The 90622-nt window shown below is 59.6% G+C and carries 87 protein-coding genes, 1 other RNA gene, 2 pseudogenes and 1 riboswitch (1 of these 91 running past the window's edge); of the genes and pseudogenes, 55 read left to right on the plus strand and 35 right to left on the minus strand.

What is annotated here, in order from left to right; translation table 11 throughout:
- The 3 genes in view from AACY52_RS10290 to tldD are tightly spaced (at most 48 nt apart) and all read left to right on the plus strand, a layout consistent with a single transcriptional unit that may run on beyond the window.
- Positions 1–3654, plus strand: partial view of a YhdP family protein gene (locus AACY52_RS10290; protein WP_339560468.1) — the 3' portion only. Its footprint begins 162 nt before the window's first position; only the last 3654 of its 3816 coding nucleotides appear in the window; its start codon lies beyond the left edge, outside the window; it ends in the stop codon at positions 3652–3654.
- Positions 3655–3702: 48 nt separating this feature from the next.
- Positions 3703–4551 (plus strand): carbon-nitrogen hydrolase family protein, encoded by an 849-nt coding sequence (locus AACY52_RS10295; RefSeq protein ID WP_339417490.1) that lies wholly within the window; start codon positions 3703–3705, stop codon positions 4549–4551.
- 16 nt (positions 4552–4567) lie between these two features.
- Positions 4568–6010: a metalloprotease TldD gene (gene tldD / locus AACY52_RS10300; protein ID WP_339417492.1), complete on the plus strand. Its 1443-nt coding sequence runs from the start codon at positions 4568–4570 to the stop codon at positions 6008–6010.
- A 47-nt stretch (positions 6011–6057) separates the two neighbouring features.
- Here the strand turns inward: tldD and yjgA are convergent, their stop codons facing one another.
- Entirely contained in the window at positions 6058–6579 is a 522-nt protein-coding gene (yjgA, locus tag AACY52_RS10305) for a ribosome biogenesis factor YjgA (RefSeq protein WP_017738766.1), read from the minus strand.
- 108 nt (positions 6580–6687) lie between these two features.
- Here yjgA and pmbA point away from each other — a divergent pair, with 108 nt between their 5' ends.
- The 6 genes from pmbA (at position 6688) to AACY52_RS10335 (ending at position 11942) form a co-directional block, all read left to right on the plus strand.
- Positions 6688–8034 carry a metalloprotease PmbA gene (gene pmbA / locus AACY52_RS10310; protein WP_339506972.1) on the plus strand — a complete coding sequence of 449 codons (1347 nt, stop codon included), beginning with the start codon at positions 6688–6690 and terminating at the stop codon, positions 8032–8034.
- Between the two features lie 147 nt (positions 8035–8181).
- A complete protein-coding gene (locus tag AACY52_RS10315) occupies positions 8182–8577 on the plus strand; it encodes a FagA protein (RefSeq protein WP_339417496.1) in 396 nt (131 codons plus the stop codon).
- Complete coding sequence (locus AACY52_RS10320; RefSeq protein WP_339417498.1) at positions 8570–9946, plus strand: class II fumarate hydratase; 1377 nt, start codon at positions 8570–8572, stop codon at positions 9944–9946. The genes AACY52_RS10315 and AACY52_RS10320 overlap by 8 nt, the downstream gene beginning before the upstream one ends.
- A gap of 27 nt (positions 9947–9973) precedes the next feature.
- Entirely contained in the window at positions 9974–10402 is a 429-nt protein-coding gene (locus AACY52_RS10325) for a hypothetical protein (RefSeq protein ID WP_339417500.1), read from the plus strand.
- A 1-nt stretch (position 10403) separates the two neighbouring features.
- Positions 10404–11015, plus strand: a complete 612-nt coding sequence (locus tag AACY52_RS10330; RefSeq protein ID WP_339417502.1) for a superoxide dismutase — start codon at positions 10404–10406, stop codon at positions 11013–11015.
- 33 nt (positions 11016–11048) lie between these two features.
- Entirely contained in the window at positions 11049–11942 is an 894-nt protein-coding gene (locus AACY52_RS10335) for a ZIP family metal transporter (protein ID WP_339417504.1), read from the plus strand.
- A 48-nt stretch (positions 11943–11990) separates the two neighbouring features.
- Here AACY52_RS10335 and AACY52_RS10340 read toward each other — a convergent pair whose 3' ends face one another.
- From AACY52_RS10340 to AACY52_RS10385, 10 genes are all read right to left on the minus strand, one after another.
- Entirely contained in the window at positions 11991–12263 is a 273-nt protein-coding gene (locus AACY52_RS10340) for an HPr family phosphocarrier protein (protein WP_339427154.1), read from the minus strand.
- 16 nt (positions 12264–12279) lie between these two features.
- A complete protein-coding gene (gene rapZ / locus AACY52_RS10345; protein ID WP_339417508.1) occupies positions 12280–13137 on the minus strand; it encodes an RNase adapter RapZ in 858 nt (285 codons plus the stop codon).
- 2 nt (positions 13138–13139) lie between these two features.
- Positions 13140–13604 carry a PTS IIA-like nitrogen regulatory protein PtsN gene (ptsN, locus tag AACY52_RS10350; protein ID WP_049709981.1) on the minus strand — a complete coding sequence of 155 codons (465 nt, stop codon included), beginning with the start codon at positions 13602–13604 and terminating at the stop codon, positions 13140–13142.
- A gap of 10 nt (positions 13605–13614) precedes the next feature.
- Entirely contained in the window at positions 13615–13920 is a 306-nt protein-coding gene (gene hpf, locus AACY52_RS10355; RefSeq protein WP_003171804.1) for a ribosome hibernation-promoting factor, HPF/YfiA family, read from the minus strand.
- A 75-nt stretch (positions 13921–13995) separates the two neighbouring features.
- The gene (locus tag AACY52_RS10360) at positions 13996–15489 is read right to left on the minus strand and encodes an RNA polymerase factor sigma-54 (protein WP_339560469.1); all 1494 of its coding nucleotides are present in this window, start codon (positions 15487–15489) and stop codon (positions 13996–13998) included.
- Positions 15490–15674: 185 nt separating this feature from the next.
- Positions 15675–16400 carry an LPS export ABC transporter ATP-binding protein gene (gene lptB / locus AACY52_RS10365; RefSeq protein ID WP_003171806.1) on the minus strand — a complete coding sequence of 242 codons (726 nt, stop codon included), beginning with the start codon at positions 16398–16400 and terminating at the stop codon, positions 15675–15677.
- A complete protein-coding gene (gene lptA / locus AACY52_RS10370; protein ID WP_339417512.1) occupies positions 16400–16933 on the minus strand; it encodes a lipopolysaccharide transport periplasmic protein LptA in 534 nt (177 codons plus the stop codon). Before lptA ends, lptB begins: the two co-directional genes overlap by 1 nt.
- Positions 16920–17492 carry an LPS export ABC transporter periplasmic protein LptC gene (gene lptC / locus AACY52_RS10375; RefSeq protein ID WP_339560470.1) on the minus strand — a complete coding sequence of 191 codons (573 nt, stop codon included), beginning with the start codon at positions 17490–17492 and terminating at the stop codon, positions 16920–16922. Before lptC ends, lptA begins: the two co-directional genes overlap by 14 nt.
- Before the next feature lie 8 nt (positions 17493–17500).
- Positions 17501–18025 (minus strand): HAD family hydrolase, encoded by a 525-nt coding sequence (locus AACY52_RS10380; protein WP_339417516.1) that lies wholly within the window; start codon positions 18023–18025, stop codon positions 17501–17503.
- Positions 18026–19000: a KpsF/GutQ family sugar-phosphate isomerase gene (locus tag AACY52_RS10385; protein WP_339417518.1), complete on the minus strand. Its 975-nt coding sequence runs from the start codon at positions 18998–19000 to the stop codon at positions 18026–18028.
- Between the two features lie 298 nt (positions 19001–19298).
- Here AACY52_RS10385 and AACY52_RS10390 point away from each other — a divergent pair, with 298 nt between their 5' ends.
- From AACY52_RS10390 to hisC, 10 genes are all read left to right on the plus strand, one after another.
- Positions 19299–20108 carry an ATP-binding cassette domain-containing protein gene (locus tag AACY52_RS10390; RefSeq protein WP_339417520.1) on the plus strand — a complete coding sequence of 270 codons (810 nt, stop codon included), beginning with the start codon at positions 19299–19301 and terminating at the stop codon, positions 20106–20108.
- Positions 20108–20905 (plus strand): lipid asymmetry maintenance ABC transporter permease subunit MlaE, encoded by a 798-nt coding sequence (gene mlaE / locus AACY52_RS10395; protein WP_339417522.1) that lies wholly within the window; start codon positions 20108–20110, stop codon positions 20903–20905. The genes AACY52_RS10390 and mlaE overlap by 1 nt, the downstream gene beginning before the upstream one ends.
- On the plus strand, positions 20905–21372 hold the full coding sequence (gene mlaD, locus AACY52_RS10400; RefSeq protein WP_012722246.1) for an outer membrane lipid asymmetry maintenance protein MlaD: 468 nt from the start codon (positions 20905–20907) through the stop codon (positions 21370–21372). The genes mlaE and mlaD overlap by 1 nt, the downstream gene beginning before the upstream one ends.
- Positions 21373–21383: 11 nt before the next feature.
- Positions 21384–22031, plus strand: a complete 648-nt coding sequence (locus tag AACY52_RS10405; protein ID WP_339417524.1) for an ABC transporter substrate-binding protein — start codon at positions 21384–21386, stop codon at positions 22029–22031.
- Complete coding sequence (locus tag AACY52_RS10410; RefSeq protein WP_339417525.1) at positions 22028–22333, plus strand: STAS domain-containing protein; 306 nt, start codon at positions 22028–22030, stop codon at positions 22331–22333. The genes AACY52_RS10405 and AACY52_RS10410 overlap by 4 nt, the downstream gene beginning before the upstream one ends.
- 114 nt (positions 22334–22447) lie before the next feature.
- The gene (locus AACY52_RS10415) at positions 22448–22687 is read left to right on the plus strand and encodes a BolA family protein (RefSeq protein ID WP_049709972.1); all 240 of its coding nucleotides are present in this window, start codon (positions 22448–22450) and stop codon (positions 22685–22687) included.
- A 23-nt stretch (positions 22688–22710) separates the two neighbouring features.
- On the plus strand, positions 22711–23976 hold the full coding sequence (murA, locus tag AACY52_RS10420) for a UDP-N-acetylglucosamine 1-carboxyvinyltransferase (protein WP_339417528.1): 1266 nt from the start codon (positions 22711–22713) through the stop codon (positions 23974–23976).
- A gap of 165 nt (positions 23977–24141) precedes the next feature.
- Positions 24142–24777 carry an ATP phosphoribosyltransferase gene (gene hisG, locus AACY52_RS10425; protein ID WP_049709970.1) on the plus strand — a complete coding sequence of 212 codons (636 nt, stop codon included), beginning with the start codon at positions 24142–24144 and terminating at the stop codon, positions 24775–24777.
- Positions 24778–25153: 376 nt separating this feature from the next.
- Entirely contained in the window at positions 25154–26473 is a 1320-nt protein-coding gene (gene hisD / locus AACY52_RS10430; protein ID WP_339417530.1) for a histidinol dehydrogenase, read from the plus strand.
- 3 nt (positions 26474–26476) lie between these two features.
- Positions 26477–27529 carry a histidinol-phosphate transaminase gene (gene hisC / locus AACY52_RS10435; RefSeq protein WP_339417531.1) on the plus strand — a complete coding sequence of 351 codons (1053 nt, stop codon included), beginning with the start codon at positions 26477–26479 and terminating at the stop codon, positions 27527–27529.
- Positions 27530–27594: 65 nt separating this feature from the next.
- On the opposite strand, the gene AACY52_RS10440 is transcribed toward hisC, so the two are convergent.
- Both AACY52_RS10440 and upp read right to left on the minus strand, forming a co-directional pair.
- Positions 27595–28869: a uracil-xanthine permease family protein gene (locus AACY52_RS10440; RefSeq protein ID WP_339417532.1), complete on the minus strand. Its 1275-nt coding sequence runs from the start codon at positions 28867–28869 to the stop codon at positions 27595–27597.
- Between the two features lie 2 nt (positions 28870–28871).
- A complete protein-coding gene (upp, locus tag AACY52_RS10445) occupies positions 28872–29510 on the minus strand; it encodes a uracil phosphoribosyltransferase (RefSeq protein ID WP_049709966.1) in 639 nt (212 codons plus the stop codon).
- A gap of 163 nt (positions 29511–29673) precedes the next feature.
- Between upp and AACY52_RS10450 the strand changes: the two genes are divergently transcribed.
- The 4 genes from AACY52_RS10450 (at position 29674) to AACY52_RS10465 (ending at position 31664) form a co-directional block, all read left to right on the plus strand.
- Positions 29674–30231 carry a hypoxanthine-guanine phosphoribosyltransferase gene (locus AACY52_RS10450; RefSeq protein WP_339417533.1) on the plus strand — a complete coding sequence of 186 codons (558 nt, stop codon included), beginning with the start codon at positions 29674–29676 and terminating at the stop codon, positions 30229–30231.
- Between the two features lie 3 nt (positions 30232–30234).
- Positions 30235–30702 carry a WbuC family cupin fold metalloprotein gene (locus AACY52_RS10455; RefSeq protein WP_339417535.1) on the plus strand — a complete coding sequence of 156 codons (468 nt, stop codon included), beginning with the start codon at positions 30235–30237 and terminating at the stop codon, positions 30700–30702.
- A 35-nt stretch (positions 30703–30737) separates the two neighbouring features.
- On the plus strand, positions 30738–31223 hold the full coding sequence (locus AACY52_RS10460; RefSeq protein ID WP_339417538.1) for a hypothetical protein: 486 nt from the start codon (positions 30738–30740) through the stop codon (positions 31221–31223).
- 153 nt (positions 31224–31376) lie between these two features.
- A complete protein-coding gene (locus tag AACY52_RS10465) occupies positions 31377–31664 on the plus strand; it encodes a PA4642 family protein (protein ID WP_339417539.1) in 288 nt (95 codons plus the stop codon).
- A 67-nt stretch (positions 31665–31731) separates the two neighbouring features.
- Here AACY52_RS10465 and mqo read toward each other — a convergent pair whose 3' ends face one another.
- Both mqo and AACY52_RS10475 read right to left on the minus strand, forming a co-directional pair.
- A complete protein-coding gene (mqo, locus tag AACY52_RS10470) occupies positions 31732–33240 on the minus strand; it encodes a malate dehydrogenase (quinone) (RefSeq protein WP_339417541.1) in 1509 nt (502 codons plus the stop codon).
- Positions 33241–33966: 726 nt separating this feature from the next.
- A complete protein-coding gene (locus AACY52_RS10475; RefSeq protein ID WP_065875076.1) occupies positions 33967–34200 on the minus strand; it encodes a hypothetical protein in 234 nt (77 codons plus the stop codon).
- 194 nt (positions 34201–34394) lie between these two features.
- Between AACY52_RS10475 and AACY52_RS10480 the strand changes: the two genes are divergently transcribed.
- Positions 34395–34982: a YajG family lipoprotein gene (locus tag AACY52_RS10480; protein ID WP_065875075.1), complete on the plus strand. Its 588-nt coding sequence runs from the start codon at positions 34395–34397 to the stop codon at positions 34980–34982.
- A 54-nt stretch (positions 34983–35036) separates the two neighbouring features.
- Here AACY52_RS10480 and AACY52_RS10485 read toward each other — a convergent pair whose 3' ends face one another.
- Positions 35037–35246: a hypothetical protein gene (locus tag AACY52_RS10485; RefSeq protein WP_049709958.1), complete on the minus strand. Its 210-nt coding sequence runs from the start codon at positions 35244–35246 to the stop codon at positions 35037–35039.
- Between the two features lie 183 nt (positions 35247–35429).
- On the opposite strand from AACY52_RS10485, the gene AACY52_RS10490 reads away from it, so the two are divergent.
- Entirely contained in the window at positions 35430–35687 is a 258-nt protein-coding gene (locus AACY52_RS10490) for a hypothetical protein (protein ID WP_339427151.1), read from the plus strand.
- Between the two features lie 119 nt (positions 35688–35806).
- On the opposite strand, the gene AACY52_RS10495 is transcribed toward AACY52_RS10490, so the two are convergent.
- Positions 35807–36970 carry a 1-acyl-sn-glycerol-3-phosphate acyltransferase gene (locus tag AACY52_RS10495; RefSeq protein ID WP_175402970.1) on the minus strand — a complete coding sequence of 388 codons (1164 nt, stop codon included), beginning with the start codon at positions 36968–36970 and terminating at the stop codon, positions 35807–35809.
- 133 nt (positions 36971–37103) lie between these two features.
- Here AACY52_RS10495 and AACY52_RS10500 point away from each other — a divergent pair, with 133 nt between their 5' ends.
- From AACY52_RS10500 to AACY52_RS10510, 3 genes are read left to right on the plus strand one after another with little or no spacing between them, the layout of a single operon-like run.
- A complete protein-coding gene (locus tag AACY52_RS10500) occupies positions 37104–37286 on the plus strand; it encodes a CPXCG motif-containing cysteine-rich protein (RefSeq protein WP_065875072.1) in 183 nt (60 codons plus the stop codon).
- Positions 37287–37297: 11 nt separating this feature from the next.
- Entirely contained in the window at positions 37298–37558 is a 261-nt protein-coding gene (locus AACY52_RS10505) for a putative signal transducing protein (protein WP_003171843.1), read from the plus strand.
- A 36-nt stretch (positions 37559–37594) separates the two neighbouring features.
- Positions 37595–38215, plus strand: a complete 621-nt coding sequence (locus AACY52_RS10510; RefSeq protein ID WP_339436110.1) for an SOS response-associated peptidase — start codon at positions 37595–37597, stop codon at positions 38213–38215.
- 59 nt (positions 38216–38274) lie between these two features.
- Here the strand turns inward: AACY52_RS10510 and AACY52_RS32215 are convergent, their stop codons facing one another.
- The gene (locus AACY52_RS32215; RefSeq protein ID WP_370468017.1) at positions 38275–39117 is read right to left on the minus strand and encodes a methyl-accepting chemotaxis protein; all 843 of its coding nucleotides are present in this window, start codon (positions 39115–39117) and stop codon (positions 38275–38277) included.
- A gap of 15 nt (positions 39118–39132) precedes the next feature.
- Positions 39133–40482: pseudogene (locus AACY52_RS32220) on the minus strand (HAMP domain-containing protein); the annotation flags it as partial.
- Positions 40483–40655: 173 nt separating this feature from the next.
- On the opposite strand from AACY52_RS32220, the gene AACY52_RS10520 reads away from it, so the two are divergent.
- Complete coding sequence (locus AACY52_RS10520; RefSeq protein WP_339417550.1) at positions 40656–41474, plus strand: M48 family metalloprotease; 819 nt, start codon at positions 40656–40658, stop codon at positions 41472–41474.
- A 68-nt stretch (positions 41475–41542) separates the two neighbouring features.
- Here the strand turns inward: AACY52_RS10520 and AACY52_RS10525 are convergent, their stop codons facing one another.
- From AACY52_RS10525 to AACY52_RS10535, 3 genes are all read right to left on the minus strand, one after another.
- Positions 41543–42127: a TMEM165/GDT1 family protein gene (locus AACY52_RS10525; RefSeq protein WP_339417552.1), complete on the minus strand. Its 585-nt coding sequence runs from the start codon at positions 42125–42127 to the stop codon at positions 41543–41545.
- Between the two features lie 89 nt (positions 42128–42216).
- Positions 42217–42336: riboswitch (yybP-ykoY riboswitch) on the minus strand.
- A gap of 51 nt (positions 42337–42387) precedes the next feature.
- Entirely contained in the window at positions 42388–43386 is a 999-nt protein-coding gene (locus AACY52_RS10530; protein WP_339560471.1) for a class I SAM-dependent methyltransferase, read from the minus strand.
- Positions 43387–43416: 30 nt separating this feature from the next.
- Positions 43417–44382 (minus strand): 2-hydroxyacid dehydrogenase, encoded by a 966-nt coding sequence (locus AACY52_RS10535; RefSeq protein ID WP_339427149.1) that lies wholly within the window; start codon positions 44380–44382, stop codon positions 43417–43419.
- Between the two features lie 84 nt (positions 44383–44466).
- Here AACY52_RS10535 and AACY52_RS10540 point away from each other — a divergent pair, with 84 nt between their 5' ends.
- Entirely contained in the window at positions 44467–45099 is a 633-nt protein-coding gene (locus tag AACY52_RS10540) for a LysE family transporter (protein WP_339417556.1), read from the plus strand.
- Positions 45100–45283: 184 nt separating this feature from the next.
- Here AACY52_RS10540 and AACY52_RS10545 read toward each other — a convergent pair whose 3' ends face one another.
- From AACY52_RS10545 to AACY52_RS10555, 3 genes are read right to left on the minus strand one after another with little or no spacing between them, the layout of a single operon-like run.
- Complete coding sequence (locus tag AACY52_RS10545; RefSeq protein ID WP_339560472.1) at positions 45284–46375, minus strand: hypothetical protein; 1092 nt, start codon at positions 46373–46375, stop codon at positions 45284–45286.
- On the minus strand, positions 46375–47445 hold the full coding sequence (locus AACY52_RS10550) for a hypothetical protein (RefSeq protein WP_339560473.1): 1071 nt from the start codon (positions 47443–47445) through the stop codon (positions 46375–46377). Before AACY52_RS10550 ends, AACY52_RS10545 begins: the two co-directional genes overlap by 1 nt.
- Positions 47438–49213: a lipase family protein gene (locus AACY52_RS10555; RefSeq protein WP_339560474.1), complete on the minus strand. Its 1776-nt coding sequence runs from the start codon at positions 49211–49213 to the stop codon at positions 47438–47440. The genes AACY52_RS10550 and AACY52_RS10555 overlap by 8 nt, the downstream gene beginning before the upstream one ends.
- 519 nt (positions 49214–49732) lie before the next feature.
- Here AACY52_RS10555 and AACY52_RS10560 point away from each other — a divergent pair.
- The 4 genes from AACY52_RS10560 (at position 49733) to AACY52_RS10575 (ending at position 57925) form a co-directional block, all read left to right on the plus strand.
- Positions 49733–51415: a fatty acid--CoA ligase gene (locus AACY52_RS10560; protein WP_339417557.1), complete on the plus strand. Its 1683-nt coding sequence runs from the start codon at positions 49733–49735 to the stop codon at positions 51413–51415.
- Positions 51416–51746: 331 nt separating this feature from the next.
- A complete protein-coding gene (locus tag AACY52_RS10565) occupies positions 51747–53615 on the plus strand; it encodes a DUF1302 domain-containing protein (RefSeq protein ID WP_339417558.1) in 1869 nt (622 codons plus the stop codon).
- 29 nt (positions 53616–53644) lie between these two features.
- Positions 53645–55009, plus strand: a complete 1365-nt coding sequence (locus tag AACY52_RS10570; RefSeq protein ID WP_339417560.1) for a DUF1329 domain-containing protein — start codon at positions 53645–53647, stop codon at positions 55007–55009.
- A gap of 186 nt (positions 55010–55195) precedes the next feature.
- Positions 55196–57925 carry a LuxR C-terminal-related transcriptional regulator gene (locus tag AACY52_RS10575; protein WP_339427148.1) on the plus strand — a complete coding sequence of 910 codons (2730 nt, stop codon included), beginning with the start codon at positions 55196–55198 and terminating at the stop codon, positions 57923–57925.
- A gap of 12 nt (positions 57926–57937) precedes the next feature.
- Here the strand turns inward: AACY52_RS10575 and AACY52_RS10580 are convergent, their stop codons facing one another.
- The 4 genes from AACY52_RS10580 to AACY52_RS10595 are packed head-to-tail and all read right to left on the minus strand — an operon-like array spanning position 57938 to position 61383.
- Positions 57938–58498, minus strand: coding sequence for a PqiC family protein (locus AACY52_RS10580; protein WP_339417562.1), 561 nt, complete (start codon positions 58496–58498; stop codon positions 57938–57940).
- Between the two features lie 17 nt (positions 58499–58515).
- Positions 58516–60171: an MlaD family protein gene (locus AACY52_RS10585; protein WP_339560475.1), complete on the minus strand. Its 1656-nt coding sequence runs from the start codon at positions 60169–60171 to the stop codon at positions 58516–58518.
- Positions 60152–60796 (minus strand): paraquat-inducible protein A, encoded by a 645-nt coding sequence (locus tag AACY52_RS10590; protein WP_339417565.1) that lies wholly within the window; start codon positions 60794–60796, stop codon positions 60152–60154. The genes AACY52_RS10585 and AACY52_RS10590 overlap by 20 nt, the downstream gene beginning before the upstream one ends.
- Positions 60793–61383: a paraquat-inducible protein A gene (locus AACY52_RS10595; RefSeq protein ID WP_339417567.1), complete on the minus strand. Its 591-nt coding sequence runs from the start codon at positions 61381–61383 to the stop codon at positions 60793–60795. The genes AACY52_RS10590 and AACY52_RS10595 overlap by 4 nt, the downstream gene beginning before the upstream one ends.
- 162 nt (positions 61384–61545) lie before the next feature.
- On the opposite strand from AACY52_RS10595, the gene AACY52_RS10600 reads away from it, so the two are divergent.
- The 3 genes and pseudogenes from AACY52_RS10600 to AACY52_RS10610 all read left to right on the plus strand — a co-directional run.
- The gene (locus AACY52_RS10600; RefSeq protein ID WP_339417568.1) at positions 61546–62190 is read left to right on the plus strand and encodes an MBL fold metallo-hydrolase; all 645 of its coding nucleotides are present in this window, start codon (positions 61546–61548) and stop codon (positions 62188–62190) included.
- Between the two features lie 191 nt (positions 62191–62381).
- On the plus strand, positions 62382–63155 hold the full coding sequence (locus AACY52_RS10605; RefSeq protein WP_339417569.1) for an OmpA family protein: 774 nt from the start codon (positions 62382–62384) through the stop codon (positions 63153–63155).
- Between the two features lie 267 nt (positions 63156–63422).
- Positions 63423–63982 (plus strand): annotated as a pseudogene (locus AACY52_RS10610) (IS4 family transposase); the annotation flags it as partial.
- Between the two features lie 125 nt (positions 63983–64107).
- Here the strand turns inward: AACY52_RS10610 and AACY52_RS10615 are convergent.
- The 4 genes from AACY52_RS10615 to AACY52_RS10630 all read right to left on the minus strand — a co-directional run bounded on the left by AACY52_RS10615 (position 64108) and on the right by AACY52_RS10630 (position 67554).
- Positions 64108–64689, minus strand: a complete 582-nt coding sequence (locus AACY52_RS10615) for a BON domain-containing protein (protein WP_065875057.1) — start codon at positions 64687–64689, stop codon at positions 64108–64110.
- Positions 64686–65279 (minus strand): phosphoheptose isomerase, encoded by a 594-nt coding sequence (locus tag AACY52_RS10620; RefSeq protein WP_007904374.1) that lies wholly within the window; start codon positions 65277–65279, stop codon positions 64686–64688. The genes AACY52_RS10615 and AACY52_RS10620 overlap by 4 nt, the downstream gene beginning before the upstream one ends.
- Before the next feature lie 92 nt (positions 65280–65371).
- Positions 65372–65743 carry a YraN family protein gene (locus AACY52_RS10625; RefSeq protein ID WP_286842435.1) on the minus strand — a complete coding sequence of 124 codons (372 nt, stop codon included), beginning with the start codon at positions 65741–65743 and terminating at the stop codon, positions 65372–65374.
- Complete coding sequence (locus tag AACY52_RS10630) at positions 65743–67554, minus strand: penicillin-binding protein activator (protein WP_339427145.1); 1812 nt, start codon at positions 67552–67554, stop codon at positions 65743–65745. The genes AACY52_RS10625 and AACY52_RS10630 overlap by 1 nt, the downstream gene beginning before the upstream one ends.
- Positions 67555–67730: 176 nt before the next feature.
- On the opposite strand from AACY52_RS10630, the gene rsmI reads away from it, so the two are divergent.
- From rsmI to lpxC, 18 genes are all read left to right on the plus strand, one after another.
- Positions 67731–68636 carry a 16S rRNA (cytidine(1402)-2'-O)-methyltransferase gene (gene rsmI, locus AACY52_RS10635; protein WP_339417572.1) on the plus strand — a complete coding sequence of 302 codons (906 nt, stop codon included), beginning with the start codon at positions 67731–67733 and terminating at the stop codon, positions 68634–68636.
- Between the two features lie 96 nt (positions 68637–68732).
- An RNA gene (gene rnpB / locus AACY52_RS10640) (RNase P RNA component class A) lies at positions 68733–69086 on the plus strand.
- 353 nt (positions 69087–69439) lie between these two features.
- Positions 69440–69895 carry a division/cell wall cluster transcriptional repressor MraZ gene (gene mraZ, locus AACY52_RS10645; protein WP_339417574.1) on the plus strand — a complete coding sequence of 152 codons (456 nt, stop codon included), beginning with the start codon at positions 69440–69442 and terminating at the stop codon, positions 69893–69895.
- On the plus strand, positions 69892–70839 hold the full coding sequence (gene rsmH / locus AACY52_RS10650; RefSeq protein WP_370467843.1) for a 16S rRNA (cytosine(1402)-N(4))-methyltransferase RsmH: 948 nt from the start codon (positions 69892–69894) through the stop codon (positions 70837–70839). The genes mraZ and rsmH overlap by 4 nt, the downstream gene beginning before the upstream one ends.
- Positions 70836–71129: a cell division protein FtsL gene (gene ftsL, locus AACY52_RS10655; protein WP_339417576.1), complete on the plus strand. Its 294-nt coding sequence runs from the start codon at positions 70836–70838 to the stop codon at positions 71127–71129. Before rsmH ends, ftsL begins: the two co-directional genes overlap by 4 nt.
- The gene (locus AACY52_RS10660; RefSeq protein WP_339417606.1) at positions 71129–72871 is read left to right on the plus strand and encodes a penicillin-binding protein 2; all 1743 of its coding nucleotides are present in this window, start codon (positions 71129–71131) and stop codon (positions 72869–72871) included. Before ftsL ends, AACY52_RS10660 begins: the two co-directional genes overlap by 1 nt.
- On the plus strand, positions 72871–74334 hold the full coding sequence (locus AACY52_RS10665) for a UDP-N-acetylmuramoyl-L-alanyl-D-glutamate--2,6-diaminopimelate ligase (RefSeq protein WP_339417578.1): 1464 nt from the start codon (positions 72871–72873) through the stop codon (positions 74332–74334). Before AACY52_RS10660 ends, AACY52_RS10665 begins: the two co-directional genes overlap by 1 nt.
- On the plus strand, positions 74327–75700 hold the full coding sequence (murF, locus tag AACY52_RS10670; RefSeq protein ID WP_339417580.1) for a UDP-N-acetylmuramoyl-tripeptide--D-alanyl-D-alanine ligase: 1374 nt from the start codon (positions 74327–74329) through the stop codon (positions 75698–75700). Before AACY52_RS10665 ends, murF begins: the two co-directional genes overlap by 8 nt.
- Positions 75700–76782 carry a phospho-N-acetylmuramoyl-pentapeptide-transferase gene (gene mraY / locus AACY52_RS10675; RefSeq protein WP_065875052.1) on the plus strand — a complete coding sequence of 361 codons (1083 nt, stop codon included), beginning with the start codon at positions 75700–75702 and terminating at the stop codon, positions 76780–76782. The genes murF and mraY overlap by 1 nt, the downstream gene beginning before the upstream one ends.
- Before the next feature lie 6 nt (positions 76783–76788).
- Complete coding sequence (murD, locus tag AACY52_RS10680; RefSeq protein ID WP_339560476.1) at positions 76789–78135, plus strand: UDP-N-acetylmuramoyl-L-alanine--D-glutamate ligase; 1347 nt, start codon at positions 76789–76791, stop codon at positions 78133–78135.
- Complete coding sequence (ftsW, locus tag AACY52_RS10685; protein ID WP_339417582.1) at positions 78132–79355, plus strand: putative lipid II flippase FtsW; 1224 nt, start codon at positions 78132–78134, stop codon at positions 79353–79355. The genes murD and ftsW overlap by 4 nt, the downstream gene beginning before the upstream one ends.
- Complete coding sequence (murG, locus tag AACY52_RS10690) at positions 79345–80415, plus strand: undecaprenyldiphospho-muramoylpentapeptide beta-N-acetylglucosaminyltransferase (RefSeq protein ID WP_339417583.1); 1071 nt, start codon at positions 79345–79347, stop codon at positions 80413–80415. Before ftsW ends, murG begins: the two co-directional genes overlap by 11 nt.
- On the plus strand, positions 80408–81853 hold the full coding sequence (murC, locus tag AACY52_RS10695; RefSeq protein ID WP_339417584.1) for a UDP-N-acetylmuramate--L-alanine ligase: 1446 nt from the start codon (positions 80408–80410) through the stop codon (positions 81851–81853). Before murG ends, murC begins: the two co-directional genes overlap by 8 nt.
- Positions 81850–82806 (plus strand): D-alanine--D-alanine ligase, encoded by a 957-nt coding sequence (locus AACY52_RS10700; RefSeq protein WP_339417585.1) that lies wholly within the window; start codon positions 81850–81852, stop codon positions 82804–82806. Before murC ends, AACY52_RS10700 begins: the two co-directional genes overlap by 4 nt.
- Positions 82807–82809: 3 nt before the next feature.
- The gene (locus tag AACY52_RS10705) at positions 82810–83679 is read left to right on the plus strand and encodes a cell division protein FtsQ/DivIB (protein WP_339417587.1); all 870 of its coding nucleotides are present in this window, start codon (positions 82810–82812) and stop codon (positions 83677–83679) included.
- 15 nt (positions 83680–83694) lie between these two features.
- Complete coding sequence (gene ftsA, locus AACY52_RS10710) at positions 83695–84957, plus strand: cell division protein FtsA (protein ID WP_339417589.1); 1263 nt, start codon at positions 83695–83697, stop codon at positions 84955–84957.
- A 130-nt stretch (positions 84958–85087) separates the two neighbouring features.
- Positions 85088–86293 (plus strand): cell division protein FtsZ, encoded by a 1206-nt coding sequence (ftsZ, locus tag AACY52_RS10715; protein WP_065875044.1) that lies wholly within the window; start codon positions 85088–85090, stop codon positions 86291–86293.
- A gap of 112 nt (positions 86294–86405) precedes the next feature.
- Positions 86406–87317, plus strand: a complete 912-nt coding sequence (lpxC, locus tag AACY52_RS10720; protein ID WP_003171886.1) for a UDP-3-O-acyl-N-acetylglucosamine deacetylase — start codon at positions 86406–86408, stop codon at positions 87315–87317.
- Between the two features lie 193 nt (positions 87318–87510).
- On the opposite strand, the gene AACY52_RS10725 is transcribed toward lpxC, so the two are convergent.
- Complete coding sequence (locus AACY52_RS10725) at positions 87511–89013, minus strand: GGDEF domain-containing protein (RefSeq protein WP_339417609.1); 1503 nt, start codon at positions 89011–89013, stop codon at positions 87511–87513.
- An 84-nt stretch (positions 89014–89097) separates the two neighbouring features.
- Complete coding sequence (locus AACY52_RS10730) at positions 89098–90420, minus strand: OprD family porin (protein WP_339417611.1); 1323 nt, start codon at positions 90418–90420, stop codon at positions 89098–89100.
- Positions 90421–90622 lie beyond the last annotated feature (202 nt).

Genomic DNA, 90622 nt, shown 5'->3' on the forward strand with positions numbered 1-90622 from the left:
GTGGGCATGCCTGTGCACATCGGCAGCTTGGAAGGCCGCTGGAGCGGCTTCGCGCCGGTATTGCTGGCCCATGATGTGATGGTGGGCGAGGGCAACAGTGGCTTGCGCCTGGACCAGGTTGAAGTGGTACCGGACATCTGGGCCAGCGTTGTGGCCCGCGAAGTGCGCATTGCTCACTTGCAAGTCAGTGGCCTGCAACTCAGTGCCAAGGAAGACAAGGACGGGAAATGGGTCCTGCAAGGCCTGCCGTTGCAGGACGACCAGCCGCTTGACCCGGAGCAGTTGCTCAAGCGCATGCAGTTGGTCAAGCGTGTGTCGCTGCTCGACAGCCAGGTGACGTTGCAACCGTATGACCATGCGCCAGTGACCCTGACGTATGTCGGCCTCAGCTTGCATACCGGCATCACCCGCCAACGCTTGGACGCGCGCTTGACCTTGCCGGACGGCCAGCCCCTTGCCATGAGTCTGCGCACGCGTATTCGTGCCAGCCAGTGGAAAGACGCTGAAGTCCAGGCCTATCTGAGCCTGCCGCAAAGCGAGTGGGCCAAATGGATTCCTGCCAAGCTGACCCAGCAGTGGAAACTCACCCAGTTCAAGGCCGGTGGCGAATTCTGGTTGAACTGGGCCAACGGTACCGTACAGAGTGCGGTGGCGCGTCTGAACTCTGCGCAGGTCAAGGGCAGCTACGCCGATCGCAAGCCCGTGCATATCGAAAACCTTGCGCTCACCGCCTACCTGCAACGCAGTGACACGGGTCTCAAGGTGCTGTTCGACTCACTGGCGATGAACCTGGGGGAAACACGCTGGGAGTCGCGCGTGCAACTGCAGCAAACCCAGGCCACCGATAAGGCTCAGGAGGTCTGGAAGCTGCAGGCCGACCGCCTTGACCTGACGCCAATCACGCCACTGCTCAACGCCCTGGCACCGCTGCCGGAAGGGTTCGCCAAGACTGTAGAGCACCTCAAGGCCACTGGCATGCTGCGTAATGTGCTGGTGGATTTTCGCCCTCAAGACACTACCGATCAAAAACTCAGCTTCGCTGCCAACCTCGAGCGCATTGGTTTTGATGCCTACTCTGGCGCGCCGGCCGCGCGTAACGTCTCCGGCAGCATCAGCGGCGACTTGGGCCAGGGCGAGTTGCGCATGGACAGCAAGGACTTTTCCCTGCACCTCGATCCGATCTTTGCCAAGCCGTGGCACTACATCCAGGCCAATGCGCGCCTGACGTGGAAGCTGGACAAAGAAGGCTTCACCCTGATCGCCCCTTATATCAAGGTGCTGGGCGAAGAGGGCAAGGTGGCTGCTGACTTCCTGATTCGCCTGCATTTTGACCACAGCCAGGAAGACTACATGGACCTGCGCGTCGGCATGGTCGAGGGTGATGGGCGCTTCACCTCCAAATACTTGCCGGCGGTATTGAGCCCCGCGCTGGATGAATGGTTGCGCACGGCGATTCTCAAGGGCGCGGTGGATCAAGGGTTCTTCCAGTACCAGGGTTCGCTGAACCACGACGCGCTGCCGGCTTCGCGCAATATCAGCCTGTTTTTCAAGGTGCATGACGCCGAACTGGCCTTTCAGCCGGGCTGGCCGCATGTGAGCAAGGTCAATGGTGAAGTGTTTGTCGAGGAAAGCGGTGTGCGCATCCTGGCCAGCAAAGGCCAGTTGCTCGACACGAAGGTCAAGGACATCTACGTCAATATCCCTCACGCACCTGCGGGCAAGGACAGTCACCTGTTGCTCACCGGTAATTTTGCCGGTGGCTTGGGCGATGGTCTGAAAATCCTCCAGGAAGCGCCGATTGGCACCGCATCGACGTTCTCCGGATGGAAGGGTGAGGGCGACTTGCAAGGCAGCCTTGACCTGGATATTCCGTTGACCAAGGGTGTCGATCCAAAAATCGTGGTGGACTTCAAAACCGATAAGTCGCGCTTGCAACTGGCTGAGCCGACCCTGGACCTGACCCAACTCAAGGGTGATTTCCGTTTTGACAGCACTAAAGGCCTCAGTGGCCAGAACATCACGGCCCAAGCGTTCGACCGGCCGATCACCGCGCAGATTTTCGCCGATGGCAAGCCGGGCAGCATCAGCACCCGCGTGGCTGCAAAGGGCCAGGTGACGGTCAAGCGGCTGACGGACTGGTTGAAAGTCAGCCAACCGCTGCCGGTGTCCGGCGATATTCCCTACCAACTGCAATTGACCCTGGACGGCGCGGACAGCCAACTGATGGTCAGTTCCAACCTCAAAGGTGTGGTGGTGGATTTGCCCGCTCCGTTCGGGATGCCAGCCAACCAGGGGCGTGACAGTGTGTTTCGCATGACCTTGCAGGGCGCCGAGCGCCGTTATTGGTTCGATTACGGCGAACTGGCGAGCTTCACCTTTGCTGCGCCACCGGACAGATTCAATGATGGCCGCGGTGAACTGTTCCTCGGGGATGGGGGCGCCGTGCTGCCGGGTGCCAAGGGTTTGCGCATTCGTGGTGTGCTCTCGGAACTGGACATCGATCCGTGGAAAAAGCTGGTGAACCAGTACGCCGGCAATGACCCGGGGGGGAGTGCCAAGCAACTGCTGAGCAGTGCCGACTTCAAAGTCGGCAAACTCACCGGTCTGGGCACCCAGTTCGATCAGGTCAACCTGCAACTCAACCGCAAACAGGCCGCCTGGGGCTTGCAGCTCGACAGCCAGCAGGCCAAGGGCACAGTCAACCTGCCTGACGCCAAGGGCGCGCCGATTGCGATCAACCTGCACTATGTGAAACTGCCGGCGGTGGATCCGACGGTGCAGGCGGACGAAAACGCGCCGGATCCTTTGGCAAGTATCGATCCCAAGGATATTCCGGCGCTGGATATTTCCATTGATCAGCTGTTCCAGGGCCCGGAACTGGTGGGCGCCTGGTCGCTGAACATCCGCCCGACCGCCAAAGGCCTGGTCTTCAATGACCTGGACCTGGGCCTCAAGGGTATGCAGCTCAAGGGGGCCGGTGGTTGGGAGGGGGCGGCGGGCGACAGCAGCAGTTGGTACAAGGGCCGTTTGGACGGTAAGAATATCGCCGATGTGCTCAAAGGTTGGGGCTATGCTCCCACCGTCACCAGCCATGATTTTCACTTGGATGTGGATGGTCGCTGGCCTGGTTCGCCGGCCTATGTCGGGCCTAAGCGCTTCTCCGGCAGCTTGGATGCGGCTTTGCGCAACGGTCAGTTCGTGGAAGTGGAGGGTGGCGCCCAGGCCCTGCGGGTGTTCGGCCTGCTGAACTTCAACTCCATCGGGCGCCGGTTGCGTCTGGACTTCTCGGACTTGCTCGGCAAGGGCTTGAGCTATGACCGAGTCAAAGGTTTGTTGGCGGCGAGTAACGGTGTATTCGTAACCCGTGAACCGATCACCATGACCGGGCCTTCTACCAACCTGGAGCTCAACGGCACCCTGGACATGGTAGCAGACCGTGTCGACGCCAAGCTGCTGGTCACCCTGCCGGTTACCAATAACCTGCCGATCGCGGCGCTGATCGTGGGGGCGCCCGCCATTGGTGGCGCGCTGTTCCTGATCGACAAGCTGATTGGTGATCGTGTTGCACGCTTCGCGAGCGTGCAATACAAGGTCGAAGGGCCGTGGAAGGACCCGAAAATCACCTTCGACAAGCCATTTGAAAAACCAAACTGAGAGCCTGTGGAGTAGCATGGTCGCATGCCTTTTCTGGAGTGTCGGCCCATGTCCTTTGCGGTAATTCAAATGGTCAGCCAGAGCGATGTGCTGGCCAACCTGGCCCAGGCCCGGCGCTTGCTGGAGCAGGCGGCGGCGGGTGGGGCGAAGCTGGCGGTGCTGCCGGAAAACTTCGCCGCCATGGGGCGTCGCGATGTAGCTGATATCGGCCGCGCCGAGGCGCTGAGCGAAGGTCCGATCCTCCCGTGGTTGAAACAGACCGCCCGCGACCTCACCTTATGGATAGTGGCAGGCACTTTGCCGTTGCCGCCAGAGGACCAACCGCACGCCAAGTCCAACGCCTGCTCACTGCTGGTTGATGATCGCGGCGAAATCGTTGCCCGTTACGACAAGCTGCACCTTTTCGATGTGGATGTCGCTGATGCTCGCGGTCGTTACCGTGAATCCGACGACTATGCTTTCGGGGGGAATGTGGTGGTGGCAGATACGCCCGTCGGCCGTTTGGGCTTGACGGTGTGTTACGACTTGCGCTTCCCAGAGCTCTACAGCGAGTTGCGCGCGGCGGGGGCTGAATTGATTACGGCGCCTTCGGCGTTTACGGCAGTGACCGGTGCGGCCCATTGGGACGTGCTGGTTCGCGCACGGGCCATCGAGACCCAGTGCTACCTGCTGGCGGCGGCTCAGGGTGGCGTACACCCGGGACCACGGGAAACCCATGGCCACGCGGCCATTGTCGACCCTTGGGGGCGCGTGCTGACGCAACAGGATAGAGGCGAAGCGGTGTTGCTTGCCGAGCGCGATAGCAGTGAACAGGCGTCGATAAGGGCGCGTATGCCGGTGGTCAGCCATCGGCGCTTTTTCTCGCAGGGCGCACAGCGGCCTGCTTCGGAACGATGAATTTAAGGCCATACCTATGAGCGAGTTGTTGTCCTCAGTCAGTGAACACCTCCTGGCACCCGGTGGCGTGACCATCGAAAGCTTGCAAACCGTGCTCGGCGATCTGGCCGGACCGGGCATTGATGCGGCTGACCTGTATTTCCAGGGCCAGATCTCCGAGTCCTGGTCCCTGGAAGACGGGATCGTCAAGGAAGGCAGCTTCAATCTCGACCAGGGTGTCGGCGTGCGTGCGCAATCCGGTGAAAAAACCGGCTTTGCCTACAGCAACGCGATCACCCTGGAAGCCTTGGGCCTGGCGGCGCGTGCTGCGCGCTCAATCTCCCGCGCTGGCCAAAATGGCACGGTTCAGGCGTTCAGCACTCAAGATGTGGCGCAGTTGTACGCGCCGGATAACCCGTTGGAGGTCATCAGTCGCGCGGAAAAGGTCGAGCTGCTCAAGCGTATCGACGTGGCCACCCGCGCCCTCGATCCGCGTATCCAACAGGTTACCGTGAGCATGGCCGGTGTGTGGGAACGCATTCTGGTGGCATCCACCGACGGCGGCCTGGCGGCGGATGTACGGCCGCTGGTGCGCTTCAATGTGAGTGTGATCGTAGAGCAGAACGGTCGCCGCGAGCGCGGTGGCCATGGCGGCGGCGGGCGTACCGATTACCGCTACTTCCTCAGCGACGACCGTGCCATGGGCTATGCCCGTGAGGCCCTGCGCCAGGCGCTGGTCAACCTGGAAGCCATTCCGGCGCCGGCGGGTACCTTGCCGGTGGTGCTGGGGTCGGGCTGGTCCGGCGTACTGCTGCACGAAGCGGTCGGCCATGGGCTGGAAGGTGACTTCAACCGCAAGGGCAGTTCGGCCTACAGCGGTCGCATGGGCGAGAGGGTTGCCTCCAAGCTGTGCACCATCGTCGATGACGGCACCCTCGCCGGGCGTCGTGGCTCGCTGAGCGTTGATGACGAAGGTACGCCGACCGAGTGCACCACCCTGATCGAAAACGGCGTGCTCAAGGGCTACATGCAAGACAAGCTCAACGCCCGCTTGATGGGCGTGGCGCGCACCGGTAACGGCCGTCGCGAATCCTACGCGCACCTGCCGATGCCACGCATGACCAACACCTACATGCTCGGTGGCGAAAGCGACCCGGCGGAAATCATCGCTTCGGTGAAGCGCGGCATCTACTGCGCCAACCTCGGTGGCGGCCAGGTGGACATCACCAGCGGCAAGTTCGTGTTCTCCACCAGCGAGGCGTACCTGATCGAAGACGGCAAGATTACTGCGCCGGTCAAAGGGGCAACGTTGATTGGTAACGGTCCGGAAGCCATGAGCAAGGTGTCGATGGTCGGTAACGACCTGTCGCTCGACAGCGGCGTGGGCACGTGCGGGAAGGACGGGCAGTCGGTGCCGGTGGGGGTCGGGCAGCCAACGCTGAAAATTGATGCGATCACCGTGGGTGGCACGGGCTCGTAAGAAAGGTGGAGCTTCGGGTGGCGAAAACCACCACCCGGGGAAGAGGATCAGCGCAGGCCGCGTTGAGTCTCGTCCAGCTCTCGGATGTACTTGAAGATTTTACGGCTGGTGGCCGGCGCTTTGTTATGCGCCTGCTCGTGCTGGGCCTGACGGATCAGGGAGCGCAGTTGCTGGCGGTCCGCGTCCGGGTAGTCCAGCACAAATTTCTCCAGCACGGCGTCATCGCCCGCGATCAAGCGGTCACGCCAACGCTCCAGGTTATGGAAGCGTTCGTTGTACTGGCGAGTGGAGGCATCGGTTTGATCAAGCAAAGCCAGAATGGCGTCAGTGTCCTGATCGCGCATGAGTTTGCCGATAAACATGATGTGCCGTTTACGCGCGATATTCGCGGTGTGCTTGGGCGCATCAGCCAAGGCCCGGCGCATTTCGTCGGTCAAAGGCAGTTTTGCAATCAAATCTTTCTTGAGCGTTGTAAGGCGCTCGCCAAGGTCAACCAGAGCATGCAGCTCGCGTTTGACCTGGGTTTTGCTTTTCTCCCCATCGAGGGAGTCGTCGTAAGAATCAACCATGGTGGCAGTCCGCAAAGAAACGCCGCCATGATAACCAGTCGGGGGCCGCTTGTCCGGCCCGGTCGCTCGATGGCCTTAACCGAAAGCAGAATTTGAGTGGAGAAAACCATGAGTGCAGCCCAAAGCGTCGGTCCGCAAGCGTTACCGGCACTGCAGGAACAAGTCGAGCAGATCCTTGCCGAGGCCAAGCGCCAGGGGGCCAGTGCCTGTGAGGTGGCGGTGTCGCTGGAGCAGGGGCTGTCGACGTCGGTACGCCAGCGTGAAGTGGAAACCGTTGAGTTCAATCGCGATCAAGGGTTTGGCATCACCTTGTATGTCGGGCAGCGCAAAGGTTCGGCCAGTACGTCGGCAAGTGGCTCGGAAGCGATTCGCGAAACGGTGGCGGCTGCGTTGGCGATTGCCAAGCACACCTCGGAGGATGAAAGCTCGGGTTTGGCCGATAAGGCCCTGATGGCCAAGGACCTTCAGGATTTCGATCTGTTCCACGCCTGGGACATCACGCCCGAGCAAGCCATCGAACAGGCATTGATCTGTGAAGCGGCGGCGTTCGACGCCGATATCCGCATCAAGAATGCTGATGGCACCACGTTGAGTACGCATCAGGGTTGCCGCGTGTATGGCAACAGTCATGGTTTTATCGGCGGTTATACGTCCACCCGTCATAGCCTGAGCTGCGTGATGATTGCCGAAGCCAACGGGCAGATGCAGCGCGATTACTGGTACGACGTGAATCGCCAGGGCGATTTGCTGGCGGACCCGGTGAGCATTGGGCAGCGTGCTGCGCAGCGTGCCGCGAGTCGCCTGGGCGCGCGCCCGGTGCCGACCTGCGAAGTGCCTGTGTTGTTTTCAGCAGAACTTGCCGGTGGGTTGTTCGGCAGCTTCCTGGGGGCGATTTCCGGTGGCAACTTGTACCGCAAATCCTCGTTCCTGGAAGGTGCAATTGGCCAGAAGCTGTTTCCCGAATGGCTGACCATAGATGAACGCCCGCACCTGATGCGTGCCATGGGCAGCACGTCGTTCGATGGTGATGGCCTGGCGACTTATGCCAAGCCGTTCGTCGAGAACGGCGAGTTGGTCTCCTACGTATTGGGTACATACTCCGGCCGTAAACTCGGCCTGCCAAGCACGGCGAACTCCGGTGGCGTGCACAACCTGTTTGTCACCCATGGCGATGAAGACCAGGCGGCGTTGCTGCGGCGCATGGGCCGTGGCTTGCTAGTCACTGAATTGATGGGCCATGGCCTGAACATGGTCACCGGTGATTACTCCCGTGGCGCGGCGGGGTTCTGGGTAGAAAACGGCGAGATTCAGTTTGCCGTTCAGGAAGTGACTATCGCTGGCAACATGCGCGATATGTTCAAGCAGATCGTTGCCGTGGGTAATGATTTGGAACTGCGCAGCAACATTCGCACAGGTTCTGTGCTGATCGAGCGGATGACCGTCGCCGGCAGCTAACCCCTCAACGGTCCCTGAAAAAGGCGCGCCATCCCACGGATGGCGCGCCTTTTTTGTAACTCCATCGTGAGACGAATCCTTTGGTGCGCTTGTTTTGATTCTTAATATCATTTAATAATGAATATCATTATCGAGCGAGTGTGGATCATGAGTTCTGTCCTGCATGAGGATCCTTATCTGGAAAGCTGGCGCTGGATGAGTCGTCAAATCCGCTGCGCACTCGATCCAAATGAGCCTCGCCTGATCGAGCATTACCTCAACGAAGGTCGATACCTGGCGTGCTGCACCGCGACCCATCCCTGGACGATCGCTGAGACCTCATTGCGCTTATTGCTCGACACCGCCAGCGATATAGCGCTGCCGTGGCACTGGCGTTGCGTTTGCCTGGACCAGGCTTGGCGTCCACTGCGCGACCTGGAACAGCTTTCTCAATGTGCCTGCCGTCTCAAGCGCTGGCAAACCTTTGCCTGGCAATTGGCGACCTGCGAATTGCTGCCGTCTATTTCTCACTCCGACCTCGTGCAAGGATCTAACGATGAGTAACACCCGTATCGAACGCGACAGCATGGGCGAGCTGCAAGTGCCTGCCGAAGCCTTGTATGGCGCTCAAACCCAGCGTGCGGTAAACAACTTCCCGATCAGCCATCAACGCATGCCGGCGCAATTCATTCGCGCCCTGATCTTGGCCAAGGTTGCGGCAGCCAAGGTTAACGTCGACCTCGAACAAATCAGCGCAGGGCAGGGCAAGGCTATTGTCGATGCCGCCCAAGGCCTGCTGGAAGGCGATTTCATGCCGCATTTCCCGGTGGATATTTTCCAGACCGGTTCCGGCACCAGTTCCAACATGAATGCCAACGAGGTGATTGCCACCCTCGCCAGTCGTTTGCTCGGCGAGCCGGTCAACCCCAATGACCACGTGAACTGCGGTCAAAGCAGCAATGACATCATTCCAACCACCCTCCACGTCAGCGCCGCATTGGTGCTGCATGAGCAAACACTGCCGGCCCTGTTGCACCTCGTTCAAGTCATCGAGCAAAAGGCCGAAGAGGTTCACCCGTTCATCAAGACTGGCCGCACTCACTTAATGGATGCCATGCCGGTGCGCATGAGCCAGGTGCTCAATGGCTGGGCGCAGCAACTCAAGGCTAATATCGCGCATTTGCAGGACCTTCTACCAAGTCTGCAAGCTCTGGCCCAAGGCGGCACAGCGGTTGGCACCGGGATCAACGCACACCCGCAATTCGCTGCGCGATTCAGCCAGCAGTTGAGCAGCCTGACTGGTGTGAAATTCACCCCAGGCAAAAACCTGTTCGCGCTGATCGGCTCCCAGGACACCGCCGTCGCCGTTTCCGGCCAGTTGAAAACCACTGCCGTGTCGTTGATGAAAATCGCCAACGACCTGCGCTGGATGAACTCCGGCCCGCTCGCAGGCCTTGGTGAAATCGAACTGGAAGGCCTGCAGCCTGGCTCTTCGATCATGCCTGGCAAGGTCAACCCAGTGATCCCGGAAGCGACGGCCATGGTCGCCGCGCAGGTCATCGGTAATGACACAGTGATCACCATCGCTGGTCAATCGGGCAACTTCGAGCTGAATGTGATGCTGCCTATCATCGCCCAGAACCTGCTCAGCAGCCTCGAATTGCTGGCCAATTCCAGCCGTCTACTGGCGGACAAGGCCATCGCCAGCTTCAAGGTCAATGAAGCCAAGCTCAAGGAAGCGCTGTCGCGCAACCCGATTTTGGTCACCGCACTCAACCCGATCATCGGTTACCAAAAGGCCGCTGAAATTGCCAAGAAGGCGTATCAGCAAGGCCGTCCGGTGATTGATGTCGCCCTCGAGCACACCGACCTGCCGCGCAGCCAACTGGAAGTCCTGCTGGATCCGGAAAAGCTGACGGCCGGCGGCGTGTAATCACCGACCCTGCTTTGGAGGCTCACCATGGAGCACTGGAAACGCACGATCGAACGGGCCAATCGCTGCTTTATGGCGGGCGAGTTGGTTGACGCTCGCGAGGCCTATTTGCAAGCCCTGGCCTTGGCTCAAGTGCTGTTCGAGCGCTGGGCGGATGCCGACGAAGCAGTGGCGGCGAGCGTCATTTCTCATCACAACCTGGCGGACTTGCACCTGCGCCTGAACCAGCCGGAAGAAAGCGCGGAATACCTTTGCGCTATTCACCAGCGTCTTTTGCAGACCATGCAGGACTCGCGTCTGAGCCCGCAATTGCGGGAAGCGGCCCTGCGCCAGAGCAGCAAGACCTACGTCGAGCTACTGAACTTCATCAGCGATCACGGTGAGTACCCGCGTACCCATCGCTTGCTGGGCGGTACTGCGGCGCAGCCGACCACTCCTCATTACGGAGCACATTGATATGACCTACACCTTGCCTGCATTGCCTTACGCCTACGACGCCTTGGAACCGCATATCGATGCGCAAACCATGGAGATCCATTACACCAAGCACCACCAGACCTATATCAACAACCTTAATGCCGCAGTTGAGGGCACTGAGTTTGCGGGCTGGCCGGTTGAAAAACTGGTATCCAGCGTGCAGCAGTTGCCGGAAAAACTTCGTGCAGCCGTGATTAACCAAGGCGGCGGCCACGCCAACCACTCGCTGTTCTGGGCCGTGATGTCGCCCAAAGGTGGTGGTAAGCCCGAGGGCGCACTGGGCAAAGCGATCGAGGAACAACTGGGCGGTTTCGACAGCTTCAAGGATGCTTTCACCAAAGCCGCGTTGACGCGCTTCGGTAGCGGCTGGGCCTGGCTGAGCGTCACCCCGCAAAAGAACCTGGTGGTGGAAAGCAGCGGCAATCAGGACAGCCCCCTGATGAGCGGTAATACGCCGATCCTCGGCCTTGACGTCTGGGAGCACGCCTACTACCTGCTTTATCAGAACCGTCGCCCGGAATACATCAATGCGTTCTACAGTGTCATTAACTGGCCTGAAGTCGCCGCACGCTATCAGGCCGCTGTGGCCTGACATCCACCCCTATAACAAGATCTAAGGCCGACTATGCGCACTGACACACTGGCGATCAGCAGCGGGCGGATGTTTCGTTATGCACTTGGCTCGCTGCTGCTATTGGCAGGTACTGCATTGCTGGTGGCCCACGGGCTGGCCTGGCTTGACTTGGAGCCGCGCATTCTGCGCGCCCTGCAGGGCGGGTCCATCTGCGCACTCGGCACGGCGCTCGGCGCGGTGCCTGTGCTGGTCATTCGGCGGATGCCGGTGGCGTTGAGCGATACACTGCTGGGCTTTGGGGCAGGGGTGATGCTCGCTGCGACGGCGTTTTCGCTGATCGTGCCAGGCATTGCCGCGGCTGAAAGCTTGGGATTGTCGCCCTGGGAGGCCAGTGGCTTGATCAGCTTGGGCATTATGCTTGGGGCGTTCGGGCTATACCTGGTTGACCGCAAGGTTTCCGGCGCGAGCCCGGAAATGCTCGTCGGCACGCCGGACAAACCGGTAATCCCGCCGCGCATCTGGCTGTTTGTGTTTGCTATCATCGCCCACAACATCCCCGAAGGCATGGCGGTCGGCGTCTCCGCCGGTGGCGGCATGCCGGAGGCCAATAGCCTGGCCATGGGCATCGCCTTGCAGGATGTGCCTGAAGGCCTCGTGATCGCGCTGGTGTTGGCCGGGGCAGGGATGTCGCGGGTCAAGGCTTTTATGATCGGTGCTGCGTCAGGCTTGGTGGAGCCGGTGTTTGCTGTGCTCTGCGCCTGGTTGGTGAGCCTGGCCGAGGTACTGTTGCCTTTGGGCCTGGCCTTGGCTGCTGGCGCGATGCTATTGGTGGTGACTCACGAAGTCATCCCTGAATCGCGACGCAATGGTCACGAAAAACTCGCCAGTCTGGGGTTGTGCACCGGTTTTTGCCTGATGATGGTGATGGATACGGCTTTAGGCTAATGCCCGCTCCCTTTGTCGGAGCCCAGCAAACTGGGCGCTTACAAAGGGTTATTCGCCTTCATCAAAGTAGTTATTGATCATCGCAACCAGCGCGTCCATCGCTTCCTGCTCTTGCTCGCCTTCTGTCTTCAAGTGAATCTTGGTGCCCTTGCCGGCCGCCAACATCATCATTGCCATGATGCTTTTGCCATCGACCATGGATTCCGGCGTGCGCCCGGCCCGTATCTGGCAGGGAAACTGCCCAGCCACACCCACGAATTTGGCCGAAGCTCGGGCGTGAAGGCCGAGCTTGTTGATGATTTCAATTTCCAGAGCGGGCATCGCGCAGGTGTTCCTTTCAGCTAAGGTCGCGGTGGCGGACCTGAACGTTCTTGAGGGTTTTTTGCAGCACCTGGCCCAAGCGTTCGGTCAGGTAGACGGAGCGGTGGTGGCCGCCGGTGCAGCCAATGGCAATGGTGACATAGGCACGATTGCTTGCTGCAAAGCGTGGCAACCATTTGAGCAGGTAGCTGGAAATGTCCTGGAACATCTCCTCAACATCCGGTTGCGCAGCCAGGTAGTCGGCAACAGGTTGATCCAGCCCGGATTGTTCGCGCAGTTCCGGCTTCCAGTAGGGGTTCGGCAGGCAGCGCACATCAAACACCAAGTCTGCATCTACCGGCATTCCGCGCTTGAAACCAAACGACTCCACGAGAAACGCCGTGCCTGGCTCCGGCTGGTTCAACAGACGCAGCTTGATGGCATCGCGCAACTGGTACAGGTTAAGGCTGGTGGTGTTGATCTTGAGGTCGGCGAGGTCAATGATCGGTCCCAGCAGCTTGGTTTCGTCCTCGATGGCCTCGGCCAAGGAGCGGTGGGGGCTGCTGAGGGGGTGGCGTCGGCGTGTTTCGGAGAAACGCTTGAGCAGTGTCTCTTCGTCGGCATCCAGGTACAGCACATCGCAATGAATGTGCTTGGCGCGCACTTCCTCGAGCAATTGCGGAAATCGCTCAAGATGGCTGGGCAGGTTGCGGGCATCTATCGAAACGGCGACCAGGGGTTGCGCCAGTTCGGTATGGATCAACGCGCGTTCCGCCAATTCCGGCAGCAAGCCGGCAGGCAAATTGTCGATGCAGTAGAAACCGCTGTCCTCAAGGACGTTGAGGGCGGTGCTTTTACCTGAGCCGGAACGGCCGCTGACGATGATCAAGCGCATGATTACTGCCCGTTCTGTTCGTCCAGTACAACCTGATACAGCGCCTCATTACTGCTGGCACTGCGCAGTTTGTCGCGCACTTCCTTGCGGTCGAGCATGCTGGCGATCTGCCGAAGCAGTTCCAGGTGTGCATCGGTGGCAGCTTCCGGGACCAGCAAAACAAACAGCAGGTCGACCGGGGCGCCATCGATGGCGTCGAAATCGATGGGATGGTCCAAGTGCAGCAGGGCGCTGACAGGCGTCTCGCAGCCTTTGAGGCGGCAGTGGGGAATAGCGATGCCATTACCAAAACCGGTCGAGCCAAGTTTTTCACGAGCAATCAGTGCCTCGTACACAGTTTGCGTTTCCAGTTCAGGCACTTCACGGCCGATCAGGTTGGCAATTTGTTCGAGGGCGCGTTTTTTACTGCCGCCCGGCACGTTCACAAGGGAACGGCCGGGGGTCAGGATGGTTTCAAGTCGGATCATGGGGGGAGAGTTAACGACCTGTACCTTGCATCAGGTGCAGATTCTTTTCCTTATGCTTTATGAGTTGGCGGTCCAGCTTGTCGTAGAGCGAGTCGATCGCCGCGTACATGTCCTCATGTTCAGCATTGGCGACGAGCTTGGCATTCGGTACGTGCAGGGTGGCCTCGATTTTCTGCTTGAGCTTATCGACCTCCATGATGACCTGCACGTTGGTGATCTTGTCAAAATGCCCCGCAAGCTTGTTCAGCTTGCTTTCGGTGTATTCACGCAGGGGTTTGGTGACTTCCAGCTGGTGTCCACTGATGTTGACTTGCATACAGCTTCTCCTTCGTTGCCAGTGCATAAAGCGACAGGCGAAAGCGCCTGCCACTGGAACGCTGTGGCCCGCCCGTCACATCAAACGCTTACGCTCGCTGGAAGGCGCGATCCCGAGGGACTCGCGGTACTTGGCGACGGTTCGACGGGCGACCTGAATGCCTTGTGCCTCCAGTAAACCAGCGATCTTACTGTCACTCAATGGCTTTTTCTGATTTTCCGCGGCAACCAGTTTTTTGATGATCGCGCGAATCGCCGTGGACGAGCATTCACCGCCTTCGGAGGTGCTGACGTGGCTGGAGAAAAAGTATTTCAGTTCATAAATACCCCGTGGGGTATGCATGAATTTTTGCGTGGTTACCCGAGAAATCGTCGATTCATGCATGCCAACCGCCTCGGCGATGTCATGCAGTACCAACGGTTTCATCGCCTCATCGCCGTATTCCAGGAAGCCGCGCTGGTGTTCGACGATCTGGGTGGCCACCTTCGTCAGGGTTTCGTTGCGGCTTTGCAGGCTCTTGATAAACCAGCGAGCTTCCTGCAACTGGTTGCGCATGAAGGTGTTATCGGCGCTGGTGTCAGCGCGACGCACAAAACCGGCGTATTGCGGGTTGACCCGCAGGCGTGGCACCGACTCCTGGTTCAGTTCAACCAGCCAGCGCTCGTTATCCTTGCGCACGATCACGTCAGGAATCACGTATTCGGCTTCGCTGGACTCGATTTGCGAGCCAGGACGCGGGTTGAGGCTTTGTACCAGCTCAATGATCTGGCGCAGGTCGTCTTCCTTGAGCTTCATGCGGCGCATCAGTTGGCTGTAGTCGCGACTGCCCAGCATGTCGATGTAATCGGTTACCAGGCGCTGGGCCTCGGCGAGCCAGGGGGTCTTGGTGGGCAGTTGGCGCAATTGCAGCAGCAGGCATTCACTGAGGGAGCGCGCGCCGATGCCAGCGGGTTCGAACTGCTGGATGCGGTGCAGGACGGCTTCGATCTCGTCCAGCTCGATATCCAGTTCAGGGTCGAATGCTTCGAGAATTTCCTCAAGCGTCTCGTCCAGGTAGCCCTGGTTATTGATGCAGTCGATCAGGGTCACGGCGATCAGGCGATCGGTGTCCGACATCGGCGCCAGGTTCAGTTGCCACAGCAGGTGGCTCTGCAGGCTTTCGCCGGCGGAGGTGCGGGTGGTGAAATCCCACTCGTCATCGTCATTGCTGGGCAGGCTGCTGGCGCTGGTCTGGTAGACGTCTTCCCAGGCGGTGTCGACGGGAAGCTCGTTGGGAATGCGTTCGTTCCAGTCGCCTTCCTCGAGGTTATCCACCGTTGGGGCGGTTTCCTGGTAGGAGGGTTCCTGCACATCGGGGTTGGGTTTTTGCTCGATGTTATCGGCCAGCGGGTCTGCATTATCGAAGTCGTCGCCTTCTTCCTGGCGTTCGAGCATCGGATTGGACTCCAGGGCCTCCTGGATTTCCTGTTGCAGGTCCAGGGTCGACAATTGGAGCAGGCGGATGGCCTGTTGCAGCTGCGGTGTCATCGTCAGCTGCTGGCCCATTCTCAGGACTAGCGATGGTTTCATGGCAGGGGCTTAACACCTTATTCGCCGGCGCAATGCGCCATCCACGACAGGGCGCGTGAGCGCCAAACATAAGCAAATTATATGCCTGATAGCGGGGGCTTTGCCTAGAGCGCGGTAACAATAAAAATCCAGAGGTTTTCATTGGCTCCCGCGCACCTTGGCAATGGGCCGTGACACCACGGTGTTTACAGGCGGAACTCGTGACCCAGGTACACTTCCTTGACCAGTTCATTGGCCAGGATGGTGGCGGAGTCGCCTTCAGCGATCAGTTGGCCATCGTTGACGATATACGCGGTTTCGCAGATATCGAGCGTCTCACGGACGTTGTGGTCAGTGATCAGCACGCCAATGCCCTTAGCCTTGAGGTGGTGGATGATCTGCTTGATGTCGCCGACCGATATCGGGTCGACGCCGGCAAACGGTTCGTCCAACAGGATGAATTTCGGTGCAGTGGCCAGTGCGCGAGCGATTTCTACGCGGCGGCGCTCACCACCGGACAGGCTCATGCCGAGGTTGTCGCGGATATGGTTGATGTGGAATTCCTGTAGCAGGCTTTCCAGCTCCTTGCGACGACCGTCACGGTCGAGTTCCTTGCGGGTCTCGAGGATGGCCATGATGTTATCGGCGACCGACAGTTTGCGGAAGATCGACGCTTCTTGCGGAAGATAGCCGATACCGGCGCGGGCGCGGCCGTGCATTGGTTGGTGGCTCACGTCCAGGTCGTCGATCAGTACGCGACCCTGGTCCGCCTGGACCAGGCCGACGATCATATAGAAGCACGTGGTCTTGCCGGCGCCGTTGGGGCCGAGCAAGCCGACGATCTGGCCGCTGTCGATCGACAGGCTGACGTCGCGCACGACCTGACGGCTTTTATAGGCCTTGGCCAGGTGCTGGGCTTTGAGGGTTGCCATTACTCGGCCTTCTTCTTCGGCTGGATAACCATGTCGATGCGTGGACGAGGCGCGGTGACCTTGTTGCCATTGGCACGACCGGCGTTAGCGATCTGTTTCACGGTGTCATAGGTGATTTTCTCACCTTCCGTGGAGTTGCCATCGGGGCTGAGCACCTTGGCCTGGTCGATCAGTACAATGCGGTTCTGCTGGGCATGGTACTGGATGGTCTTGCCGTAGCCCTTCATCGGGCCGGTGTCGGTGGCCGACTGCTTCTGTTCGAAGTAAGCCAGGTTGCCCACCGAAGTGACCACGTCGATATCGCCCGCTTGGGTACGAGTCAGCGTCACCGTGTTACCGGTGATCTTCATCGAGCCTTGGGTGATGACCACGCCGCCGGTATAGGTTGCAACGCCTTGCTTGTCATCCAGCTGCGCATCGTCAGCCGAAATGTGGATCGGTTGCTGGCTATCGTTCGGCAGAGCCCAGGCGCTCACGCTTCCCAGTGCTGCGCCCAGACCGAGCAAAATAGGGAGAGTTTTAACGAGCCTCATACTGTCCTCTTACGTTCGATAGCAGGTGTATCCTGCTTTCTTTCAAATACGCTTTCATTCCCTTGCCAGTCGTTACACCGCCAGCGCCGTCGATTCTAACGTCTTGCTCGGTCTGCGCATATTGCTTCTGCGGGAATACGGTCATGCGACTGGTGGTAATCACGGTCTCACGTTTTTTATCGTCAGTGCGCGCAACGCGCACCGAGTCGATCAGTTCCACCTCGGTACCGTCCGGGTTGACCTCGCCACGCTTGCTGGTGACGTGCCATGGGAGCTCGGTACCGCGGTAAATGTTCATGTCCGGGTTGGTCAGCAAGGTAACTTCGCTGGCTTTCACGTGCTCGACCTTGTCCGAGGTCATCTCGTACTGCACCTTGCCGTCGGGCAGGAACTGCACGCTTTTGGCATTGGTGGCGTAATAGTCGATAACCCCCTCGTCAACCTGCGCAGCAGGCTGGTCGAGAAAGCGCTCCGGGCTGATATTCCAGTAGCCCACCGCCAGGAACAGTGCGGCGATGACTGCGAATAGCAGGAAGTTGCGAATCTTTTTACTCAGCATAAAACGCTCTATAAGTAGGCGGCATGGGCCGCTTCAAGGCTGCCTTGGGCGCGCAGGATCAGCTCGCAGAACTCGCGGGCGGCACCTTCACCACCACGTGCAGTGGTGATGCCATGGGCGTTCTCGCGAACAAAGCCTGCCGCATTGGCAACGGCCATGCCCAGGCCCACCCGGCGAATCACCGGCAGGTCTGGCAGGTCATCGCCCAAGTAGGCCACCTGCTCATAGCTTAGGTTGAGTTGGCCAAGAAGCTCGTCCAGAACCACCAGTTTATCCTCGCGGCCCTGATACAGGTGAGGAATCCCCAGGTTTTGTGCGCGGCGTTCCACAACTGGAGTTTTCCTGCCGCTGATAATCGCCGTTTGCACACCCGACGCCATCAGCATCTTGATGCCCTGGCCGTCTAGGGTGTTGAACGTCTTGAATTCGCTGCCGTCTTCAAGGAAGTACAGGCGGCCATCGGTCAGCACGCCGTCAACGTCGAAAATTGCCAGCTTGATGTGTTTGCCGCGTTGCAACAGGTCGTCGGTCATTTACATCACTCCCGCACGCAGCAAGTCGTGCATGTTCAGGGCGCCAATCGGGCGGTCGTCGCTATTGACCACCACCAGCGCGCCGATCTTATGGTCCTCCATGATCTTCAAGGCTTCGGCTGCCAGCATTTCAGGGCGGGCGGTCTTGCCGTGGGGTGTCATCACCGCATCGATGGTGGCGGTGTGGATGTCGATGGTGCGGTCCAGGGTGCGGCGCAAGTCGCCGTCGGTAAAGACCCCGGCCAGGCGCCCGTCGGCTTCGAGGATAACGGTCATACCTAGGCCCTTGCGGGTCATTTCCATCAGCGCGTCCTTCAGCAAAGTGCCGCGCTGGACGTGGGGCAGTTCGTCGCCCGAATGCATGACGTTTTCCACTTTCAATAGCAGGCGGCGGCCCAAGGCACCACCTGGGTGAGAAAATGCGAAGTCTTCGGCGGTAAACCCGCGGGCTTCCAGCAGTGCCACGGCCAGGGCATCGCCCATGACCAGCGCGGCGGTGGTGGAAGAGGTTGGTGCCAGGTTCAGCGGGCAGGCCTCGTGGGCCACGTGAACGTTAAGGTTCACTTCGGCGGCCTTGGCCAGCGTTGATTCCGGGTTGCCGGTAACACTGATCATCTGGATGCCCAGGCGCTTGATCAGTGGCAAAAGAGTCACTATTTCATTGGTGGTGCCGGAGTTGGACAGCGCCAGGATGATGTCATCCTTGGTGATCATGCCCATGTCGCCATGACTGGCTTCGGCCGGGTGTACGAAAAACGCAGTGGTCCCGGTGCTGGCCAGGGTGGCGGCGATCTTGTTGCCGACGTGGCCTGACTTGCCCATGCCGACCACGACGACGCGGCCCTTGCTGGCCAGAATCATCTCGCAAGCGCGTACGAAATCTGCGTCGATATGGGCCAGTAAGCCTTCTACGGCTTCAAGCTCGAGGCGGATGGTGCGTTGTGCGGATTGGATAAGGTCGCTGGATTGGCTCATGTCTGGAATCGTATAGCCTGACGAAAAGTCGGCGATTATAACGGTAATGATCAATTCCCTCACGCAAGTTCGTCAGGGTTTGTTCGCGACGCGCTTGAGATTCATCTGAAGCAACGTTTTTTCCCTGTCCTTAATCTGAACAAGCGCTGTTCCGGCCTTGGGCGCCTCGTACCAGCAGTGATATAGTTCGCCGCCAGTTCGGTCCGCCCAGCCCATATGGTCAACTATTGCACAATCATTGCAAACGTTTGTCGCAAGCATGGTGTCTGAGTGAGAGGCTGCATCCCAAGGAGTTTAGATGAGTGCCGATAACGCCTACGCGGTCGAGCTGAAGGGACTGACCTTCAAGCGCGGGACGCGCAGCATCTTCAATAACATCGATATCCGCATTCCGCGCGGCAAGGTCACGGGCATCATGGGGCCTTCCGGTTGTGGCAAGACCACCCTGTTGCGCCTGATGGGCATGCAATTGCGGCCCAGTGCCGGTGAAGTGTGGGTCAACGGCCAGAACCTGCCGACATTGTCGCGCAGCGATCTGTTCGACGCACGCAAGCACATGGGTGTGCTGTTCCAGAGCGGTGCATTGTTCACCGATCTCGATGTTTTCGAGAATGTGGCCTTTCCGCTGCGGGTGCACACGCAGCTGTCCGACGAAATGATTCGTGACATCGTGTTGCTGAAACTGCAGGCCGTAGGCCTTCGCGGCGCCACCGACCTGATGCCCGACGAACTGTCCGGTGGCATGAAGCGTCGGGTCGCCCTGGCGCGCGCCATTGCCCTCGACCCGCAGATCCTCATGTACGACGAACCTTTCGTCGGCCAGGACCCTATCGCCATGGGCGTGCTGGTGCGTCTGATCCGCCTGCTCAACGATGCGCTGGGTATCACCAGCATCGTGGTTTCCCACGATCTTGCAGAAACCGCGAGCATTGCCGATTACCTCTATGTAGTAGGCGATGGCCAGGTGCTGGGGCAGGGCACGCCTGAAGAACTGATGAATGCAGACAATCCGCGTATTCGCCAATTCATGACCGGCGACCCTGATGGCCCTGTGCCTTTTCACTTTCCGGCAACGGATTACCGCTCAGATCTTCTGGGGAAGCGTTGATGCGCAAGACATCTTTACTCGAGAAGGTGCGCCTTTTCGGTCGCTCCGGCATCGATATGGTCGAAGTGCTGGGGCGTTCGACAATCTTCCTGTTCCACGCCTTGCTCGGCCGTGGTGGCATTGGCGGCGGTTTTGGCCTGTTGATCAAGCAACTGCACTCAGTCGGCGTGATGTCCCTGGTAATTATTGTGGTTTCCGGGATTTTCATCGGCATGGTGTTGGCGTTGCAGGGGTTCAATATCCTTTCCGGCTACGGTTCGGAGCAGGCCGTTGGGCAGATGGTCGCGCTGACGCTCTTGCGCGAGCTGGGGCCGGTGGTCACTGCCTTGCTGTTTGCGGGCCGCGCGGGTTCTGCGTTGACCGCCGAAATCGGCAACATGAAGTCCACCGAGCAATTGTCCAGCCTCGAAATGATCGGCGTGGACCCGCTCAAGTACATCGTTGCGCCGCGCCTGTGGGCCGGCTTCATTTCACTGCCTCTGCTGGCGATGATTTTCAGCGTGGTGGGTATATGGGGCGGTTCGTGGGTCGCGGTTGACTGGTTGGGCGTCTATGACGGCTCCTACTGGGGCAACATGCAAAACAGCGTCACCTTCAGCGGTGACGTGCTCAACGGCATCATAAAGAGCATCGTCTTCGCTTTTGTAGTGACCTGGATCGCCGTATTCCAAGGCTACGACTGTGAGCCCACTTCAGAGGGGATCAGTCGCGCCACCACCAAGACCGTTGTGTACGCCTCGCTGGCTGTACTGGGCCTTGACTTCATTTTGACCGCCTTGATGTTTGGAGATTTCTGATGCAAAACCGCACTGTGGAAATCGGTGTAGGCCTTTTCTTGCTGGCTGGCATCCTGGCTTTATTGTTGTTGGCCCTGCGAGTCAGCGGCCTTTCGGCCAGCCCTACCGCCGATACTTATAAACTTTACGCGTACTTCGACAATATCGCCGGTTTGACGGTCAGAGCTAAAGTGACCATGGCCGGTGTGACCATCGGCAAGGTCACGGCAATCGATCTGGACCGCGACAGCTTCACCGGGCGAGTGACCATGCAGCTGGATAAGAAGGTGGATAACCTGCCAACTGACTCCACTGCATCTATCCTCACTGCGGGTTTGCTGGGCGAGAAATACATCGGTGTCAGCGTGGGCGGGGAATCAGCTCTGCTCAAGGATGGTTCGACAATCCACGACACACAGTCGTCGCTGGTGCTTGAAGACCTGATCGGTAAATTCCTGCTTAATACGGTCAATAAAGACGCTAAATGAGGAATCTGTACATGATCTCTACCTTGCGACGTGGCCTCCTGGTACTGCTTGCAGCGCTGCCGTTGATGGCCAACGCAGCAGGTTCTGCGCACGAATTGGTGCAGGACACAACCAACAAGATGTTGGCTGACCTGTCGGCCAACAAAGAAAAGTACAAACAAGATCCAAGTCAGTTCTACAGCGCGCTCAATACTATTGTCGGTCCTGTTGTGGATGCCGAAGGCATTTCCCGCAGCATCATGACGGTCAAGTACTCGCGCAAGGCTACCCCGGCGCAGATGCAGACCTTTCAGGAAAACTTCAAGAAAGGCCTGTTCCAGTTCTACGGTAACGCGCTGCTTGAGTACAACAACCAGGGTATTACCGTCGCTCCAGCCGGGGATGAATCAGGTGATCGCACCAGCGTGAACATGAGCGTCAAGGGCAACAATGGCGCTGTCTACCCTGTGCAGTACACGCTGGAGAAGGTCAACGGCGAGTGGAAGCTGCGGAACGTGATCATCAATGGCATCAACATCGGCAAGCTATTCCGTGATCAGTTCTCTGATGCCATGCAACGCAATGGCAATGACCTGGACAAAACCATCAATGGTTGGGCCGGTGAAGTGGCCAAGGCCAAGGAAGAAACCGATAAAACTGCCGGGACGCCCGCACAATGACCGAGTCGGCTGTTCGTCTCGGCGACGCCGGCGAGCTCTTCATCAGCGGCGTGCTGGATTACCGCACCGGGCCTGACCTGCGCAAGCAGGGCCAGGCACTGATCAACACCAGCGCTGCGCCTGCACTGGTGCTGGATTGTTCGGGTGTGACCAAGTCCAGCAGCGTTGGTTTGTCGCTGCTGTTGTGCTTTATGCGTGACGCCGAAGCGGTTAATAAGCCGTTTAGCATCCGTGCGATGCCCGAAGACATGCGCGAAATTGCCGAAGTTTCCGAGCTGACCGAGTTGTTGGCGCATCCTTAATACACATTATTAGAGAAGCCCCCCGTCAGAGTCCTGCTATGCGGGGTTCGCAGGCGCGGGGCTTTTTTGTATGATGTGCGACCCGCGCGCACTGGGCGCCGATAGAGGTTGATCATGCAGGCCCTAGAAGTTAAAAGCTTCCTTGAAGGAAAGCTGCCCGAAACGAGTGTTGAAGTCGAAGGCGAAGGCTGCAACTTCCAGCTGAATGTGATTAGCGATGAACTGGCGGCACTTAGCCCGGTCAAGCGTCAGCAGCAGATCTATGCCCATTTGAACCCGTGGATCACCGATGGCAGCATCCATGCGGTCACTATGAAATTTTTCAGCCGCGCGGCCTGGGCCGAGCGCACCTGAGCCCCCAAGGCGTCGAGATTCTTATGGATAAATTGATTATTACCGGCGGTGCCCGTCTTGATGGCGAGATCCGCATCTCCGGTGCAAAAAACTCCGCCTTGCCGATCCTGGCAGCGACCCTGCTGTGCGATGGCCCGGTCACCGTGGCCAACCTGCCACACCTGCACGACATCACCACGATGATCGAACTGTTCGGTCGCATGGGCATCGAGCCGGTGATCGACGAGAAGCTGTCCGTCGAAATCGACCCACGCACCATCAAGACCCTGATCGCCCCGTACGAGTTGGTGAAAACCATGCGTGCGTCGATCCTGGTGCTCGGCCCGATGGTTGCCCGTTTCGGCGAAGCTGAAGTGGCATTGCCTGGTGGTTGCGCCATTGGTTCGCGTCCGGTCGACCTGCACATCCGTGGCCTCGAAGCCATGGGCGCGACCATCGACGTCGAAGGCGGCTACATCAAGGCCAAGGCGCCTGAAGGAGGCCTGCGTGGCGCCAGCTTCTTCTTTGATACCGTCAGTGTGACCGGTACCGAGAACATCATGATGGCCGCAGCCCTGGCCAAAGGCCGTAGCGTGCTGCAAAACGCCGCCCGTGAGCCTGAAGTCGTCGACCTGGCGAACTTCCTGAACGCTATGGGTGCCAAGGTCTCCGGCGCCGGCACTGATACCATCACCATTGACGGTGTTGAGCGCCTGCACACGACCACCTACAAGGTCATGCCGGACCGCATCGAAACCGGTACCTACCTGGTTGCTGCTGCTGTTACCGGTGGCCGCGTCAAGGTCAAGGACACCGATCCGACCATCCTGGAAGCGGTCCTGGAAAAACTGCGCGAAGCTGGCGCAGAAATCACCACCGGTGAAGACTGGATCGAGCTGAACATGCACGGCAAGCGTCCTAAGGCCGTCAACGTACGTACCGCTCCGTACCCGGCGTTCCCGACCGACATGCAAGCGCAGTTCATCTCCTTGAACGCCATTGCTGAAGGCACCGGTGCCGTGATCGAGACCATCTTCGAAAACCGCTTCATGCACGTGTATGAACTGCACCGCATGGGCGCCAAGATCCAGGTTGAAGGCAACACCGCCATCGTTACCGGTACCGAGAAACTCAAGGGCGCGCCAGTCATGGCGACTGACCTGCGGGCTTCGGCGAGCCTGGTGATCTCGGCGCTGATTGCTGAAGGCGACACTCTGATCGACCGCATCTACCACATAGATCGTGGCTACGAGTGCATCGAAGAAAAACTGCAGATGCTCGGCGCTAAAATCCGCCGCGTACCGGGCTAGTTCCGGGCTTGTAGTGAGCGGGGCAAGCCCGCTCACTACAAGATGATTGCCGCTGAATAGGCGGTATGCTGAATTTGTTTCAAATCGAGGCTGTAATGGCCTCGATCTGTGTCTGGCGCCGTTTGTGCCCGGACAGCAATAGCCAGATGAAGGACTGACGCTTCCATGTTGACCATCGCACTGTCCAAGGGCCGTATCCTTGACGACACGTTGCCGCTTCTGGCTGAAGCGGGCATCGTGCCGACCGAAAATCCGGACAAGAGCCGCAAGCTGATCATTCCCACGACCCAGGACGATGTTCGCCTGTTGATCGTGCGGGCTACTGACGTGCCGACCTATGTTGAACATGGCGCGGCCGACTTGGGTGTCGCCGGTAAAGACGTGCTGATGGAATACGGTGGCCAGGGCCTGTACGAGCCGTTGGACCTGCGTATTGCGCTGTGCAAGCTGATGACCGCCGGGCGCGTCGGTGACGTCGAGCCCAAGGGCCGCCTGCGCGTGGCCACTAAGTTCGTCAACGTTGCCAAGCGCTACTACGCCGAACAAGGCCGTCAGGTCGACATCATCAAGCTCTACGGCTCGATGGAGTTGGCGCCGCTGATCGGCCTGGCCGACAAAATCATCGACGTGGTCGACACCGGCAACACCCTGCGTGCCAACGGCCTCGAGCCCCAGGAATTCATTGCCGATATCAGCTCTCGCCTGGTCGTAAACAAAGCGTCGATGAAGATGCAGCACGCCCGTATCCAGGCGTTGATCGACACCCTGCGCAAAGCAGTGGAGTCGCGACACCGCGGTTGACTTACCCGCGTAGCTGAAAGGCTGCGCCCGTCTATCCGCCTCATAGCCAGAGTTCTCAGGTGCCCAAGCGGATCGACTGCTGGGAAGGTGCGCTGACGTTCAATAACGAATCGCGCCTTACCCCAAAAGGCAACTTATGTTAGTAGAAGATTCTTTTTCAATAATTAGCGACGCGTAGCAGTCTGCCTTTTAGGTAAGGCCCTGCGGGTTGGCACTGTGGTTGCGCCATGCTGCGTTGCGGGACTTGGTAAGGAAACAACCCTTACCAGCGTCCCGCGCCTTGCCTGGCACAACCACAGTACCAACGCGCTTCGTTATTGAACGTCAGCGCACCTTCGGGCGCGTGAGTTTTTGCCAATCCAATGAGGCCCTCGCTATGACCACGTCCACTGCAATTGCCCGACTCAACGCTGCCGATCCGGATTTCGCCCATCATCTGGATCATCTGCTGAGCTGGGAAAGCGTGTCCGACGACTCGGTCAACGTGCGGGTGCTCGACATCATCAAGGCTGTTCGCGAGCGCGGCGATGCGGCGTTGGTGGACTTCACTCGCCAGTTTGACGGGCTGGACGTCAAGTCCATGTCCGACCTGATCCTGCCCCGCGAACGCCTGGAGTTGGCGCTGACGCGTATCACCGCGCCACAGCGAGAAGCCCTGGAAGTGGCGGCAACGCGGGTGCGCAGCTATCACGAAAAGCAGAAGCAAGACTCCTGGAGCTACACCGAGGCAGACGGCACTGTACTGGGCCAGAAGGTCACGCCACTGGACCGCGCCGGCCTTTACGTGCCGGGCGGTAAGGCGTCGTACCCATCGTCGGTATTGATGAACGCGATCCCGGCCAAAGTGGCGGGCGTGACCGAAGTTGTCATGGTCGTGCCAACACCGCGCGGTGAAATCAACGAGCTAGTATTGGCCGCCGCCTGCATTGCCGGCGTCGACCGCGTTTTCACCATCGGTGGCGCGCAAGCCGTTGCCGCCCTGGCCTATGGCACCGAAAGCGTGCCGAAGGTCGATAAGGTGGTTGGTCCCGGCAACATCTACGTCGCCACCGCCAAGCGTCACGTGTTTGGCCAGGTCGGTATCGACATGATCGCCGGCCCATCGGAAATCCTCGTGGTATGTGACGGCCAGACCGATCCGGACTGGATCGCCATGGACCTGTTCTCCCAGGCCGAGCACGACGAAGACGCTCAAGCGATCCTGGTCAGCCCGGACGCCGAGTTCCTCGACAACGTTGCCGCGAGTATCAATAAGCTGCTGCCGACCATGGAGCGTGCCGAGATCATCGAGAAATCGATCAATGGCCGTGGCGCGCTGATCCTGGTGCGCGACATGGAGCAAGCCATCGAAGTGGCCAACCGTATCGCGCCGGAGCACTTGGAGTTGTCCGTGGTCGACCCACAAGCCTGGTTGCCATCGATTCGCCACGCCGGTGCGATCTTCATGGGGCGCCACACCAGCGAAGCGCTGGGTGACTATTGCGCAGGCCCGAACCACGTGCTGCCGACCTCCGGCACCGCGCGTTTCTCATCGCCACTGGGCGTGTACGATTTCCAGAAGCGTTCGTCGATCATCTTCTGCTCACCGCAGGGTGCGTCCGAGCTCGGCAAGACCGCCTCGGTGCTGGCTCGTGGTGAATCCCTGAGTGCCCACGCCCGCAGTGCTGAATACCGCATCCTTGAAGAGGGGAACTGAGACATGAGCAAATTCTGGAGTCCCTTCGTCAAGGACCTCGTGCCCTACGTGCCTGGCGAACAACCGAAGCTGACCAAGCTGGTCAAGCTCAACACCAATGAAAACCCCTACGGCCCGTCGCCCAAGGCGTTGGCCGCGATGCAGGCCGAGCTGAACGACAACCTACGCCTGTACCCGGACCCCAACAGCGACCTGCTCAAGCAGGCCGTGGCCAAGCATTACGCGATCGACGCCAGTAAGGTCTTCCTCGGTAACGGTTCCGATGAAGTCCTCGCACACATTTTCAACGGCCTGTTCCAGCACGAACTACCGCTGTTGTTTCCGGATATCAGCTACAGCTTCTACCCGGTTTACTGCGGCCTCTACGGCATCAAGTCCGACCCGATGCCGCTGGACGAACAGTTCCAGATTCGCGTGGCGGATTACGCCAGGCCCAACGGCGGGATCATCTTCCCCAACCCGAACGCGCCGACTGGCTGCGTGCTGGCGCTGGACGCGGTGGAGCAGATCCTCAAGGCCAACCCGGACTCGGTGGTCGTAGTGGATGAAGCTTATATCGACTTCGGCGGCGAAACCGCGATCAGCCTGGTGGATCGCTACCCGAACCTGCTGGTTACCCAGACGCTGTCCAAATCGCGCTCACTGGCCGGTTTGCGCGTGGGCCTGGCCGTGGGCCACCCGGACCTGATCGAGGCGCTGGAGCGGGTCAAGAACAGCTTCAACTCTTATCCGCTGGATCGCTTGGCGATTGTCGGCGCGGCGGCAGCGTTCGAGGACCGTGAGTACTTCGAGAAGACGTGCCAGTTGGTCATCGACAGCCGCGACAAGGTGGTTGCGCAGCTGGAGGCAAAAGGTTTTGAAGTGTTGCCGTCGGCGGCCAACTTTATCTTTGCTCGCCACCCTCAACATGACGCCGCAGGCCTAGCGGCCAAGTTGCGTGAGCAGGGTGTGATCGTGCGGCACTTCAAACAGGCGCGGATTGCCCAGTTTCTGCGGATCAGCATCGGTACGCCGGAGCAGAACCAGGCGCTGATTGATGGGCTTGGTGAGCTGTAAGCCACACTGAGGGTCAAAAAAATGTGGGAGCGGGCTTGCTCCCACATTTGGTTTTGCGGTGTTAGCTAGAGCAACGGCTCATCCGGCTTCTTGTTCTTCCAGCCATCATTGCCCGGCAGCAGCAGGTTCAAACCAATCGCTACCACCGCACACAGGGCGATACCCTTCAGGCCGAAATCATCCGGGCCGGTGCCCGTGCCGACCAGCACACCGCCAATCCCGAACACCAACGTCACCGACACAATCACCAAGTTGCGCGCTTCGCCCAGGTCGATCTTGTGGCGGATCAGCGTGTTCATCCCCACTGCGGCAATCGAACCGAACAGCAGGCACAGAATCCCGCCCATCACTGGCACCGGAATGCTCTGCAGCAGTGCGCCGAACTTACCGATAAACGCCAGGCTGATGGCAAACACCGCCGCCCAGGTCATGATCTTCGGGTTGTAGTTCTTGGTCAGCATCACCGCGCCTGTCACTTCGGCGTACGTGGTGTTCGGCGGGCCGCCAAACAGGCCCGCGGCCGTGGTGGCAATGCCGTCACCCAGCAGGGTACGGTGCAGGCCCGGCTTTTTCAGGTAGTCACGACCGGTCACGCTGCCGACTGCAATCACACCGCCGATATGCTCGATCGCCGGGGCCAGGGCCACCGGGATGATAAACAGGATCGCCTGCCAGTTGAACTCAGGCGCGGTGAAGTGGGGCAGGGCGAACCAGGGGGCGGCGGCGATCTTTGCTGTGTCGACCACACCAAAATAGAACGCCATGGCAAAACCGACCAACACGCCGGAGATGATCGGCACCAAGCGGAAGATGCCCTTGCCGAACACCGCCACGATCAACGTGGTCAGCAGCGCCGGCATCGAGATCATCATTGCTGTCTGGTAATGAATCAGCTCGGCACCGTCGCCGGATTTCCCCATCGCCATGTTGGCAGCAATCGGCGCCATGGCCAGGCCGATGGAGATAATCACCGGCCCGATCACCACCGGCGGCAGCAGCCGGTCGATGAAACCGGTGCCCTTGATCTTCACCGCGAGCCCGAGGAAGGTATAGACGAAACCGGCCGCCATTACCCCGCCCATGGTCGCCGCGAGGCCGAACTGGCTTTTGGCGAGAATGATCGGAGTAATGAAGGCAAAGCTCGACGCCAGAAAGACCGGCACCTGCCGCCCTGTCACCACCTGGAACAACAACGTGCCCAGGCCCGCGGTGAACAGTGCAACGTTTGGATCAAGACCTGTGATCAGCGGCATCAACACCAGCGCGCCAAATGCCACGAAGAGCATTTGTGCGCCAGACAGGATCTGGCGCCAAAGCGGGTCGTTGAATTCATCCTGCATGCTCAACCGTCCTTCTGCTTGGTACCGAAGATCTTGTCACCGGCATCGCCTAGGCCTGGGATGATGTAGCCGTGTTCATTCAGGCGCTCATCGATGGACGCGGTGTAGATCTGCACGTCCGGGTGGGCCTTCTCGACGGCGGCGATGCCTTCGGGCGCGGCCACCAGCACCATGGCGCGGATGTCCTTGCAACCGGCTTTTTTCAGCAAGTCGATGGTGGCGACCATGGAACTGCCGGTGGCGAGCATCGGGTCGATGATCATCGCCAGGCGCTCGTTGATTTCCGGCACCAGTTTTTCCAGGTAGGTGTGGGCCTGCAAGGTTTCTTCATTGCGGGCCACGCCCACGGCGCTGACCTTGGCGCCCGGGATCAGGCTGAGTACGCCTTCGAGCATGCCGATACCGGCGCGCAGGATCGGCACGACGGTGATTTTCTTACCGGCGATTTTCTCGACCTGCACGGTACCGGCCCAACCTTCGATGTCGTAGGTTTCCAGGGGTAAATCTTTAGTGGCTTCGTAAGTCAGCAACGCTCCGACTTCCTGAGCAAGCTCACGGAAGTTCTTCGTGCTAATGTCGGCGCGGCGCATAAGGCCGAGCTTGTGTCGGATCAGCGGATGGCGGATCTCGCGAGTGGGCATGGGAATGGCTCCGGCGGCGGGCAAAAAAACCGGCCTAGATTAATCTATCCGAGGGTGTTGTCCTATAGACATCTAGCACGTTAGTCCATTAAGGCTTGCCCGGAGCGCACGAGAAGCGTACCTTCGCCCGCTTTTCTTGCCACAGCACCCCTTGGAGAGCGCCATGTCCGCTGATCTCGAGCATATCCGTCAAATCATGCGCGAGGCTGACTGCCTGTACACCGAAGCGCAAGTCGAAGAGGCGATCGCCAAGGTCGGCGCGCACATCACCCGCGAAATGGCTGACACCAACCCGGTGGTTTTCTGCGTGATGAACGGTGGTCTGATCTTCGCTGGCAAATTGCTCACCCACCTGCAATTCCCGCTTGAAGCGTCCTACCTGCACGCCACCCGCTATCGCAACGAAACCACCGGCGGCGACCTGTTCTGGAAAGCCAAGCCGGAAGTCTCGTTCATCGACCGCGACGTGCTGATCATCGACGACATCCTCGACGAAGGTCACACCCTCGGCGCGATCATTGACTTCTGCAAGCACGCTGGCGCGCGAAAAGTGCACACTGCCGTGCTGATCGACAAAGACCACGATCGTAAGGCCCGCCCAGAGCTGAAAGCCGATTTCGTTGGCCTGCCGTGCATCGACCGCTACATCTTCGGTTATGGCATGGACTACAAAGGCTACTGGCGCAACGCCAATGGGATCTACGCCGTCAAAGGGATGTAAGCCATGACCCGCTTTCTTGATCAAACGCTGTTTGCCGAATTGGCTGAGAAAGCGGGCGCCAGCCCCCGTGGCCGGCACCATCACAATTTCCACCAGATGGAAGAGCCGTGCCATCGTCTGGCCGTGGGCCTGCAACCCAGCACTTATGTGCCGCCGCATCGGCACCTGAGTGCGGACAAGGCGGAAACCTTGCTCGTGCTTCAGGGCCGCCTGGGTCTGCTGGTGTTCAGCGAAACCGGCGAGGTGCTGGCCAAGCGCGTCATGCAGGCGGGGGGCGAATGCGCGGGTGTCGATCTGCCACCCGGTGTGTTTCACGGTTTGGTGGTGCTGGAGCCTGACACGGTGATGTTCGAGTGCAAAGCCGGACCTTATCGTCCGGTAGGCGAGGGTGAGCTGGCCAATTGGGCGCCGCGTGAAGGCGAGGCTGGCGTGGCCGCGTATCAACGTTGGATGCTTGCCCAGTTCGATTGAGCTACAGTGCTGGGCTATCTCGCACGGAGCGGCCCATGAACCTGTTGATACGTACTTGCGCCGCCCTGGCGTTGACCCTCAGTTTGCCGCTGGCCGCCGCGCCTGCGCCGTTGCACAGCCAATTCCTGCCCTCCGACGACCTGACCTTGCGCGCCGAAGCCCCTGACCAGCAGCAATTGCTGCAAGTCACCGAGTACGCGGTAGTGGTGGGCAATCAGCGCCAATCCAGCCAGCAACCGATCCCGGTGACCTCGCCGCTGATGATCCGCCTCAAGGGCAAGTCCCTGAACAAGGGGGCGACCATCAGCCAGGTGGTGCTCAACTTCGATGCCGAAAGCAAAAGCCTGAAAAAGCCGGTCTACGACGACAAGAGCAAGACCCTGACGTTGTCCTACCCGGTGGCCCAGTATCGAGTGATCGTCGACCTGCTGCGCAATGACACGGTCTACGTGCAGTTCCTGAGTTATGCCAATGGGCATATCTGGGCGGATTTGCATACCGGCGCCGTTCGCGCTCGATAGCGAGAACACTGATGTCCAAATGTGGGAAGCAGCGCAGACCCCATGTGGGAGCGAGCAAGCCCGCTCCCACATGGGGTCTGCGCTGCTTCCGAAGCCTGCGTCTCACAGGTAGACTTCAAACCCCGTGTAAATGTCTGCAGGCTGGAGTCGGTAATGCGTAAAGATAAGAAACAGGTGATTGGTGACGAGATTGGCGACGATCAGATCAAGTTGTTCCTCGACTTCGAGCCGGTTGACGCGATTTCCCCGTCCCTGCATAAACTCATCAAGGCCTACCGTGGCCTGCGTATCGACGACTTTGAGCGCTTCCTGGGTTTCTTCAAGGAAGCCGGTCTGGACCTGGACGGCAAGGATGAGCATGGCCTGACCTTCGTCGACCTGATCAAGGACCAGCGTCACGCAGACGAGTACATCGAGTTGATCAACAACGCTCGCGGTTGATTCTCCAGGCAATAAAAAACGCCCCGTTCTCATACCGAGAGCGGGGCGTTTTTATTGCCTTAAAGCCTCAAGCGTAGCTCTCGGTCTCGGCAGCAGGCTCAACCAGTTCCAGGCTGATGTTGTTCTGCTCATTGATCTTGCGATACAGCTCGGCATCTGTTTCCAGGACCTTTTCCCGCGCCGGGAAGATCTCGTGCAGCTTGGCCGCCCACTCTCCGGCAGCCTTGGCCGGGAAGCAGCGCTCGATCAGGTCGAGCATGATCGAAACGGTCACCGAAGCACCCGGGGACGCGCCCAGCAGTGCCGCGAGCGAGCCGTCTTTGGCCGCGACCAGTTCGGTGCCGAATTGCAGCACGCCGCCTTTTTTCGGGTCTTTCTTGATGATCTGCACCCGTTGGCCGGCCACTTCCAGGCGCCAGTCTTCGGCTTTGGCTTGCGGGTAGAAGCGGCGCAGGGATTCCAGGCGCTGTTCCATCGACTGCATCACTTCGCTGACCAGGTACTTGGTCAGGTCCATGTTGTCGCGGGCCACGGCGAGCATCGGGCCAATGTTGCCGGCGCGAACCGACAGTGGCAGGTCAAGGAACGAACCGTGCTTGAGGAACTTGGTGGTGAAGCCGGCATAGGGCCCAAACAGCAGGGACTTTTTGCCCTCCACTACGCGAGTGTCCAAGTGCGGCACGGACATTGGCGGCGAACCCACGGCGGCCTGGCTGTAGACCTTGGCCTGGTGGTGCTTGACCACTTCCGGGTTGTCGCAACGCAGCCACTGGCCGCTGACCGGGAAGCCGCCAAAGCCTTTGCTTTCTTCGATACCCGAGGCTTGCAGCAGCGGCAGCGCCGCGCCACCGGCGCCGAGGAACACGAACTTGGCGTCCACTTCACGGCTGTTGCCGCTGTTGACGTCCTTGATGCTTACGGTCCAGCCCGCGCCGTTGCGCTTGAGGCCGGTCACGCGCTTGCTGTACTTGACCTGGGCGTCTGCCGAGCTGGTCAGGTGGCTGAGCAGTTGGTTGGTCAGCGCGCCGAAGTTGACGTCGGTGCCGTTCATGACACGGGTCGCCGCGATTTTTTCGTCGAGCGGGCGGCCTGGCATCATCAGTGGCATCCAATCGGCCATCTCGCTACGGTCTTCGGTGTAGTGCATGTCCGAAAACGCGTGGTGCTGGCTGAGGGTTTCAAAGCGCTTCTTGAGGAAGGACACGCCTTTTTCGCCCTGCACGAAGCTCAGGTGCGGCACCGGACTGATAAAAGACTTGGACGAGCCAAAGGTGCCCTTTTTGGTCAAGTACGCCCAGAACTGTTTCGACACCTCGAACTGGGTGTTGATGTGCACGGCTTTCTTGATGTCGATGGAGCCATCGGCAGCCTGCGGTGTGTAGTTCAGCTCACACAGCCCGGCGTGGCCGGTACCGGCGTTGTTCCACGGGTTGGAACTCTCCGCGGCACCCGAATCCATCAGCTCAACGACTTCCAGCTTGAGGCCGGGGTCGAGCTCTTTGAGCAGTACGGCCAGAGTGGCACTCATGATGCCGGCCCCTACCAGTACTACGTCGACTGCTTCGTTATGCGCCATTTAACGCGTCTCCAAAATCTGCAGCACCAAATTGACGGCATGGCTGCCAGGAGTGACGGGGCGGTTCACGTGTTGCCCCAGGTTACCCATGGCCAGGATCGCCATGTCCGTTTCGCAATTCTTTGCAACTTCAGCACACGCTTCCTACCGGGCTAATCTGCCTATGAACGCATTCATGGGCGCCTGTGGCAATTCGACTTATGGTCAAAGCGTGTGATTCGTGCAATCAATCCGTAGCGGACAGGCTCAAGCTCCGATTTTTAAGGCGTACTCGGTCCTGTGTGGTTGGGCTGTTCCAGACGCTGATGGTGCTTGTACAAACGCCAAACTATTCATTTGCTCGCCACACTCTTGTGAAGTTGTGAAAACCCGTTTTTTCACGCTCTTTTGAAGACGTGAACCTCAAAAAAGGGCTGCCCCAGCCTGGCACCTGGCCCGGAAAACCTTGCCGACATGCGGCAAAACGGGCAAACAACTCAAGTGGCCGAGCGCAATGGCAGCTCTGGCAGATTCGGTAAAGACGGGTGGTTTGCAAAGAAAACAGCAAGCGCGCCAGCTTCACTCGATCTGTGTGGGCGGCTCTCTGTGGGCGATTCTTGGGGTTAATACCGAGGTATTAACGATGCTGCGAGGCCCGATCAGGAGACGTCCTTATAATCGGGGGGAGATTGTAGCGAAGAACGCTGGGGAAATGGGCGTGTTTTATGACTTTTATTAGGCGTTCGGTCAGGCAGCCAACGGCTGGTGCCGTGACGACCGCGCTGGGCGTGGGCTGACGCGGGCGCGAGCGGGCAGTGGGTGATGCATCCAGCTCAGGCGAATCTCATCGATTTCTACCCAGCCGTCGCCTACGGGCGGCTGGCAGCACTCTTTGAAGGCCTGGCAACGACCTTGTGCATCGAGCAGGGCGAACTGACGAAGGGCCGGCTTGCGCGTAAACAATGACCAAAGAAACTGCATGACGATTGACCTCCTGAGATTGAGGCCAAGCATGCCTGCGCTGGATGACGAGCCCATGTAACGGGTGTGACATCTTGGTGACAGCGAACCGCGCTCCACACGTGGGGTCACAGGTTGTAACTGATGCTAGTTCCCCGCAGTGGCGCCCCGCTATACTGCCGGCCTGTCGGATCCTGATTTCTGGAGAGAAGCGCATGTTGCAACGCCTGTTGTTCGGTTTGATCACTGTGACCAGTTTGACCCTGGTGGGCTGCGCCAACAGCCCGCAACAACTGACCCCGGAACCGAAACTCACCACGCAGCTGGCCCCGGTGGGCCACGGCCAGGCGGTGTCGGTGCGGGTGGTGGATGGTCGTCCATCGCCTACGCTCGGCTCACGCGGCGGCCTGTACCCGGAAACCGCTCTGATCTCGGTGAACGCTCAAGACGTACTGCCCAAGCTGCAGGCCCAGGCTGAAGCCGCCGTGCGCTTGCTGGGTTTCACCCCGAGCGCCAATGCACCGGGTGCTCCGCAATTGACGATCACCCTGGCTGAATTGAAGTATCAATCGCCTAAGGACGGGCTGTACGTGACCGAAGCTTCCATCGGTGCGACGTTCAAGTCTGACGTCACCGCCGGTACCCGTCGCTACAGCGGTCGCTACGGCGCCTCCCTGAACCAGCGTTTCGGCATGTCGCCGAACCAGGAAACCAATACCAAGTTGGTCAGCGACGTCCTGAGTGACGCCTTGACCCGACTGTTCAAAGACCCAAGCATCGGTTCGTTGCTCAGCGCGCAATAAACGATTGTTAAAAAACCGGGCTCAGTTGAGTCCGGTTTTTTTTCGCCTCCTGTTTCACGCGGCGGTGTCGATGCAGAAGTCCAGCAGGCTCACCCCCGTTAACAGATCGGTCTCCGGAAGGTCCGCATGCTGGTGCCCGCCAAGGGCGCAATACACCAGCCAGTGGCGATCCTGGACGTTGAAAGCCAGGCCGCCGATCAGCGCTTCCTGCTCATCGCTTTGGGCGACCAGATACAGCCGATCCTGGTTTTGCGCGTGCAACATGACAAGCTCCTGAGGCGTCAAAGGGCAACAGAGTGGACTGTTAAGGTGACGTTCAGGTGACGCCGTAAATTACTGGATACATTAGACGTCAATGGGGGAGGGAGCATTTCAGGCGCCGGACGCCACTATCGTTCAGGTTGGTAACTGAGCTGATACCAAGACACTGTTCCACTGAGGTTCGCCATGGCGCTGTCCGCACTACTGATCAATGTTGTAGCGTTAGCGGTAGCGTGCCCGGGAGCGGCACTGTTGTTCATCACCCGCCTGCGCGAACAACGCGCGATGGCCGACCTGACCGCGAAAAGCCAAGACCGCACCATCGACCAGCCGATGCTGTTTCTGGATGTGTGCACCGAGCGCGCGCATCGGGTGGCTTACCGTGTTGGGTTTGCCTGCCTGGGGATGGCGCTGGTTATTTCCTGGCTCAGTACCCATTTGTAATTACGGCGCAGAACACATGTGGGGGTGGGTTGGCTCGCGGAGGCGGAGTGTCAGTCAACACATGATTGACTGACTAACCGCCTTCGCGAGCTAGCCTACCCCCACATTTTTGGTCTGTATTACAAAGGTATGCCGGCCTTGACCCGATACTGATTACGCACCGGCGTGGCGTATTGCACCACCAGGAACGGTCGGTGCTCGGCCGGGCACTCGTTCAAGCGCCGCTCCCATTCTGCTTTCGCCTTGGCCAGTTCGTCGGCCGGGAATACCTCGGCCGCCGTCGGCACCTGCAATTGCGGGTCGGCGTCGCTCCATTGGGCATACGCCAGGTAATGCACCGGGAACAGCCGGTAACCGCCGAGAATCTGCCGGTCCATTTCCACGGCCAGCAGCTTGGTGTCTTCGAAACGCTCGGTGATCGGCGGTGCGAAGTTGATGTGCACCCGCCCCTTGTAGCCCGTGATGCCAAGGGCGATGCTCACGTCATCCTCGCCCGGCGCCTTGCTGTAGGTGCCGGTGGTGGCGCGGATGTAAAGCTCGCGAGCCTTGGCGGTATCGCACGGGTCGTACTCGTAGCTGATCGACACCGGCGTCAGGTTCAACGACTGGATGACCTCGGCAAACGGCTCATCCTTGCGGCTGACGTGGAACATCTTGAGGATCGCCGACTCGGTGCGGTCATCCCCATCCTTGGCGCGCCCTTCGGCCTGGGCAATCCAGATCGATTGGCAGTCGTTGCGGATCGAATGGTTGATGTAGGCTGACAGTAGGTTGAATGCCGCCATCTTTTCCTTTCGCCCGGTGATCGAGCGGTGCACGATAAAGCTCTTGTTCAGGCGCATCAGGTCGCTGACAAACGGCTTTTGCAGCAGGTTGTCGCCGATGGCGATACGCGGCGTCGGCAGGCCGGCGTGGTACACGGCGTAGTTGACGAAGGCCGGGTCCATCACGATATCGCGGTGGTTGGCGAGGAACAGGTAGGCGGTGCCGGACTTGAGCTGCTCGACGCCGGTGTAGGTCACACCGTCGGTCGCCCGGTCAATAGTGTGGTCGACGTAGTACTCGACTTTGTCCTGCAGCGTAGCAACGGTGGTGACGCCGGCGAATTCACGGCGCAGTTTGCGGGCGATCATCGGCTTGAGCAGCCAGCCCAGGGCGCCGGCAAAGCGCGGGAAGCGGAAGTGTGTCAGGATGTCCAGAAAGGCCTTGTCACTGAACAGGCGTGCCAGCACTGCCGGGACTTCGCTGTCGTTGTAAGGTCGGATGGTATCGAATTCGCCCATCATGCTCTCTTGTTAGAAACGGCTAGGGTAAGTAAAGGAAATGCCAGGGTGCGGCCTGAGTAATGGGCTCAGCCGAAATATAACCCTGTAAATAGACCGGCGATTATACGCACAAGTCACCTTGGAGGCTGCGATGCTGGAAACTGCGACGTACGATTGTCCTTATTGTGGTGAAGAGGTCGAGACAACGGTGGATTTGTCCGGCGGCGATCAGACGTATATAGAAGACTGTCAGGTGTGTTGCCGGCCAATCAGTTTCAATCTGCAGGTGCATGGTGACGAGTGGATGCTCGAAACCCGTAGCGAAAACGAATGACAGGTACGCCCATGCAGCGAATCTACGAACCGGAAAACCTGATGGAAGGCGAGCTGCTGCAACAGATGCTCGCCAGCGAAGGTATCGAGGCCCACCTGGTGGGCCGGCATTTGCTCGGCGGCACTGGCGAACTGCCCATCTTCGGCCTGCTGGGCCTGGAGGTGGACAACGACCGGGCCGTTGACGCGCGTGAGCTGATCACCGCCTACATCGGCGCGCAACCCCTGCCGGGTGATGAACCTGACAGCTTCCCCGACGTGCTGGTCTGTTAGGCTGTCGGTCGGTTTACCCAAGAGTCATGTTGCCCCATGTGTGGACGTTATGCCCTGTTTCGCTGGAACCCCGCTTTTGCTGCCTTGCCGGGTTTCCCGGCCGACCAGCAGGCCCAGTGGAACATCTCCCCGAACGATTCGGTGCTGATCCAGCGCACCACCGACGGCCAGCTCAGCCTGGCGCGGGCCCGCTGGGGCCTGACACCGCCCTGGCTGACCGACCTTTCGCGCACGCCGGCCCATGCCCGCGCCGAAACCCTGGTCGAACAACCGATGTTTCGCGAAGCGTTCCGCCTGCGCCGTTGCCTGCTGCCGGCCAATGGGTTCTACGAATGGCGCGGCACCCAGCGCAAGCGTCCGTACTGGCTGACGCCAGGAGAGGGTTCCACCTTGTTTTTTGCCGCGATCTGGGAAGCGTATCCGGTGCAGGAACAGGTGTGGCTGAGCACGGCAGTGGTGACCCAGGCTGCGCAGAGTCAGCGTCGGCCGCTGATCCTGGATGCAGCGGGGCAGGCGGCCTGGCTCAATCCCGAAACACCGCTGCCGGTGTTGCAGGCTTTACTGGCCAGTGAGCCCACCGCGTTGCGCGAGCGGGTGCTGGCCAACATGGTCAATGATCCGAAGCTCAATGGGCCGGAGTGCTTGACCCCGGCTTGAGCCTATTGGCTATCTGTTGCTTTCACTGGTCTGTTCGCGAGCAAGCCCGCCGCAGATCCCTAAACCTTGAACTGATTGATCAAGCGCCGCTGCTGCTCCGCCAGCTTGGTCAAATCCGCACTGGCCGCGCTGGATTCATCCGCGCCGCCCGCCACTTCATTGGCCACCTGGCCGATGTTGATCACGTTACGATTGATGTCCTCTGCCACCGCGCTCTGCTCTTCGGCCGCACTGGCGATCTGGGTGTTCATGTCGTTGATCACCGACACCGCCTGGGTGATGGTTTCCAGCGCTTCGGCCGCCTTCGCCGCGTGTTGCACGCTTTCATCGGTGCGGCTTTGGCTGTCCTCCATCACCCGTACCACGTCCCGCGTGCCTTGTTGCAACTGCTGGATCATGGTCTGGATTTCTTCAGTGGCTTTTTGAGTCTTCTGCGCCAGGTTGCGCACTTCGTCAGCGACTACGGCGAAACCTCGGCCTTGCTCGCCAGCACGTGCCGCCTCGATTGCAGCATTGAGCGCCAGCAGGTTGGTCTGCTCGGCGATACCGCGAATCGCGGTGAGGATGGCGTTGATGTTCTCGCTGTCCTTGGCCAGGGTTTGCACCACGCCCACTGCCTTGCCAATTTCTGCGGCCAGCGCGCCAATCGAGATCGAAGTGTCGCGCACAATGCGCATGCCCTGGCTCGCGGCCTGATCGGCATGGCTGGCGGCTTGCGCGGCCTGGGTGGCATTGCGCGCAACGTCTTGCGCAGTGGCAGTCATCTCATGCACGGCGGTGGCCACCTGGTCGATTTCCACCATTTGTTTATGCACGCCCTGGTTGGTGCGAATCGCAATGTCAGCGGTGTGCTCCGACGAGTCACTGACCTTCTGCACTGAACTCACCACCTGGGTGATCATGCCTTGCAGCTTGATCAGGAAGGTGTTGAAGCCGTTGGCGATCGCGCCCAGTTCATCGGCGCGATCGCTGGCCAGGCGCCGCGTCAGGTCGCCTTCGCCCTGGGCGATGTCATTGAGCATGGCCACCATTTGCTTGAGGGGGCGGGCGATGCCGTGGCCCACCAGCCAGATCACCAGCAAGCCGGCACCGGCGATCATTAGGCCGGCAATGGTCATGCCGAAGATATCGGTCTTGCGCTGGGCTTCCAGGTCGCTTTGCAATTTCTGCGAGTCGGCCATCACTGCGCCCAGGGGCAACTGCATCATCAAGGTCCAGCGCGCGTCGGTCTGGCCGATGCTGAAGGGCAGGAACAGCTCGATATGCCCGTGTTCCCGGTCGATGTCGTAGCGCACTTCACCGGCTTTGAGTTGGCCGAGGTTGGCCAGTTCGTTGCCGTCGAGCAGGTCGCTGGCTTTTTCGCCGAGTTTGCTGGCGTCCTTGGTATAGGCCACAAGGCGTCCGTTACTGGAGATCAGTGCCAGTTCACCGGCACCGTCGTAGAGTTTCTGATCGGCGCTGGTGAGCATGTCCTGGATGAAATTGACCGAGAGATCGGCACCGACGATGCCCTGGAAGGTGCCGTCGATCAGGATCGGCTCGATAAAAGAAGCCAGCATCACCATCGCATTGCCCACCTTGTAAGGGGCCGGGTCGATGACGCAGGCTTTTTTGCTTTCCCTGGAGCACAGGTAGTACTCGCTGGCACGCACCCCGGTGGAGAGGATTTTCTGGTCGGCCACGTCAGCGAGTTTATCCAGGCCCAGGCTGCCATCCGCGTTGCGGTACCACCACGGCAGGAAACGTCCGTCTGCGCCTATGCCAAGAATGGGGCTGTTCACGTAGGCCGTGTCGTTGTGATCAATGGCATTGGGCTCCCAGCCAATGTAGGCACCGAGGATCTTCGGGTTGCGCACCACGGTTTCATGCAGCAGGTTGATCAATTGTTCACGTCCGACCTGCAGGGCAGGTTCGCCATTAGCGTCTTTCATGCCGAGCAGGGCGTTGGCGGTGGACAGGCTCTTGGCAGTCACCAGCGGGGCTTCCAGCTCACGCTGGATCAACGTGGCCTGGGTGTGCGCCAGGGCGGTGAGGCGTTGCTCGACGATCTGTTCGAACTGAGCCTGGGTGCGCTCCTGCACCATCGCCTGGGTTCGCGCGCCGGCAAACAAGGCGTAAAGCACCAGCACTGCGACCACACTCAGGACAATAGCGCCAGCCAGTGCCGCGACAGAAAATTGAATCGACTTGAATTTCATAAAAGCTCCGGGCACTGAGGGGAGGGTCCGCCTTTTTGTATCGGCCACGGCCGCGTTGGGCATGAGCATTTTTCCGACAAAAATGTCAGGGGTGTCGCGAATGGAATGCCCGCCGCCGTTGATGGGATAGGTGAGATGTATCCGAAAATCGTTAGTTACACGTCTGGTGTATCTGGCGCAGATACAAATGTGCGCCTACGATACGCGCCATGTTTCAGGGCGTATTTTCAGGGAGAGTGTTCATGAAGAAGTCATTGGTGATAAGTGGTTTGGTTGCAGCGATGCTGCTGGCCGGGTGTCAGTCGGTCAATACCACCAGCGGCGGTGCCGTTGGAGTGGAGCGCAAGCAGTACATGTTCAGCATGCTGTCGAGCCAGGAAGTCGACCAGATGTATGCCCAGTCCTACCAGCAGACGTTGGGCGAAGCCAGCAGCAAAGGCCAGTTGGACAAGACCAGTGCCAACGCCAAGCGCGTGCAGGCCATTGCCAAGCGTTTGATCGCCCAGGCGCCGACCTTCCGCCCCGATGCTGCGCAGTGGAAGTGGGAAGTGAACCTGATCAAGAGCGACGAGATGAACGCCAACTGTGGGCCTGGCGGCAAGATCTTCGTGTACAGCGGGTTGATCGATAACCTCAAGCTCACGGATGACGAACTGGCCGCCGTGATGGGCCATGAAATCGCCCACGCCTTGCGTGAGCATGGCCGCGAAGCCATGTCCAAGGCCTACGGGATCGAGATTGCCAAGCAGGGCGCCGGTGCGTTGTTCGGCCTCGGCCAGGACAGCCTGGCACTGGCCGACACGGTCGCCAACTACGGCATGACCTTACCCAACAGCCGCAGCAATGAAAACGAAGCGGACTTGATCGGCCTGGAACTGTCGGCCCGCGCCGGCTACAACCCGAACGCGGCCATCACGCTGTGGAACAAAATGGCCAAGGCTTCGGAAGGCGCACCGCCGGAGTTCATGAGTACTCACCCGGCTTCCGACAGCCGGATTGCCTCGTTGCAGGCGGCGATTCCGAAGGTGATGCCGCTTTACCAGCAGGCCAGGAAGTCTTAGGGTTTTAGCGGCAAGCTTCAAGCTGCAAGAAAAGGTACTGCTACCGTCTTGCAGCTTGCAGCTTGTAGTCAGACCCATCCGCTGCTTTGCATGGCCTTGTACACTGCCACGATAGCCAGGATGAAAAACGCCGTAGCTGCCAACCGGCGAATCAAGGTCAACGGCAGTTTCTCCGCCGCAAAATTACCCGCCAATACCACCGGCACGTTGGCAATCAGCATGCCCACGGTCGTCCCGATAATCACCAGCCAGAGTTCCGGATACTGCGCCGCCAGCATGACCGTGGCGATCTGCGTCTTGTCTCCGATCTCGGCGAGGAAGAACGCAATCAGTGTGGTCAGGAACGGCCCGAATTTACGCGTGGTGCTGGCTTCGTCATCGTCGAGTTTGTCCGGTACCAGGGTCCACAGGGCCGTGGCGCAGAAGCTTGCCGCCAGGATCCAGTGCAATACCGCGTCCGAGAAGAAACTTCCGAACCAGGCGCCAACGGCACCTGCGGCCGCGTGGTTGGCCAGGGTCGCGGCAACGATGCCGGCGATGATCGGCCAGGGCTTGCGAAAGCGAGCAGCAAGGATGAGCGCGAGCAGTTGCGTCTTGTCGCCGATTTCGGCCAAGGCAACGACTGCAGTAGGAACGAGTAATGAATCCAGCATCAGGTAGGTTTCCAGGGGCGGGTCGACACGGCTATGACACGTACAGCCTTCCCGCCCCGGGTAAGGTGTGCGTGTCATAGGTCTTGTCAAACCCCGGTCCGTCTGTGCGGACTCCTGGGTCGCATACGCCATGGTCTGTTGACCAAGTATGTTGACGTATGCCGGACGAGCGTGGCGCTCGTGGGAGACTACTCCCCTAGGACGGAGCGGATTCTGCCTAGGCAAAATCCATTCGGCAAGCCTTCTTTTTCAAACGCCCGTCAGCCGCGCTTGGCACGGTAGATGCGAAAACCATTGCCTTCGGCCTTGACCGCACAGATACCCAAGTGCTCTTCAATCAAGGGTTGGTACTTGAGGAAGCTGTTCGCGACTACGCGCAGTTCGCCGCCTTTTGCCAGATGTTTGCTGGCTTTTCGCAGCAGGTTTTCTGTGGCGAAGTAATCGGTGTGCACCCCGACATGGAACGGCGGGTTGGTCAGGATCGCGTTCAAACCCATCGGCGCTGCGTCAATGCCATCACCGGTCAGCACCTCGGCTTCCAGGCCATTGGCGGCCAGGGTCAGACGACTGCTGGCGGCGGCAAACGCATCCACGTCGAGCATCGTTACGGTGTTGTGCGGGTAGCGGCGTTTTACCGCAGCACCCAGCACACCGGCACCGCAACCGAAGTCCAGCAGATGGCCGCTCGGCAGTTTATCCAGGTGCTCCAGCAACAGCTCGGTGCCGCGATCCAGGCGACCATGGCTGAACACACCGGGCAAGCTCACCACCTTGAGTGGCCCTTCAGCCAAAGGCACGTCGAACACCTGAGCCAGGCTCTCCAGCTCGACCGCTTGTGGGGCATTGGCCACGGTGACTTGCCACAGTTGGCAATGCCGCGCGTTGTCGAGCTTGCGCGGTTTGCCAAAGGGAATCATCTGCTTGGCGGCGCTTTCGATACCGCCTTTTTTCTCCCCCACCAGATACACCTCGGCGCCGGGCAGGCGCGCGGCCACGGCGTTAAGCAGGTAGTCGGTGAGGTCCTTTGACTTAGGCAGGAAGATCACCGCCGCGTCGAATTCGCGCTCAGGCACATTCACGCCGAATTGGCAGCGCTCGGGGACGCGCGCGTCCAGCGCCGCCTGGTCGCCGGCATGCCAGCACCAGCCGTGCGCGTTGGGCAGGCGACCGAGCAGGTCGTCGGCGGGCAAACCTACCAACAGCAGGTTGCCTTGAAAAAGTTCGGCCTGACGAAGCAGTACTTCACTGCGCGGATCCATGGTCTGCTCCTCGAAAAGGGGCGCAGTTTATCAACTCACGACGCGCAGCGGGGCGCCGCTGAAAAAGCCCCGGGCGTTTTCCGCCAACTGGCCGACAATGCGCTGGCGCGCCTCGCGACTGCCCCAGGCATTGTGCGGGGTCACGATCAGCCGGGGAATATCGCCGGCCAGCAGCGGGTTGCCGTTCACCGGCGGCTCTACGCTCAGCACATCGGTCGCCGCGCCGCCCAGGTGGCCGTTACGTAACGCATCGGCCAAGGCTTGCTCGTTGATCAAGCCACCGCGCGCGGTGTTGAGCACAAACGCGCCGGGCTTGAGCAGCGCCAGCTCGCGGGCGCCGATTACGTCGCGGGTGTGGTCGTTGAGGGGGCAGTGCAAGGTGAGCGCGTCAACCTGCGCCAACAGCTCATCCAGGGGAACGCGATCAGCGCGGGCCGGGCGGCCCGGAATGGCTCCCAGTAACACGCGCATGCCAAAGGCTTCAGCCAGGCGCGCGACCGCGCTTCCCAATTCACCGTGGCCGAGCAAGCCAAGGGTTTTACCTTCCAGCTCGACAATCGGATGGTCCAGCAGGCAGAACTGTTTGGCTTGCTGCCACTGACCGGCGCCCACATCCCGTTGATAATCCTTCAAGCGCGTCGCCAGGTTGAGCAACAGCATGATCGTGTGCTGCGCCACGGACGGCGTGCCGTAGCCCTGGCAATTGCTCACGGTAATGCCGTGCGCGCGGGCGGCCTCGAGGTCGACGTTATTGGTGCCGGTGGCGGACACCAGGATCAGCTTGAGCGCCGGGCAGGCCGCCAGGGTTTCGCTGTTGAGGGCGATCTTGTTACTGATCGCAACCTGAGCGCCTTGCAGGTGTTCGATCACGTTCAGCGGCGTGGTGTCGCTGAACAAGTGCAGGTCGCTGAAGCTGTTGCGCAGTTCGCTGAGGTCGAGGTCCCCCAAATCCAGCGACGGGTGATCAAGGAAGACGGCGCGGCGATTGTTCGTCATCAACTGTACCTTTTGCGACAGGGTTTGAAGGCGTAATCTGTCGAGACTATCAGATGAAATAATCCGTTACTTAATGGAGTGAGTATGTACGCCACCGAGTTTTTGACCGTAGCGCTGATTCACTTATTGGCGGTGGCCAGCCCCGGCCCGGATTTCGCGGTGGTGGTGCGTGAGAGCGTGACCCACGGCCGTCGCGCCGGGACCTGGACTGCGCTGGGCGTGGGCTCGGCTATTTTCCTGCATGTGGGTTATTCGTTGCTCGGTATCGGCTTGATCGTGTCCCAATCCATCGTGCTGTTCAACGCGCTGAAATGGGCGGCGGCCGCCTACTTGCTGTACATCGGCTTCAAGGCCTTGCGCGCGCAGCCGGCCAAGCCCACGGGCGAGGGTGAATTGCATCGCGAAGCGGGCGAACGCACGCCCCGTGGCGCGTTTACCGCAGGTTTTGTGACCAATGGCTTGAACCCCAAGGCCACGTTGTTCTTCTTGTCGTTGTTCACCGTGGTGATCAACCCGCACACGCCACTGGCGGTCCAGGCCGGTTACGGCGTGTACCTGGCGGTGGCTACGGCGCTGTGGTTCTGCCTGGTGGCGATGTTGTTCAGCCAGCAACGCGTGCGCGCCGGGTTTGCGCGGATGGGGCATTGGTTTGATCGGACCATGGGTGCGGTGTTGATTGCGATTGGGGTGAAACTGGCGTTTACCAGCATGAAATAAGCCGTTTTTCTTGCGGAACCCCGAGCGATACATCAGCCCATGGCAGGCGGCGACAGGCTGTAGTCCTGACGGCAACCACTGAGGCCGAAAAGTAGAACGCCTATAACCATGCACATGCGCTGAAACCTGGGTTTGCCCTGGCTGGTATCAACCGACTCAACTACAGAACTCTGCATAGGCGTCATCACCAACTCTGCACCGGGAATTCAACTTCGCGTAACGGATGGGCGCTGTTCGGCAAGGGTTGCGTGTGCCCGTCGGCAGTTGTTCTCTCCCGGAATATCTGCCCGTTGGCGCCGACCAGCCGATAGTCATACACCGGCAGTTCATTACCCCATTCGTCCACAATGATGTAGTACCCAAAACCAGGTTTTTCGGATGAGGGCTGCCACTCAGGTAATAACTGTGGGCGGCGGTCTGGGCACTTTTGGTATTGCCAGACGGAGAGACATTCGCGGGCGCGCCCAGTCCTTAGGCTTTGTAGCTTCCAGAAGTCCGGCTTCGATTGACCATCAGCTACGACACTGCCATCGGGATAGGTGAAGGTGGTGTGGTTTCCCTCTTTCTTTTCCTTAGGTTGTTCGGAGTAAACAATAAAGTCCGAATGCAGGATGGGTTCAAAATACACATGGCGAGCTTGTAACGCTTGATACATTAGGTAATAGCCGCCCTTGCCTGCCAAACTAATCCGCTTTCTATAGCCTCCAAGAAAGGCCTCCTTTACCCAAGGGTAATAGTCTTCTTTGATCGTCAAATTCCCATCGACTTTGATATCCGCCCCTCCATGTGGCGAGTTGTTGTAGTCGAATATCACGACGACACCTCCTCCCCCTCCATCGATAACGCTCTCGCCATAACGTGACGGATCGGCATAGACCACGCCAAAGGTCACATTCGCCAAATGCCAGCGGCATGCACCGCCCCCATCCTTTGGCAACTCAACTTGATAGAGATCGCTTTGCCCCTGGCGCTCCAACTGCTTGTAAACCGAATGGTAGCCATCCCTTTCCGTGCGTTGGCCGCTGGCTCCCGAACCAATACGCTTGCAGGTGGCCGAGCGATACATGACCCACATGGTTTCGGTTTTCAGCTCCTTGGGCAGCTTGACGGTCACTGTTATTTTTTCGCTGTCGGCAGGCGGCGACAGGTTGTAGTCCTGACGACAACCACTGAGGCCGAAAAATAGAACGCCTATAACCATGCACATGCGCTGGAACCTGGGTTTGCCCTGGCTGGTATCAACCGACTCAACTACAGAACTCTGCATAGGCGTCATCACCAACTCTGCACCGGGAATTCAACTTCGCGTAACGGATGGGCGCTGTTCGGCAAGGGTTGCGTGTGCCCGTCGGCAGTTGTTCTCTCCCGGAATATCTGCCCGTTGGCGCCGACCAGCCGATAGTCATACACCGGCAGTTCATTACCCCATTCGTCCACAATGATGTAGTACCCAAAACCAGGTTTTTCGGATGAGGGCTGCCACTCAGGTAATAACTGTGGGCGGCGGTCTGGGCACTTTTGGTATTGCCAGACGGAGAGACATTCGCGGGCGCGCCCAGTCCTTAGGCTTTGTAGCTTCCAGAAGTCCGGCTTCGATTGACCATCAGCTACGACACTGCCATCGGGATAGGTGAAGGTGGTGTGGTTTCCCTCTTTCTTTTCCTTAGGTTGTTCGGAGTAAACAATAAAGTCCGAATGCAGGATGGGTTCAAAATACACATGGCGAGCTTGTAACGCTTGATACATTAGGTAATAGCCGCCCTTGCCTGCCAAACTAATCCGCTTTCTATAGCCTCCAAGAAAGGCCTCCTTTACCCAAGGGTAATAGTCTTCTTTGATCGTCAAATTCCCATCGACTTTGATATCCGCCCCTCCATGTGGCGAGTTGTTGTAGTCGAATATCACGACGACACCTCCTCCCCCTCCATCGATAACGCTCTCGCCATAACGTGACGGATCGGCATAGACCACGCCAAAGGTCACATTCGCCAAATGCCAGCGGCATGCACCGCCCCCATCCTTTGGCAACTCAACTTGATAGAGATCGCTTTGCCCCTGGCGCTCCAACTGCTTGTAAACCGAATGGTAGCCATCCCTTTCCGTGCGTTGGCCGCTGGCTCCCGAACCAATACGCTTGCAAGTGGCCGAGCGATACATGACCCACATGGTTTCGGTTTTCAGCTCCTTGGGCAGCTTGACGGTCACTGTTATTTTTTCGCTGTCGGCAGGCGGCGACAGGCTGTAGTCCTGACGACAGCCACTGAGGCCAAAAAATAGTGTGTATAAAACGATGGGCAACCCAAGGACTCCGGTTTTGCCTTTTAGCGTGTTGGTGGGCTTAACCATAGGTTTTTTCGTAATATGCTTTTGGATCGGCGATGGCGTCGAAGCGTTTCAGTGCCTCGGTGCCCCCTTCGGTTTGTTGCGTGACATTCAGGGCCTGATCTACCTGACGCTGCAAATCGAGGAAAACGCGATTGCGGGTCAGTTCATCCTCGTGAATGCTCCCGTAGTGCTTCTCCATCTGCTGTTCAAATATGCTCCGTTGTACCTGTCGATCCAGCAACGGCTCACGCGCAGGGTTGATCGACTCCAGCAGTTGATTGTGGATGTAGGGTTGGTAAGCCGACATGAAGTGATCGCCAATACGCAGCATTCGACCCACGGATGGGTTGCTGTAGCGCGGGAAAAACTTGGCACGACTTTCGGGGGTCAACGACGTGTTCAGACGCTGCGAGGCCTGGTCGGCCTCTTGATCACTGGCCTCGCTAAGGCTGGGAACCAGATACAGCTTGGCTATTTCCGGCAGTGTAACGGCGATAGTGCTGCGATAAGGCGTGCCATCCGGTTTGCGGTAAGCAGGGTAGGGCGTGATTTCCTGCTGCCGGTGCTGTTCGGTCTTGAAAAACATGACGACCTCGCCGTGATGGCTGAACGGGTCTTCATGTTTGAACACGCTGCTAAACGCGGCTTGACGCACTGACCAACTCAACCCCATCAGCGTGCCCATCGGGCCGTAGAGGTCATACAGGTAGTTGTCCAGTGCAGCCTCGGGTGGCACCCGAGGGATAAGGTCGGTGTCGTTGACATGGCGAAAGTGCCACAAGTCGCCCAAAAACTGCACGGCGTGAAGGGTGAAGGTGCGTGGCATGCCGTAGGTGTACAACAGAGGGTTGCAGTCTCTCAGCGAGGCTGAGTGGATAAGGCCTAGAGCGCCGCCAAGGCTATGACCGCAGATGAAGAGCTTTCTGTCGAGCGCTTCGTCCGGGACCGTCTTACCTAGAGCCGTCGCATATATCCTTCTCGCCAGATCAAAGGCATCGCGAAAGCCCAGATGTACGCTGCCTGCAGGGGCGAGGTCAGCACAGGGAACTTTGGAAACGCAAGCAGCTGCGATTTCTGGCGCTACGGGCCGAAAGGTCGCATCGGTGATCAGATCAGCCAACCCCTCCATTTCAGTACCACGCCAGGCCACCAACACTTGGGATTTACTGATAGCGTAAAACAGCTGAGTATTACCCTCTGGCGGATCTGCTTTAGCTGTGTCCAAGGGCTCAGTTGTTGCATAGCGATCGCTGAAAGGCACATCACTCACCAAGCAGGGCCACGCCTGGCCGTTGTCCCAAACCCGAGGCGTGCGCGACAAATCCAGACACTGCTGTTCGAAAAGCTCCTTGACTGAACCCAGATCGTTTTCGGGCCGAGTGCTATACGCCAGAATGCTCATCAACCCCAGGTTATAGGCGTTGGCCAGGCTGTACTCAGCCTGGTGGTGCAGAACCAACGACCAGGCGCGAAACGGGCAGACTTCCAGCACAAGACGACGATCCAGCTCATTGTCACTGGCAGTGAAACCGCGATAGCCCACGTCAGGAAAGTGAAAAGGCGGAGGCCGCTTGGGGTCCGACACTGGCGGGTTAAGGGTCGGGAGTTTGTCGCATAGCTGGCCAATACGTAGATAGTGGTAGCCACGACCTGCAGCAAGCGCCTGCTCCTCGATGGGCGAGAAACCCGAGCGCTGCGGACCGTACTTCGGGGTGCGGTCCCCGATACCCGGCCGATGAGGCTCCGCACGTACAGCGCGCACACGGCGTGTTTGCAGTTGCTCGGCCAATGGGTCAGCAGTCATCAGCAAGGTCACGGGCAACGGGTGCAGGCCCTCGATGCGAATCACGCCTTCTGCATCGCTGCGACCAACAAACTCAGGCACCAACCCCACGCGAGTGGCTTCATTTACAGCGCGATAGGGTAGGTTCGCCAGGGGCTCGCCACGCTCGTCCAACAATTGAAATTCAATCCAATGCTGTTTCTGTTTGCTGCCAGTAACAACTTTATTCGTACCGAGCGTATCGGTGCGGTGAGTCTGATCGTTATGCATGGCAGCCCTTAATCAATGGATGGGGTGAAAGCCCAGAGAGTAAAGAGTCGATATCCACGCTGAATGTCAGAAGGTTCGCCTTTCATTGAAGGGTGTTTCCTGATCCCATTTGCTCAGGTAACTAAGCGAATACTGGCGCAAAGCTAGCATTCGCTGGGTTCTGCAAATCATTCCTTTGGCTGATTTGGCTGAAACATAAGGTCTCTAAAGTGCAGGTCTTCAAGCCAAGACCGTGCAGTCATAAAAGGGATTCGTATGTTGCAGACCCGTGTCATTCCGCCCGCCGAAGGTGCGTACCAATACCCGCTGCTGATCAAGCGCCTGCTGATGTCCGGGACCCGCTACGAGAAAACCCGGGAAATCGTCTACCGCGATAAATTGCGCTACACCTATCCAACCCTGATCGAGCGGGTCGCTCGCCTGGCCAATGTGCTGACAGAAGCCGGGGTCAAGGCCGGTGACACGGTGGCGGTGATGGACTGGGACAGCCATCGCTACCTGGAATGCATGTTCGCCATTCCGATGATTGGTGCGGTGATCCACACCATCAACGTGCGCCTGTCGCCGGAGCAGATCCTCTACACCATGAACCACGCCGAGGACCGCTTTGTATTGGTCAACAGCGAGTTCGTGGGGCTTTACCAGGCTATTGCCGGGCAACTCACTACCGTCGACAAGACGTTGCTGCTCACCGATGGCGAGGCCAAGACCGCCGAGCTGCCAGACCTGGTGGGCGAGTACGAAACCCTGCTCGCCGCCGCCAGCCCGAAGTACGACTTCCAGGACTTCGACGAACACTCCGTCGCCACCACCTTCTACACCACCGGTACCACCGGCAATCCCAAGGGCGTGTATTTCACCCATCGCCAACTGGTGCTGCACACCATCGGCGTGGCCACCATCATGGGGAGCGTCGACAGCGTGCGGCTATTGGGCACGAATGATGTGTACATGCCGATCACGCCGATGTTCCACGTACACGCCTGGGGCCTGCCGTACGTGGCGACCATGCTTGGCCTGAAGCAGGTCTACCCCGGCCGCTACGAACCGGAATACCTGGTGGAGCTGTGGCGCAAGGAAAAGGTCACTTTCTCCCATTGCGTGCCGACCATCCTGCAAATGGTGCTCAATGCAAAAGCCGCCCAGGACGTGGATTTTGGCGGTTGGAAAATCGTCATTGGCGGCAGCGCGCTCAACCGCACTTTGTATGAAGCGTCCAAGGCCCGTGGCATTCAACTGACCGCCGCCTATGGCATGTCCGAGACTGGGCCGCTGGTGTCCTGCGCGCACCTCAACGAAGAGCTGATGGCGGGCACCGAGGATGAGCGCACCACCTATCGCATCAAGGCCGGCGTGCCCGGGCCGTTGGTGGAAGCCGCGATCATCGACGGCGACGGCCATTTCCTGCCCGCCGACGGCGAGTCCCAGGGCGAACTGGTATTACGTGCACCGTGGCTGACCGAAGGTTATTACAACGAGCCGCAGAAAGGCGCCGAGCTGTGGGCGGGCGGCTGGATGCACACCGGCGACGTGGCGACGCTGGACGCCTTTGGCGTGATCGATATCCGCGACCGCATCAAGGATGTGATCAAGACCGGCGGCGAGTGGATCTCTTCCTTGGCCCTCGAAGACCTGGTCAGCCGTCACCCGGCGGTACGCGAAGTAGCGGTGGTGGGCATCGCCGATCCGCAATGGGGGGAGCGTCCGTTTGCGTTGTTGGTGGTGCATGATGGCCATGTGATAGGGGCCCGCGAGCTCAAGGAACACCTCAAGCCGTTCGTGGAGTTGGGCCACTTGAGCAAGTGGGCGATCCCAAGCCAGATCGCTGTTGTTACTGAAATTCCCAAGACCAGCGTCGGCAAGCTCGACAAAAAACGTATCCGCATTGACATCATCGAATGGCAGGCCAACAACAGCACGTTCCTGTCCACCCTCTGAAGCCCCTCGCCGTGCCCGTCCGGGCACGGCAATGCTCTATCTGGCGCCTTTACTTGTGATTTGCCAATTTTCAGCCATCCTTCCCGGGTCGGCCTTCGCCGACATGGCGAAAGGGTCGTGGCAGACGGGTTGGTGATGCAAATCACACTTTAGAGGGATCAAGCACTACCCCCTGCTGGCTATAGTCCCTTCCAGAGTTTTTCAAGGATGCGGTGCTGCGGACCATGGAGGTTCAGTTGCAGTCCGGCATTGGAATCGTTGTATTCCGGCCGTTACAAGCATCAAAGAACGAACTCACTGCCATAACAATAATGCACATGGAGTAGCGTCGATGACCTCAGTAAACCAGTTCTGGCGCCGGGCAAAACTGCCCCTGGCCGTCAGTCTCGCCTCTACGCTCGCCGGGCCCGCATTCGGCGTCAGTTTCAATATCGGTGAAATCGAAGGGAGTTTTGACTCGTCTCTTTCCGTGGGTGCGAGCTGGTCGACAGCCAAGCCCAATCAGGATCTGATCGGCGCCAACAATGGTGGCAATGGTCTGTCCCAGACGTCCGATGACGGCCACCTGAACTTCAAGCGTGGTGAGACGTTCTCGAAAATCTTCAAGGGCATCCATGATCTGGAGCTGAAATACGGCGACACCGGCGTATTTGTGCGTGGCAAGTACTGGTATGACTTCGAACTCCAGGACGAGAGTCGCGAGTTCAAGGACATCAGCAACAGCAACCGCAAAGAGGGCGCCAAGTCCTCGGGCGGGCAAATTCTCGATGCGTTCATCTACCACAACTACAGCATTGCCGATCAGCCGGGTAACGTGCGATTCGGTAAGCAGGTAGTGAGCTGGGGTGAAAGTACCTTCATCGGCGGCGGCATCAACTCCATCAACCCGATCGACGTGTCTGCGTTTCGTCGTCCGGGGGCTGAAATCAAGGAGGGCTTGATTCCGGTCAACATGTTCTATGTGTCGCAGACGCTGACCGATAACTTGTCGGCGGAAGCGTTCTATCAGTTGGAGTGGGACCAGACGGTTACCGATAACTGCGGTACGTTCTTCTCGCAGCCGGACATTGTGTCTGATGGCTGTAAAGACAACCTTCGCGTGCTGAATAGCCGCCGTACGCTACCGGCCGCACTTAACCCAGGGTTGGCGGCTGCGGGTGTTGACGTCAACAACGAGGGCGTGCTGGTTCGTCGTGGGCCCGACCGTGATGCGCGTGACAGCGGCCAATTCGGCGTCGCGTTCCATTACAACTTCGAGCCGTTGGACACAGAGTTCGGCGCCTACTTTATGAACTATCACAGCCGTGCGCCGATTTTCAGTGCGCAGGGTGCTCCGCAATCGGCCTTTACCGGTCCTACGCCTGGACTGCCGCCACAGTTGCGCCCATTGGTTGTCGCGGGCAACTCCAATTACTTCATCGAATACCCAGAAGACATCCGGCTCTACGGTTTGAGCTTCTCCACCACGTTGCCTACGGGTACCGCGTGGAGTGGTGAGTTGAGCTACCGTCCCAATGCGCCGGTGCAGTTGAACTCTACCGATATACTGTTCGCGGGCGTCAAGCCGATTGGCGGGCCAGTATTGGGTAACGCATCCTTGCTCAATGGCAGCCCAGGCCAAGACCTGCATGGCTATCGTCGTAAGGAAATTTCCCAGTTCCAAACCACCTTTACTCACTTCTTCGACCAAGTCATGGGCGCGAGCCGCTTGACGTTGGTGGGTGAAGTCGGTGTTACCCATGTGGGTGGCCTAGAGAGCAAATCGGACGTGCGTTACGGTCGTGACCCGGTCTTTGGTCCAGGCACACTTCCGAACAATGCTTGTGCAGCACTCAACCTCTCTACGGCTCAAGGCGCTGGCTTGGGCAACGCCAACGGCCTGAACACCAACTGCAACAATGATGGTTTCACCACCGCCACTTCCTGGGGCTATCGCGGTCGGGCTATCTGGGAATACCCGGATGCCTTCGCGGGTGTGAACCTCAAGCCGAACGTGGCCTGGTCTCATGACGTCAAGGGTTATTCCCCTGGCCCAGGCGCTAACTTCGAAGAAGGTCGCAAAGCCGTCAGCCTCGGCCTGGACGCCGAATACCAGAACACCTACACCGCCAGCCTGAACTACACCAACTTCTTCGGAGGTGATTTCACGACCGTGAATGACCGCGATTTTGTTGCGCTCAGCCTTGGCGTGAACTTCTAAGCACACTGTATTTTCAGGAAGACCAGAACATGAAAATAACCAAAAGTCTGTTGCACGTAGGTGTGCTTGGGCTGTCGATCCTGGCGAGCAACGTCATGGCGGCCGTCTCGGCGGATGAAGCCGCGAAGCTGGGCACGAGTCTTACCCCGATGGGCGCTGAAATGGCCGGTAACGCCGCAGGCACCATTCCTAAATGGTCGCCGCTGCCAACCAACGCTGGCGCTGTCGACGCCCGCGGATTCCTGGCCAATCCTTACGCCAGTGAACAGCCGCAATTCACCATCACCGCGCAAAATGTCGAGCAGTACAAAGACAAGCTGGCGCCGGGGCAGTACGCGATGTTCAAGCGTTACCCGGACACCTTCAAGATGCCGGTCTACCCAACCCATCGCGGCGCTACGGTGCCAGCGGATGTGTTCGCGGCCATCAAGAAGAACGCCACCACCACTAACCTGGTATCTGGCGGTAACGGCCTGGAAAATTTCGAAACCGCCGTGCCGTTCCCTATTCCGAAAAGCGGCGTGGAGGTGATCTGGAACCACATCACTCGCTATCGCGGGGGCAGCGTGACCCGCTTGGTAACCCAGGCTACGCCGCAAACCAACGGCTCTTTCAGCCTGGTGTATTTCAAAGACCAGTTCGTGTTCCGCGACAAAATGAAAGACTTCGACCCGAAAAATCCGGGCAACGTGCTGTTCTACTTCAAGCAGCAAGTGACCGCGCCGGCCCGTCTGGCCGGTGGTGTGCTGCTGGTGCACGAAACCCTGGACCAAGTGAAGGAGCCACGTTCGGCGTGGGTCTACAACGCCGGCCAACGCCGTGTGCGCCGGGCACCGCAAGTGTCCTATGACGGTCCGGGTACCGCGGCCGATGGCCTGCGTACCTCCGATAACCTCGACATGTACAACGGCGCACCGGACCGCTACGACTGGAAGCTGGAAGGCAAGAAAGAAATCTACATCGCCTCCAACAGCTACAAGATCGACGATCCGAAGCTCAAGTACGCAGACATCATCAAGGCCGGCCACATCAACCAGGACCTGGCTCGCTACGAGCTGCGCCGCGTCTGGCATGTAGTCGCCACCTTGAAAGAAGGTCAGCGCCACATCTACGCCAAGCGTGATTTCTTCATCGACGAAGACACCTGGCAAGCAGCCGTCATCGACCACTACGATGGCCGTGGCCAACTGTGGCGCGTGGCTGAAGCGCATGCTGAGAACTACTACGACAAGCAAGTGCCGTGGTACGCCCTGGAAACCCTCTACGACCTGCAGTCCGGCCGCTACCTTGCACTGGGCATGAAGAACGAAGAGAAGCAGGCGTATGACTTCGGCTTCACCGCCACCACCAGCGACTTCACCCCAGCGGCGCTGCGTCAGGACGGCGTGCGCTAGGCTGAGTTAACCGAGGCAGCCTCCTTGGAAAGAAGCCCCGACCCGTTCGGGGCTTTTTTGTGTGGCGAATTTTTTTGTCGCAGTTCTTTTCAGGCAAATGTTGCAAAGATCTACAAACCTGCTGCTTTTACCGCTAGTCTGCGGACATCTGCAATGCCGACAACAGCCTTCTACAAGAGCCCGGCGATGACTGATCTGTCCCGAATCCAAGGGCCTGCCAGTGCGGTAATCCCCACGCTGGAGGGTCGCTTCTACAGACCACCGCTGCCTGACGGCTATGTGCTGCGTCCGTGCCTGTGCGAACGCCTGAGTGCTGGCCTGGAAGGGCGGCTGCTGCTGGTGAGTGCACCCGCAGGGTTCGGCAAGAGTTCGTTGGCGGTGGAGTTCTGCCAGAGCCTGCCGGCCCATTGGCAAAGCCTGTGGCTGGGCCTGAGCCCACGGGATAACGACCCCGGCCGTTTCCTTGAGCGCCTGCTCGAGGGTCTGCAGCAATTTTTCCCGCAACTCGGCGCCCAATCCCTGGGGCTGCTGAAAATGCGCCAGCGTCACCAACCCTTTGCCTTTGAAGAATGGCTGGACGGCCTGCTCGATGAGCTGACCGTGCACCTGTCCCCGCGCGCGCCGTTGTTATTGGTACTGGATGACTACCATCTGGCCCAGGGGCCCGTGCTCGACCGTTGCCTGCAGTTTTTCCTCAACCATTTGCCCGATGGCCTGGTCGTGCTGGTCACCAGCCGTCAGCGCCCGGACTGGCATCTGGCGCGGCTGCGTTTATCGCGCCACCTGCTGGAGTTGCACGAACAGGATTTGCGCCTGACGCACAGCGAATCCCTGGCGGTGCTGGATCGCCACAGCAGTTCCTTGCGCGGCGAAGCCCTCGACAACCTGATCCGCCGCAGCGAAGGCTGGGTTGCCGGGCTGCGCTTCTGGTTGCTCGCCGCTTCCGAGGCCGGCAACGACGGTGCATTGCCGCAGAGCCTGCATGGCGGCGAAGGGCTGATCCGTGATTACCTGCTGGAAGAGGTGATCGACTGCCTCCCGGCCGAGGTACAGGCGTTTTTGTACGACACGGCCCCTCAGGATCGGTTTTGCAGCGAACTCTGCGACGCGGTGCGCGAAGCCCATGACAGCGCTGAAATCCTGCGTTACCTGCAAGCCCACCAAGTGTTCCTGGTGCCCCTGGACGAGCAGGGCCACTGGTACCGTTATCACCATTTGTTTTCAGACCTGCTGCGCACCCGCCGCGCCAGCAGCAATGTGCTGCCGCCGGCCAGCCTGCACCTACGCGCGTGCCGCTGGTTCAATGCCCAGGGCTTGATCGATGAGGCAGTGGAGCAAGCGTTGCGCGCCGGCCATCTGGATGTCGCCGCCAACCTGGTTCAGAACCTGTCCGAAGAGCAACTGCTGGCCGAGCAGAATGTGGGCATGCTGCTGCGTTGGAAAATGGACTTGCCCGACAGCTTGCTGATCAGCACGCCGCGCCTGATCGTGCTCTACAGCTGGGCCTTGGGCCTGGCCTGCCAGTTGGATGCGGCGGAAGAATTATCCAGCTACCTCAGCCGCTTCCTGCCAGCACCGTCGGCCACCGCACAAAAATCGATGCTGGCACAGTGGCTGGCGCTGAGCGGGATCATCGCCCGGGGCCGGGGCGATCGCGAGCTGACCCAGCGCTATTGCAGCCAGGCGCTGGAAAGCCTGCCGCAACGGCGTTACGGCCAGCGGTTGATGTGCCTGTCGACCCTTTCCAACCTGGCCATTGTCGATGCCGACCTGTGGCGTGCGCGTGGCTTGAATCGCGAATCCCTGGAGTTGGCGCAGCGCGTCGGCAACCCATTGTTCGAGGCCCTGGCCCATTACGATCGTGCGCGGGTGTTACAGGCCCGCGGTGAAATCCTGCGCTCCCTGGATGAAGTGCATCAGGGCCTGCAACGCCTGCAGGGCTTAGCGCCGCAGCGGTTGTACGCGGTGCGCGCGCGGTTGTCACTCTACGAAGGTTTTTTGCTGCTGGTGCGGCTACAACCCGAAGCCGGACTCGCCCGCTTGCGCGCCGGGCTCGTCGAAGCCCGTGCCTGCCGCGACATCAGTGTGTTGATCGGGCATTGCGTGATCGCCAATTTCGAAGGCCGCCGTGGTGACTTCGCCAAAGCCTTTGCTGAACTCGCCGAGGCCGAGCGCCTGATGCATATCTGGGACGTGCCGCCGATCTACTACCTGGCAATGATCACCCTGATTAAATGCGAGCTGTGGCTGGCCCAGGGCCGCACCGATTTGGCCGACGCCTGGCTGATGCGCCTGGGGCAAACCTACAACGGCGAGCAGGCCGCCGCCGCGCCGGAATTTCACCCGCACCTGCCACAACATATCGAGCTTCAACAAGCGGCGCTGGATGCCACTCGCCATCAACCCGTTGCGGCATTGCAACGGCTTGCAGCGTTGGCGCAGCAGGCGCACAACAGCGGCCGCCAGATGATTGCACTGATGGCGCTGACGCAGCAGGCCCAGTTGCTCTTGGAAAGTGGCCAGGAAGCCAAGGCGCGCGCGGTTCTGGTCCAGGCCCTTGAGGCCGGCGCCGGAGGGGCGTTGCAACCTTTCCAGCGCTTGCTGGAAGGGCACCCTGGCTGGATGCGCGAGCAACTGGGCAAGGATGCGCAGGGTCCGCTGAACCAGAGTTTGCTGGTGCGTCTACCGACGATCGTGACACCTGAGATAGCGCCGGCTCACGAAACCTTGAGCGCGCGTGAGTTGGCGGTGCTGAAACTGATTGCCCAAGGCTGCTCGAATCAGGAAATCAGTAACCAGCTCTTCATCTCACTGCACACCGTGAAGACACACGCCAGCCACATCAACAGCAAGTTGGGGGTGGAGCGGCGGACCCAGGCGGTGGCCCGTGCCAAGGCAATGGGCCTGCTGGCGTAGACCCTCCGACGTCTATGGCGCGCTTGGGCACTGGTTGGACGACCTGTCGACTGCCTGAAGAATCTGCGCCGCGAAGCGTTTGAGATTGTTCTGGTGGGCGAGCACCAGGTCGTCAATGCTCGCGCCGGCCGGCGACTGCAAGGTGGTGCGGCAGGTCAGTGGCGCGCGATCACTGCCGCTGGCTGACCGCAGACGCCATTTGACGTCGAGCAGTGCGTACTGGCCGGGCACGGAGTCAAAGCGCTGCACCTCAACGCGCAACAGCATGGGTTGCCGAGGGTTGCTGTTCGCCAATTGATCCACCAGCGCGCTCCTCAACTCATCCACCAGGCTGGCAGCCCACCACTGGGTGTCCAGGATCGCCACGCCACTGTTGCCTTGGCGAATCACTATCTGCGGACGGTCGACTTGTGGCGGCACACTGATACTTTCGATTTTTATCCCACCCGCGGCGGCCCCGGTGGTATTGCTCCACTGCGCCGGGGTCAGGGTATGAAAAGTAATCGGTGTACTGCTGCATGCCCCCAGCGCGAGCAATGCGCTGAGCAGGGTGATTTTCAACGTTAACGTCATGGCGCTTGCTCCACGGTTCATTTGCGCGGCGGCCCTTGCAGGTCCAACGGGGCGGCGTTGTCGGGGCGGCCGCGAATCAGTGATTCCGGGTGTCGGCCCAGGTAGTCCGATAGCTCGCGCAAGGAACGCGACATGCGACCCAGTTCATCCAGGGTCTGGGTCAGTTGCTCGCGTTGCGGTGAGTCTTCGGCCAGGGTCGAGTTGGCCGATTGCAACGTCTTGCTTACGTCAGCCAGGGTGTTCTGGACGCTGGGCAAGGTCTTGGCGTTGAACTGGGTCAGTCCTTTGCGCAATTCCACGAGGTTGCTGTCGAGGTTGCCGGCGATACGTTCGATCGGCAACTGGTTGATCTTGTTGACGATATTTTCGAGTTTTTCCTGCAACTGTTCCAGGTTGCCAGGAATCGTGGGAATGCTGACCGGACGGGCTTTGGGATCGAACGCCACCTTCTCGGCTTTCGGGTAGAAGTCCAGGGCGATATACAACTGGCCGGTCAGCAAATTGCCGCTGCGCGCCTGGGCCCTCAGGCCGTTTTCGATAAACGAACCGATCAGGCGCACACCGGCGGCTTCGTCATTGGGGTCATGGTTCATCGTCTTGAGCAACTTGGTATGGGCCTGACCGAGCAATTGCGGGTAGATCACGATGCCGACGTTGAGCGGAAAGCTGCGCTTCTTCGCGTCGAAATCCAGGTTGATCGACACCACCTTGCCAAACGCGACGCCTAGGAATTCCACCGGTGCGCCGATCTTGAGCCCCCGCAGCGCCTGGTCGAAGCGCAGGCTCATGTATTGCCCCTGGCCATTGGGCGGGGCGAGGGCGGCGAGCTGATCGTCGAACAGTTCAAACGTGCGCTCTTCACCGGCCGGCTTGTCATTGGGGCTGTAAGGCGGTGCCAGGAAAGCGATACCGCCGACCAGCATGGACGACAGTGATTCGGTTTTCAGCGCGAAGCCATTGGCGCCCACACTCAGGTCAATGCCGCTGGCGTTCCAGAACCGCGTATTCTCGGTGACGTAGACATCGTTGGGCGCGTGCACGAACACCTCGATATCGACGCCCTTGCCTTCGGCATCCAGCTTGTACGCCACGACCTGGCCGACCTCGATTTTGCGGTAATACACCGGCGAGCCGATATCCAGCGAACCCAGGTTCTGCGCGTGCAGGGTGAAGCGTTTGCCCGGTTCGCCGTAAGTGATGGGCGGCGGGTTTTCCAGGCCGGTGAACTGTTTGGCGCGGGTGTCGGACTGGCCAATGTCGGCGCCGATGTAGTCGCCGGAGAGCAGGGTGTCGATGCCGGACACGCCGCCGGCGCCGATGCGCGGGCGTACCACCCAGAACTGCGAGTCGGAGCGAGTAAAGCTGTCGGCCTGCTTGGCCAGCTTTACGGTGGCGTTGACGCTTTTCTGGTCGTCACTCAAGGCCACTTCGGTCACTTGGCCGATCACCACGTTGCGGTATTTAACCTCGGTTTTATTCGCGGTCAGGCCACTGCCTGTCTTGAAACTAAGGATGATAGTCGGGCCTTGCTGGAGCACGCTGTGAACCACCAGTGAAATCCCCACTAACACCGCAACGATCGGTACGATCCAAACCAGCGAAACGCTGAAACGCCGAGTCTTGACGGCCGGCGAGCCAGGGGATGGCGGGGTGTCAGGGGTGGGGGACGTCATCCGAGGTATCCTTGGTGTGTGGGGTTTCCCAGATCAGCCTCGGGTCGAAGCTCATGGCGGCCAGCATGGTAAACACCACCACCAGCCCGAAAAACAGAATGCCCAGGCGTGGCTCGATGGTGCCCAGGGCCTGGAACTTGACCAGCGCGGCCACCAGCGCAACCACGATCACGTCGAGCATGGACCAGTAGCCGATCAGTTCGACAAACCGAAACAGCTTCGAACGTTCCTTGCGCGCCCAGCGGCTGTTGCGCTGCACGGTGACCAGCAGCAGTGTCAATGACACAAACTTGATGCCCGGCACCGCGATGCTGGCGATGAAAATAATCAGCGCAATGTCCCACGCACCATGCTGCCAGAACTCCAGCACGCCGCTCATGATGGTGCTGTCCGCGCCTGAACCGAGCATGGTGGTGTTCATCACAGGCAGCAGGTTGGCCGGTACATAAAACACCAGCGCCGTCAGCATATAGGCCCAGGTACGGGTCAGCGAGTTGACTTTGCGCCGGTGCAGGGGGGCGTCACAGCGCTGGCATTCCGGCGCGCCGGTGCTGATGTCGGCAGACAGGCCGCAACTGTGGCACAGGCACAGGTTAAGCTCGCTGGCCGTCGGTGGCGGGTTCATACGGCGTCCCACAGATCGCGCACGTCACGACCGGCAATGCGGATCAGCAACAGGCTGAGCGCCGCCAGGGCAAATAGCCCGGTGCCGGGGATCACATCCAGCATACCGGCCAGCTTGAACACGGCCACCATCGCACCGAGCAGGCACACTTCCAGCATGCTCCAGGGTCTGAGCGCTTCCAGCCAGCGCATGCATAGCTTGAAGGCGGGCGAACGTCTGCCCGAGAGGGCGAAACTCAGCACCCAGGTCAGCAGCAATAGCTGAAACACCGGTGCGATGATGATGGAAATAGCGGCCACCAAGGCGATAAAGGTAATCGGCCCCAGGCTCAGCGCAACCACTGAATCCCACAGGGTGGCGCTGTTTTTCAGGCCTTGCAGGCTGATGCTCATCACCGGATAGAAATTGGCGAAAGTCCATAACACGGCGGCGGTAACGGTCAGGGCGAGACGTTGTTGTACTGACAGACCGTTGTAACGCTGGAGTACGCCCGCGCAGCGCACACAATGGGCTTTTTGATGTTTGGCGAGCGTGACTTTTTCGTACACACAGTCGCAGTGCTCGCAGATGATCAGCTGATTCGCCATGGGGCTCGCTCCAGCGCGGCGCGGTTGCGGTCTTGGATGGTTCTTCAATGGCGCTTGGAAAGCATAGCCGTTGGTACTCGGGACGCAATGCTCCCTTTCGGGTCAGGGGTGTCGTCAACCATACTCTGTGCCGAATATGCCATAGAGCCTGCTGGAGCACTGATGAATATTGAACACGCTGCAGTCATCCGCGAGACCTTTCCGGTCGGCCCTTTGCAGTGCAACTGCACCATCATCGGCGACCCGATCAGCAAAAAAGCCATCGTGGTCGACCCGGGTGGCAACCATGAGCTGATCCTGGCGCGCCTTGATGCATTGGGCCTCAAGGTCGTGAGCATTATCCACACCCATGCCCATCTCGATCACTTCCTGGCGTCCGGTCAGTTGAAAGAGAAGACCGGCGCCACGTTGCACTTGCACAAGGAAGATCAATTCCTCTGGGACAATCTGGAAATGCAATGCCAGATGTTTCGCGTTCCCTACACCCCGGTGCCTTCGCCTGATCGCTGGCTGGAAGATGATGAAGAATTGGCCTGCGGCTGCGGTGTGGCGTTGCACACACCGGGGCATACGCCGGGGTCGATGAGCTTTTGGTTTGCCGATGCCAAGCTGCTGATTGCGGGTGACACGCTATTTCGTCGCGGTATCGGGCGAACAGATTTGTGGGGCGGGGACCAGGCGACCATTGTGCGTTCGATCAAGCAGCGCTTGTATACCTTGGATGAGGGCGCGACGGTGGTGACCGGTCACGGCCCCGATACCCGGCTGGGTGATGAAATGCGCGAGAACCCTTTTGTGCGGGCGTAACGCAATAATTGCCAGGCAGGTGCTGTTCTATAGCAGGCACGCCTTGTCGGAAAAACTCAGGTCGTGTTCAGCGTGCGTCTGCTACGGTTTCTGTAGCCACGGAATTTTTACCGTTTGTCGCGTTCCAAACTCGGCACAGGTCCATTGCCAATGTCCTTTGCACCTTAGAATGCAAAAGTAGGAGCTCCCCCATGTTCACTTCGCGTCGTCTGCTTGTTGTTGCTACCGCTGTAGCCTTGTTGTCCGGCTGCGCATCACCTAACCCTTATGACGGCAGCAGCCAGGGACAGGCGAGTAACCAGTCCGGCGGTATGAGCAAGACCGCCAAGTACGGTGGCCTGGGTGCCCTGGCGGGTGCGTTGGCGGGCGCGGCCATCGACCATAACAACCGTGGCAAGGGCGCACTGATCGGTGCCGTGGTTGCGGGCGCCGGTGCTGCGGGCTATGGCTACTACGCCGACCAGCAGGAAAAGAAACTGCGTGAAAGCATGGCCAATACCGGTGTTGAAGTTCAGCGACAGGGCGACCAGATCAAGCTGATCATGCCGGGCAACATCACTTTCGCGACCAACTCGGACGCGATCTCCAGCAGCTTCTACCAGCCTCTGAACAACCTGGCCAACTCGCTCAAGCAGTTCAACCAGAATACCATTCAGATCGTTGGTTACACCGATAGCACCGGCAGCCGCCAGTTGAACATGGACCTGTCCCAGCGTCGTGCGCAGAGCGTGGCCAACTACCTGACGTCCCAGGGTGTCAATGGTGCCAACCTGACTGCACGCGGTGCCGGCCCGGATAACCCGATTGCCAGTAACGCAGACGTTAACGGCCGTGCCCAGAACCGTCGCGTTGAAGTGAACCTCGGTCCAATCCCAGGCCAGCAGTATGGCCAGCCAGGTGCCCAGCAACAGGCGCCACAGCAGAACAACCAGTTCCAGGGCAATCCGTACTCTCAATACCAATAAACGTTAATAAAAAAGGGCGCCATGCGGCTAATGCCGATCAGTTAAGCCTCATTGTTTGACCTTTGGCCGCAAGAAATCAAAATCCGATGCCTGAATAGGCGTCGGATTTTTTTATGCGTCTGGCTCTGGCATTGGAACTAGCCCACAACGTCGTCTCGACTCCCGATTCCCTCAAGGGATTGGATTCATGGCTTGATCCCTCTCTGGTCGAGCAGGCATTGCAACAGGCCGGTGTCGCCACCTTGCGCAAGCGGCGCTTATCGCAGCAACGAAATGAAGCTGGCAGAGCAACTGATCGACACCACGCCGGATCACTCGTTGACGTTGTTCGATCCCGGCTTTTACTCCCTGGGGTTGCTGCATCAGTGGCCGCAGGCCGGCACCGAGCGGCATTGGTTGATGCCGTTACGCAAAGGGGCGCAGTACGAAGTCATTCAGCGATTGGGCCGTCAGGATGCGGTGGTCTCGTTAAGCACTTCGCCGCAGGCCCGCAAGCAATGGCCGGGATTGCCGGAGCGACTGACCGCAAGGCTCCTGAGCAAAACCGTCAAGGGCAAGGTCTGTCAGACTTTGACGTCGATGGCCGACTCGCTGCGCTTCCCACCTGATGAAATCGTCGACCTGTACAGCCATCGCCGGGAGATCGAATTAGGGTTCCGGGAGATGAAACAGACACTGCTCAACAGCAGCTACATGCTGGGTAGCAAGACGCCCGAGATGATCGGCCAAGAGTTGTGGGGGAGGTGCTGGGCTACAACCTGTTGCGTTATCAGATGGTGGGAATGAGCCGCCATTGTCCGGGCATCCATCCGTGCGAACTGAGCTTCACCGCGTGTACTTGTGCTATCCGGCTGAAATCGCCGAAGTACCCGATCAAAAACAAAAATGCCAGTCAGCTTAACTGACTGGCATTACGCCATGCGGCGGCCTTTTTTGTGGCTGCGTGTTCAGGTCAATCGATGTACTCGAAGACCTTGACGATTTTTTGCACGCCGGACACACCCTGCACCAGATTGGATGCACGGGTTGCTTCCGCCTGGGTCAGCAGGCCCATCAGGTAAACGATGCCGTTGTCGGTGACGACCTTGATGCGCGAACCAGGGATCGCGTTATCAGTGAGCATCTGCGCCTTGATCTTGGTGGTCAGCAGGGCGTCATTACTGATGGCCAGCAGAGTGATCGGTTCCATCACCTGCAACTCGTTGTGCACCTTCTTCACGCGCTGCACAGCGGCAGCGGCTTGCTCGGCCTGGGCCTTGAGGTCGGCGCGTGGTGTCTGGCCTGCTAGCAGCACGACGCCGTTGAAGCTGGTGACAACAATGCGTGATGCGCCGTTGCCCAGGTCGGTCGCGGCCTTGGCGACGTTGACTTCGACCTTGGTTTCGATCAGCGAGTCATCGATCTTGCTGCCGAAGGTACGGGTGCCCTTGTCGTCCTGAATAGGGGTGTCACGTGTTGCGGTGATGGCCGTGCTGCAGCCGCTGATAGCGAGGCACAGGGTAATGGCCAAAAGGCTGAGGCGGTTAACGGTCATTCTTCACTCCCAAACAGTTGGCTGTCGATCAGATCGCACAGGCAGTGGATCGCCAGCAGGTGGACTTCCTGAATACGTGCGGTGACATTGGCCGGGACGCGAATCTCCACGTCTTCCGGCAGCAGCAACGAGGCCATGCCGCCACCATCGCGTCCGGTCAATGCTACGACAATCATTTCGCGATCATGTGCGGCCTGGATCGCTTGAATAATATTCGCCGAGTTGCCGCTGGTGGAAATCGCCAGCAGCACGTCACCCGGTTGGCCCAGGGCGCGGATCTGCTTGGAGAAAATTTCGTTGTAGCTGTAGTCGTTGGCGATCGAGGTGATCGTCGACGAGTCGGTGGTCAAGGCAATGGCCGGCAGGCTCGGGCGCTCACGTTCGAAACGGTTGAGCAGCTCCGACGAAAAATGCTGGGCATCGCCGGCCGAACCGCCGTTGCCGCACGAGAGCATTTTGCCCTCGTTGAGCAGGGCATTGACCATGACCTGACTGGCTTGCTCGATGTGCGGTGCAAGTACGTCCATCGCCTGTTGCTTGGTGTCGATGCTGGCCTGGAAAAGCTGGCGAATTCGGGATTGCATGTCCATCTGTGTGACCTTAAGTAGCGCGGCTGTTTGGCACAGGAATGTGTAGCCCGCAAAGCAAAGAGCAAAAGTGTGTGGTGAAGATGTCCGGCGAATCAGCTGTCGAAGGCATTTTTAAGCCAGTTCAGATCAGCCTGACCAGACGGTGTGCTTTCTATGGCAACCACATCGAAACGGCAGGGGGCGTCGGCCCAGCGATGCTCTTTTTGCAGGAAAAACTGCGCCGCGAGTATCAGTTTCTGACGCTTGCGCCCGTCGATACTGGCGAGCGCGCCACCCCATTGTGCGTGTTTTCTGTAGCGGACCTCGACGAATACTACTGTATCGCCGTCAAGCATGACCAGATCAAGCTCGCCGCGTTTGCACAACCAGTTCTGCGCCAGTAGGCGCAGACCCTGCTGTTGCAAGTGTTTCAATGCTTGAAGTTCGGCTTCCTTGCCACTTTGTGCGCTGGACCGCTCGGGCATCAGCGCGGGGTGTCCGGCAGGCGCTGGATCCCGCCACCGACGAACTTGGCCCATGGCAGCTGGCGATCAACGCGCTGGTTGGTGCTGATGCCCAGGTTGCCCGAAAGGCCGTCAACACGGGTATCCGGCAATGCCTTGAGTTGGCCCAGGCGCGGCGCCAGGCGGTAGGCATCGACGCCCATCGCATACAGGCGGCCCAGGCTGCCATTGGCTTGCGGCCATTGGGCAGCAACCTGGTTGCGCAGAGGATCGGTGGTGTTGAGCAGCCAAGGGGTTTCGCAGAACATCACGTTAGTCATGTCCAGGTACTGGTTCTTGTCGCCGCTGGCGCTGAACACGTGGGACGTGGCGTACACCGGCAAATCACCGGCGTATTGGAAGTTCAGGGTCGGCTTGATCTGCTGGGCCAGCTGCGGGGTCACGGCCAGGAAGATGAACTCGATGTCCTGGCGACGCGAGGGTTGCGCGGCTACGTCGGTGCCGACGGTGCTTTGCAGGCTCTTGGCGCGGCCTTCGCTTTTACGCAGTTGGAGCAGTTCGGCAATTTGCTGGGCGAGGGCGACTGGCTGGTCGACATACTCGACACCCATCGCCGTGCCGCCATTGGCTTCCCAATCCTGGCGGAAGGCCTTGTAGACACGCTCGCCCCACTCACCACGTGGCACCATCGCCGCAGCGCGATGCAGGCCGTCGGCACGTGCGCGGCGCGATACTTCGCGGGCTTCGTCTTCAGCAGCCAGGCCGAACTGGAACAGCTGCGGCGGGCCTTGGTCAGTCTCGCTGTAGTTCAGCGCCAGGGTGGTAATCGGCAACTGCGCACGTGCACTGAGCTGTTTGACCAGTGGTTTTTCCAGCGGACCGACCACCAGTTGCACGCCTGCGGCCTGGGCCTTGGCGTAGAACTCATCAATGGAGGTCAGGCGCGAGCTGTCATAGAACTCGATGACTGGCGGCTTCTGCCCGGCTTGTTCAGCCTGGTAGTGCGCAGCTATGAAACCCTCGCGCAGTGCTTTGCCGACGGCGGCCAGCGGGCCGTCTTGGGGCAGCAGCAGGGCAATCTTGGTCAGGGGCTGGCTGGCCAGCTCCTTGAGTTTGATCAGCGGCGACGGCAGTTGCACGGCGGCTGGGTGGCCCGGGTTCTGTGCACGCCAGGTGTCGATCGCGGCTTGTTGTTGCTCCAGCGTACCGGCGCCCTTGACCGACTGGGCGAGGGTGATCCAGCCGTCCAGCACTGGGTTCCCGCTGGCTTGCAGCTGTTCGGCCGGCAGGGCGCCAATCAGTGCCCAGATGGCTTCGTGGTTGCTGTTGGCGGCATCGCCAGTGAGCAGCGGGGCCATGGCAACACGCTCACGCGCAGCCGCCAGGGTCTGGCCATCGGCCTCATAAGCACGGGCGTGCACGCTGCCTGTGCGGATCTGCTGTTCAGGCGGCAGGTCCTTCAGGTTTTGCAGGCTCGGGTGGTTCAGGGCGGTCAAGGCGGCCTTGGGCTGGTTGCGTGCCATGGCCAATTCGGCGGCCAGGGTGCTCGCAAAAACCTGCGGGGCTGGCTTGAGGATATCCAGGGGCACCTGCGCCAGAATCTGCGCCGAGCGCCCTGAGTTGTTCTGTTTGTAGGCCATGTCTGCCGCACTCAGGCGCAGCATGGCGGCCTTTTCTGGCGTGTTGGCAGTCGTGGCCTGTTCGAGCAGTTGCTCGATACTGGCGTCCGGAGTCCGTGGAAGGTCGCCAAGGCTGGACGAGGGCGAGCTGGCGCAAGCGGCCAGCAAGGCAGCGAGGCAGAGGGCGGAGAGCAGCCGCAGGCAAGCGATCATGTAAGTGTTCCTGATACCGATCAAATAAGCGTGGAATTGTACCCAAGCACTGGCCCAGGCGCGATGTTAGTGGCGTGAAACTGTCAATTTAGGTCGTGCAAATGTTGCTACCGGCGACTAACGGCTGAAACGGCATCGACCTTGATGGCATATTTTCAAGGCGCCTACGCGCTACAATGCCGCTTTTGCCAACCATCGAGGTGTGCGTTTTGACTGCTCCAGGTCCTTTGAATTCCACTTCAGGCTCGCTTTTTGTCGTGGCGACGCCCATTGGCAACCTGGACGACATCAGTGCGCGGGCGCTTAAGGTGTTGCGCGACGTCAAATTGGTCGCGGCTGAAGACACGCGGCACTCCCAGCGATTAATGCAGCATTTTGGTATCAGCACCCCACTTGCGGCCTGCCATGAACATAATGAGCGCGAAGAGGGCAGTCGTTTTATCGTGCGCCTGTTGGCCGGCGACGATGTGGCGCTGATCTCCGACGCGGGTACGCCGCTGATTTCCGACCCAGGCTACCATCTGGTGCGCCAGGCACGGGCTGCGGGTATCAATGTAGTGCCTGTTCCGGGGGCGTGCGCGCTGATCGCCGCATTGTCGGCGGCAGGTTTGCCCTCCGACCGTTTTATCTTCGAAGGTTTTCTGCCGGCCAAGGCCGTGGGCCGTCGCGCGCGTCTTCAGGCGTTGAAGGAAGAACCGCGCACCCTGATCTTTTACGAGGCCCCGCACCGCATCCTTGAATGCCTGCAAGACATGGAGCTGGTGTTTGGCGGCGAACGCCTGGCACTGCTGGCCCGTGAGCTGACCAAGACCTTTGAAACACTAAAGGGCCTGCCTTTGGAAGCGCTGCGCGGGTTTGTCGAGGGCGACAGCAATCAACAGCGCGGCGAGTGCGTGGTGCTGGTGGCGGGCTGGACGGCGCCGGAGGATGAAGACGCCGTGGGCAGCGAGGCGATGCGCATCCTTGACCTGCTGCTCAAGGAAATGCCCCTCAAGCGTGCTGCGGCCCTGGCGGCGGAAATTACCGGCGTTCGCAAGAACCTCTTGTACCAGGCTGCGCTGGATAAACAGAAAGCCGAATAGTTTTGGGCTAAAACCTGTATTCCGTCTGAACGTGATGGCAATTCTGAACTTTTATTACTTGTCCTAAGTCCGCCGTGCCGTTAACCTTCGCGGCGGAGAGTCGATTGGACAGTCGCTGCCTTCTATGAAAATTAGGAGGGGGAGGAAAGTCCGGGCTCCATAGGGCGAAGTGCCAGGTAATGCCTGGGAGGCGTGAGCCTACGGAAAGTGCCACAGAAAATAACCGCCTAAGCGCTTCGGTGCCGGTAAGGGTGAAAAGGTGCGGTAAGAGCGCACCGCACGACTGGCAACAGTTCGTGGCTAGGTAAACCCCACTTGGAGCAAGACCAAATAGGGTCCCAAGGCGTGGCCCGCGCTGGGACCGGGTAGGTTGCTAAAGGTGTCCAGTGATGGCCATCGTAGACGAATGACTGTTCAAGACAGAACCCGGCTTACAGATCGACTCTCCACCTTTTTTCTTCTGTCTGAATCTCGGGCGGAAACCGGTAGTAACGCAAGAATCCCTCCCTGCCAAATCATTGGCAGATGCATCTTCGTAATACCAAAAAAATCTTACTCTTAATAAATCACTTTAACTTTAAGCCATAGCTCTTTGAGCTATCTGCGCTTGTTGAGCCAAAAATACCGACGAACTCGGGTTTCTCCTCCGTTTACGCTCCTAAATCTCCGTTCTGTAAGGCTTTTCCTTGAATCCGCGCCTTGACGGTGTGGTGGGCGCATTCCTATAGTGTGCGCAAGTGGCGGAAAGTGGCACAAAGTGGGTTTTTTGAACGTAAAACGCTAAAATTTGGAGAAACGCATCTGTGTTTCGCGGAGCTAATGCAATCAGTCTCGATGCAAAAGGCCGTCTCGCTATGCCGAGCCGGTATCGTGACGAGCTGATTTCGCGAAGTTCCGGGCAGTTAATCATCACCATCGATGCCGTTGACCCTTGTTTATGTGTTTACCCGCTCGATGAGTGGGAGTTGATTGAAACCAAGCTGCGCGCCCTGCCTTCATTGCGTGAAGAAAACCGCCGCCTGCAGCGTTTGCTGATTGGTAATGCCGTCGACCTTGAACTCGATGGCAGCGGTCGCTTCCTGGTGCCTGCGCGTTTGCGCGAGTACGCCAAGCTGGATAAGCGCGCAATGCTGGTCGGCCAACTGAACAAGTTCCAATTGTGGGACGAAGATGCCTGGGATGCTGTTTCTGCAGCAGACCTGGCTGCTATTCAACAACCGGGCGCTATGCCTGATGAACTGCGTGATTTGATCCTGTGACTATTGATAGCGGCTTTAACCACATCACCGTGCTGCTTGACGAAGCCGTTGAGGCTCTCGCCGTACGCGCGGATGGCTGCTATTTGGATGGCACTTTCGGCAGGGGCGGGCATAGTCGGTTGATCCTCAGCCAGCTTGGGTCGGACGGTAAACTCCTCGGGTTTGACAAAGACCCCCAAGCGATTGCCACCGGGCAAGCGCTAGCGGCCGAAGACGGCCGCTTTGTCGTTGTGCAGCGTAGCTTTGCCGAACTGGGCGCTGAAGTCGCCGAGCGCGGCATGGCGGGCAAGGTGGCCGGGATTTTGCTCGACCTGGGCGTGTCTTCGCCACAGCTCGACGACCCGGAGCGCGGCTTCAGTTTCATGAACGACGGCCCGCTCGACATGCGCATGGACCCCACGCGTGGCGTCAGTGCTGCACAGTTCATCGCCACCGCACCCGTGGAAGAAATCGCCCGTGTGTTCAAGGAATACGGTGAAGAACGCTTCGCCGGTCGCATGGCCCGTGCCGTGGTCGAGCGCCGCGAAATCCAGCCATTCGAGCGCACCGCTGATCTCGCCGAAGTACTGAAAGTCGCCAACCCCGCGTGGGAAAAAGGCAAGAACCCGGCGACCCGTGCGTTCCAAGGCTTGCGTATTCACGTCAATAACGAATTGGGCGACCTGGAGGCCGGCCTCGAAGCTGCCCTCGAGGCGCTGGAAGTGGGCGGTCGACTTGTTGTGATCAGCTTCCACTCCCTGGAAGACCGTATCGTCAAACTGTTCATGCGTCGCCTGGTCAAGGGTGAGTCCGACAACCTGCCGCGCAACCTGCCGGTACGTTTCGACGCCTTTGTGCCGAAAATCAAAATCCATGGCAAGCCGCAGTTCGCTTCCGAGGCCGAACTCAAGGCTAACCCACGTTCCCGCAGTGCCGTCATGCGCGTCGCGGAGAAGTTACGGTGAGCAAGCTTTTTGCCAAGCCTCTTCCGGGCGGCAGCTTCTTCATGATGCTGTTGTACGTTGGCGTGCTGGTGTCCGCGATTGCGGTGTCCTACAGCGCGCACTACAACCGTCAATTGCTCAATACCCTGTACGGGGAATTGAGTGTGCGGGACAAGGCGCAAGCCGAGTGGGGCCGGCTCATCCTGGAGCAAAGCACCTGGACTGCCCATAGTCGCATCGAAGTGCTGGCCACCGAACAGTTGAAAATGCACATCCCCGGCGCGGCCGAAGTTCGCATGGTGACGCCATGATGAAGCTCGAAGGCGCACTCTACCCATGGCGCTTCCGCCTGGTGGTGGGGTTGCTGGCATTGATGGTGGGTGCGATCGCCTGGCGGATCATTGATCTGCAAGTGATCGACCGTGAGTTCCTGATCAGCCAGGGCGATGCACGTAGTCTGCGGCATATTCCGATTCCTGCGCACCGCGGCCTGATCACCGACCGTAATGGCGAGCCTTTGGCCGTCAGCACCCCGGTGACTACCCTGTGGGCAAACCCCAAGGAACTGCAGGTGGCCAAGGACCGTTGGCCAGCGCTTGCCGCTGCCCTCGGCCAAGACCCGAAAGCCTTGGCCCAGCGTCTGGAAGCGCAAGCCAACAAAGAATTCATCTACCTGGTTCGCGGCCTCACCCCCGAACAGGGCCAGCAAGTGCTCGATCTTAAAGTCCCCGGTGTCTACGGCATCGAGGAATTCCGTCGTTTCTACCCGGCGGGTGAAACCACCGCGCACATGGTCGGCTTTACCGACATCGATGACCACGGCCGAGAAGGCGTGGAACTCGCCTACGATGAATGGCTCGCCGGAGTTCCCGGCAAGCGACAAGTCATCAAGGATCGGCGCGGGAGGTTGATCAAGGATGTCCAGGTCACCAAAAACGCCAAGGCCGGTAAGCCCTTGGCGTTGTCGATTGACCTGCGCCTGCAATACCTGGCCAACCGCGAGCTGCGTAACGCGATCATCGAGAACGGCGCCAAGGCCGGCAGCCTGGTGATCATGGACGTGAAGACCGGCGAGATCCTTGCCATGGTCAACCAGCCGACCTACAACCCCAACAACCGTCGCAACCTGCAACCGGCGATGATGCGCAACCGCGCGATGATCGACGTGTTCGAACCAGGTTCGACCATGAAAGCCATCTCGATGAGTGCCGCCCTGGAAACCGGACGCTGGAAACCCAGCGACAAGGTCGAGGTGTACCCAGGCACCTTGCAGCTGGGAAAATACACCATTCGCGACGTATCGCGCTCCGAAGGTCCTGTGCTGGATTTGACAGGTATCCTGATCAACTCCAGTAACGTGGGCATGAGTAAGGTCGCCTTCGATATTGGTGGCGAAACCATTTACCACCTGGCGCAGAAGCTCGGTTTGGGCCAACCCACCGGCCTGGATTTCCCTGGCGAACGTGTGGGCAACCTGCCTAACTATCGCGACTGGAAAAAGGCCGAGACCGCCACACTTTCCTACGGCTACGGCCTGTCGGTGACGGCGATCCAACTGGCCCATGCTTTCTCTGTATTGGCAAATAATGGCCGGATGGTTCCACTGAGCCTGATCCACATCGACGAAGCGCCGAAAGCCACCCAGGTCATCCCGGAAAACGTCGCCAAGACCATCCAAGGCATGCTGCAACAAGTGATCGAAGCACCGCGCGGTGTATTCCGTGCCCAAGTGCCGGCGTATCACGTGGCCGGCAAGTCGGGTACCGCGCGCAAGACATCGGTCGGCACCAGGGGCTACGCCGAAAACTCCTACCGTTCGTTGTTCGCCGGCTTCGGTCCGATGAGCGACCCACGCTACGCCATCGTCGTCGTGATCGATGAGCCGAGCAAAGCGGGCTACTTCGGCGGCCTGGTATCGGCGCCGGTGTTCAGCAAAGTGATGTCCGGCACCCTGCGCCTGATGAACATCACGCCGGACAACCTGCCGCCGACTCAACAAGCGAGCGCCGGACCACCGACCGCTGCTGTAAAAGCCAATGGAGGGCGCGGCTGATGTCTCTTAGCCTGAACAAGATTTTTGCCCACGCTGGTCGCGATTTGTTGATTCGCGAGTTGAGCCTGGACAGTCGTAGTGTGCGTGCCGGTGACCTGTTCCTGGCCGTGCCTGGCGGTAAATTCGATGGCCGCGCGCATATCGCAGACGCGTTGCAGCGTGGTGCAGCCGCCGTGGCTTACGAAGTGGAAGGCGCTACCGTGCTGCCGATCACTGACGTGCCATTGATTCCGGTCAAAGGCCTGGCTGCGCAATTGTCCGACATTGCCGGCCGCTTCTATGGCGACCCGAGCCGCCAGCTCAATCTGGTCGGCGTGACCGGTACCAACGGAAAGACCAGCGTGACCCAATTGGTCGCCCAGGCCCTTGACCTGCTCGGCCAGCATTGCGGCATTGTTGGCACCTTGGGCACCGGTTTCTACGGCGCGCTGCACAGCGGCCTGCACACCACGCCAAACCCGATCGCCGTGCAAGCGACCCTGGCCGACCTGAAAAAGGCCGGTGCCAAGGCGGTTGCGATGGAAGTGTCGTCCCATGGCCTGGACCAGGGGCGCGTCACCGCGCTGGCGTTTGATGTGGCGGTGATGACCAACCTGTCCCGTGATCACCTGGACTACCACGGCACCATGGAAGCCTACGCGGCAGCCAAGGCCAAGCTGTTTGCCTGGAATGACCTCAAGTGCCGGGTCGTGAACCTGGACGACGCGTTTGGTCGCCAACTGGCAGCCGAAGACCGTGAATCGCGCCTGATCAGCTACAGCCTGGAAGACTCCAGCGCTTACCTGTATTGCCGCGAAGCCCAATTCAATGACGAAGGCGTGCGCGCCACCTTGGTTACACCGCAAGGCGAACACCATTTACGCAGCACCTTGCTCGGTCGCTTCAACCTGAGCAACGTACTCGCCGCTATCGGCGCGTTGCTCGGCCTGGACTACGCCCTGGACGAAATCCTGCGCGTACTGCCCAAGCTGGAGGGGCCGGCCGGTCGCATGCAGCGCCTGGGTGGCGGCACGCAGCCGTTGGTGGTGGTCGATTACGCCCACACGCCAGACGCTTTGGAAAAAGTACTGATGGCCCTGCGTCCGCACGCCAAGGGCAAATTGCTATGTCTGTTTGGTTGCGGCGGCGATCGCGATCGCGGCAAACGCCCGCTGATGGCCGACATTGTCGAACGCCTGGCTGATGGTGTGCTCGTCACCGACGACAACCCACGCAGCGAGGACCCGAGCCAGATTTTTGACGACATCCGTGTTGGCTTCAAAGAGGCGTCCAAGGTCACTTTCGTTGCCGGTCGCGGCGCCGCTATCGCCCAACTGATCGCCAGCGCCAGCGCTGACGACGTGGTCGTGCTGGCCGGCAAAGGTCACGAGGACTACCAGGAAATCAACGGCGAGCGGCATGCCTTCTCCGATCTGCTCGAGGCTGAGCATGCCTTGACGGCCTGGGAGGTCGCTCATGCTTAAAGCGATGACGTTCAGCGAACTTGCCCAGGCGCTGTCGGCCCGTGTGTTGTCGGGCGATTGCAGTTTCGACGGCGTCAGTATCGACAGCCGCGCCATCACGCCGGGGCAACTGTTTGTTGCCCTGACCGGTCCGCGTTTCGACGGTCATGACTACCTGAACGACGTCGCCGCCAAAGGCGCCGTCGGCGCGTTGGTGCAGCACGAAGTCGCCGACTCCACCTTGCCGCAATTGCTGGTCGCCGATACCCGTCTGGCCTTGGGCCAGCTGGGCGCGTTGAACCGCGCCGCCTTTGTTGATAAGCCGGTTGCAGCCATCACCGGCTCCAGCGGTAAGACCACGGTCAAGGAACTGCTTGCCGGTGTGCTGCGCACGCGCGGGCCGGTCCTTGCCACACGTGGCAACCTGAACAATGATTTCGGCGCTCCGCTGACCCTGCTTGAACTCGCCCCGGAACACACCGCGGCTGTGATCGAACTGGGCGCTTCGCGCGTCGGTGAAATTGCCTACACCGTGACCTTGACCAAGCCTCACGTGGCAATCATCAACAATGCCGGTACCGCCCACGTCGGCGAGTTCGGTGGCCCGGAAAAAATCGTCCAAGCCAAAGGTGAAATCCTTGAGGGCCTGGATGCGTCGGGCACTGCTGTTCTGAATCTTGACGACAAGGCTTTCGAAACCTGGCGGGTACGCGCTGCCGGGCGCAAGGTCCTGACGTTTGCCGTGCTGAATGCAGCGGCCGATTTCCATGCCTCCAACATCACGGTCGATGCGCGTGGATGCCCGTCCTTTACCTTGCATACTCCGCAAGGCAGTGAGCACGTTCAGTTGAACCTGCTGGGCAACCACAACGTCGCCAACGCCTTGGCCGCCGCCGCTGCTGCTTACGCCTTGGGCGTATCGTTGTTCGGTATCGCCACCGGGTTGGGCGCGGTGCAGCCGGTCAAGGGCCGCACTGTGGCGCAGTTGGCCACCAACGGCATGCGCGTGATTGATGACACGTACAACGCCAACCAATCCTCGGTCTGCGCCGCCATTGACCTGCTCAAAGGCTTTGACGGTCGCAAGGTACTGGTGCTGGGTGATATCGCCGAACTGGGCGAGTGGGCCGAACAGTCGCACCGTGAAGTCGGTGCGTATGCCGCAGGCAACGTTGACGCGCTCTACGCCGTCGGCCCGAACATGGCTCACGCGGTAAACAGCTTTGGTTCCGGCGCGCGGCATTTCGCGACCCAGGCCGAGCTGATCCAGGCGCTGACGGCGGCTGAACAAGACAAACACACAACCATTTTGATCAAGGGATCGCGCAGCGCGGTGATGGAAAACGTCGTCGCGGCCTTGTGTGGCTCAAGTACGGAGAAACATTAATGCTGCTGCTGCTGGCTGAGTATCTGCAACAGTTCCACAAAGGCTTCGCGGTCTTTCAGTACCTGACCCTGCGCGGGATCCTGGGTGTGCTGACCGCGCTGTCTCTGTCACTGTTTTTGGGGCCGTGGATGATCCGCACCCTGCAGAACCTGCAAATTGGTCAATCGGTTCGCAATGACGGCCCGCAGTCGCACCTGTCCAAATCCGGCACGCCGACCATGGGCGGCGCGCTGATCCTCTCGTCCATCGGCATCAGCACCTTGCTGTGGGCTGACCTGCACAACCGTTATGTCTGGACGGTGCTGCTGGTGACCTTGTTGTTCGGCGCCATCGGCTGGGTGGATGACTACCGCAAGGTGATCGAGAAAAACTCCAAGGGGCTGCCGAGCCGCTGGAAGTATTTCTGGCAATCGGTGTTCGGCCTGGGCGCAGCGATTTTCCTGTTCATGACGGCGCCGAGCGCCGTCGAGACCACCTTGATCATCCCAATGCTCAAGGACGCCAGCATTCCACTGGGCATCGGCTTTGTGGTGCTGACCTATTTCGTGATCGTTGGCTCAAGCAACGCGGTGAACCTGACTGACGGCCTCGACGGCCTGGCGATCATGCCGACGGTGATGGTCGGCGGTGCGCTCGGCATCTTCTGCTACCTGTCGGGTAACGTGAAATTCGCTGAATACCTGCTGATCCCTTACGTACCGGGCGCGGGTGAGTTGATCGTGTTCTGCGGCGCGCTGATCGGTGCTGGCCTGGGGTTCCTGTGGTTCAACACCTACCCGGCACAAGTCTTCATGGGCGACGTCGGCGCACTGGCACTGGGCGCGGCCCTGGGCACCATCGCGGTGATCGTTCGCCAGGAAATCGTGTTGTTCATCATGGGCGGTGTGTTCGTGATGGAAACCCTGTCGGTGGTCATCCAGGTGGCCTCCTTCAAATTGACCGGGCGTCGTGTGTTCCGCATGGCGCCGATTCACCACCACTTTGAACTCAAGGGCTGGCCCGAGCCGCGCGTGATTGTCCGTTTCTGGATCATCACCGTGATTCTGGTCCTGGTCGGCCTTGCCACCCTGAAACTGAGGTAGAAACGAGTGTCCCTGATCGCTTCAGACCACTTCCGCATCGTTGTCGGCCTCGGCAAGAGCGGCATGTCCCTGGTTCGCTTCCTGGCGAACCGGGGCACGTCGTTTGCCGTGGCCGACACGCGGGAAAATCCACCGGAGCTGGTCACGCTGCGCCGTGACTACCCGCACGTGGAAGTGCGTTGTGGCGAGTTGGATGTCGAGTTTCTGTGCCGTGCCGACGAGCTCTACGTGAGCCCCGGCCTGGCAATCGCGACACCGGCCCTGCAAGCCGCAGCAGCGCGGGGCGTCAAGCTGTCCGGCGACATTGATCTGTTCGCACGTAACGCGAAGGCACCGATCATCGCCATCAGCGGCTCGAACGCGAAAAGCACCGTGACCACTCTGGTTGGCGAGATGGCGGCGGCGGCCGGCAAGCGCGTGGCCGTGGGCGGCAACCTCGGCACGCCGGCGCTGGAACTGCTGAGCGACGACGTCGAGCTTTACGTGATGGAGTTGTCGAGCTTCCAGCTGGAAACGACTCACGACCTCGGTGCTGAAGTCGCCACCGTATTGAACGTCAGCGAAGATCACATGGACCGCTATAGCGGCCTGCCTGCGTACCATCTGGCCAAGCACCGGATCTTCCGTGGCGCCAGGCAAGTGGTGGTCAATCGCCAAGATGCATTGAGCCGCCCGCTGATGGGCGAGGGCCTGCCGTGCTGGACCTTCGGCCTCGGCAAGCCGGATTTCAAAACCTTCGGCATTCGCGAAGAGAGCGGCGAGAAATACCTGGCCTTCGAATTCCAGAACCTGATGCCGGTGCGCGAGCTGAAAATCCGTGGCGCACATAACCAGTCCAACGCCCTGGCGGCCTTGGCGCTCGGCCATGCCGTGGGCCTGCCGTTCGACGCTATGTTATCGGCCCTGCGCACCTTCGGCGGTCTTGAGCATCGCTGCCAGTGGGTCCGCGACCTGGATGGCGTGAGCTATTACAACGATTCCAAGGCCACCAACGTCGGTGCGGCGCTGGCTGCCATCGAGGGCCTTGGTGCCGATATCGAAGGCAAGCTGGTGCTGATCGCTGGCGGTGACGGCAAAGGTGCCGACTTCAAGGACCTTAAAGGTCCGGTCGCTGCACATTGCCGTGCCGTGGTGCTGATGGGGCGCGATGCTGACTTGATCGCTGCTACGTTGGGCGAAGGCGTGCAACACATACGCGCCACGTCCCTGGACGACGCCATCGCCCAGTGCAAAGCCCTTGCCCAGCCCGGCGATGCGGTCCTGCTGTCGCCGGCATGCGCCAGTTTCGACATGTTCAAGAACTACGAAGAGCGCGGCCAGCTGTTCGCCCGCGCCGTGGAGGCCTTGGCATGAGTATCGACTTCAGAAACATCATCAAGCCGTACCCGTCGCCGATTATTACCGGGCGCGGTATCGACCTGGATTTCCCAATGCTCGCCGGTTGCCTGGCCCTGCTTGGCCTGGGCCTGGTGATGATCACGTCGGCGTCCTCCGAAGTGGCCGCCGTGCAGTCGGGCAACACCCTGTACATGATGATCCGTCACTTGGTGTACCTGGTGATCGGCCTCGGTGCCTGCGTCGTAACCATGATGATCCCGATCGCTACCTGGCAACGCCTGGGTTGGCTGATGCTGATCGGTGCGTTTGGCTTGCTGGTCATGGTGATCCTGCCCGGCATCGGCCGCGAGGTGAACGGTTCGATGCGCTGGATCGGCTTCGGTGCGTTCAACGTGCAGCCTTCGGAAATCGCCAAGGTATTCGTGGTGATCTACCTCGCCGGCTACCTGGTGCGGCGCCAGAAAGAAGTGCGCGAAAGCTGGATGGGTTTCTTCAAGCCATTCATCGTGCTGCTGCCTATGGCCGGCCTGTTGCTGATGGAGCCCGACTTCGGTGCCACCGTCGTCATGATGGGCGCGGCGGCGGCGATGCTATTCCTCGGTGGCGTCGGGCTCGTACGCTTCGCCTTGATGGTCGTGCTGGCGGTGGTCGCGGTCTACCTTCTGGTCCTGGCGCAACCCTATCGGATGGCCCGCCTGATTACCTTTACCGATCCATGGTCCGATCAGTTTGGCGCGGGTTACCAGTTGACCCAGGCGCTGATCGCCTTTGGCCGCGGCGGGTGGTTTGGCGTGGGCTTGGGGAACAGTGTGCAGAAACAGTTTTACCTGCCGGAAGCCCACACCGACTTCGTGTTCTCGGTACTGGCGGAAGAGCTTGGTGTAGTGGGTTCGCTGTGCACTGTTGCGCTGTTTGTATTTGTCTGTGTGCGCGCCATGTACATAGGCCTGTGGGCAGAGAAAGCCAAGCAGTACTTTGCCGCCTACGTTGCGTATGGGTTGGCTTTCCTATGGATCGGCCAATTCCTGATTAACGTCGGGGTGAATATCGGTCGGCTGCCGACCAAGGGCCTGACCCTGCCGTTCCTCAGCTACGGCGGCAGTTCGTTGGTGATTTGCTGCATCTGTCTGGGCTTGTTGTTGCGTATCGAGTGGGAGAGTCGAACCCACTTGGGCAGCGAGGAGATGGAGTTCAGCGAAAGTGACTTCGCCGAGGAGCCGACCCATGGGCGCTAACGTGCTGATCATGGCGGGCGGCACCGGGGGCCATGTGTTCCCGGCCCTGGCCTGCGCGCGCGAATTTCAGAACCGTGGTTTCACCGTGCACTGGTTGGGAACACCGCGTGGCATCGAAAACGAATTGGTACCCAATGCCGGCTTGCCCCTGCACCTGATCAACGTCACCGGCCTGCGTGGCAAAGGCAAACTGTCCTTGCTCAAGGCGCCGTTTGTGTTGCTCAAGGCGGTATGGCAAGCGCGCAAGGTCATTCGCGAATTGAAACCGGTGTGCGTGCTCGGCTTTGGCGGTTACGTGACCGGCCCGGGTGGCGTCGCCGCCAAGCTTGCCGGCGTGCCGGTGATCGTGCACGAACAGAACGCCGTCGCCGGTACTGCCAACCGCCTGCTGGTGCCCTTGGCTGCACGGGTGTGTGAAGCGTTCCCGAATACGTTTGCAGCATCGGACAAGCGCCGCACCACCGGCAACCCGGTGCGCACTGAACTGTTTATGGACATCGCTCGCGAAGCATTGGCCGGGCGCAAGGCGCACCTGCTGATCCTGGGTGGAAGCCTCGGCGCCGAGCCGCTGAACAAACTGCTGCCGGAAGCCGTGGCGCAACTCCCTGTGGAAGTGCGCCCGGAGGTCTTCCATCAGGCCGGCAAGCATCACGATGAAGGCACCGCGACGCGCTACCGCGAAGCCGGTGTAGAGGCGAACGTACAGCCCTTCATCAAAGACATGGCCCAAGCCTATGGCTGGGCCGACCTGGTGGTTTGTCGCGCTGGTGCGCTGACCGTCAGTGAACTGGCCGCCGCCGGTCTGCCGTCCTTGCTGGTGCCTCTGCCCCACGCGATTGACGATCACCAGACCCGCAACGCCGAATATTTGGCCGGGGAGGGCGCTGCCTTCCTGCTGCCGCAAAGAACGACTGGCGCCGCCGATTTGGCCGCACGCCTGACCGAGGTTTTGATGCAACCGGAACGACTCAATAGCATGGCGAGCACCGCAAGCCGCCTGGCCAAACCTGACGCAACCCGCACCGTGGTCGATATCTGCCTGGAGGTGGCTCATGGTTGAGAATCAGAAAGCCATGCCGCAACCGGAAATGCGCCGCATCCGTCGCATCCACTTCGTCGGTATCGGCGGCGTGGGTATGTGCGGTATCGCCGAAGTACTGCTGAACCTGGGCTACCAGGTGTCCGGCTCTGACTTGAAAGAGTCGCCGGTCACCGAGCGCCTGAAAACCTTTGGCGCGCAGATCTTCATCGGCCACCGTTCCGAGAACGCCGCCGAAGCCGACGTGCTGGTAGTGTCCAGCGCTGTGAACACCTCCAACCCGGAGGTGGCCACGGCCCTTGAGCGCCGTATTCCCGTGGTGCCACGCGCCGAGATGCTTGCCGAGCTGATGCGCTATCGCCACGGCATTGCCGTTGCGGGTACCCATGGCAAAACCACCACGACCAGCCTGATCGCCTCGGTGTTCGCGGCCGGTGGCCTGGACCCAACGTTCGTGATCGGCGGCCGCCTGAATGCAGCCGGCACCAATGCCCAGCTCGGCACCAGCCGTTACTTGATCGCCGAAGCCGATGAAAGTGATGCGAGCTTCCTGCACCTGCAGCCGATGGTCGCCGTCGTCACCAACATCGACGAAGACCACATGGCGACGTACGACGGCGACTTCAACAAGTTGAAGAAAACCTTCGTCGAGTTCCTGCACAACCTGCCGTTCTACGGTCTGGCCGTGGTGTGCCTGGACGACCCGGTGGTGCGTGAAATCCTCCCATCGGTCAAGCGCCCAACCGTGACCTACGGCTTCAGCGAAGACGCCGACGTGCGCGCGATCAATGTGCGCCAGGAAGGCATGCAGACCTATTTCACCGTGCTGCGCCCGGACCGTGAACCGCTGGATGTCTCGGTGAACATGCCGGGCAACCACAACGTCTTGAACTCGCTGGCGACTATCTGCATTGCGAGTGACGAGGGCGTCAGCGATGAAGCCATCGTCGAAGGTCTGTCGCGCTTTGCCGGCGTGGGCCGTCGCTTCCAGGTCTACGGCCAACTGCCGGTAGAAGGCGGCGACGTGATGCTGGTGGACGACTATGGTCACCACCCCACCGAAGTGGCCGCCGTGATCAAGGCCGTGCGTGGTGGCTGGCCGGAGCGCCGCCTGGTGATGGTCTACCAGCCGCACCGTTACAGCCGTACCCGGGATTTGTACGACGATTTCGTCAATGTATTGGCCGATGCCAACGTGCTGTTGTTGATGGAAGTCTACCCGGCCGGTGAAGAACCGATCCCGGGTGCCGACAGCCGCAAGCTGTGTAACAGCATCCGTCAGCGTGGCCAGTTGGACCCGATCTACATAGAGCGCGGTGTGGACCTGGCCCCTATCGTCAAGCCACTGCTGCGTGCCGGCGACATTCTGCTGTGCCAGGGGGCCGGTGACATTGGCGGCCTTGCCCCGAAATTGTTGGCGAGCCCGCTGTTTGCGGCCGCGAAGGGGAGGTCGAAATGACCACTGACTACGGCTCCCTGTTCTCCACTGTCACGCCTGCCGACTTCGGTCGCGTGGCGGTGCTGTTCGGCGGCAAAAGCGCTGAACGCGACGTGTCGCTCAAGTCCGGCAACGCCGTGCTTGAAGCCCTGCAAAGCGCTGGTGTGAACGCGTTTGGTATCGACGTAGGCGACGACTTCCTCGCCCGCCTGCAGGCCGAGAAAATTGACCGCGCCTTCATCATCCTGCACGGCCGTGGCGGTGAAGACGGCAGTATGCAAGGCCTGCTGGAGTGCGCTGGCATTCCTTATACCGGCAGCGGCATCCTCGCGTCGGCATTGGCCATGGATAAGCTGCGCACCAAGCAGGTGTGGCACAGCCTGGGCATTCCGACCCCGCGTCACAGCGTGCTGTGCAGCGAAGACGATTGTATTTCTGCAGCCAAGGAACTGGGCCTGCCTTTGATCGTCAAACCAGCCCATGAAGGCTCCAGTATCGGCATGGCCAAAGTGAACTCGGCCGCCGAATTGATCGACGCATGGAAAGCGGCAAGCACCTACGATTCGCAAGTATTGGTTGAACAGTGGATCCAGGGTCCCGAGTACACCATCGCCACCCTGCGTGGCCAGGTATTGCCGCCCATCGCATTGGGCACGCCCCACACCTTTTACGACTACGACGCCAAGTACGTGGCTTCCGATACCCAGTACCGGATCCCGTGCGGCCTTGATGCAACCAAAGAACAGGAATTGATGGACCTCACGGCGAAAGCCTGTGAGGCGCTGGGTATCGCCGGTTGGGCGCGGGCAGACGTGATGCAGGATGACCAAGGGAATTTCTGGTTCCTTGAAGTCAACACCGCTCCGGGCATGACCGATCACAGCCTGGTGCCCATGGCCGCTCGCGCAGCCGGTCTGGATTTTCAGCAGTTGGTGCTGGCGATCCTCGCGGCAAGCATTGAGCCCAGAGGCTAAGACATGAAAGGCGCATCGCTTCGTCATCAGCCCGCACAAGCACCGAACCGCAAGCCGGTGCCTCGGGGTGCCAGCCGAATGGTGGCTAAAGAGCCGATGTCGGCGCGCCTGCCGAAAGCCAATTTTGGTTTCCTCAAGGCGCTGTTCTGGCCGGTGCTGCTGGTGGTGTTGGGTTTTGGCACTTACGAGGGCGCACAGCGTCTACTGCCGTACGCCGACCGGCCGATCACCAAGATCAGTGTGCAGGGCGACTTGAGCTACATCAGCCAGCAAGCGGTACAGCAGCGCATCGGCCCGTACCTGGCGGCGAGCTTCTTTACCATCGACCTGGCCGGTATGCGCGCGGAGCTGGAACAGATGCCGTGGATCGCCCACGCCGAAGTCCGCCGTGTATGGCCGGACCAGGTAACGATCCGCCTGGAAGAACAACTGCCCGTGGCCCGTTGGGGCGATGAAGCGCTGTTGAACAACCAGGGCCAGGCGTTCACCCCGCGTGAGCTGGCCAACTACGAGCACCTGCCGCAGTTGTTCGGGCCACAGCGGGCGCAGCAGCAAGTGATGCAGCAGTACCAGGTCTTGAGCCAGATGCTGCGGCCACTGGGCTTCTCCATTGCACGCCTGGAGCTGCGTGAACGGGGCAGCTGGTTTTTGACGACCGGGGCTGGCAGTTCCGGCCCGGGCATCCAGTTGTTGCTGGGACGCGACCGCTTGGTGGAAAAGATGCGCCGCTTCATTGTCATCTATGACAAGACCTTGAAAGAACAGATTACGAACATTGCGAGCGTCGACCTGCGTTACGCCAACGGCCTTGCCGTCGGCTGGCGTGAACCGGCTGCGCCCACGGCAGCGCAACCCGCTGTCGCGAAGAATTAAGAAGAGGCAGGACCCATGGCAAACGTGCAAAGCGGCAAAATGATCGTCGGTCTCGATATCGGCACCTCCAAAGTGGTGGCGCTGGTGGGCGAGGTTGGGGAAGACGGCACGATCGAAATCGTCGGTATTGGCACGCATCCGTCCCGTGGCCTGAAGAAGGGCGTGGTGGTGAACATCGAGTCCACCGTGCAATCGATCCAGCGCGCTATCGAAGAAGCGCAACTGATGGCCGGTTGCCGGATCCATTCGGCGTTTGTCGGCGTGGCGGGCAACCATATCCGCAGCCTGAACTCCCACGGCATCGTGGCGATCCGCGACCGCGAAGTCAGCTCGGCTGACCTTGAGCGTGTACTCGACGCTGCCCAGGCCGTGGCGATCCCGGCTGACCAGCGTGTGCTGCACACCCTGCCGCAGGACTACGTGATCGATAACCAGGAAGGCGTTCGTGAGCCTCTGGGCATGTCGGGCGTGCGCCTGGAAGCCAAGGTCCACGTGGTGACCTGCGCCGTCAACGCTGCACAAAACATTGAGAAATGCGTGCGCCGCTGTGGCCTGGAAATCGACGACATCATTCTCGAGCAACTGGCCTCGGCCTACTCGGTACTGACCGACGATGAAAAAGAACTGGGCGTATGCCTGGTCGACATCGGCGGCGGCACCACCGACATCGCGATCTTCACCGAGGGTGCGATCCGTCACACCGCCGTGATCCCGATTGCCGGCGACCAGGTGACCAACGACATCGCCATGGCGCTGCGTACACCGACCCAGTACGCCGAAGAAATCAAGATCCGCTACGCCTGCGCCCTGGCCAAGCTGGCCGGTGCCGGCGAGACCATCAAAGTGCCAAGCGTGGGCGACCGTCCACCGCGCGAATTGTCGCGTCAGGCCCTGGCCGAAGTGGTCGAGCCGCGCTACGACGAGCTGTTCACCCTGATCCAGGCTGAACTGCGTCGCAGCGGCTACGAAGATTTGATCCCGGCCGGCATCGTGCTGACCGGTGGTACTTCGAAGATGGAAGGCGCGGTCGAGCTGGCCGAGGAAATCTTCCACATGCCCGTCCGCCTGGGCTTGCCCCATGGCGTCAAAGGCCTGGGCGACGTGGTACGCAACCCGATTTATTCCACCGGTGTGGGCTTGCTGTTGTACGGGCTGCAAAAGCAGGCCGACGGCATTTCCTTGTCGGGCCCGAGCAACCGTGACAGTTACCGCAGCGACGACGAGGCGAAAGCGCCGTTGTTCGAGCGTTTGCAGGCATGGGTCAAGGGCAACTTCTAAAGAAGTAGCTTCAAGCGGCAAGTTACAAGCTTCAAGTAACACGCTTCAAGCTTGCAGCTAATAGCTTGCAACTTGTAGCTGATGTAAAGCAGTAGGCGAAAAAACTAGAGAAAATGAAAGGAGAGGGAACATGTTCGAACTCGTAGACAACATCCCCGCTAGCCCGGTCATCAAAGTGATCGGTGTCGGCGGTGGCGGCGGTAACGCTGTGAACCATATGGTCAAGAGCAACATTGAAGGCGTTGAATTCATCTGCGCCAACACTGATGCCCAGGCGCTGAAAAGCATCGGCGCGCGGACCATCCTGCAATTGGGCACAGCCGTGACCAAAGGCCTCGGCGCTGGCGCCAATCCGGAAGTCGGCCGTCAAGCCGCGCTGGAAGACCGTGAGCGTATTGCTGAAGTGCTGCAAGGCACCAACATGGTGTTCATCACCACCGGCATGGGCGGCGGTACCGGTACCGGTGCTGCGCCGATCATTGCCGAAGTGGCCAAGGAAATGGGCATTCTGACGGTGGCTGTCGTCACCCGTCCGTTCCCGTTCGAAGGTCGCAAGCGCATGCAGATCGCCGACGAAGGCATCCGTCTGCTGTCTGAAAGCGTCGACTCGTTGATCACCATTCCCAACGAGAAGCTGCTGACCATCCTGGGCAAGGACGCAAGCCTGCTGTCCGCGTTCGCCAAGGCTGACGATGTACTGGCCGGTGCCGTTCGCGGTATCTCCGACATCATCAAGCGCCCAGGCATGATCAACGTCGACTTTGCCGACGTACGCACTGTCATGAGCGAAATGGGCATGGCGATGATGGGCACTGGCTGCGCCAGCGGTCCGAACCGTGCACGTGAAGCGACTGAGGCGGCCATCCGCAACCCGTTGCTCGAAGACGTGAACCTGCAAGGCGCACGCGGCATCCTGGTGAACATCACCGCCGGTCCTGACCTGTCCCTGGGTGAGTACTCCGACGTGGGTAGCATCATCGAAGCCTTCGCTTCCGAGCACGCGATGGTCAAAGTCGGTACCGTTATCGATCCAGACATGCGTGATGAATTGCACGTGACCGTGGTTGCGACCGGCCTGGGCGCTAAAATCGAGAAGCCTGTAAAGGTGATCGACAATACCGTTCATACCAGCCACAACAGCCACGCCAGCCAAGCGGCTGCTGCTCCAGCGCCTTCGCGCCAGGAACTGCCGTCGGTGAACTACCGTGATCTGGACCGTCCGACCGTGATGCGCAACCAGGCTCAGGCCGGTGCTGCTGCGTCCCGTAGCCCGAATCCGCAAGATGATCTGGACTATCTGGACATCCCGGCATTCCTGCGTCGTCAGGCCGATTGATGGAATGTATCAGGGCTATGAAGGTGATTGGTGTTCAGCAAAGGTCTGGTCTGCTATTATCGCCAGCCTTTGTTGATACCAGTTCGCAATTTGCGCTCAAGCGGTCCAAGCCATGATTAAACAACGCACCCTGAAGAATATTATCCGTGCCACAGGTGTAGGTCTGCACTCCGGGGAGAAGGTATACTTGACCCTCAAACCTGCACCTGTCGACACCGGCATCGTGTTTGTTCGTGCCGACCTGGACCCTGTGGTGCAGATTCCTGCTCGCGCGGAAAACGTTGGCGAAACCACGATGTCGACCACATTGGTCAACGGTGACGTCAAAGTGGACACGGTGGAGCACTTGCTCTCGGCCATGGCTGGCCTGGGCATCGATAACGCCTACGTCGAGCTCTCCGCGTCCGAAGTCCCGATCATGGATGGCAGCGCTGGACCCTTCGTATTCTTGATTCAATCTGCCGGCCTGGAAGAACAGGACGCAGCCAAGAAGTTCATTCGCATTCTGCGGGAAGTGACAGTAGAAGACGGCGACAAGCGCGCCACCTTCGTCCCGTTCGAAGGCTTTAAAGTGAGCTTTGAGATCGATTTCGATCACCCGGTATTCCGTGACCGCACACAAAGTGCAAGCGTGGATTTTTCCAGCACTTCGTTCGTAAAAGAAGTCAGCCGCGCCCGTACCTTTGGTTTCATGAGTGACATCGAGTACCTGCGCAAGCACAACCTCGCACTCGGCGGCAGCGTTGAAAACGCCATTGTGGTCGACGCGGATGGTGTACTGAACGAAGACGGCCTTCGCTACGAAGACGAATTTGTGAAGCACAAGATCCTCGATGCAATCGGTGACCTCTACCTGTTGGGCAATAGCCTGATAGGCGAGTTCAAAGGCTTCAAGTCGGGCCATGCCCTTAACAACCAGTTGCTGCGCAAGTTGATTGAGCAGACAGATGCTTGGGAAGTTGTGACCTTCGAAGATGCCAGCACCGCACCGATCTCTTACATGCGTCCCGTCGCGGCGGTGTAAGTAACAACTCTCTTTCTTTAGTTTTGAAAGGCTGCCTTCGGGTGGCCTTTTTTATGTGCGCTGTTTCTGAGAGCAAAGCAACTCGAATGTGGGGCTGTCGAGCCCCAGCGGGGCTGCGGTGGGATCACCTCATTGTGCCTGCAGTAACGAGTCGTCTGCATCCCAGGCGAGCCAGCTCCCACATTGACCGGGCTCACACATCTCGCAGTGATGCAGCATCCACAATTCTATTGCGCCCACTGTGCTTGGCCTCATACAGCGCCCGATCCGCACTCAACAACAACGCCTCCAGCGACATGTGACTGCGCTTGTCCCAAGTGCTCACGCCGATACTCACGGTAATCGGCCGCTCATCCCCTGCCACCCGTGGCAAATGCTCGATGCTGCTGCGGATGTGCTCGGCAATCACCCTGGCGCCCTTGGCATCGGTATGCGGCAGCACCACTGCAAACTCTTCTCCACCATAGCGCGCGGCCAGGTCGCCAGGGCGACGGATGTTGCTGACGATCACTTGGGCCACGGTGCGCAACGCTTCGTCCCCACCGTGATGGCCGTGGCGGTCGTTGAAGGCTTTGAAGTGGTCTACGTCAATCATCAGCACCGTCAGTGGCTCGGCCGAGCGCTGGGCGCGCTCCCATTCCAGGCGCAGGCGTTCGTCGAGGATGCGGCGGTTGGCCAGGCCGGTCAGGGCATCGGTGGCTGCCAGTTCTGACAGTACACGTTCAGCGCGATAACGGCGCCGCAGTTCCCGGCGCAGCATCCAGGTCAGCCATAACACGCCAATACACAGGATGCCGGTGGCCCCACTGGTGAGCAGCGCGGCGCGCTTCCATGGCGCCAGCACGTCTTGGCTGGACAGCGCCACCACCACGATCAGCGGCAATGCCCCGACATTAGTGAACGTATACAGGCGCTCCTTGCCGGTGATGGTCGAGATGGCCTGAAAACTCCCGCTGCCTTCATCGAGCATGCGTTTGAAGTTCGGACGATCGCTCAGGTCCTTGTCAATCATGTCGCGCTCCAGCAGTGGTTGCTGGGCTAACAGAATGCCGCGGTTGTTGAGCAGGTTGACCGAGCTGCCGTTGCCGATCGTCAGGCGACTGAACAGTTGGTCGAAATAAGCCAGGCGCATGGTCGCTACCGCTACGCCGGCAAACTCGCCATTGGGGCCTGATACGCGCCGGCTGAATGCAATGCGCCACACTTGGTCGCAGTGACAGTGGATGTGGAATGGACGACTGATATACAACTCCGTTTGCTCAGCGTTTTTGTGTGCCAGGAAATAGTCACGGTTGGCGAAATTACGCGGTGTCGGCGTGAGTGTCGACGAGTCTGCGATCACTGAACCATTGGCGTCCAGCAGCAGGACCTCGCCTTTGAAAGGCGCGGCGATGGATTGATCAAACTGCACCAGGTGCTGGATGGCCGCCGATGCCTGGGACAAGTCCTGATGCTGCCTGGCAGTGATCAATCCCTGCAAGGCAAAGTCATAGAGTTCGACGTTACGCAACACGTCGGCGTTGATCAGTTGTGTGATGTTGCTCGTCGAGCGTTGAGCGGCCTGCAAGGTGCTGGCGTGTTCACGAATCAACAGCGCCGCGACAATGATCACAATCAAGGTCACGGTGAAACCGCTGCCCAGAATCAGTAACAGCTCCGGGCGCGCAGGCAGGGTACGAGTGCGGCGTTGGCTCATCGCGCAGGCTTCAGCAGGGAAGATACTGGCAGTTTAGCCCTACCCGATGAAAATCAAATAATCGCCGCGAAAGAAATGAGAGTGTCAGAACACGTTGATCGGATAGTCGACGATCACCCGATATTCATCCACATCCCGATCCACCGCTGAGTAACCGTTGCTGCCCCGGTTGACCGCCCATTGCAGGCGCAATGCCAAGTCCTTGGCCTTGCCGCCTTGTACCACGTACTTCACATCGATATCCCGTTCCCAGTGCTTGGCGTTCTTACCGTCAGCGCTGTACCAGGCGCTGTAGCCACGGCTTTGCGGATCGACCTTGGTCAGGTCGGTCTTGCCGCTGATATAGGACACGGCCGTGCTCAGGCCGGGTAGGCCCAGGCCGCCGAAGTCATAGGCGTACCTGAGCTTCCACGAGCGTTCGTTGGGGCCGTTGAAGTCGGAGTATTGCTGTGAGTTGTCCAGGTACACACTATCGCCCTGGGCAATGTAGTCGAACGGCGTGTTGCCATTGACTCGCTGGTAGGCGGCGGTGACGCTGTGATGGCCCGCGTTCACGGTGAAATGCAGGCTGTAAGTATTGTTATCAATATCTCCCAGTAGCGACTGCCCGGTGTCCTGGGTGTGATAGTAGTGCAGGCCGGGGTTGAGACTGATCATCTCGTTCACCACATAGGTGTAGTCCAGGTCGTAGTAGTACTGGTTCCACACGTCCTTGAGTTCTGAGGCGTAGAGGTTGCTGGTCAGCCCATCGATGCCGCTGAACGACATGCCTGCCCAGTTCATGTGCTGGCTGTCCGCGTTGTTCGGCAGAGCGCCGTAGCTGGTGCCGATGCGCCGGTGGCCGCTCTGGTTATAAAGCTTGGTGAAGCTGGCCTGACCACCTTCGAACATCCAGCCATCCAGGCTGTGGTTGGCCAGGCTCACGCCGCGGAAGGTCTGTGGCAGCATGCGCGTCATGCCGCCGGCGATCACCGGGTTATTCAGAAACAGGTCGCCGGCTTTCAGCTCGGTATCGAACACACGCATTTTCAAGGTGCCACCGGCTGTGGAAAACGAGCCGGGTGCCTTGCCGTTGCCACTGCCGTAGGGAAGGATGCTGGAGCCATCAGTGCCGCCACCGCCGTCGAGCTTGAGGCCAAGCATGGCGTGAGCGTCCAGGCCGAAGCCGAGAGTGCCCTGAGTGTAGCCGGATTCAAAAGTGCCGATGAAACCCTGGCCCCATTCTTTGCTGTCATCGGTGTGGATGTCGCGCCGGTCGCGGTTCATGTAGTAATTGCGGGCGTTTAGCGTGAGGCTGGAACCTTCGACAAAGCCATCGGCAGGGGGAGTGTCTGCCGCATGGGCAAGAGGGGCAATCGTTGCTGCAATCGCGAGGAATAACGGGGTGAACGTCAGCGAGTTCTTCACCGGTGGAGCTCCTTTGGTCAATCTGGAACGGCCAATGTCGTGGGGGTGTGCCTGGCCTTTTTTATGGCAAAAAAAAGGTTCTTCACGGAATCACGGGAAAGACAGAAACAAGAACGCCGATTTGATGGATGATGTTCGTGCGAGCAAACACATCTAAAAAACCGGCGTTCTTATGCGTGATATTAATACTTTTCTTCCCTTT

Source organism: Pseudomonas sp. EA_65y_Pfl1_P113, from assembly GCF_963970525.1.
Taxonomy (GTDB): domain Bacteria; phylum Pseudomonadota; class Gammaproteobacteria; order Pseudomonadales; family Pseudomonadaceae; genus Aquipseudomonas; species Aquipseudomonas tritici.

Excerpts from the sequence above, each read along its gene's own strand:
- hisG (WP_049709970.1), top strand. The coding sequence starts at position 24,142 with ATGTTGACCATCGCACTGTCCAAGGGCCGTATCCTTGACGACACGTTG.
- AACY52_RS10490 (WP_339427151.1), top strand. The coding sequence starts at position 35,430 with ATGGCGCTGTCCGCACTACTGATCAATGTTGTAGCGTTAGCGGTAGCG.
- mqo (WP_339417541.1), bottom strand. The coding sequence starts at position 33,240 with ATGGCGCATAACGAAGCAGTCGACGTAGTACTGGTAGGGGCCGGCATC.
- AACY52_RS10320 (WP_339417498.1), top strand. The coding sequence starts at position 8,570 with ATGAGTAACACCCGTATCGAACGCGACAGCATGGGCGAGCTGCAAGTG.
- AACY52_RS10605 (WP_339417569.1), top strand. The coding sequence starts at position 62,382 with ATGTTCACTTCGCGTCGTCTGCTTGTTGTTGCTACCGCTGTAGCCTTG.
- AACY52_RS10545 (WP_339560472.1), bottom strand. The coding sequence starts at position 46,375 with ATGACGCCTATGCAGAGTTCTGTAGTTGAGTCGGTTGATACCAGCCAG.
- lptC (WP_339560470.1), bottom strand. The coding sequence starts at position 17,492 with ATGCTGAGTAAAAAGATTCGCAACTTCCTGCTATTCGCAGTCATCGCC.
- AACY52_RS10660 (WP_339417606.1), top strand. The coding sequence starts at position 71,129 with ATGAAGCTCGAAGGCGCACTCTACCCATGGCGCTTCCGCCTGGTGGTG.
- AACY52_RS10335 (WP_339417504.1), top strand. The coding sequence starts at position 11,049 with ATGCGCACTGACACACTGGCGATCAGCAGCGGGCGGATGTTTCGTTAT.
- AACY52_RS10315 (WP_339417496.1), top strand. The coding sequence starts at position 8,182 with ATGAGTTCTGTCCTGCATGAGGATCCTTATCTGGAAAGCTGGCGCTGG.
- AACY52_RS10415 (WP_049709972.1), top strand. The coding sequence starts at position 22,448 with ATGCAGGCCCTAGAAGTTAAAAGCTTCCTTGAAGGAAAGCTGCCCGAA.
- AACY52_RS10580 (WP_339417562.1), bottom strand. The coding sequence starts at position 58,498 with ATGACGTTAACGTTGAAAATCACCCTGCTCAGCGCATTGCTCGCGCTG.
- AACY52_RS10455 (WP_339417535.1), top strand. The coding sequence starts at position 30,235 with ATGACCCGCTTTCTTGATCAAACGCTGTTTGCCGAATTGGCTGAGAAA.
- murG (WP_339417583.1), top strand. The coding sequence starts at position 79,345 with ATGGGCGCTAACGTGCTGATCATGGCGGGCGGCACCGGGGGCCATGTG.
- AACY52_RS10405 (WP_339417524.1), top strand. The coding sequence starts at position 21,384 with ATGATCTCTACCTTGCGACGTGGCCTCCTGGTACTGCTTGCAGCGCTG.
- AACY52_RS10340 (WP_339427154.1), bottom strand. The coding sequence starts at position 12,263 with ATGCCCGCTCTGGAAATTGAAATCATCAACAAGCTCGGCCTTCACGCC.
- AACY52_RS32215 (WP_370468017.1), bottom strand. The coding sequence starts at position 39,117 with ATGATCACCCAGGTGGTGAGTTCAGTGCAGAAGGTCAGTGACTCGTCG.
- AACY52_RS10495 (WP_175402970.1), bottom strand. The coding sequence starts at position 36,970 with ATGGGCGAATTCGATACCATCCGACCTTACAACGACAGCGAAGTCCCG.
- AACY52_RS10440 (WP_339417532.1), bottom strand. The coding sequence starts at position 28,869 with ATGCAGGATGAATTCAACGACCCGCTTTGGCGCCAGATCCTGTCTGGC.
- AACY52_RS10530 (WP_339560471.1), bottom strand. The coding sequence starts at position 43,386 with ATGGATCCGCGCAGTGAAGTACTGCTTCGTCAGGCCGAACTTTTTCAA.
- AACY52_RS10520 (WP_339417550.1), top strand. The coding sequence starts at position 40,656 with ATGAAGAAGTCATTGGTGATAAGTGGTTTGGTTGCAGCGATGCTGCTG.
- ptsN (WP_049709981.1), bottom strand. The coding sequence starts at position 13,604 with ATGATCCGACTTGAAACCATCCTGACCCCCGGCCGTTCCCTTGTGAAC.
- murF (WP_339417580.1), top strand. The coding sequence starts at position 74,327 with ATGCTTAAAGCGATGACGTTCAGCGAACTTGCCCAGGCGCTGTCGGCC.
- AACY52_RS10615 (WP_065875057.1), bottom strand. The coding sequence starts at position 64,689 with ATGACCGTTAACCGCCTCAGCCTTTTGGCCATTACCCTGTGCCTCGCT.
- AACY52_RS10550 (WP_339560473.1), bottom strand. The coding sequence starts at position 47,445 with ATGGTTAAGCCCACCAACACGCTAAAAGGCAAAACCGGAGTCCTTGGG.
- AACY52_RS10525 (WP_339417552.1), bottom strand. The coding sequence starts at position 42,127 with ATGCTGGATTCATTACTCGTTCCTACTGCAGTCGTTGCCTTGGCCGAA.
- rsmI (WP_339417572.1), top strand. The coding sequence starts at position 67,731 with ATGCCGCTTTTGCCAACCATCGAGGTGTGCGTTTTGACTGCTCCAGGT.
- AACY52_RS10540 (WP_339417556.1), top strand. The coding sequence starts at position 44,467 with ATGTACGCCACCGAGTTTTTGACCGTAGCGCTGATTCACTTATTGGCG.
- upp (WP_049709966.1), bottom strand. The coding sequence starts at position 29,510 with ATGCCCACTCGCGAGATCCGCCATCCGCTGATCCGACACAAGCTCGGC.
- rapZ (WP_339417508.1), bottom strand. The coding sequence starts at position 13,137 with ATGCGCTTGATCATCGTCAGCGGCCGTTCCGGCTCAGGTAAAAGCACC.
- AACY52_RS10600 (WP_339417568.1), top strand. The coding sequence starts at position 61,546 with ATGAATATTGAACACGCTGCAGTCATCCGCGAGACCTTTCCGGTCGGC.
- AACY52_RS10295 (WP_339417490.1), top strand. The coding sequence starts at position 3,703 with ATGTCCTTTGCGGTAATTCAAATGGTCAGCCAGAGCGATGTGCTGGCC.
- mraY (WP_065875052.1), top strand. The coding sequence starts at position 75,700 with ATGCTGCTGCTGCTGGCTGAGTATCTGCAACAGTTCCACAAAGGCTTC.
- AACY52_RS10385 (WP_339417518.1), bottom strand. The coding sequence starts at position 19,000 with ATGAGCCAATCCAGCGACCTTATCCAATCCGCACAACGCACCATCCGC.
- AACY52_RS10560 (WP_339417557.1), top strand. The coding sequence starts at position 49,733 with ATGTTGCAGACCCGTGTCATTCCGCCCGCCGAAGGTGCGTACCAATAC.
- AACY52_RS10380 (WP_339417516.1), bottom strand. The coding sequence starts at position 18,025 with ATGACCGACGACCTGTTGCAACGCGGCAAACACATCAAGCTGGCAATT.
- AACY52_RS10725 (WP_339417609.1), bottom strand. The coding sequence starts at position 89,013 with ATGAGCCAACGCCGCACTCGTACCCTGCCTGCGCGCCCGGAGCTGTTA.
- yjgA (WP_017738766.1), bottom strand. The coding sequence starts at position 6,579 with ATGGTTGATTCTTACGACGACTCCCTCGATGGGGAGAAAAGCAAAACC.
- AACY52_RS10465 (WP_339417539.1), top strand. The coding sequence starts at position 31,377 with ATGCGTAAAGATAAGAAACAGGTGATTGGTGACGAGATTGGCGACGAT.
- AACY52_RS10630 (WP_339427145.1), bottom strand. The coding sequence starts at position 67,554 with ATGATCGCTTGCCTGCGGCTGCTCTCCGCCCTCTGCCTCGCTGCCTTG.
- lptB (WP_003171806.1), bottom strand. The coding sequence starts at position 16,400 with ATGGCAACCCTCAAAGCCCAGCACCTGGCCAAGGCCTATAAAAGCCGT.
- pmbA (WP_339506972.1), top strand. The coding sequence starts at position 6,688 with ATGAGTGCAGCCCAAAGCGTCGGTCCGCAAGCGTTACCGGCACTGCAG.
- AACY52_RS10510 (WP_339436110.1), top strand. The coding sequence starts at position 37,595 with ATGTGTGGACGTTATGCCCTGTTTCGCTGGAACCCCGCTTTTGCTGCC.
- AACY52_RS10705 (WP_339417587.1), top strand. The coding sequence starts at position 82,810 with ATGAAAGGCGCATCGCTTCGTCATCAGCCCGCACAAGCACCGAACCGC.
- AACY52_RS10390 (WP_339417520.1), top strand. The coding sequence starts at position 19,299 with ATGAGTGCCGATAACGCCTACGCGGTCGAGCTGAAGGGACTGACCTTC.
- mlaD (WP_012722246.1), top strand. The coding sequence starts at position 20,905 with ATGCAAAACCGCACTGTGGAAATCGGTGTAGGCCTTTTCTTGCTGGCT.
- AACY52_RS10595 (WP_339417567.1), bottom strand. The coding sequence starts at position 61,383 with ATGGCGAATCAGCTGATCATCTGCGAGCACTGCGACTGTGTGTACGAA.
- murC (WP_339417584.1), top strand. The coding sequence starts at position 80,408 with ATGGTTGAGAATCAGAAAGCCATGCCGCAACCGGAAATGCGCCGCATC.
- ftsA (WP_339417589.1), top strand. The coding sequence starts at position 83,695 with ATGGCAAACGTGCAAAGCGGCAAAATGATCGTCGGTCTCGATATCGGC.
- ftsW (WP_339417582.1), top strand. The coding sequence starts at position 78,132 with ATGAGTATCGACTTCAGAAACATCATCAAGCCGTACCCGTCGCCGATT.
- AACY52_RS10620 (WP_007904374.1), bottom strand. The coding sequence starts at position 65,279 with ATGGACATGCAATCCCGAATTCGCCAGCTTTTCCAGGCCAGCATCGAC.
- AACY52_RS10590 (WP_339417565.1), bottom strand. The coding sequence starts at position 60,796 with ATGAACCCGCCACCGACGGCCAGCGAGCTTAACCTGTGCCTGTGCCAC.
- AACY52_RS10460 (WP_339417538.1), top strand. The coding sequence starts at position 30,738 with ATGAACCTGTTGATACGTACTTGCGCCGCCCTGGCGTTGACCCTCAGT.
- AACY52_RS10480 (WP_065875075.1), top strand. The coding sequence starts at position 34,395 with ATGTTGCAACGCCTGTTGTTCGGTTTGATCACTGTGACCAGTTTGACC.
- AACY52_RS10565 (WP_339417558.1), top strand. The coding sequence starts at position 51,747 with ATGACCTCAGTAAACCAGTTCTGGCGCCGGGCAAAACTGCCCCTGGCC.
- AACY52_RS10535 (WP_339427149.1), bottom strand. The coding sequence starts at position 44,382 with ATGACGAACAATCGCCGCGCCGTCTTCCTTGATCACCCGTCGCTGGAT.
- AACY52_RS10475 (WP_065875076.1), bottom strand. The coding sequence starts at position 34,200 with ATGCAGTTTCTTTGGTCATTGTTTACGCGCAAGCCGGCCCTTCGTCAG.
- mlaE (WP_339417522.1), top strand. The coding sequence starts at position 20,108 with ATGCGCAAGACATCTTTACTCGAGAAGGTGCGCCTTTTCGGTCGCTCC.
- AACY52_RS10575 (WP_339427148.1), top strand. The coding sequence starts at position 55,196 with ATGACTGATCTGTCCCGAATCCAAGGGCCTGCCAGTGCGGTAATCCCC.
- hisD (WP_339417530.1), top strand. The coding sequence starts at position 25,154 with ATGACCACGTCCACTGCAATTGCCCGACTCAACGCTGCCGATCCGGAT.
- lpxC (WP_003171886.1), top strand. The coding sequence starts at position 86,406 with ATGATTAAACAACGCACCCTGAAGAATATTATCCGTGCCACAGGTGTA.
- AACY52_RS10585 (WP_339560475.1), bottom strand. The coding sequence starts at position 60,171 with ATGACGTCCCCCACCCCTGACACCCCGCCATCCCCTGGCTCGCCGGCC.
- hpf (WP_003171804.1), bottom strand. The coding sequence starts at position 13,920 with ATGCAAGTCAACATCAGTGGACACCAGCTGGAAGTCACCAAACCCCTG.
- AACY52_RS10500 (WP_065875072.1), top strand. The coding sequence starts at position 37,104 with ATGCTGGAAACTGCGACGTACGATTGTCCTTATTGTGGTGAAGAGGTC.
- ftsZ (WP_065875044.1), top strand. The coding sequence starts at position 85,088 with ATGTTCGAACTCGTAGACAACATCCCCGCTAGCCCGGTCATCAAAGTG.
- AACY52_RS10625 (WP_286842435.1), bottom strand. The coding sequence starts at position 65,743 with ATGCCCGAGCGGTCCAGCGCACAAAGTGGCAAGGAAGCCGAACTTCAA.
- murA (WP_339417528.1), top strand. The coding sequence starts at position 22,711 with ATGGATAAATTGATTATTACCGGCGGTGCCCGTCTTGATGGCGAGATC.
- AACY52_RS10570 (WP_339417560.1), top strand. The coding sequence starts at position 53,645 with ATGAAAATAACCAAAAGTCTGTTGCACGTAGGTGTGCTTGGGCTGTCG.
- AACY52_RS10410 (WP_339417525.1), top strand. The coding sequence starts at position 22,028 with ATGACCGAGTCGGCTGTTCGTCTCGGCGACGCCGGCGAGCTCTTCATC.
- AACY52_RS10700 (WP_339417585.1), top strand. The coding sequence starts at position 81,850 with ATGACCACTGACTACGGCTCCCTGTTCTCCACTGTCACGCCTGCCGAC.
- AACY52_RS10665 (WP_339417578.1), top strand. The coding sequence starts at position 72,871 with ATGTCTCTTAGCCTGAACAAGATTTTTGCCCACGCTGGTCGCGATTTG.
- AACY52_RS10330 (WP_339417502.1), top strand. The coding sequence starts at position 10,404 with ATGACCTACACCTTGCCTGCATTGCCTTACGCCTACGACGCCTTGGAA.
- lptA (WP_339417512.1), bottom strand. The coding sequence starts at position 16,933 with ATGAGGCTCGTTAAAACTCTCCCTATTTTGCTCGGTCTGGGCGCAGCA.
- AACY52_RS10505 (WP_003171843.1), top strand. The coding sequence starts at position 37,298 with ATGCAGCGAATCTACGAACCGGAAAACCTGATGGAAGGCGAGCTGCTG.
- tldD (WP_339417492.1), top strand. The coding sequence starts at position 4,568 with ATGAGCGAGTTGTTGTCCTCAGTCAGTGAACACCTCCTGGCACCCGGT.
- AACY52_RS10485 (WP_049709958.1), bottom strand. The coding sequence starts at position 35,246 with ATGTTGCACGCGCAAAACCAGGATCGGCTGTATCTGGTCGCCCAAAGC.
- AACY52_RS10450 (WP_339417533.1), top strand. The coding sequence starts at position 29,674 with ATGTCCGCTGATCTCGAGCATATCCGTCAAATCATGCGCGAGGCTGAC.
- AACY52_RS10325 (WP_339417500.1), top strand. The coding sequence starts at position 9,974 with ATGGAGCACTGGAAACGCACGATCGAACGGGCCAATCGCTGCTTTATG.
- hisC (WP_339417531.1), top strand. The coding sequence starts at position 26,477 with ATGAGCAAATTCTGGAGTCCCTTCGTCAAGGACCTCGTGCCCTACGTG.
- AACY52_RS10360 (WP_339560469.1), bottom strand. The coding sequence starts at position 15,489 with ATGAAACCATCGCTAGTCCTGAGAATGGGCCAGCAGCTGACGATGACA.